At 43.2% G+C, this 115,343-nt stretch carries 81 protein-coding genes and 2 pseudogenes (2 of these 83 only partly in view); 63 read left to right on the top strand and 20 right to left on the bottom strand.

Annotated elements, in window-relative coordinates:
• Positions 1–18, top strand: partial view of a sigma-70 family RNA polymerase sigma factor gene (locus QZ995_RS14480; protein WP_301808147.1) — the 3' end only. 534 nt of this gene lie to the left of the window's left edge; the window shows 18 of its 552 coding nt (coding positions 535–552); the start codon falls outside the window, past its left edge; its stop codon occupies positions 16–18.
• Positions 1–1,376, top strand: partial view of a DUF4179 domain-containing protein gene (locus tag QZ995_RS14475; protein ID WP_301808142.1) — the 3' portion only. Its footprint begins 4 nt before the window's first position; the window shows 1,376 of its 1,380 coding nt (coding positions 5–1,380); its start codon lies beyond the left edge, outside the window; the stop codon is at positions 1,374–1,376. Before QZ995_RS14480 ends, QZ995_RS14475 begins: the two co-directional genes overlap by 22 nt.
• 312 nt (positions 1,377–1,688) lie before the next feature.
• Here QZ995_RS14475 and QZ995_RS14470 read toward each other — a convergent pair whose 3' ends face one another.
• The gene (locus tag QZ995_RS14470) at positions 1,689–1,826 is read right to left on the bottom strand and encodes a hypothetical protein (protein ID WP_301808140.1); all 138 of its coding nucleotides are present in this window, start codon (positions 1,824–1,826) and stop codon (positions 1,689–1,691) included.
• Positions 1,827–2,378: 552 nt separating this feature from the next.
• On the opposite strand from QZ995_RS14470, the gene QZ995_RS14465 reads away from it, so the two are divergent.
• Positions 2,379–2,585 carry a hypothetical protein gene (locus QZ995_RS14465; RefSeq protein WP_301808137.1) on the top strand — a complete coding sequence of 69 codons (207 nt, stop codon included), beginning with the start codon at positions 2,379–2,381 and terminating at the stop codon, positions 2,583–2,585.
• A 357-nt stretch (positions 2,586–2,942) separates the two neighbouring features.
• Entirely contained in the window at positions 2,943–3,386 is a 444-nt protein-coding gene (locus QZ995_RS14460) for a hypothetical protein (protein ID WP_301808134.1), read from the top strand.
• 135 nt (positions 3,387–3,521) lie between these two features.
• On the opposite strand, the gene QZ995_RS14455 is transcribed toward QZ995_RS14460, so the two are convergent.
• Entirely contained in the window at positions 3,522–4,574 is a 1,053-nt protein-coding gene (locus QZ995_RS14455; protein WP_301808132.1) for a DUF418 domain-containing protein, read from the bottom strand.
• 185 nt (positions 4,575–4,759) lie between these two features.
• Here QZ995_RS14455 and QZ995_RS14450 point away from each other — a divergent pair, with 185 nt between their 5' ends.
• The gene (locus QZ995_RS14450; RefSeq protein WP_301808129.1) at positions 4,760–5,305 is read left to right on the top strand and encodes a GNAT family N-acetyltransferase; all 546 of its coding nucleotides are present in this window, start codon (positions 4,760–4,762) and stop codon (positions 5,303–5,305) included.
• Positions 5,306–5,406: 101 nt separating this feature from the next.
• Here the strand turns inward: QZ995_RS14450 and QZ995_RS14445 are convergent, their stop codons facing one another.
• Entirely contained in the window at positions 5,407–6,555 is a 1,149-nt protein-coding gene (locus tag QZ995_RS14445) for an MBL fold metallo-hydrolase (protein ID WP_301808127.1), read from the bottom strand.
• 499 nt (positions 6,556–7,054) lie between these two features.
• Between QZ995_RS14445 and QZ995_RS14440 the strand changes: the two genes are divergently transcribed.
• From QZ995_RS14440 to QZ995_RS14425, 4 genes are all read left to right on the top strand, one after another.
• On the top strand, positions 7,055–7,882 hold the full coding sequence (locus QZ995_RS14440; RefSeq protein ID WP_301808125.1) for a copper amine oxidase N-terminal domain-containing protein: 828 nt from the start codon (positions 7,055–7,057) through the stop codon (positions 7,880–7,882).
• Between the two features lie 287 nt (positions 7,883–8,169).
• Complete coding sequence (locus tag QZ995_RS14435; RefSeq protein ID WP_301808124.1) at positions 8,170–8,361, top strand: hypothetical protein; 192 nt, start codon at positions 8,170–8,172, stop codon at positions 8,359–8,361.
• 264 nt (positions 8,362–8,625) lie between these two features.
• Positions 8,626–9,669, top strand: a complete 1,044-nt coding sequence (locus QZ995_RS14430; protein ID WP_437124735.1) for an MBL fold metallo-hydrolase — start codon at positions 8,626–8,628, stop codon at positions 9,667–9,669.
• A 161-nt stretch (positions 9,670–9,830) separates the two neighbouring features.
• Positions 9,831–10,040 (top strand): DUF3006 domain-containing protein, encoded by a 210-nt coding sequence (locus QZ995_RS14425; RefSeq protein ID WP_301808122.1) that lies wholly within the window; start codon positions 9,831–9,833, stop codon positions 10,038–10,040.
• A gap of 244 nt (positions 10,041–10,284) precedes the next feature.
• Here the strand turns inward: QZ995_RS14425 and QZ995_RS14420 are convergent, their stop codons facing one another.
• Positions 10,285–11,709, bottom strand: coding sequence for an aromatic amino acid hydroxylase (locus tag QZ995_RS14420; RefSeq protein WP_301808121.1), 1,425 nt, complete (start codon positions 11,707–11,709; stop codon positions 10,285–10,287).
• Positions 11,710–12,104: 395 nt separating this feature from the next.
• On the opposite strand from QZ995_RS14420, the gene QZ995_RS14415 reads away from it, so the two are divergent.
• The 3 genes from QZ995_RS14415 (at position 12,105) to QZ995_RS14405 (ending at position 15,251) form a co-directional block, all read left to right on the top strand.
• On the top strand, positions 12,105–13,304 hold the full coding sequence (locus QZ995_RS14415) for an oxalate decarboxylase family bicupin (RefSeq protein WP_301808119.1): 1,200 nt from the start codon (positions 12,105–12,107) through the stop codon (positions 13,302–13,304).
• 330 nt (positions 13,305–13,634) lie between these two features.
• Positions 13,635–14,558: an EamA family transporter RarD gene (rarD, locus tag QZ995_RS14410; RefSeq protein ID WP_301808115.1), complete on the top strand. Its 924-nt coding sequence runs from the start codon at positions 13,635–13,637 to the stop codon at positions 14,556–14,558.
• Positions 14,559–14,645: 87 nt separating this feature from the next.
• A complete protein-coding gene (locus QZ995_RS14405) occupies positions 14,646–15,251 on the top strand; it encodes a hypothetical protein (RefSeq protein ID WP_301808112.1) in 606 nt (201 codons plus the stop codon).
• Between the two features lie 769 nt (positions 15,252–16,020).
• Here the strand turns inward: QZ995_RS14405 and QZ995_RS14400 are convergent.
• Positions 16,021–16,503 carry a hypothetical protein gene (locus QZ995_RS14400; protein ID WP_301808108.1) on the bottom strand — a complete coding sequence of 161 codons (483 nt, stop codon included), beginning with the start codon at positions 16,501–16,503 and terminating at the stop codon, positions 16,021–16,023.
• Between the two features lie 284 nt (positions 16,504–16,787).
• Between QZ995_RS14400 and QZ995_RS14395 the strand changes: the two genes are divergently transcribed.
• A complete protein-coding gene (locus QZ995_RS14395) occupies positions 16,788–18,530 on the top strand; it encodes a methyl-accepting chemotaxis protein (RefSeq protein WP_301808106.1) in 1,743 nt (580 codons plus the stop codon).
• Positions 18,531–18,726: 196 nt separating this feature from the next.
• On the opposite strand, the gene QZ995_RS14390 is transcribed toward QZ995_RS14395, so the two are convergent.
• Genes QZ995_RS14390 through QZ995_RS14370 form a run of 5 tightly spaced genes read right to left on the bottom strand, consistent with a single transcriptional unit; the run spans position 18,727 to position 24,988 of the window.
• Entirely contained in the window at positions 18,727–20,508 is a 1,782-nt protein-coding gene (locus QZ995_RS14390; protein ID WP_301808218.1) for an ABC transporter ATP-binding protein, read from the bottom strand.
• Positions 20,466–22,277 carry an ABC transporter ATP-binding protein gene (locus QZ995_RS14385; protein WP_301808104.1) on the bottom strand — a complete coding sequence of 604 codons (1,812 nt, stop codon included), beginning with the start codon at positions 22,275–22,277 and terminating at the stop codon, positions 20,466–20,468. The genes QZ995_RS14390 and QZ995_RS14385 overlap by 43 nt, the downstream gene beginning before the upstream one ends.
• Positions 22,267–23,712: an ABC transporter ATP-binding protein gene (locus tag QZ995_RS14380; RefSeq protein WP_301808101.1), complete on the bottom strand. Its 1,446-nt coding sequence runs from the start codon at positions 23,710–23,712 to the stop codon at positions 22,267–22,269. Before QZ995_RS14380 ends, QZ995_RS14385 begins: the two co-directional genes overlap by 11 nt.
• A complete protein-coding gene (locus QZ995_RS14375; RefSeq protein WP_301808215.1) occupies positions 23,709–24,389 on the bottom strand; it encodes an energy-coupling factor transporter transmembrane component T family protein in 681 nt (226 codons plus the stop codon). The genes QZ995_RS14380 and QZ995_RS14375 overlap by 4 nt, the downstream gene beginning before the upstream one ends.
• Complete coding sequence (locus tag QZ995_RS14370) at positions 24,386–24,988, bottom strand: MptD family putative ECF transporter S component (RefSeq protein WP_301808100.1); 603 nt, start codon at positions 24,986–24,988, stop codon at positions 24,386–24,388. Before QZ995_RS14370 ends, QZ995_RS14375 begins: the two co-directional genes overlap by 4 nt.
• 290 nt (positions 24,989–25,278) lie before the next feature.
• Here QZ995_RS14370 and QZ995_RS14365 point away from each other — a divergent pair, with 290 nt between their 5' ends.
• From QZ995_RS14365 to QZ995_RS14270, 20 genes are all read left to right on the top strand, one after another.
• Entirely contained in the window at positions 25,279–25,491 is a 213-nt protein-coding gene (locus QZ995_RS14365) for a hypothetical protein (protein WP_301808097.1), read from the top strand.
• A 260-nt stretch (positions 25,492–25,751) separates the two neighbouring features.
• Positions 25,752–26,570: a thioesterase II family protein gene (locus QZ995_RS14360; RefSeq protein ID WP_301808094.1), complete on the top strand. Its 819-nt coding sequence runs from the start codon at positions 25,752–25,754 to the stop codon at positions 26,568–26,570.
• A gap of 505 nt (positions 26,571–27,075) precedes the next feature.
• Positions 27,076–30,072 carry a salicylate synthase gene (locus QZ995_RS14355; RefSeq protein WP_301808092.1) on the top strand — a complete coding sequence of 999 codons (2,997 nt, stop codon included), beginning with the start codon at positions 27,076–27,078 and terminating at the stop codon, positions 30,070–30,072.
• Positions 30,073–30,099: 27 nt separating this feature from the next.
• A complete protein-coding gene (locus QZ995_RS14350) occupies positions 30,100–39,207 on the top strand; it encodes a non-ribosomal peptide synthetase (RefSeq protein ID WP_301808090.1) in 9,108 nt (3,035 codons plus the stop codon).
• Between the two features lie 59 nt (positions 39,208–39,266).
• Positions 39,267–40,454, top strand: a complete 1,188-nt coding sequence (locus QZ995_RS14345) for a saccharopine dehydrogenase family protein (RefSeq protein WP_301808088.1) — start codon at positions 39,267–39,269, stop codon at positions 40,452–40,454.
• Positions 40,455–40,463: 9 nt separating this feature from the next.
• Entirely contained in the window at positions 40,464–42,776 is a 2,313-nt protein-coding gene (locus QZ995_RS14340; protein ID WP_301808085.1) for a bifunctional Gfo/Idh/MocA family oxidoreductase/class I SAM-dependent methyltransferase, read from the top strand.
• Between the two features lie 67 nt (positions 42,777–42,843).
• Positions 42,844–48,363 (top strand): non-ribosomal peptide synthetase, encoded by a 5,520-nt coding sequence (locus tag QZ995_RS14335; protein ID WP_301808082.1) that lies wholly within the window; start codon positions 42,844–42,846, stop codon positions 48,361–48,363.
• 401 nt (positions 48,364–48,764) lie between these two features.
• Positions 48,765–49,361 (top strand): TetR/AcrR family transcriptional regulator, encoded by a 597-nt coding sequence (locus QZ995_RS14330; protein WP_437124739.1) that lies wholly within the window; start codon positions 48,765–48,767, stop codon positions 49,359–49,361.
• A gap of 201 nt (positions 49,362–49,562) precedes the next feature.
• Positions 49,563–49,787 carry a DUF3995 domain-containing protein gene (locus QZ995_RS14325; protein WP_301808077.1) on the top strand — a complete coding sequence of 75 codons (225 nt, stop codon included), beginning with the start codon at positions 49,563–49,565 and terminating at the stop codon, positions 49,785–49,787.
• A gap of 11 nt (positions 49,788–49,798) precedes the next feature.
• Positions 49,799–50,941, top strand: coding sequence for an FAD-dependent monooxygenase (locus QZ995_RS14320; RefSeq protein ID WP_301808076.1), 1,143 nt, complete (start codon positions 49,799–49,801; stop codon positions 50,939–50,941).
• A gap of 197 nt (positions 50,942–51,138) precedes the next feature.
• Positions 51,139–51,435: a hypothetical protein gene (locus QZ995_RS14315; protein ID WP_301808073.1), complete on the top strand. Its 297-nt coding sequence runs from the start codon at positions 51,139–51,141 to the stop codon at positions 51,433–51,435.
• A 342-nt stretch (positions 51,436–51,777) separates the two neighbouring features.
• Entirely contained in the window at positions 51,778–52,878 is a 1,101-nt protein-coding gene (locus QZ995_RS14310) for an ATP-binding protein (protein WP_301808071.1), read from the top strand.
• Entirely contained in the window at positions 52,839–55,220 is a 2,382-nt protein-coding gene (locus tag QZ995_RS14305; RefSeq protein WP_301808068.1) for a DUF5682 family protein, read from the top strand. The genes QZ995_RS14310 and QZ995_RS14305 overlap by 40 nt, the downstream gene beginning before the upstream one ends.
• Positions 55,205–56,347 carry a VWA domain-containing protein gene (locus QZ995_RS14300; protein WP_301808066.1) on the top strand — a complete coding sequence of 381 codons (1,143 nt, stop codon included), beginning with the start codon at positions 55,205–55,207 and terminating at the stop codon, positions 56,345–56,347. The genes QZ995_RS14305 and QZ995_RS14300 overlap by 16 nt, the downstream gene beginning before the upstream one ends.
• 33 nt (positions 56,348–56,380) lie before the next feature.
• Positions 56,381–59,932 carry a DUF4132 domain-containing protein gene (locus tag QZ995_RS14295; protein WP_301808064.1) on the top strand — a complete coding sequence of 1,184 codons (3,552 nt, stop codon included), beginning with the start codon at positions 56,381–56,383 and terminating at the stop codon, positions 59,930–59,932.
• Between the two features lie 69 nt (positions 59,933–60,001).
• Positions 60,002–61,639 (top strand): hypothetical protein, encoded by a 1,638-nt coding sequence (locus QZ995_RS14290; protein WP_301808062.1) that lies wholly within the window; start codon positions 60,002–60,004, stop codon positions 61,637–61,639.
• A gap of 11 nt (positions 61,640–61,650) precedes the next feature.
• Positions 61,651–61,947: a hypothetical protein gene (locus QZ995_RS14285; RefSeq protein WP_301808059.1), complete on the top strand. Its 297-nt coding sequence runs from the start codon at positions 61,651–61,653 to the stop codon at positions 61,945–61,947.
• A gap of 635 nt (positions 61,948–62,582) precedes the next feature.
• Positions 62,583–63,056, top strand: a complete 474-nt coding sequence (locus QZ995_RS14280; RefSeq protein ID WP_301808058.1) for a hypothetical protein — start codon at positions 62,583–62,585, stop codon at positions 63,054–63,056.
• Positions 63,057–63,568: 512 nt separating this feature from the next.
• Entirely contained in the window at positions 63,569–65,104 is a 1,536-nt protein-coding gene (locus tag QZ995_RS14275; protein WP_301808056.1) for an ABC transporter substrate-binding protein, read from the top strand.
• A 116-nt stretch (positions 65,105–65,220) separates the two neighbouring features.
• Positions 65,221–66,042, top strand: a complete 822-nt coding sequence (locus tag QZ995_RS14270; protein ID WP_301808213.1) for an alpha/beta hydrolase — start codon at positions 65,221–65,223, stop codon at positions 66,040–66,042.
• Between the two features lie 273 nt (positions 66,043–66,315).
• Here the strand turns inward: QZ995_RS14270 and QZ995_RS23840 are convergent.
• The 3 genes and pseudogenes from QZ995_RS23840 to QZ995_RS14260 all read right to left on the bottom strand — a co-directional run.
• Positions 66,316–66,525 (bottom strand): annotated as a pseudogene (locus tag QZ995_RS23840) (ThiF family adenylyltransferase); the annotation flags it as partial.
• Between the two features lie 112 nt (positions 66,526–66,637).
• Positions 66,638–67,348, bottom strand: coding sequence for a DJ-1/PfpI family protein (locus QZ995_RS14265; protein ID WP_301808053.1), 711 nt, complete (start codon positions 67,346–67,348; stop codon positions 66,638–66,640).
• Between the two features lie 482 nt (positions 67,349–67,830).
• Positions 67,831–69,309, bottom strand: a complete 1,479-nt coding sequence (locus tag QZ995_RS14260) for an Lsa family ABC-F type ribosomal protection protein (RefSeq protein WP_301808049.1) — start codon at positions 69,307–69,309, stop codon at positions 67,831–67,833.
• Between the two features lie 505 nt (positions 69,310–69,814).
• Here QZ995_RS14260 and QZ995_RS14255 point away from each other — a divergent pair.
• The 12 genes and pseudogenes from QZ995_RS14255 (at position 69,815) to QZ995_RS14200 (ending at position 90,125) form a co-directional block, all read left to right on the top strand.
• Positions 69,815–70,405 (top strand): TetR/AcrR family transcriptional regulator, encoded by a 591-nt coding sequence (locus QZ995_RS14255; protein WP_301808047.1) that lies wholly within the window; start codon positions 69,815–69,817, stop codon positions 70,403–70,405.
• Between the two features lie 21 nt (positions 70,406–70,426).
• On the top strand, positions 70,427–71,056 hold the full coding sequence (locus QZ995_RS14250) for an HXXEE domain-containing protein (protein WP_301808043.1): 630 nt from the start codon (positions 70,427–70,429) through the stop codon (positions 71,054–71,056).
• A 7-nt stretch (positions 71,057–71,063) separates the two neighbouring features.
• A pseudogene (locus QZ995_RS14245) lies at positions 71,064–71,153 on the top strand (8-oxo-dGTP diphosphatase MutT); the annotation flags it as partial.
• Between the two features lie 208 nt (positions 71,154–71,361).
• Positions 71,362–79,224, top strand: coding sequence for an amino acid adenylation domain-containing protein (locus QZ995_RS14240; RefSeq protein WP_301808041.1), 7,863 nt, complete (start codon positions 71,362–71,364; stop codon positions 79,222–79,224).
• 73 nt (positions 79,225–79,297) lie between these two features.
• Positions 79,298–82,573 carry a non-ribosomal peptide synthetase gene (locus QZ995_RS14235; RefSeq protein WP_301808039.1) on the top strand — a complete coding sequence of 1,092 codons (3,276 nt, stop codon included), beginning with the start codon at positions 79,298–79,300 and terminating at the stop codon, positions 82,571–82,573.
• A 2-nt stretch (positions 82,574–82,575) separates the two neighbouring features.
• Entirely contained in the window at positions 82,576–83,208 is a 633-nt protein-coding gene (locus QZ995_RS14230) for a GNAT family N-acetyltransferase (RefSeq protein ID WP_301808036.1), read from the top strand.
• Positions 83,209–83,229: 21 nt separating this feature from the next.
• Positions 83,230–83,790, top strand: coding sequence for a glycerol-3-phosphate responsive antiterminator (locus tag QZ995_RS14225; RefSeq protein WP_031412243.1), 561 nt, complete (start codon positions 83,230–83,232; stop codon positions 83,788–83,790).
• A gap of 181 nt (positions 83,791–83,971) precedes the next feature.
• On the top strand, positions 83,972–84,682 hold the full coding sequence (locus tag QZ995_RS14220) for an MIP/aquaporin family protein (protein ID WP_301808031.1): 711 nt from the start codon (positions 83,972–83,974) through the stop codon (positions 84,680–84,682).
• 61 nt (positions 84,683–84,743) lie between these two features.
• Positions 84,744–86,252: a glycerol kinase GlpK gene (gene glpK / locus QZ995_RS14215; RefSeq protein WP_301808028.1), complete on the top strand. Its 1,509-nt coding sequence runs from the start codon at positions 84,744–84,746 to the stop codon at positions 86,250–86,252.
• A 176-nt stretch (positions 86,253–86,428) separates the two neighbouring features.
• Positions 86,429–88,093: a glycerol-3-phosphate dehydrogenase/oxidase gene (locus QZ995_RS14210; RefSeq protein WP_301808025.1), complete on the top strand. Its 1,665-nt coding sequence runs from the start codon at positions 86,429–86,431 to the stop codon at positions 88,091–88,093.
• A gap of 108 nt (positions 88,094–88,201) precedes the next feature.
• Positions 88,202–89,146 (top strand): metallophosphoesterase, encoded by a 945-nt coding sequence (locus tag QZ995_RS14205; protein ID WP_301808022.1) that lies wholly within the window; start codon positions 88,202–88,204, stop codon positions 89,144–89,146.
• An 85-nt stretch (positions 89,147–89,231) separates the two neighbouring features.
• Positions 89,232–90,125 (top strand): PhzF family phenazine biosynthesis isomerase, encoded by an 894-nt coding sequence (locus QZ995_RS14200; RefSeq protein WP_301808019.1) that lies wholly within the window; start codon positions 89,232–89,234, stop codon positions 90,123–90,125.
• Positions 90,126–90,255: 130 nt separating this feature from the next.
• Here QZ995_RS14200 and QZ995_RS14195 read toward each other — a convergent pair whose 3' ends face one another.
• Positions 90,256–91,698 carry a PLP-dependent aminotransferase family protein gene (locus tag QZ995_RS14195; RefSeq protein ID WP_301808016.1) on the bottom strand — a complete coding sequence of 481 codons (1,443 nt, stop codon included), beginning with the start codon at positions 91,696–91,698 and terminating at the stop codon, positions 90,256–90,258.
• 176 nt (positions 91,699–91,874) lie between these two features.
• On the opposite strand from QZ995_RS14195, the gene QZ995_RS14190 reads away from it, so the two are divergent.
• The 5 genes from QZ995_RS14190 (at position 91,875) to qoxD (ending at position 96,999) form a co-directional block, all read left to right on the top strand.
• Positions 91,875–92,906: an aldo/keto reductase gene (locus tag QZ995_RS14190; protein ID WP_301808014.1), complete on the top strand. Its 1,032-nt coding sequence runs from the start codon at positions 91,875–91,877 to the stop codon at positions 92,904–92,906.
• A 344-nt stretch (positions 92,907–93,250) separates the two neighbouring features.
• Positions 93,251–94,117, top strand: coding sequence for a cytochrome aa3 quinol oxidase subunit II (gene qoxA / locus QZ995_RS14185; protein ID WP_301808013.1), 867 nt, complete (start codon positions 93,251–93,253; stop codon positions 94,115–94,117).
• 52 nt (positions 94,118–94,169) lie between these two features.
• Positions 94,170–96,119, top strand: coding sequence for a cytochrome aa3 quinol oxidase subunit I (gene qoxB, locus QZ995_RS14180; RefSeq protein WP_301808010.1), 1,950 nt, complete (start codon positions 94,170–94,172; stop codon positions 96,117–96,119).
• On the top strand, positions 96,116–96,718 hold the full coding sequence (qoxC, locus tag QZ995_RS14175) for a cytochrome aa3 quinol oxidase subunit III (RefSeq protein ID WP_301808006.1): 603 nt from the start codon (positions 96,116–96,118) through the stop codon (positions 96,716–96,718). Before qoxB ends, qoxC begins: the two co-directional genes overlap by 4 nt.
• Positions 96,715–96,999 (top strand): cytochrome aa3 quinol oxidase subunit IV, encoded by a 285-nt coding sequence (gene qoxD / locus QZ995_RS14170; protein WP_301808004.1) that lies wholly within the window; start codon positions 96,715–96,717, stop codon positions 96,997–96,999. The genes qoxC and qoxD overlap by 4 nt, the downstream gene beginning before the upstream one ends.
• 93 nt (positions 97,000–97,092) lie before the next feature.
• Here the strand turns inward: qoxD and QZ995_RS14165 are convergent, their stop codons facing one another.
• Positions 97,093–97,668: a hypothetical protein gene (locus QZ995_RS14165; RefSeq protein ID WP_301808001.1), complete on the bottom strand. Its 576-nt coding sequence runs from the start codon at positions 97,666–97,668 to the stop codon at positions 97,093–97,095.
• A gap of 187 nt (positions 97,669–97,855) precedes the next feature.
• Between QZ995_RS14165 and QZ995_RS14160 the strand changes: the two genes are divergently transcribed.
• From QZ995_RS14160 to QZ995_RS14125, 8 genes are all read left to right on the top strand, one after another.
• A complete protein-coding gene (locus QZ995_RS14160) occupies positions 97,856–99,061 on the top strand; it encodes a M20 metallopeptidase family protein (RefSeq protein ID WP_301807996.1) in 1,206 nt (401 codons plus the stop codon).
• Positions 99,062–99,130: 69 nt separating this feature from the next.
• On the top strand, positions 99,131–99,466 hold the full coding sequence (locus QZ995_RS14155; protein ID WP_301807993.1) for an MFS transporter: 336 nt from the start codon (positions 99,131–99,133) through the stop codon (positions 99,464–99,466).
• On the top strand, positions 99,460–99,867 hold the full coding sequence (locus QZ995_RS14150) for an MFS transporter (RefSeq protein ID WP_301807990.1): 408 nt from the start codon (positions 99,460–99,462) through the stop codon (positions 99,865–99,867). Before QZ995_RS14155 ends, QZ995_RS14150 begins: the two co-directional genes overlap by 7 nt.
• A gap of 2 nt (positions 99,868–99,869) precedes the next feature.
• Positions 99,870–100,163, top strand: a complete 294-nt coding sequence (locus tag QZ995_RS14145; protein WP_301807988.1) for a hypothetical protein — start codon at positions 99,870–99,872, stop codon at positions 100,161–100,163.
• Positions 100,164–101,498, top strand: coding sequence for a CapA family protein (locus tag QZ995_RS14140; RefSeq protein ID WP_301807985.1), 1,335 nt, complete (start codon positions 100,164–100,166; stop codon positions 101,496–101,498).
• 122 nt (positions 101,499–101,620) lie between these two features.
• On the top strand, positions 101,621–102,553 hold the full coding sequence (locus QZ995_RS14135; RefSeq protein ID WP_301807983.1) for a manganese-dependent inorganic pyrophosphatase: 933 nt from the start codon (positions 101,621–101,623) through the stop codon (positions 102,551–102,553).
• Between the two features lie 195 nt (positions 102,554–102,748).
• Positions 102,749–104,161, top strand: a complete 1,413-nt coding sequence (locus tag QZ995_RS14130) for a DNA-binding protein (RefSeq protein WP_301807980.1) — start codon at positions 102,749–102,751, stop codon at positions 104,159–104,161.
• Between the two features lie 361 nt (positions 104,162–104,522).
• Positions 104,523–104,753 (top strand): aspartyl-phosphate phosphatase Spo0E family protein, encoded by a 231-nt coding sequence (locus tag QZ995_RS14125; RefSeq protein ID WP_031412221.1) that lies wholly within the window; start codon positions 104,523–104,525, stop codon positions 104,751–104,753.
• 728 nt (positions 104,754–105,481) lie between these two features.
• On the opposite strand, the gene QZ995_RS14120 is transcribed toward QZ995_RS14125, so the two are convergent.
• Positions 105,482–105,847 carry a helix-turn-helix domain-containing protein gene (locus QZ995_RS14120; RefSeq protein ID WP_003338800.1) on the bottom strand — a complete coding sequence of 122 codons (366 nt, stop codon included), beginning with the start codon at positions 105,845–105,847 and terminating at the stop codon, positions 105,482–105,484.
• A 336-nt stretch (positions 105,848–106,183) separates the two neighbouring features.
• Between QZ995_RS14120 and ytaF the strand changes: the two genes are divergently transcribed.
• Positions 106,184–106,816 (top strand): sporulation membrane protein YtaF, encoded by a 633-nt coding sequence (gene ytaF, locus QZ995_RS14115; RefSeq protein WP_301807972.1) that lies wholly within the window; start codon positions 106,184–106,186, stop codon positions 106,814–106,816.
• A 174-nt stretch (positions 106,817–106,990) separates the two neighbouring features.
• Here the strand turns inward: ytaF and QZ995_RS14110 are convergent, their stop codons facing one another.
• The 4 genes from QZ995_RS14110 to QZ995_RS14095 all read right to left on the bottom strand — a co-directional run bounded on the left by QZ995_RS14110 (position 106,991) and on the right by QZ995_RS14095 (position 111,623).
• Positions 106,991–107,875, bottom strand: a complete 885-nt coding sequence (locus QZ995_RS14110) for an EamA family transporter (protein ID WP_301807968.1) — start codon at positions 107,873–107,875, stop codon at positions 106,991–106,993.
• Positions 107,876–107,980: 105 nt separating this feature from the next.
• On the bottom strand, positions 107,981–109,153 hold the full coding sequence (locus QZ995_RS14105) for a pyridoxal phosphate-dependent aminotransferase (protein ID WP_301807966.1): 1,173 nt from the start codon (positions 109,151–109,153) through the stop codon (positions 107,981–107,983).
• Between the two features lie 47 nt (positions 109,154–109,200).
• Entirely contained in the window at positions 109,201–110,838 is a 1,638-nt protein-coding gene (locus tag QZ995_RS14100; RefSeq protein WP_301807964.1) for a pyridoxal phosphate-dependent decarboxylase family protein, read from the bottom strand.
• A 419-nt stretch (positions 110,839–111,257) separates the two neighbouring features.
• Positions 111,258–111,623 (bottom strand): helix-turn-helix domain-containing protein, encoded by a 366-nt coding sequence (locus tag QZ995_RS14095; RefSeq protein WP_301807962.1) that lies wholly within the window; start codon positions 111,621–111,623, stop codon positions 111,258–111,260.
• Positions 111,624–111,784: 161 nt separating this feature from the next.
• Between QZ995_RS14095 and QZ995_RS14090 the strand changes: the two genes are divergently transcribed.
• From QZ995_RS14090 to QZ995_RS14075, 4 genes are all read left to right on the top strand, one after another.
• Positions 111,785–112,024, top strand: coding sequence for a helix-turn-helix domain-containing protein (locus QZ995_RS14090; RefSeq protein WP_003338810.1), 240 nt, complete (start codon positions 111,785–111,787; stop codon positions 112,022–112,024).
• 52 nt (positions 112,025–112,076) lie between these two features.
• Positions 112,077–113,375 (top strand): helix-turn-helix domain-containing protein, encoded by a 1,299-nt coding sequence (locus QZ995_RS14085; protein WP_301807950.1) that lies wholly within the window; start codon positions 112,077–112,079, stop codon positions 113,373–113,375.
• A gap of 3 nt (positions 113,376–113,378) precedes the next feature.
• Positions 113,379–113,513: a hypothetical protein gene (locus QZ995_RS14080; protein WP_301807947.1), complete on the top strand. Its 135-nt coding sequence runs from the start codon at positions 113,379–113,381 to the stop codon at positions 113,511–113,513.
• A gap of 251 nt (positions 113,514–113,764) precedes the next feature.
• A complete protein-coding gene (locus tag QZ995_RS14075) occupies positions 113,765–115,177 on the top strand; it encodes a DNA-binding protein (protein ID WP_301807946.1) in 1,413 nt (470 codons plus the stop codon).
• The last annotated feature ends 166 nt before the right edge of the window (positions 115,178–115,343 follow it).

The following is a 115,343-nucleotide window of genomic DNA, read 5'->3' as shown; positions in this document are numbered from 1 at the left end:
ACATCGATCAAGAATTAAAGGAATTTCAATATAGTGATAAAGGTCCGATCCTTTCCGAGCTAACATTTACCCATGAAATGAAAAATCATGTACGGGAGAAAATGATCATGACATCAAAACCAAAGCGCAGAATCTGGTACTGGACGACCTCCATTGCTGGATTCTTGATTATCCTGCTGGCAATAACGGGAATGCCTAGTGCGGACACCATAAAAAATCTGTTTCCCACACTTACCAATACTCCGCGTATCAGTGCCTTTGTGGCATACGGTGATGAAGAGCTGAAAGCCTTTCATGAAAAAGGGTTGACTGTTCCTTATCATGTAAGCAAAACCGATCAAGGAGTGACCGTCACAATAACCGATTTATTCTCTGACGGACACTTATTGGCCATTGGGTATCTGGTTCAAATGCCGCCGGAGAAAGATCTCAATAGGGATTTGTTTTCTGATTATCTTGCTGATTTTAAGGAACTTACTTTGAATGGAAATGGAGAATCTTTTTTAAACGGTGGAAGTAAAGACGTAACACGAATCGGGGATCATTTGTATGCAGGGATTAACTCTGTTTATTTAAAAGAAGGGGCACCAAATGATTTTAAACTCCACGCACAGATAGAACGAGTGGGTTTAGTAGGAGGAAGCGGGAAATGGCAGTGGGATCTTGAATTTAAAATGCCCGATTCTCTAAAAGCCTTGCAACGAACAGTTCCTCCACATTTTGAAAAGGATCGGAACGGATTACAATTCACAGTTCAAAACATCAGGAGAAATGCTACAGGAACAACCTCACGAATTATAGTCAATGGTCCTGGAGAGAAGCTGAAGAATCTTCATATCACCTTCTATGACCAATATATGAATAGACGACCGAGTTCTTTCATGGAACACTCTTTAAATGACAATACTAAAGAATACGAACTTAGACTTTCACTAAATGGAGAAGAACCATTTATTTACATGGATCCCCGTGTGTTGGTGGAGAAAGAGACAGAGCTAGAGAAGTCAAAAACAAAAGAAAATCCTCCAAAGGATGCAGAGATTGATCTATCACAGCCATTGCCTTATGTATTGTCCGAACAACAAGGAGACTTTATTCTAAAAAAGGTAGATTTCCTTTCAACAAAAACGGTTATTCATTATGAGATTAAAAATCCCTTTATTCAATCCCGTTTTTTAACAATAAAGGATGAAAAGAATAACGAATATTACAGTTCACCTGAAATTAGAGAGTTTACTGACACCTATTCGTTCATGAAAGAATTTCCACCCTTTCCATCTTCAAAAAATTTGAAGCTAGTCGTTCCTACAGATGTTATGAACAAAGAAGAGCAAAAGATTCGTGAACAGAATTTAATCAAGATTCCGTTACTTTAAATGGTACCAGGCATGGTGAATAGTGATTGTCATTCTGATTGGACCAGTACGGCTTGATAATAGCAGAGATTGAAGACCAAAACGAAATGAATTTTCTAGTCATGGTTGTCTTCCAACGACAAAAGCGAAGCCTTGGTAAATTTCTGCCATCTGCAAGGCTTCGCTCTCCTATTGAAAAATTCTATACATCTAGGTAAAAACTTGTTACCAAACTGCTTCGACGAAAAGTATATGTAGCATTTGAGCAGTGAAGCCACATAAAAGCCTACTTATGCTTAATTTTCAACAACATTCTAGCTGAAGTATAGTTAGTTAGCAATTATTTGGGTTAAGCGGATCTGTGCATTCATAAATAATGCCGCCTGCATCAGCCGGGGACGCAGCAAATACAAAAGTAGAAACTGAAAGAAGCATACACGCAGTAAGTCCCAATACCAACCACTTTTTCATAGCATCACCTTACTTTTCTGAATAGAATGATAACGGTGTAGCATAAAAAGTATAACTTCGGCAGTTTAATAAATTGCTTACTTATATGAGGATTTAATCTAGTAATTGTTGAACGCATTAGTCTAGAAGTAGCCATAATTATTGATAAATAAAAAAGACAGAGCTAAAAAGAGCTAGAGAAATAGAACTGCATGATCTCTCATATTAAGCGGGACAAGGCACTTTTTTATCGAAAAACTACAAAGTAACTTCGTAAAAGGAATCTATTTTGATCAAGGTCTTGTTTAAAATGGATTCTTTTATTGCCCAATACTAATGAAAATGTAAAAACAATTTGATATTCGTTGTTTCTGTATTACAATGATAATGTAAAAGGTTTTTGACATTTAGAAAAAGAGTCATGGTAAATAAGAATCTCGATAACAAAAAAGCCATAGTGATATTTTCCTGAGAAACATGCAGAAGAAAAAGCGTAATAATCTAGCGGTTGTATATAAGTGTTGAAGGAATTTATTACATGCTTGGTATTTAGTTTTACGAGGAGGGAAAAACATGAGAAAAGCAGACGAAATGGAGAAATCTCATAATGAGAAATCAGCAAGAAATACTTTTATGTTTTATACGGTAGCTTTATTAATTTGGTCTTTATATGATCTTGTTAAGTCTGGAAGTGCTGGAATCCAATTTACAATTTTACTTATTGGTACGGCAATATTTTATTGGACAAGAGTGTACTTAAATCGTAAAGTTCAAGGATAGAACAGGTCTTTATTGCAATCTTTTAATGTTTACTTCTATCGTTTGACCGTGAGGGTGCTGTAGCATCTTACGGTCATTTTTGTTAGATGATACAAGAGAAATCTTCACGGAAAGGAGTCACGAAAATAAAGGTGTCGCAAACAAGAAAATACGCTTTACATGAAGAGGCTTATTCGAGCTGAGTCTCCTTTATTTACCTGCCTTCATTCCACAACTCTCTATTGAATATAACAAGGAAAATATTTACTTTAAATGTAAAAATTTATATAATACATATCGTAAGCTATGTAAGGAATAATAGGACGCTATATATTTCTTTTGAAAGCTTACACATACATTGGTAAAGGGGTAGTTTGCGTGAGTAGAGCACTATTATGCAAAGCATTCATGGCAGCGGTATTAACAATTCCACTTGCATCTTCTGTACAAGCAGCACCAGTAGAGCCTGTGAAGCAAGTAAAGCAACAAGATTTGAGTTATATCGGATGGTTTAAATTTGAGAAAATCACGAGTATTGTAGGACTGGAAAATTATCTTAAATTTACAGTCAGACCTGGTCAAACAGTCAGAATCGTGCTTAATCAAACGAATCATTCTTCAACAGAACCCCGTGTCCAGTATAGATTTTATGAAATCAACGCAGAGGTTACACCAGACAAGATCTTTGAGATATATGGCAATGGAAGTCATCAACGTTCTATTTCACTGCAGCCTGGTACGTATAGTATTGCAGCCGAATTGCATCCTCTCGATCCTTCATGGAATCCAGTTGATATCTCAGGGTCTATTTATTTCGAATAATCAAATAAATATGAATAGAAACAAGTCTAACATTCTGCAAGTAAGTGTTAGACTTGTTTCTTGTTTTATTTTATCTGACCTAATGATAGCTTACTAGGATACATGTAATTGTCAGTTAAACACTGTCTGATTAGATTATAAACTGACAGTGTAGCTCTTTTTATTTTTTCGAAGCTGGGGAACCTGCCAATAGGTAACGACACGCCATACCCATTCCATCGGTCCCATTGTAAAGAAGTTCATCCAGATTACACTAAAGAGAATTTGAATGACATAGGCAAGGACACAGAGGAACAAGGTTTGTATATAGGTAATCTGCCCAAATAAATGACATAGATGTCCAATAGCCAAAAGTATAAAGGTTTGCCCCAAATAGTTTGTTAATGCCATACGTCCATAAAGCTTCAGGGGATGAAGCAAAGTTTGGGCGAATTTACTTTGCAGGGATAAGATAAGGACGCCGACATAGACACTGGATATAATTGGCCCAATCGTAACGCCTATCTGTAAGAAATGATTTGCTTGTTCGATATTAGGATCTCCTGTCCCGCCTAAAATCATAGGGGGAAAAGGTAGGGCAGGCACCTGTGAGTATTGATACAGAACGCCAGCTATGCTAATAAGCAACAAAATACCTGTACCTATAGCGACTTTCTTCGTTTTTTCTGTAATGCGTTCAAAAAAGCGATATTGACCTGCTGCCAAACCAAGTAGCATAAGTGGCAGTGCGATCAATGCTTTTAATGCAAAAAAACAAGTAATGGCTAATCCTATCATCCCGATAACGATGTTTATCTGTTTCTCTACTTTGAAGAATAATAATAAGATGAATCCGTAGATGGCATATTCTCTTAGTACTTCTCCACCTAGAAACAGTCCATGAACATATCCAATAGCAAATAAGGCTAGAAGTCGTCGTAAAAATAAGAGATATCCATTGTTACCCTTGGCATTTGCCTTTGTCATAAACAGATAAAAGCCAACACCAAATAAAAATGAGAAGATGGTAAAAAATCTACCTTCTACAAATAAGAATAAAAATCGTTGGTACGAAGCATCTTTGGTGTTTGCAATCGGATCGCCAATCATAAGTACAGCAATAATGTTTATAAGCAAAATACCTACTAAAGCAAACCCGCGTAAATAATCTAAAGTATCAATTCTCTTGTAGCTTTGCAGTTGCTTCATTTCTCTGTCGTTCTCCTTTGTACATAATGATCTCTTGTAGCGTACAAAAAATATGCAGCAGTTGGTATTGCATAACCTAACAAAAAGCTTACAGTATTGTAAGATTTCTGAAAAATAAATACAAAGAGCAGCTAATCCACTGAATAAATGTGAGCTGATTGGTAATCTGAAGGAGCGAAATGATAATGAAAATTGTTGGGGAAAAATTATTACTATCTTCAGTATCAGACAAGGATTTGGACTTTATTTGCCGGATAGAATGCGATCAGAGCTTATGGTATTTCGAGGACTATATAGAGTCTGATGAAAAGGTTGTCCAGGAGAACTATTTGCGTAAAATCGAAGAAATTGATGAAGGAAGTAGTTATGATTTTATTGTAACGATAGCAGGGGATCAAAGTAACACGCCGATTGGTTTGGCCCAAATTTGGAGCTATGTTGAGCATAGAAAAAGCTGGGAAATCGGTTTTTCCATTATACCTGCATATGGGGGTAAAGGTTATGGGAGTGAAGCAGCCAAGCTTTTACTACAGTTTGCCTTTGAACAATTAGGGGCTCATAAAGTAGTAGGAATGTGCAATTCCCATAACAAACGTTCAGCAGCATTAATGGAGCGTATAGGAATGACAAGGGAGGCTGTTTTTAAAGAAGAGCTCTTTTGGCAAAATCAATGGGTTGATCAATACTTTTTTTCTGTTCTGGAAAAAGAATTTTTACAAATAAAAAGCTAAAAAAGATAGCCGGGAACAGATGTGCAATAGGATGGATAAAGCCCGCTCAAAAGTAGAAAGAGCGGGCATGGATTTGCTTTTGCAATTATTTAGTTTCATGTCTAACGATAAGAAAACATCCATTCAGCTACCATCTCGGCATTGGGCGGTGTAGAATATTCAAAACCATAATATTTTCCATATTTCGGGCGAAGAGTGTCGGTAGCTTGTTTAGAAACAGCGTTTAACCAAGCTGGTAAGAAGGCAGAATGAGCACCTTTTTTCGGGTCAACAAAATTACCAAATTTCTGGGTTTGTATAGCATCTCCCACGGCTTTTTTAAGATCTTTGATAAAGGCTAGATCAGAGTCAAAATCTTTCTTTTCTCCAACGTTTCCATGTCCGCCATTAACCCATTTCCATGGCAGCTTACGTGCTTCCTGAAGATTTTGCTCATGGTAAAGGAAGGTATCTGAGCCTCCAAATCTCCAAAATGGAGGTTGATCTGGGTTTATTAAGTCAGGTGCGTGGAGCACACCCTCGTCCTTTAACAGCCAAACCGAATGATCATCCGAATGACCTGCTCGCTGGAATCCATGTAATTGAACAGTCAGATCCTCGAATGTAAACGAACCCTTTGGCCAAGAGACAACCTCTGTCGGGCGGGGAAGCTTACTCTTTAAATAAACCTGTTTGTCGAATGTAGCCTTACTTGCAATAATGCGCGGTTTTACGCCTGATTTCTTTAATGCAGCAAGCATCTTGGAAGCATCACCTATGTGATCCGCGTGGTTATGAGAATAAACAACGCTAGTAATAGGCAATTTGGTTACCTTGCGAACAGCGGCTAAGAGTTGATCTGTCCGATCTTCTAATGGATCGAACAGTAATACTCCCTTTTTCCCAACATAAAAGGTTGTGCTGTAAAAATTACTCTGAACCCAATACGTACGAGAAGTAAGACGCTGCAGGATATACTTATCGTTTAAATTTCGATTATATAGCCGATTTATTTTCTCACCAGAATGAAGTACTTTTTTAGCCGATGGCTCCACATACCGTGCATTTACTGTTGACGGAGCCTCATTGATGGCTGTAGACACGGTAGTTCCATTGTTCGTTTGGCGCACATTCGAGGAGTTATTCACCACCCCGTTGTTTTGAACTGTTTGGTTACGTCCCGCATCCTGATTTGTACCTCCGATGTTAGCGCAAGCTGTTGCAAATAATGCGATGCTAATTCCTATACTCATGAGATAAAATTTGTTCATGGCACACCTCCTGTGAGTAGTATGGCCACTAGAAATTTCTATTATGTAGAGGCAAAGAGAGAGGGCAGGGAAGTGTGCATGCAGGCCGTCATTTACGGATTTTTTACCGTTTAAGTAACTTTTTTTAAATGCTTGGAATAAGATAATCACGCATGAAGCGAATGAACATTGGTGCTGCCGATTTGAAAAAATCGGCGTGATTTTGCTTATGCCAAATAAAGATGCCAGACTTTATTTGTAAAGCAAAAAGCCCTTCAGCAGTTCCATCTGCTGGGGGCTTTTTGTTATCTCATTCGATGTCTTTTTTATGCATCTTTAAGCAGATATTTTGTGTATATCATCCTTTAAATTATAATCTTTGTTCCTTTATTCTGACGAAATGACAAGACATTAAAAATTGTGCAGTACAATAATTAGCGTTCCTCTGCAACCTTGTATCATCATTCATCGTCAAGAGATCGCAAGCGGATATTCATACATCTTGAGAGGAGAATGAACAATGAAAAAATTGATGTCTGCATCCTTGGCTATTGCTCTTATGGTTACCGCAGTACCCGCAGTATCAGCGAAAGAGGATAACGGAAATGCAAAGGGGAAGGGCAAGGTAGAAGTTGAAGTTTCAGTAGATAGCAAAAAGAATGAAGAGAAAGAAAAAAAAGAAAAAAAGGAAAAGACATCCGAAACAGAAGAAACAAAGCAGAATGGCTCTCCAGCTAAGCCAGTACTGGAAACCGTCAAGCTAAAAAAAGAATTGATCGAGTTACGTCAGGAATTGAAGCATTCTACAGAGATTAGCGACGAACAAAAATCTAAATATGAAACACTGGTATCCGAATTAGAAAAGCAAGCGGACATTTCCCAAGCAGTAGAGGTTCAACTGGAACTGGTGGAGCGTTACTATAACAAAGCGGACCGCTCTTCTGTTGAAAAGCTGGGTAAACTTTTAAAGAAAAACGGCAGCAATGAAATTACTACACTTGTAGATGGTAAGCTGATTACATCGGATGAAAAGCCATTCATGCAGGGGGGACGAGCTCTGGTTCCAATTCGCGCTATCAGTGCGGCACTTAAAGCAGATGTGAAATGGGATGAAAAAACACGCTCGGTATTAATTACTCGCGGTAGTCAGTCAATCACTTTATATTTGGATAAAAAGGAAGCGATTGTAAATGGGAAAGTCATCACGTTAGAAACTTCGCCTGTCCTAAAAAATGGACGCTTGTTCCTGCCGCTACGTTTTGTTAGTGAACAGTTAAAAACGAGCGTAGATTGGAAGGAAGAGGGAAAAATTGTCTTGATTGACGATTTGCAGGCTAAGCAAGATTAGATAACGAATAAAATTCCTACATGATGTGGGTAATTAATATGCATTCCTCGCTAAGGCGGGGGATTTTTTATTATGAAGGCATTGTGCGGGGGCGATGAATCGATTATAGACTTTGCTATAGATTTATTGATTTGAGGGAAAACATAAGCTCAGAGTCAGCTTAGGGGAATTATTGTTCTATATAAGCAAACTGTCTCGAAAATAGGCTCTGGAACATGGGAAAAAACAATACACACTCATTATGTGATACATATCCTAAAGATATAACGAAAGAGGAGAGGATAACTATGAAGGATAAATTAAAATATCATCTGGAGAAGGCAAACTTATACGGAATGCTGGCTAAATTTTACGAACATATGAATCCTGATAAACATATTTATTACTACAAAAAACATTTTTACCATGAACAAAAAGTAGTGGAATACCATCAATGCACGGAATCATCATATTCCAATTATATGTATGAAAGCTGTTAACTTACTTGTAGTAACGTGATAGTTCCATTTAGTCTCTTCGTTAGGAAGAGATTTGCTACATTAGATTATTATCAGCATTAACAAACATACGGCAACAGAATTGTTCTATAGCAGATAAACGTGGTAAGACAAAAATACACTCTTTTAAAGGAAACATTGGAAAAAGCCTTGAGGTTAGCCGATGAACTTTAGAGGGTGTATTTTTTATGACAGCATGCGAGTTAATGCTGTAGGTATTATTTTTCGAATCATTTGGAGGTGTGCATGTTGAAAAGAAACATATTGTTAGTCATCATCATGGCTATGCTTATTCTACCCATTGGCTTGTCAGAAGCGCATCCTGGTAAGACAGATGCCGATGGTGGCCATATTTGCAAAACGAACTGCACGAAATGGGGATTAAAGGATGGAGAGTATCATATCCATCGGGATGGTAAAATAATCCGTCCAAGTCAATCGAAGCAAGTCCCAGTGTCACAAATTAAAGAACAAGCTGTGCCTGCTGGTAAGAAAGCGCCTGCTTCGATCGTTTTACCATCATCAGCTACAAATGATCTAAAAGTCTACTTCCTAGATGTCGGTCAAGGCGATGCGACTTACATAAAAACACCTAAAGGTGACGATATTCTAATTGATGGCGGGAATACGGACAAAGGTGATTTAATGGTCAAATACTTAAAGGACCTCAAGGTTGATGACATCGAGGTTCTCATCATGACTCATCCAGATGCAGATCACATCGGTGGCCTGCACAAGGTCATGCAGAACTTTAAAGTTAAATCTGTATATGCACCCAAAGTAGCCCATACAACTGAGACATACGTGACCCTGTTGAAGCAAATCAAAGGACAAGGCTTATCTATTAAACCAGCAACAGCAGGCACAACGATACCCCTACAGGGCGTTTCGGCTAAATTCGTTGCTCCGGTTGGTACATACGAAAAGGAGTTAAATGAATGGAGTGCTGTTTTACACCTTACTTATGGAGCAACCTCGTTTTTATTTACTGGCGATGCTGAGCACAAATCAGAGGCAGATATGCTTAAGAGCAAGCAAGTTCTCAAGGCGGACGTGTTAAAGGTTGGTCATCATGGTTCAAATTCTTCTACATCACCTGCTTTTCTGAAAGCCGTAGCCCCTAAATACGCAGTGATCAGCTCCGGAAAGGACAATAAATACGGGCATCCAACCCAAGGAACGCTACAAAAATTACAACAATCAAAAATCATTACATACCGTACAGATCAAAAAGGAACAATCTTAGCTGTCAGTAACGGAAAGTCGATCACATGTAAAACTGCGAGGTAGAGGGGCCAAAATCGGTAGAATGCTAATCTGTTGTTCTTTAAAAAAATAATATCATTACATTCGGCGTTTCTATAGTTTTTCTCCTATTAACTTATAATGAATCAAGTCTTGCTGTTACATCCATAGCAAGACTAGTATATAAAGACTGTGAGGTAGCGAGTATGAAAACAACAAAAGGAATTATCGATCGTTTTGAGGAGGGCATGGTTGTTGTGGAGATTGATGCTCAGACGTATGACCTTCCTAGAGCTATATTTCAGGACGATGTGCAGGTTGGGCAAGTGGTACATATTTCTACTGAAGTAGACCAAGCGGAAACAGAGGCGAGAGAAAAGGAAGCAAATGATTTGATGGATGATTTGTTTGAATAACACATGCAGGCAGCAGGAAGAATTATAATAATAGGCTATTGAGTCTTATCAGGAGTTTCCGTAACAAAGAACAAGAATTGCTGAATCTAAAAGATGCAACAGAGGATAGTGGAATACTCCAGGAAGCCTTAGCACCCATTTGCGGTGCTTTTTTTCTTGTCTGGATACCTATCAAAATAGGGAGTGGAAAGTCATAAAAAAAATGTCCCAACAGCAGTCGGGACATTCGCGTGCTAATCTCGTTTTACTCGAAAAATCTTTCAGGATCGGCTGCTCCTGCGAATGTGGATACAATTCGTTCGCCCACAGCCATATCGTATGTGCCTTGATCGGATTGGAATAAGATACGTCCATGATGACTAATCCTGCATTGATTAAAGGACAGAAGCAATATCTTACCTTCTTGACGAACGATTTCTTCCAACCTTCCTTCTACTGTCATTCCGCCTTCAAGCGTTAGCTTCACATGCTCATTCATTCTGATGCCGTGTGCTTCTAGGTCTCCATCTGTAAACAGCTCCAGTGGAAGTGACACACCTTGCAGGCGACCAATTGGGGAAGAAAAACCATCAGCATGTGTAGATTTTCCATGTCCATCCAATTCCTGATTATTCCAGGAGAGGGCAGTAGGACCATCCATGCGGAAGAAACCAATCTCACTATTTTCAGCGTATACCATTGACTCTAAGGTCCCAGTCACCTGTAATCCAGAGCTGTAAACTACTGTGGAAGTAGTACCTGAACGAAGGGCCTTTTCCATAGCAACCTTGCCGCCTGTATGAAAGGCCATGCGATGCTTGAAACGTTCAACAGAATCAAGCAACTGGTCAAAGCTTTCGCAAACAAATAGCTGAGGCTGCATTTTTGTTATGTCAAATGCTGTGTGAATAGTTTCCTCTAAAGAGAATGGGCGCTTGATGACAGCATCGGTTAAACAGTGTCTGCTCTCCTCAATAGAAGAAAGTAATCCAGCACCGTATAGCAATGGCTGTTCTAGTTTGCCAAATAGCCCGTATTCTACAGTCCACCAGTATAGTCGAGCAATCTCTTCTGCTTCTGATACACCTGTTACTGCGCTTTGTTTGGCATCAAGAATTTCTTTGGCTAGCTGAACCTCTTCTTGCGTCGCCAGCGGGTCCTCCATTAATTTGGAGTAGGCACGAATCGCTTCAAAAACCTCATGCTCTTCTCTGGTAGCAAATGCTTTAGCGCCAATTTGGCCAAAACGTTTAACATAATCAGCATACCACTTATCGCTTAGGATAGGAGCATGGCCGGCCGCCTCATGGATAATGTCAGGTGCTGGAGTGTAGTCGATATGCTCAGGCTTACGGATATCAGTAGCGATCGGAAGAATCCCGCGCGATTGGAAATCAAAGAAAACCACGGCAGGGATAAATCCGTCTATCGTAACAGCACCCCAGCCGAATGGCTGTAAGCATTGGTTCATTTCTTCCACACGAGGAATATGATCTAGGCTTATCCCTGTTTTACGTAATCCGTCTACATATGCTGGATGAGCTACGTCCTTTAAAAAATTGTAATTTCGGTGCAGTACATGACGCCACACTTGTTGGTCAACTTCTGTATATTTATCATAATTTTGCTCAACGACGTAGGGTTGAAGATGTTTGGGGATAACGAAATTTGGTTTAGTAGTAGCTTGCATAATAATGTCCTCCTGTCCCATCTTAGCTCTTGTCAGCATAAGAGTGGGTTGCTTCACTTCTTTGCTTTTAAGCTGTTACGCTTTTAAGCTTTTAAACTGTTATGCTTTTAAGTGATAAAGTATAGGGATAAGTATATGCCGGGAAAATAAGATCGTCAATATGGCCGGAAAAATTCATGCAATTCAGTTAATTTGCAGTTTGAAAATGCATTCGTTTGTAGAATGCTAACTTAGCTAATCATAGCGCGGGAATTTACTGCCGATCGCGCGGGGAATGAAAATTTTTTATCAAGGCTTTATTAACGGGGAGTCATAATGAGCAAATTTGTATCATACATTATTTGATGAAAAAAGTACCATTACTTATAACAGCTAAGTGAGAGGAGCGAGTTTTTATGGTAAACAGACATTTAGATATGGATCAAGGCTCATGTGAAGGTATACCGCAGCCCATCAGAAAAGATGGTGCTGGAGCAACTGATCCCGGTCCTCGTGACATTATGCGCGATATTGAAAATCCCGATTTGCTTGTCCCGCCAATCACAGATGCAGGATTAATTCCCAATTTAAAATTTTCGTTCTCTGATACACACATGCAATTAAATCATGGCGGCTGGTCGAGGGAGGTGACCGTTAGAGAATTCCCGATTGCAACAACACTTGCCGGGGTAAATATGCGGTTAACGCCTGGCGGAGTGCGTGAATTACATTGGCATCAGCAGGCAGAATGGTCTTATATGATATTAGGGCGAGCGCGGATAACCTCAGTTGATCAAGATGGAAGAAACTTTATTGCCGATGTTGGACCGGGGGATCTTTGGTATTTTCCCCCAGGAATTCCTCATTCCATTCAGGGGCTGGAAGAGGGCTGTGAATTTTTGCTTGTGTTTGATGACGGAAGCTTCTCTGATCTGAATACCTTATCTATCACGGATTGGTTTGCCCATACTCCAAAGGAGGTTTTATCAGCCAATTTTGGTGTGCCAGAGGATGCCTTTGCCAACATTCCTTCTGATCAGGTATACATTTATCAGGATAAGGTTCCTGGTCCGTTAGACAGTCAAAAAGTCCGTTCCCCTTACGGAACAGTTCCAAAAAGCTTTACATATCGTCTGCTAGCCCAGAAACCAATTCGTACACCTGGGGGAAGCGTTAGAATTGTGGATTCCTCTAATTTTCCGGCTTCAAAAACAGTTGCTGCTGCTTTGGTTGAAATTGAACCAGGAGCAATGAGAGAACTGCATTGGCATCCGAATAATGATGAGTGGCAGTATTATCTGTCCGGTCAAGGAAGAATGACTGTGTTTGCTGGAGACGGTGCAGCACGTACTTTTGATTACAGAGCTGGGGATGTCGGTTACGTGCCGTTTGCCTATGGACATTATGTTCAGAATACTGGTGACCAAACATTGTGGGTCCTAGAAATATTTAAAAGCGATCGATTTGCTGATATGTCTTTAAATCAATGGATGGCACTTACTCCCCGTGATCTGGTGAAGGATAATTTACGGGTAGATTCTGAGCTATTGAATGCATTACGCAAGGAAAAATGGCCGGTTGTATCGTATCCGGGATTTACTTATTATCCTAAATAATAGGTTGATGTAAAAATTGCGAAAATTAAAAAATGATAAATGAGTAAAGGTTTCCAACAAGCTGTAAACGTAACACGGTTGGAAACCCTTTTTTTGTGTAAAGGGTGAAAAACTAAACAGATGTTCGATTGACTGTGTAAAAATGGTAAGCTTGAATAGGTTTTGCTAATGTAGAGGATTAAGGTAAAAGGAGGCTATGTGATGCACAAAGAAGTAGACCAACCTTTTGAAAGCGCAAACAAGAAGGTGTAATTTTCTCCAAAACTTCTTTGATAAAAAATGTGAATTCTTGTATGATTAGGAACAATTCAAGAAGGAAAGAGATGGAGAATGATGCAGAAAGAACAGAGAGGAGGAATCCTTTATGCTATAGCGGCGTATGCCATGTGGGGATTCCTGCCGATTTATTGGAAAAGTGTCAGTTTTATACCACCAGGAGAGATTTTAGCTCATCGTATTTTATGGTCACTGATTTTTTCGATTGTGTTAGTAGGACTAAGCAAGAAGTGGAAGCGAGTTTTGGAATTTATGAAAAAACCCAAGAGTCTACTGCTTTTTTTACTGGCTTCCGTCTTAATTAGTGCGAATTGGATGATTTACATATGGGCTGTCAACTCCGGTCATATTGTAGAAACAAGTCTAGGCTATTATATTAATCCTCTGCTTAATGTCGCGTTAGGTATGCTATTTTTTCGAGAACGGTTAGATTTCTGGCAACTTATCTCATTACTTTTTGCGGCAGTCGGCGTATGCTGGATGGCTATTAATTTTGGACAGCTTCCGTGGATTTCCCTTTCTTTAGCCTTGTCATTTGGGATATATGGGGTTGTAAAAAAACTGATTCAAACAGATTCGATTACTTCATTAACATTAGAGACGGTTCCGGTTGCCATTATTTCGTTTGTTTATATCTGCCGGTTGCAAAACCAAGGTGTTGGGTCGTTTGGAATGGCGGACTGGGGAACGGATTTATTGCTCATTGGATCGGGAATAGCTACCGCAATGCCGCTTCTTGCATTTGCTTCGGCAGCGCAGCGTATTTCCCTTTCTACATTAGGCTTTATCCAATACCTGGCTCCGACGATACAATTGGCGATCGCTGTATTTTTGTATAAAGAATCGTTTACAGACAGTCATCTTTTAAGCTTTGTTTGCATTTGGGTAGCGCTTATCCTATACACACTTTCAAGAACTTCGATCATGCAAGCCTGGCAACCAGCGTTTTTTAAACAGCGGATTGAAAAGCGGACATAAAAGTTGTTCACTTTCTCTACTTCCCTACTATTTATGAAGATAAAAATGTAATATGACTAATCATGTAAAATATAAGGAGGGGTATTTTTGAAAAAGTATATAGCTTTGTTGGCAGTATTGTTTGTCGTAATTGGACTAGCGGTGTTCGGAAATAATGAAAAGACGAATGCTTCCATTGAAAAAAAGAATCTTTCGCTTTCTGCTAGTCCGCAGTCAAATTTGAAACAAGAGGAAAAAAAAGAAACGGGTACATTTACACATATGACAACAGACGATTATCTCAGTCGTTATAACAAATTGAAAGCAGAGTTAGCGAGTCAAAACATTGATATTTTGCCATTTACTCTCGAAGTAGAAAAGAAGACGAATTTTTATCGATTCTATTATCCTAAACAAGAGAAGTACACGAAGGACGAAGCTAAATGGGTAAGTGTAATGCTCAAGAGTGATCGAAAAACGATAGATGGGTTGATGTTTCAGGGGACTCTCGATTTACATACTATCAAGGCGATGATTCAAGCCACTGGCATCGTCTGGTCAAATCAGCTAGATCAATTGCTTAAAGGTGGAAGCACTGCTGGGGCTTTTGAAGAAATAAAGGTTGAGGGAGTAAAAATTTCGATAAAAAGAGATTCTGGTGATATCACTGTGATGATTGATCCTGTTAGATTAGACACTCCAAAAAAATTGTAGAACCAGCTAGATCTGTTTGGAAGCTTAATGGGAGCTATTCCTCTGGGGGATGTTAAATGAATAGATTCTCTAAGAAGATGTAGAAGGTAGAGATATTTATTTCTTAAGACGTGTAGAAGGGCAATATCCCATGCACGTCTTTTTTATGAAATTTGCTGGTAGGGCTAGCAATTTGTCAGCATGAACATCTGCAATCGGGGCAGCTCATTACGGCTGAAATATACATTTGCATCACGTAAAAATAATTAAAATTGAAATTTTTAACATATTGTAAAATTAAGGTATAATTACAGTTTCATTAACTTTGATGTAGTAGATCGAGAACGGTTATTATATAATATCCTTCAATCAACAACTTCGATAAGGGGTGTGGTACATATAAATATTTACACCGAACCTCCTAAAAGATGCTCCATATGTAGAAACCAAAAGTTTCACAAAACAGAATCCCGTATGCAGATATTCGATGATATTATAGACGGAGAGCCAAGAAAAATAGAGCTAAAACGTCAACGATATAGATGCCCGAATTGTCTGGCTAAGATATGGGATAAGGTTCAAGGAGCGTGTTCATATCGAAGGAAATCTTATGTCTTTATGGAAAGGGAGCAATGCTCCAAAATAGGCGCAGAACAATCGTAGATAAAGATAGATTGGTTGCGTTTATAACCCTCTAAATGATATTTAGAGGGTTTCGTTTTTTATGCAGACGAGGTAGACAAATACCAGATGTAAGGTATTTGTCTCAAGTGCTCCCTGTTCTGTTTTCTTATGCTGGAATTTGCTCCAAAACAAAATCAACATGGATTGGGAATTCATCATTGACAAGAATATGTACACTTAAGCTTTGCTCTTGCTGAGGCAAGGTATCGCCCGCATAAATATTTTTGAGCAGGCCAACATTCGTAAACTCAACTTGAGCATCGATTGCTTGATAGCTGGTAATGGCATGTCCTCGTACCATATCTGCGAATTCTTCAAGTACACTTCTTCTCATTTCGTCATCAACCATGTCTAGCGGGATGCTGAAGGACTGAAGTAAAACACGAAGGGCATCTTCCTCCATACCAATAATAATGTCCCCTGTAACATCACCCGTTATTTGGGAAACAACTCGATGAGACTGACTGTAGGTATAAGGTGATTTTTGTAGCTGCACATCTTGGCGCTGTATATTAATTCCTAATGAACCTAGTACAGTTGTCAGTCCTTTGAGATACGCATTTAATATTTTTACGTCCACAATTCTCATCCTTTTCCGGTTTGTGAGTTCTTCCTTTATATATCGGTATTTTTGTGAAAAGATTAACAGCTACTTACCAAACAAAATTGCTGACCCATTTTGCCAATCTTTCATTTCGCCCTCTCCTTTTTCTCTTACACAAGTAAGCTAGTTATCAGATTAGCTGGCAAGGTAATTATTTCCACTCATTAGAAAGCTCAGTTTCTACGATATTTATAAGGATAGAATGAATGAAGATGTAGGGGAAAAACATCCATTTTGTCATATGAGAAAGTCCTAAAGGAGGAGAGACTGTGAAAATTCAAATTGCTTCATTAAGAGCCAAACTTACGATCTTATGCTTAGCAATCTTGCTAGTACCTACTTTGCTTATTGGAATCACTACCTACGGGTCGACGAAGAAGGAGCTAGATCAGGCAGGTGAGGCAGCCCTGCAAAACAATGTGAAAATGGTAATTGGCATGATTGATCTAATGAATGAGCGAGTTCAGGCAGGACAGCTAACCTTAGAAGAAGCTCAGGAAAAGGTGCGTCAGGAGCTGCTAGGTGCAAAAAATTCAGAGAACAAGCGTCCGATCAACAAGGAGTATACGACTGGCGAAACCGGCTATGTCTGGGCAATCAATGAGAAAGCTGTGTCTGTCATGAATCCATCCAATGAAGGCCAAGATCTTTCTAATGTCACCACACAGGACGGTGTTTTATTGGCGAAAGAGTTTGTTGAAAAGGGAACTTCCGGCGGCGGATTTGTGAGGTATAAATGGCAGATTGCCAATTCTGACGAGGTCGAGACCAAAGTGTCTTACGTCGAATTAGAGCCGCATTGGGGATGGATTGTTGGGTCTGGAGCCTATCTTACCGAGTTTAATAAAGGGGCTAATAACATTTTAACTTTGATAGCTCTGATTGCTTCTATTTCTACAATTGTTGGGATTATTGTTGTTACCTTTTTCTCCAGGCTATTTACGAAGCCAATTGTTTTGGTGGCTCAACAGTTGAACAGGGTAGCCGATGGTGATCTTACAATAGAAGGATTGAAGATTACCTCCAAGGATGAAATAGGAAATTTGGCAAAAGATTTTAATTACATGATTAAAAATATACGCCATCTGATTAGTGAAGTGGACTTATCAGCACAACGAGTAGCTGGTTCCGCAAAGGAATTAACAGCTAGTGCAGAAGAGACAAGCAAGGCAAATGAACAAATTACGCTTGCTATTCAAGAAGCGGCGAGTGGTGCTGAGGAGCAACAAAATGCTCTCTATAAAACCACAAGCTCCATTGAGGAAATCTCAGTTGGCATGCAGCGAATAGCAGAGAGCTCGTCCTCTATTGCAGAGACATCTACAGAAACAAGAGAAACGGCAGAGGATGGTGGACAAGCCGTACAGAAAACAGTTCAGCAGATGAATTCCATCCATAAATCTGTTAATGAATCAGATGCTGTGATTAAGCTTCTGGATAAGCGTACAAATGATATTTCCGGAATGTTAAGTGTCATTACAGATATATCTGCTCAAACCAATCTACTAGCTTTAAATGCTGCTATTGAGGCTGCAAGAGCTGGCGAACATGGTAGAGGCTTTGCGGTAGTTGCCGAAGAGGTCAGAAAGCTGGCAGATCAGTCCACGCAGTCCTCGAATCAAATTACGCAGCTACTAGAAGAGATACAGCAAGATATGACTCAATCCATTAAGACCATGAGTAAGGTCAAAGAGGAAGTTCAGACGGGGATTGAGATTGCAAACGATACGGATCAGAAGTTTAAGAACATTCTTGCTTCAACGGGCTACATTTCTCAACAGATCGAAGAATTGGCTAGCATTAGTCAACAGATATCAGCGAGTTTGCAAGAAATTTCAGCCAGTGGAGAAAATGTGGCTCATATTGCCCAACAGGCAACAGATCATTCGCAAAATATTGCTTCTTCGGCAGAGGAACAGCTTGCTTCGATGGAAGAGGTAACGGCATTGGCAAATTCTCTGTCTACCATGGCTGAAGAGCTGCAAAAGCTTACTCGTACTTTTAGATATTAACTCTAGGTATCCAAAAATAAAAAAACACCTTCACAGTTGTGGAGGTGTCGGCTGCTGAGAAATCTCGGCGGCTTTTTTTGTTATCAGTTTAATGTGCTGGCGGGTGCTAGATTGCCTCTATCTTGCTAAAAAGGCTCAGAGAGAGTGTTTCTTTCCTTTTCAATAAAGCAATCACACAGGTTCAAGGGGGAATCTATCAGGCCGTAATTCTCCAGCCATTCGTTTTGGTCTGAAGCTCCCACAGCTTAGCATACAACCCCTCGTTTTTGATAAGCTCCTCATGCTGCCCCTCTTCGACGATTTTGCCTTTGTCCAGCACGATGATTTTGTCTGCATTGACCACGGTTTTCAATCGGTGAGCGATCATGATGACAGTACGCTTTTTAATCAGGCGATTGATTGCTCTTTGCATCTCCACCTCGTTTTCAGGATCGAGCGAGGAAGTGGCTTCGTCAAGCAGGATCACGGGGGCATTTTTGAGTATGGCTCGGGCGATGGAAATGCGCTGACGTTCGCCACCAGAGAGCGTAGATCCGCCTTCCCCGATCATGGTGTCATAGCCCTGAGGCAGCTTCATGATAAAATCATGGCAGCAAGCTTCTTTAGCAGCTTCCTCAATTTCAGCTTGTGTAGCGTTCTCTCGTCCATAGCGGATATTGTTGACGATTGTGTCCTGGAACAAGTAGACGTCCTGAAATACCATGGAGATTTTTTTCATCAGCTTTTCCGGGTCCATTTCACTTACATCGCTACCGCCAAACAGCACTTTCCCTTGCTGAGGGTCGTAAAATCGTGCAATCAGGCGCAGCAATGTGCTTTTTCCGCTTCCTGAAGGGCCAACAATCGCGGTAAGCGTCCCTTCCTTCATTTCCATAGAAACATTGTCTAGCACGATGTTCTTATCGTAGCCAAAAATCACGCTGTCAAAGCGGATGTTATGACCTTCGGGTGGTTCGGCTTCGCCCTTCATGACAGGCTCATTTAATAGACTGACGATTCGTTCTCCAGCCATAGCGTCATATTTGAACGCTGGGAGGCGCATGATAGCAACCGATAGTGGATCAAAAACACGGGTGCCCACTAGCAAGAATGTGGCAAACAACGGCACTGTGATTTCTCCGCCCAATATGAGATAAACTCCCACGATGGTCATTAAGGACACGCCAGTTTGCATAAAGGCCATGGCAACTAAAAAGAATGGCCCTAGCACACCCTCCAGCTTAATGCTTTCCTTCATATAACGGTAAAAAGACTGTTTTAATCTTGTAAAGTTCTCACCGCGCAGATTGTATGCCTTGATTACTTTCATCCCTAACAGGTATTCCTGCAAACAATTTGCCTGACCGATCTTGGCAGCGGAGTGACTCTTGCCAAGTTTTCGTTCCAGACCGGAAATACTCCATAGCAACAGCACAGCTACGGGTAACCCTGCAAGCATCGCTACCGCCATTCTCCAGTCTATAAAAAGCAGACCAAAGAAGGCCAAAATGGGGATAATCGCACCGCTTACAAGCTGAGGCAGGATATTTGTCGCGGCATTTTCTAAATGAGTAAAATCATTCATCATCATATGGCCGAGTTCTCCGGGGTCCTTTTTCATAAGGAATCCTAAAGGGAGCTTGCGCATATGCTCTGCCAGCTGTGTCCGTCCTTCAGCAGAGGATTCGTACGCACTGCGGTAGGTGGAACGGTAAGACATCCGTTCGCATAGAAACGCAAGGACAAGGAAAAACAGCATGCCCCCCCATATGAGCCAGAGGGTTTGCATATTCAAAGATGATTGTCCTGTCGAATAGTAGGCATAAATCATACTGACCGCTGCGGCCAGACATCCGAACGGAAATATATTGACTAGGTTGGCCAAAACAGCCCAAAGGATGGGCTTCCCTATTTTCTTTGGTTCACCCGCCGTAATGTTGTAAAGCTGTTGTCTTATCACACGAATTCCTCCTCCTTCTGCGAAATGTCGATTTTCCATTCTGCTGAGGATGTATAGGCGTCCCACATGCTTTTGTATAAACCATTATGAGCAAGAAGCTCGCTATGGGTGCCGAGATCGTCAATTTGCCCTTCCTTTAGGACAATGATCTGATCTGCTTCGCATATAGTTGTCAAACGATGGGCAATGATCAAGACAGTTTTGTCTTTGATAAGCTCACGTAGCGCAAGCTGCATCTGGTATTCATTTTCCGGATCGGCATAAGCGGTAGCTTCATCGAGTACAAGAATAGGAGAGTTTTTCAGGATGGCTCTTGCCACAGATACTCGCTGTTCCTCGCCACCTGACAGATAAACACCGCCCTCGCCAATTAGCGTATCGTAGCCATTTGGCAAACGCTCAATAAATTCATGACATTGCGCTGCCCTAGCTGCCTCATAGACCTCCTCCTGCGTTGCAGTTGGTCTGCCCGCCAAAATATTATTGTAGAGTGTATCAGAAAACAGAAACGTATCCTGAAAGACAAAGGACAGGGTGTCCATTAGCTCGTTCATTTTCATGTCGCGGATATCCGCGCCCCCAATAGTGATGCTTCCTTTTCGCACATCCCAAAACCGGGGGATTAACTGGGCGACAGTGGACTTTCCCGAACCGGATGGGCCGACCAACGCCGTGATTTTGCCCTGGGGTGCCATAAAGCTGATTCCCTTCAAAACCTCTGGGCTGCCTTCATCTCCGTATGAAAAGGAAACCTCATGGAAGCCGATGTCATAAGACGAAGGCTTTTTGCCGATTTCAGGCTCTTTTATGGTTGTTTCCTTGAACATACCGTCAATGCGGTTGACCCCTTCAACAATCGTGTTAAGGGTGGAGGCAAAGCTGTTTAATTTGAAAATCGGCGTGGAAATGCCCGGTGACAAAACGAGAAAAAACAGCAATGTTGCGGCAAAGGAGATGTTATGTGGATCTGTGCTGATAAAAAACAGTCCGACAGGCAAAAAGAAGGTTGCTAATGATAATAGGATGACTTTAAAGGAAACATAGCCGTTTTGAAAATTGTCTGTGTAGGTCACACTGAAATTACGGTAATGCAGCATGTCTTCATGGAATTGTCGAAAAGAGTGAACGGTTTGCCCAAAGATTTTGATAGAGGGCATCCCCCGTACGTACTGGATGGATGAAGTATTAATGTTTTCCAGCGCGTCAAAATATTCCTTCAATCCCTGCTTTGCTTTTTTGCCGGCCATCATGGAGAATTGGGCGGCAAATCCAATCAGCATGGGGATGATGCAAGCCAGTGCAAGCCAAATGTTCAATGAAAGCATCGTGACAATAATTGCTATGATCATGACGATCGTGTTAATTAGGTCGGGTAGCTGGTGGGCGATGAACAGTTCGATTTTTTCCACATCCAGCTCAACGATTTTTTTGATTTTACCTGTAGCATTTTTAGTAAAGTAGCCAAGAGGCAGCGCCCCGATATGCTCCGACAGCTTAACTCTAATGCCGTATAGGATGCGAAATGCCGCAATGTGGGAGAGCATTCCGCCGACATACATGAAGAAATAACCCAGTAGCATACCTGCAATGCCCCAAATAGCCCACTGGAGTATGTACGCGGCGTTCACAGAGGAAATATCAGAAGCATGTGTTAAAAGCTCAGTCATCACATAGTAGATTGAGAGATACGGAACCAGCATCAAAAACACGCTTACGGTAGACAGAATTGCTGACCACACCATAAGTGACTTTTTTTCACCGGCAAGCTCGATTAGCCTTGAAATTCCCTTTTTTTCTTTAAATTTCAACAGTTACCACTTCCTTCTGCCGATTCTTCAGTTCAATGACTTGATCGCAGGCTAATTCGGAAAGGATATTGTCGTGCGTAATGATAACGACGATTTTGCCAGCCTGCGCTAATTTTTTTACCCATGCCACAACCTTGAGTACGCTGTCGCCGTCAAGTCCGCTGGTCGGCTCGTCGAGTATGATTAATTCCGCATCTGAACAATAAGCCGCAGCCATGGTTACTCGCTGCTTTTCTCCGCCGGAAAGGGAGGCAGGGTGCCGGTCCCGAAGCTCTCCCAAGCCAAAGGCATCCAATGCCTCATAGGCCTTTAAACGAAGCGAATCATCCACACGTCTGCCTAAAACAATCTCATTACCTACACTGTCTGCATAGAGCTGATAATCGGCATCCTGCATGACAAGATAGCTGGAGGCGCGTCGTTGGCTTGCCGATAATCGGCTTCCTTGACTGAAAATCACACCTTTTTGCTGGCGCAGAAGACCGCATAGTACTTTGCTCAGGGTGGTTTTTCCCGTTCCGTTTTCCCCTGTCAGTGCGGTAACCTCTCCTTTCAAAAGCGTGATGTCTACATCTGTAATCCCATCGCCTTTTCTTTTGTATCGATAGGTAAGCTTGCGAGCCTCCAGAGCAGGGAAAGCTTTCGGCACTTCTGCTGATTTGGTTGCCGATAGGCATGTAATCATATCAGGGTGGCGCAGACCGTATGGACGTACTTCTTCATAGGAAAGCTGAGAAAATTCTTCTTTCGTCCATGTTCGTGCGATCTTTCCTTTATCCATGCAGACAAATAGATCGGCAACAGGCAAGAGCGGGTGTAACCGATGCTCGCTGATGAAGAGGGTAGTGCCGTTTTGCTTAAGCCTACTCAGGATTTCAATGAGATTTTGCGTAGAGTGATGATCTAGATTGGCAGTAGGCTCGTCAAGCATCAGAAGCGGCGGTGAAAGTACAGACACTGCCGCAATGGCCACCCGCTGTTTTTGCCCACTAGATAGCATATGAAGAGGACGGTCGAGCAAATGAAAGATATCCAGCTCTATCGCATGTTTTTCAATTCGGCTCACAATCTTTTGCGGTGAAACTCCGAGGTTTTCGGCTGAAAACGCCAGCTCGTCCCGGACAGTTTCCATGAAAAACTGACTACGTGGGTCTTGAAACACGACACCCATTAGTCTGGTTCGTTCCTCTGGACTAAGGGAGGCAGGACTTCTTCCGCCAACATGTACCTCTCCTGTGAGGCTTCCAGCATAAAAGCTGGGGGCAAGTCCGTTGATCAGGCGCATGATCGTGCTTTTGCCGCAGCCTGAACGGCCGCAAAGAACAACGCATTGCCCAGCCTTTACAGCTAAATTGATTTGCTTTACACCGGTTTCGTTCTTGGCTTCGCCGCCTTCCTGTTCATAGCGGAAGGTGACGCCGTTTAACTCAATCACAAATTCAGACCTCCTGTCCAATAAATCGCTGCCCCGATCAGCGTATATAGCCCCACCGCCATGCCGTCTATGGCCCGAAAACCTACTGGATGGATAGAGGTTCTGGCGCAGCCGGACTCAATGCCCCGCAGTTCTGCGGACGAGGCTAATTCAGTCGATAGCTTCAGGCAACGGACGATCAGCGGCATAAAAAAGCACTCGTAGGCCATGGCTGGATGTAGAAGAGCGCTGTACCACTGGGGAAAAATGCCTCTGGCCCTGATGCCATTCCGAATTGCTTTCATTTCCAGCCAAACAACCGGGAAAAAGCGGTTCAGAATGCAGATCATGATAAGCACAGCTTTTGGGACGTGTAACCGTTCAAAGGCGCACATGATACTGCTTGGGGTCGAAATCATCAGCATCGTCCCGATCATGACCATCGGAACCGTTCTGGCAAACGTATAGAGAATAATAATGATTGTTCCTGCACCTTCTGGCAAAATCGTTAAAATCGTCATTAGAGCGATATAAGACAGCACAAAAAAAAGCGCCTTTCTGGGCTGTTTGTTGCAAATCAAATACAGTGCGCAAGTAAGCACCATCAAATGTGCCTGCAATGAACTGCTCACAAGCGTGGAGAGGATGCTTGTTAAAATCAGCACCAATAAATGCGTTTTGGGACCAAGAATGCTCATACCAGCTTTGCCTTTTTCACATGTTTTTTCATCAGCAAATTCCCAATATAGCAACCAATAAGCCCACCGATAGCAGAGATTGTGCACATGATCAGAATCATGCTTGGCGTATCAAAATAATAAAGCATGGCTTCAAGCTGTTCTGGAGAGTAGCTTTTCTTCAAAATGGCTAAATATTGCTCGCGGAAGAAAATAAGCGGTACAACGCCGCAAAGAGACCAGCCTACATAAAAAATAGCGTATCCAATGGCATTGCGGACAGTGCTCTTATAGGCAGCGCCGCCCCAAAGGATTAATTCGCAGATAATTCCGATTACAGCTAGTGTAAGCAGGTAATAAGCATAACCAAAAGCTACAAAATACAAGCCTGTAATGATGCACGTAAAGAACAGTACACCGCGTTTGTTAATTTTGTTGGACATGACCATATAAATCGGACCATTAAACAGTGCAGCGGCTCCTCCTACAACCAGATAAGAAACGACCGTAAAGATTGGACAAATCGTCATAATAATCAGCATCACCACATTGAAAATGGCAAGTGTAATGAAATCACGCATTTTCCATCTGTTTTGAGAGACTGCTGTCTGTGTTTGCATGTTAAATCCTCCTGTTTTTTACATGTAGTCTATCGGCATCCGCTGAGGCGGGGAGATCAGGATTTCCCGTATTGCCGAATTGTTTTTCTTTTGCCCCCTATCTGTTGACATGAGCTTTTATTTCAACTCAAATCGTACCCTTGAAACCAAGTAAAATCCCCCTCTATTCCCTTTTTTAGAAATGCTAGTGAAGCGGTTATGTAGCCAGTCTCACGTAAAACGTAATGTTACTGGTATAGAATTACAATATTGATAATGAGAATCATCGTCAAAGCGGAAAAGCCTATATTTTGGCAGATATTCCTGCTATTTTCGCCAGATATCTCGATGTTTCTTCGTATTTCTTGATCAATCCCCAAAATTTGGACTCCAGAAACTGGAATTTAGAAAAAGGAGACGATAGTCGAGCCATCAGCAAGAAGAGAGAAGATGAAGAAATGACGCCTTTTTCACCCGATCATGCTTGGCGACAATCGACTGTCATTGCTAAGAAACTGGCATAATCTGCAAAAAAGTCAATCTGATGGACCTAGGACGAGATAATGGGAGGAAAACTAGGTAAATTTACAAAAAATAGATCAAATGCAGATTTTGTAAATTTGGCGTTAATATGATTATGATAATCATTATCAAATGAATATTCATATCCACTATGGTCGAAGGTCGATGTAGCACAGATTCCAATGACGCTTCTAAAAAAGCTTGTCAATAGGCATGGTGGAGCTTAGCGCCCGACTCGACTGATGGAAAGAATGGGGGAGTTATGTTGGAAACTGATCAAGCAGCCACTCCATGGCTGATTTCTCATCCTGAAGCGAAAGACATGATGCGTCTTTTCTGCTTGCCCTATGCAGGAGGAGGGGCATCAGCTTACCGAGGCTGGGCAAATGCGCTGCCCCGGGATATGGGGGTGTACCCTATCCAGCTTCCAGGAAGGGAGAACAGGATTGGGGAACAGGCTTTATGTGACATGGAGACGCTAGTGGAAGCAATTTCTCAGGCAATTTATCCGTATTTGGATCGCCCGTTTCTCTTTTTTGGTCATAGCTTAGGAGCGCGAATTGCTTTTGAGCTTGCACGTGCTGTTCGCAGAAAATGGAAGCTCCAGCCTTGCCGCCTGATTGTTTCAGGAAGCCGAGCTCCGCACATACCGGAGCCACATCCTTTGCATCATTTGCCTGACGATGAGTTTGTCAGTGAACTGGGCCGTTTTTCCGGTACTCCCGAGGCAATTTTGCAAAACAGGGAGCTTATGAACCTGTTTCTCCCGGTATTGCGAGCAGACTTTGCTGTAGACGAAACGTACGTGTATGCAGAGGAAGCGCTCCTCAAATGCCCGATTTCCGCATTTTGCGGGACTGAGGACACGGAGGCGAATCGAGAGGAGATGGAAGCTTGGGAGGGGCATACCGGCTCTGATTTTACGCTTGAGATGATTGAAGGGGATCATTTCTTTTTGACAACAAAAAAGGAGAGGCTTTTGCAATCCGTTACAAAAATCATTTCACACCAAAAAGAACTTAACGCTTCCAAGAAGGGACAGCTAATGGATGGGGATCAATCGGTTCAGCTAGGGAAATAAGGCGCCATTTTTTCAACATTGTGAATAACGAAATGGCAGGAATCACAGCTAACATTTTTTCAGCAGATCGGGTATACGCAAGAAGGCAACAGCCATAGAAGCGGGATACAGGAGAGTGTACGAACTGCTTTCGCCCATCTTGTTCGCATAGTGGTGGCTTTTTGTCCGGAGTGCTAGCACATGCAGCCCGACTGAAGGAGTGTTCAATTGTTGTTGAAGGAATCTTCTCAGTACTCTGGTAATACAAATGCACTGCGATCATGAAATGTAAGCCAGAAAACCTGGCGGAATGAAACGAAGGAAAAGTGAGAAATTGGAAGGGAACTCGGCGTTTATTACCAATATCAAGAAAATTTATGGCTGAAACTATTGACAATGATTATCATTATCAATATCGTATTGTTAGACAAACCATCACGATCAGGCAACCAGATTGACAGTACCCTGCGTAATCCCGCTTTGGGTGCATATTGATTGACCCGCAGGTATTCAAGAGGAGGACATAATGAAAGCGACTACAGAATGGTTTGAGGATACTGCAAAAAAATACGAACAACTCGGATTGTGGGAGCCAAAAACGCTTGGGCAGCAATTGCGCATATGGGCACAACAATACCAGAATCGAGAAGCACTAGTGGAAGGAGATAGCAGACTCACCTACAAAGAGCTTGACAGTCAGGTTGATGAGCTAGCTTCTGGTTTCATTCAGATGGGAATCAAGAAAGGGGACAATGTGGCTGTACAGCTTCCGAATCGGATTTCCTTCGTACTCACATGCTTTGCTCTCTTTCGCATTGGTGCTTTGCCGATATTGGTCTTACCTGCTCATAGAGAAGCTGAACTAGACGGAATTTTTACACTCGCCAAACCGGTTGCTTATATAATTCCAACTACGTTTCTTGGCTTTGACTACACCAAAATGGCGCAACAATTGGTTAAAAAGCATCCGTCCGTCAAATTTGTCATGACCGATGGAGAAAGTGACATCGGCATCAATCTTGCTGATATCAGCGGGGCACCAGCAGAGCTGGATGTGCCTTCATACAAGGACACAGCTCTGTTGCTCTTATCCGGTGGAACGACCGGTACTCCAAAGCTCATTCCAAGAACCCATGCCGATTACACATACAATGCAAAAGCAGCCGCAACGCGCTGCAAGCTGACTCCGCAGAGCGTCTATCTTGCCGTTTTACCAATTGCGCATAACTTTCCTCTTTGTTGCCCCGGTATCCTTGGCACATTGTCTGCTGGAGGCAAAGTCGTGTTGTGTCAAACAACAAGCTGCGATGAAGCTTTTCCCCTTATTGAAAAAGAGCGGGTGACCATCACTGCCCTTGTACCTTCTATTGTCCATGTATGGCTTGAAGTGCTGGAATGGGATACCTCCAACGATCTCTCAAGCCTTGAAGTTCTGCAGGTAGGCGGCTCCATGCTGGATGAAAATCTCGCGAAGCGCATCATTCATGAAATGAAATGTAAGCTCCAACAGGTATTTGGAATGGCAGAGGGTCTCATCTGCTGCACATCCCTTGATGATCCAGAGTCGGTCATCACCAGTTCCCAGGGCCGTCCACTCTCCGATGCGGATGAGGTTCGAATTGTTGATGAATACGGAAATGACGTTGAGACAGGTGCTTATGGGGAACTTATCGTTCGAGGACCCTATACAATAAGCGGGTACTACAGAGCTCCAGAGCAGAACCGCGAGAGCTTTACTCCCGATGGCTTTTATCGTTCTGGCGACAAGGCAAGGATCACACCGGAGGGAAATTTCCAGATCGGGGGACGAATCAAGGAGCAAATCAACCGGGCAGGCGAAAAAATCATGCCTGCTGAAGTAGAGGCGTACCTGCGTATGCATCCAGATATCAAGGATGCCGCTCTGATTACCCTGCCAGACCCAACGCTTGGTGAAAAAAGCTGCGCTTATGTCATTACTGACAATCAGGAAATCACCCTTGCAGATATTCATGCCTTTTTCCATGAAAAGGGAGTGGCGCGTTATAAAATGCCCGATCAAATTGAATTCATCGATTACTGGCCGCTTACTAGCGTCGGTAAAGTGAATAAAGCCAAGCTCAAAGAATTAGCGACAGCACCAAAGAGCAATGCAACGACGACGTGCGAGGTCTCCTATCTGGAGGAAACATTTGCTTTTGAGGGAGACGTTCATTTGGCAGCTTCACAAATTGTCGAGCAAGGTCTTTATGAAAACTATCTGCTTTATGAAAACGGAGACGAGCTGTCGTTGGGGATGGGGATTCATGCTCTTCTAACCGTAGACGAGCAACATACAACCCTAACCTATAACAACCAAACAATCCGTTTTGAAAATAACCTGCTAAGCGCAACAATTGACAAAGCATTTGCTTCTATACCGCTAAAAAACTGGCGTGCCTATGGAACCGTTAACTTTGGAATGGCCCGCTATTATCAGAATCTGCCATTACAGCCTGAAGCCGGTTGCCTTGTTAAGCTGTTTATTCCAGAGGTGGAGATGCGCTTTACCAAAGGCTCTATTCTGTTAAGAGCACTACGTGAAGAAAAACGAAATGAATTCGCTGATTTACTGCGAAAGCTTCGAGAGAATGGACTCGATGATGACAAAAATGCTCTTGTGCAAAGAGTAGTCAGTCAAAAATTGAATGTTCCTGAGGTTAATACGTATGGTGCTGAAGCCTATATGCAAGGGGTAGCGGAGGCTGTTCGAGAGATTAAGGAACGCAAATACCACAAGGTGATCCTATCTAGAAAAATTCCGATTCATCAAGAGCTTGATATGGTGGCTAGTTATATCGCAGGCAGAAGAGTCAACACCCCTGCTCGTTCCTTTTTGCTTAGCCTCGATGGTTTGCATGCGGTTGGCTTTAGTCCGGAAACGGTGGTTGAGGTTGATAGCAATGGATGGGTAAGTACCTTCCCGCTTGCAGGAACGCGGTCGCGTGGAAGCAACGAGGACGAGGGGGACAAGCTTAAGGCAGAGCTTTTGAATGATCCTAAGGAGATTGCGGAACATGCGGTATCTGTCAAGCTTGCCTTTGAAGAGCTAAAAAGTGTCTGCGATTCTACGACGATCTTCTTGAGTGATTTCATGTCTGTTGCCAGCCGGGGAACCGTTCAGCATATTGCTTCAAGATTGAAAGGGAAAATAAAGCCTGAGTTCAATTCATGGGATGCGTTCCGCGCACTGTTCCCTGCCGTCACTGCTTCCGGAATTCCAAAAAAAGAATCAATTGATGCCATAGGCAGACTTGAGTCTGAGCCGAGAAATCTCTACAGCGGCTGCGTCATGACCTTTGACAGCGATGGTGCAATGGACTCTGCTCTGGTGCTGCGAACAATCTATCAACAAAACAACAGTGCATGGCTGCATGCCGGAGCAGGCGTGGTAGAGATGTCTTTACCAACCAGAGAGCTGGAAGAAACACGTGAAAAATTGAGCAGTTTTTCCAGGCAGCTGGTTGTATCCAGCCGTGAAGCAGAAAAAGTAAAACCAGTATAGGCATTGCCTGGGAAGGTGGTAATTCTGATGAAACATCTGCGCATTGACAGTCAATCCACAAGCTCTGCCTCCTCATTAAGCTATGAGGAGGTGCGGAGGCAGATTCTGGCTATGCTGCCTGCGCCTGTCGAGTTTGATGATGATCAGAATCTGATCGAGCTGGGATTGGATTCTTTACAAATGATGAGAATGGTCAACAAATGGCGAAAGGAAGGCGTAAAGGTTACGTTTGCCGAGCTGATCGCTGCCCCTTATCTGAGTGATTGGTGGGCGCTTCTGCAAAAAAACAGTCCGGCGCCTTCTTCCATAAAGGACAATAATATCGCAGTCCAAGAACAACCAGTCCAAGCACAAGAAGAAACAGATAGTCCTTTTGCGCTGACGGATGTGCAATATGCCTATTTGATTGGGCGTCAGGATGATCAGCCGCTGGGCGGAGTCGGATGCCATGCCTATCTTGAGATTGATGGCACAGGCGTGGGGCATGGGCGTCTGCAAAACGCGTGGGAACAGTTATTCATGCATCATCCGATGCTTCGGGCAAGATTTTTGGCTGATGGACAGCAAGAGGTGCTGAGCACTCCTTATACAAAAACAGTGCCCGTTCATGACCTGCGTTTATATGCTGAAGACGAGCTCACCCTGAAGCTGGAGAGTATACGTGCCCGTCTGTCACATCGCCGTCTGGCGGTGGAGAAGGGAGAGGTAGCGGGTCTGGAGCTGAGTTTGTTGCCAGAGGGGCGCACCCGACTTCATTTTGATATTGATTTGCTTGTTGCTGACGTGCAAAGCCTGCACATTCTGTTACGTGATCTAGCAGCGGCATATGCGCGTGGCTGCCAACCAGCGGCGCCTGCTCATTGGAGCTTTGCCAGCTATCTTCAGCATGAAACACAACAACGGGCCTCAGACAGAAAGGAAGCCGCCCGCTATTGGCAGGAGAGGCTGTCCACGCTGCCAGGAGCTCCGGGCTTACCATTGAAGGAAAAGCCGGAAATGATTAAGGCACCTGTTTTTACAAGAAGGAACTATTTCATGAAAGCTGAGGATTGGATGCTTTTACAAAAACGCTCCGCAGCCAAACGAGTCACACCGGCGATGGTGCTGTTAACGGCATATGCAGAAATTCTTGATCGCTGGAGCACCCATTCGCAGTTTCTCATTAACATACCATTGTTTGATCGCCAAACCGGAGATGCTGGCATTGAAGAGGTTGTTGCTGATTTTACCAACCTGCTTTTGCTTGCTGTTGACCTGCGTACCCGTCAATCGTTTTTGGACCGTGTTCATTCGGTGCAAGCCCGGTTTCATCAGGATGTCGCTCATGCAGCTTATTCGGGCGTACAGCTTCAACGTGATTTGGCGAGAGTTCGCCCGGGAGAGCGGGATTTTGCCCCTGTGGTTTTTGCATGCAATTTGGGAACGCCGCTCATCAATGAGGAATGCCGTCAGACTTTAGGACAGCTCTCCTATATGATTTCGCAAACGCCGCAGGTATGGCTTGATTTTCAGTCCTATGAAATGGATGGTGGCTTATTGCTGGCGTGGGATTCCGTCGATCAGCTATTCCCGGACGGGATGATTGATCAAATGTTTGCTGCTTTTGGCCAACTCATGGACTGGCTTGTTGCCCATGACAATGATTGGCAAGCTACGCCAGAGCTTTTACCTGATCTGGAGCAGCAAAGGCAGAACAACGACAGTGAATCGTTACTCGCACAACCGGGTCAATGCCTGCACAGTGCATTCTTTGCGCATGCAGCTACGAATCCGCAAGAAACGGCGCTGATAGATAGTCATACAGATACAAATATTTCGTATGGCGAACTATCTAGGTACGCGTTGCAGGTGGCGGCATTCCTTAAGGAACAGGGGATAAAAACGGGAGATGCTGTTGCCGTTACCATGCCGAGGGGAATCGATCAAATCGCTGCGGTGCTTGGCATTATGGCACTTGGTGGCTGCTATGTTCCGATTGGCACCGGACAACCGGCGACTCGTCGCGAGCGAATTCATAAAAAAGCAGATATTCGCTACGTACTAACCGATGATGAATGGGCGCAAGCTTTGGATTGGCCAGAGGATGCCGTTGTCTTGTCAATCGCGAACACGGTTAGCATAGCTCCCTTGAGTGAGCCTGTCTCAATTTCTGGGGATAGCCCAGCTTATATCATCTTTACTTCAGGTTCCACTGGTGAACCGAAAGGGGTAGAAATCAGTCATTTTGGAGCATGGAATACGGTTGCTGACATTAACGCGCGCTATCAGGTTGATTCAGGTGATCGTATCTTGGCGGTTTCCGCTCTTGATTTTGATCTGTCTGTCTATGACATATTTGGACTATTGAGCGTGGGCGGTTCTCTTGTGCTGATTACTGAAGAGACACGCCGTGATGCTGCCCATTGGGTCAAGCTGGTTGACAAGTATCAGATTTCACTCTGGAATTCCGTCCCAGTACTGCTCGATATGCTGGTAATCGCCGCGGAAAGCGGACAGTACGACAGCTTGCCGATTCGCTTAACGATGCTGTCCGGTGACTGGATTGGCCTTGATTTGCCACCGCGACTGAAACGAGTAGCCCCGCACAGTGAACTGGTAGCGATGGGGGGAGCTACAGAAGCATCCATCTGGTCTAATTTCTTCCATGTTACATTGCCGCTGCCAGAGCATTGGACATCGATTCCTTATGGGCGTCCGCTGACCAATCAGGCGTATCGGGTTGTGGATGTCAAAGGAAGAGATTGCCCCGACTGGGTGGCAGGCGAACTCTGGATCGGAGGAGCCGGTGTCGCATTAGGCTATCGGGGAGATCCGGTGCTTACCGAAGAACGTTTTGTCAATTGGAATGGTTCCCGTTGGTATCGAACCGGTGATCTAGGACGATACTGGCCTGATGGCACAATTGAATTTCTCGGACGTCAGGATTTTCAGGTCAAAATCAGAGGACATCGCATTGAGCTAGGTGAGATCGAAACGGCCATGAAGCAGCATCCAGGTGTACGTGATGCAGTCGTCACAGCAGTGGGAGATGCCAGAGAAAACAAGCATCTGATCGGCTATGTGGTTTTAGAACAGGCAAACGAATCATCCTTGTATGACAGCGTAAACGCTGATCTGAAACAGGCCGAGGCACTCTGGGACAATTTAAGGAAGGCGGGTCGCGAACAAGAATGGCTCAATGAGATGAGTCCAAAAGATTTTCCTGTGTTTTGGGCCTATATGGAGCGCCTTGGTGTTCGCTATATTTGCCGTGCTCTGAAACAAGCAGGGGTAGATTTGCAGACAAATCAAAGCTATAAGCTCGATTCTCTAATGCAGTCTTGCATGATTCAGCCTCGTTACCGCGAGTTGATCCGACAGTGGCTTCAGATATTGGCTGACGAGGGCATTGTCAGAATAGAAGCACCGGACACATTCGTGATCGTTCAGACCGTATCGGAAGAATTGCTTGAGGGGACACTGGAAAGCTATTTGCCTCCTGCATGGGAACAGCATGCACAAGGACTTTTGCGCTATCTCCAGCAAATGGACAACGCCAATGTTGCGCTTTTAACAGGAGAGCTTGATCCGCTGGCTTATTTCTTTTCAGATGAGCTGGGTATGACCCCAAATGACCTGATGCAGGCACTTCCTGGCACAAAGCACAGAAACAGCATTGCACAATCAATCATTGAACATATCCAACATGGCCTGCAATACAGATCTGAACCGCTGCGTATTTTAGAAATTGGCGCAAGGAGCAAAGCGTTAACCGAATCGTTACTAGCACTACTGTGCTCTGATACAACTCTTTATACATGCGCGGACAACTCGACTTTCTTTACAAGTGCGGCTAAAAGCAGATTCAAGGAGTATTCGTTTGTGCATTATCAGTTGTTGGATATCGAGCAGAATCCACTGGATCAGGGCTTTGATGCCCATCAGTATGATGTCATTATCGCCTCGGATTCTCTGCATCGTGCAAGTAATATTGAAACGGCTCTTTTACATATGCAATCCCTTCTCGCCCCCGGGGGCTTGTTGATTTTGCTGGAAATGACGCGCAATAGTCGTTTACAGCAAGTAAGCACAGGGTTCCTTGAGGACGGATTTATCCATTATGAAGACGAAAGACACACAGAACAGCGACCGCTTTTATCTGTTGAAAAGTGGCAGCAATTATTGCAGGAACAAACCTTCACGCAGGTTGCCTCCTTCCCAGAGCAGAACGATCCGGCAAGTGTCTTTGGCCAGCATGTGATCGTAGCGCAGGCGCCGCTTCATGTTACACAATTCAATCCGGTTAAGCTATCTGGTTTTTTGAGCCAAAAGCTGCCTGATTTCATGGTACCATCAGCTTTCATACTATTGAACGAAATGCCGCTGACATCCAATGGCAAGGTGGATCGACAGGCACTGCCAACCCCTGACAGGCTGATTAAAGCTAAGGCAGAAAACGCTTATACAGCCCCGAGGACGCCAATTGAAACTGCCCTTGCGGCGATCTGGTGCCAGCTTTTTGAAATGGATCGTGTTGGTATTGCTGATAACTATTTTGAATTGGGCGGGGATTCCCTTTTGGCTACCAAATTAAGTGCAATGGTACGCAGCAGGTTTGAGGTAGAGCTGTCATTGGGGCGGATTTTTGAAAAGCCTACGATTGCAGGGATGGCAGAGCAAGTCCAGACGCTAATGGATCAGAGAGAACAGCATGACGATTCGGCAGAAGCCCTGCCAAAAATCATACCGATGCCACAGGATCGGAACCAGCCTTTCCCATTGACCGATATCCAGCAGGCGTACTGGGTGGGGCGAAGCGGTCTTTACGCATTAGGCAATGTCTCCACTCATTGTTATTTTGAGATTGAAGGACAAAATTTAGACCTTGAGCGGATCAATCGTGCTTGGCAGAGACTGATTGATCACCACGAAATGATGCGGGCTGTCATCATGCCTGATGGTTGGCAGCAACGGATTTTAGAGGATGTTCCAGCTTATCTGATTAATGTCAATGACTTGCGAGGCAAGGGCCCTGAAGAGGTCGAAGCCGAATTGAAGCAGATTCGGGAAGAGATGTCGCATCAGGTGCTTTCTACAGACGTGTGGCCTTTGTTTGACGTAAGGGCTTCCCGCTTTGGAGAGGAGCGTGTTCGTCTGCATATCAGCTTTGACAATCTGATTTTTGACGGGTGGAGCATGTTTCATCTCTTGAGCGAATGGACCAGGCTCTATCATGAGCCGGATGCACCGTTGGCTACATTAGAATTGTCATTTAGGGATTATGTTCTTGCTTTGGAAGAGCTTAAGGCATCTGAGCTGTATCAACGAGATCTCGATTATTGGCTTGCTCGATTGCCTGATTTGCCTCCTGCTCCTCAGCTACCTTTGGCTCAAAGTCCAGAGTCTCTTACGGAACAACGATTTAGCCGTTTGGAAGCGAAGCTGTCTAAACAAGTCTGGCAGAAGCTTAAAAAACGGACGGCGGAGGTTGGGCTTACACCGTCAGGAATTTTATTGACAGCCTATGCTGAAACGCTTGGGGCTTGGAGCAAGAGCTCCCGCTTTACAATTAATCTGACACAATTTAACCGCTTGCCGCTTCACGCACAGGTTAATGATATCGTAGGAGATTTCACTACATTGACCTTGCTTGCGGTGGAATCTTCCAAAGGCAAGACATGGTTGGAGCGAGGACGGAATTTGCAGCAGCAGCTGTGGAGCGATATGGATCACCCGTATGTTGGAGGAGTTCAGGTACAACGCGAATTGGCAAAGAAAACTGGCGAGCATCATGGTGTCACGATGCCGGTTGTTTTTACGAGTGCTCTTGGGGTTAACCAGTGGAACGGTAGCGAGACAGATGGAAAGTGGCTGGGCAAGCTCGTGTATAACATTACGCAAACACCGCAGGTATGGCTCGACCATCAGGTGGTGGAGCAAGACGAGGAACTGCTCTTGATTTGGGATGCGGTAGAAGGTCTGTTCCCTGAGGGAATGCTTGCTGACATGTTCAGTGCTTATTGCCAATTGCTACAGCGTCTGACTGACGATGAGGCGATATGGCAGAAAGAGACGTCTAGTCTTATTTCTGTTCCGCGTTTAGAGGCAAGGATTGAGGCCAACGATACAGATGCACCTGTATCTTCAGAAACACTCACTGGATTATTTGCAAAACAAGAGGTTCAGCAATCGAGCCATCCAGCTGTCATTTCGGCTAATCGGACTTTGACGTATGAGGAGCTATCCCTCTCTGCTGATAAAATAGCTAATTTATTGCAGGAAAAGGGGGCAAAGCCCAATACACTGGTTGCGGTTGTGATGGAGAAAGGCTGGGAGCAGGTTGTGGCAACGCTTGGGATTCTGAAGTCTGGTGCGGCGTATCTGCCTATCGATCCAGCTCATCCTAAGGAGCGTCGTTCACAGCTGTTGCGTGACGGTCAAATTCGCATTGTGCTTACTCAGTCTTGGCTGGATGAGCGATTGAGCTGGCCTGAGGACGTTGAACGACTGTTGGTAGACCAGATGCCGGCAAGGAATGAGGCAATGAACCTACTGCCGATTGCAGGGCAACCGGAAGATTTGGCCTACGTAATATACACCTCAGGGTCAACAGGTTTGCCAAAAGGGGTTATGATCGACCATCGAGGCGTTGTTAACACGATTGAAGATGTAAACCAGCGTTTTTCTGTAGGACCGCAAGATCGTCTACTGGCCCTTTCCAATCTGAATTTCGACCTGTCGGTGTACGATATTTTCGGCATGCTGGCAGCAGGTGGAACGATCATCATGCCGGAAGCAGACAAGGCCAAAGATCCTGCCCACTGGATTGAATGGATGAAGCAGGAGCAAGTGACAGTCTGGAACACGGTTCCGGCGCTGATGCAGATGCTGATCGAGTATGCTTCGGGAAGAAATTTAGAACTGCCGCAAACATTGCGTCTGGTTCTGTTGAGCGGTGACTGGATTCCATTAGATTTGCCAGACAAGATTAAGGCTTATTTCCCACAAGTACAGGTGATCGGCTTGGGTGGAGCCACAGAGGCGTCGATCTGGTCGAATCTGTATCCGATCGAAGACATTGACCCAAGCTGGAAGAGCATTCCTTATGGCAGTCCGATGATCAATCAACGCTTTTATGTGCTTAACGAATGGATGGAAAATTGTCCGGTATGGGTGCCGGGACAGCTTTATATCGGTGGAATCGGCCTTGCAAAAGGCTACTGGCAGGATGAAAGCAAGACGAATGACAAGTTCATCTATCATCCTCATACTGGTGAACGTCTCTATCGTACAGGCGATTTGGGTCGTTACTTGCCTGATGGCAATCTAGAGTTTCTTGGTCGGGAAGACTTTCAAGTAAAAATCCGCGGTCATCGGATTGAACTAGGAGAGATTGAAACGGCACTGAACCGTCATGACGGAGTGAAGAACGCTATCGTTGCAGTACCGGACGAATCAGGCGAGGAGAAACGTTTAGTGGGGTATGTGGTACTTGATCAGCAAAGAGGAGCGGAGTTGTTGGAAACCGAGCAGGCAGATTCGGCTGATTGTGAATCACGCTGGCAGGAAATCAGCAATGCTGGTCAGCTGCAGGCTGCTCAAGTCCCTGATTCCATGGATGCTGAGGCAATCGCGCGGTTCCTCCATGAGGCCGATCGTGTAAGCTCTGCCTTCATATGCCGCACGCTGGATGAGATGGGGATGTTCTCAAGTCAAGGAGAGCGTTATTTTATTGATAATCTGGTACGCCAATGCAAGATTCATCAGCGTTACAAGACCTTGCTGCTTCACTGGCTTGATGTGCTTGTGGAAGAAGGACTACTTGCCAAAAATGAGGACGGAACATATCAAAGTCTCCGTTCGTTACGCGAGGGGCTAGCTATATTCGCTCAGGATGGCGCGTTGTCGGTTTCACCTGTAGGGACGGAAGCAGTTCAGGCTCTGGAAGATCATTTTTCGCGAGACTCTTCATTGTTTATCAATCTGTTAACGGGCAAGCTTGATCCACTCGAGCTTTTCTTTACAGAGGATGCTTCGTTGACACCTTCAGGCCTGAATAGGTTTGACTTTACGCGCGAGTATTACAGCAATCTAGCTAAAGAGGTGTTTTGCACCTTAGTGAACAGCTACCCATCTGACAAAGAGCTGCGGGTGCTAGAAATCGGTACACGGGTCGGAGGTTTGACACCAACGCTCGTTTCCGCTTTGCCTGTGGAGCGTACTCGATATGTCTACGCTGACGAGTCTGCCTTTTTTACAGACAGGGCAAAACAGGAGTGGGGAGAGCAGGCGCCACTTGAATACGGATTGTTTGACATGAATACAGCGCCGCTATGGCAAGGCTATGAACCGCATTCTTTCGATGCAATTGTCGCAGATAATACTCTTCATCGCTCACGAAACCTGAACATGACACTTGAGTACCTGAGAGGAATGCTGGCACCGGGTGGAGTTCTGCTCCTAGTAGAGTCAACTCGCAATAGCCGACTTATACTGACCACTGTCGGGTTTTTCGAAGATGGATTCAGTCATCTAGAGGATGAGCGTAAGGCGAATTACCTTCCTTTATTAGCGCCAGATCAATGGTGCACGATATTGGAGAGACAGGGCTTTTCACATGTACGGGCATTCCCGCAAAACAATCAGGTCGCAGCAAAATTCGACAGACATCTAATCGTGGCACAGGCACCTGAAGCAGTTAAGGTGTTTAGACCAGAAAAATTGTCCGATTGGATGCAGAAAATGCTACCTGACTACATGGTGCCAACCGAGTATGTGCTGCTTGATCAGCTGCCTCTTTCAGCCAATGGAAAAGTAGACCGGAAAGCACTTGCGAAGCTTGGCGGGAAGAAGGAAAGCTTGCCGAAAAAAGCACATGTTGCACCTTCTACACAGACAGAAATCAACATAGCCAGTGTTTGGGAAGAGGTGTTGAATTGTAGCACGATTGGGATACATGACAGTTTCTTCGCACGGGGCGGGGATTCGTTACGTGCCATTCAATGCATCAATCTCCTAAAAGAGCGATATCAGATTGAATTGTCTATGCAAACTCTTTTTGAGTATTCCACGATTTGCATGCTTGCTGAGTTCATTGACACAAGTGCTTCAGAAACAGAACAGCTTGCAGCAAATTATGACGAGGGAACCATTTGATTTACTAGAACTGACCTGCGTTGCCTTCAAGGAGAAATGAACAAGGAAGCACCGACACTTTGACAATCGTCAGCCTTGCCTTCTCTTTGAAGGCTAGCGCAAAGAATCAGGCTGGAAAGGGAGAGAGAGCATTGGATAAAAAAACGATTGGCATCCTGGGAGCTAGCGGAACCGTAGGCAAAGAAGCCGTACAGACCATTCTTGCGTTTACGAATCATCATGTTGTGCTAGGAGGAAGAAATCCTGGAAAGCTTGGTGAGCTTTTTAAGGGAATGGAAGAGAGGATCGAATGCCTGCAAGCAGATGTTTTTAACGTGGAACAGCTTCATCGCTTTTGTAGCTCATGCGATATCGTCATTAATTGTGCTGGGCCTTCCAAGCAAATTGTCGATACAGTCGCCACTGCGTGCTTAGACCATTGTATTCATTATGTAGATGTTTCAGGAGATGAGCATCTCTATCGCCAATTATTAAAGAGACAGAATGAGATCACTGAAAAAGGACTGCTGTTTATCATTTCAGCAGGGGTTTACCCCGGGTTATCCGAAATTTTCCCGGCTTACATCGCTGAAAACGATTTTGAAGATATCGATTTTCTGGAATTGTTTTTTGCAGGTCAGGGCGATTTTTCCTTGAATGCGGCCTACGATATTGTGTGTAGCATTGAGGAAGATACCGGATTGGGCATGACCTATTGCAAGCATGGGAAAGCCCAAAAAATAGATGGCTCGTTTCATCGAAATTATGAATTGCCGCTCCCGGCAGGCAAACGTGACACTTATCCGGTCTTAACTCAGGAATTCAGCCAAATGGCTAAACAAAAGAACATATCATCCGCCTATTTTTACAATAGCTTTCAGAACAATTCTGTCCTGAATCAATTTGTGATGATTAAGGCTTTGCAGCAATACAAAACAGAAGAAGAGAAAAAGGCTTCAGCCAAACTGCTGGTTGAGCAGTTCAATACAAAGAAGCAGGCTGCAGAGGATTTCACCATGTTTCATCTGAATGCCACCGGTAACCGTAGTGGTAAAAAAATGCGGCTGGTTTCAACCCTTTTGTATCCGGGAGATTGGAATCGGTTATCGGGCATCATTGCCGGAACGGTAGCTCGTTTGATCGCAAAAGATAAGAGTGCCAACTCAGGTTGCTTCTTTGTGGCAGAAGGCGTATCGGCGACCAGTCTGATCGATGCTTTATGCGAGCAGACGATTGACCTTACGCGTTCATTAATCGAAATAAAGTAGAGGTGGCATATGACAGAGAATCGTAGGTTGCGTACCGTGGTATGTGGTTCCCGATTTGGACAGTTCTATCTGGAGGCTGTTAAAGCATTGCCAGAACAGTTTGAATTGGTAGGTTTATTGGCAAAGGGCAGCGAGCGCTCCCGAAGTTGTGCAGAACGTTACGGTATTGAGTTATATACAGATATTGAGCAACTTCCTGACGACATTGATCTTGCTTGCGTCGTAGTACGCTCCACAGTCATGGGCGGCAATGGCACTGAAATGTCGCTTAAACTGCTTGCTCGCAACATACACGTCATTTCTGAACAACCGATCCATCACAAAGATTTAGCTCTTTGCCTCAAGCTAGCACGACAGCATGGAGTACATTTCAAGACAGGGGATCTCTATGTGTATTTGCCTGCTGTGCGCCGTTTTATTGCGTGCGCCCGGACAATGCTAAAACAACAACCAGCCCTCTACATTGATGCTGTGTGTGCTACTCAGGTTTCTTTCCCGCTGATGCACATCCTGCAAGAAGCATTGCCGACCATTCGTCCATGGAAAATCAGTCATGTTATCAAGGATGAGGGACCGTTTCAAGCGCTAACCGGATTGCTTGGAAAAATTCCGATTACCTTGCGAGCCCATAATGAGGTTGATCCACATGATCCGGACAATCATCTTCATTTACTGCATCGGGTAACAATTGGCGTGGCAGGTGGCAGTTTGTCACTTGCAGATACGCATGGTCCTGTTGTGTGGCAGCCGCGTTTGCATGTTCCCGACCTTCCGAACATTCATGAGCAACTGTCAGCGGCACCGCCCGCACACCTGCTTGAAAATAGCACGCAAGTATTGGGACCACCAGAGCCTACCAGCTACAAGGACATTCTGATGACGCAGTGGCCCCGGGCCATCGGCAGGGATTTATTAGCAATGCGGGAGATGATCTTCGGGCAGGTTGACAAGTCTGCTATGGATACGCAGGCGCAACAGGAGCTTTTATGCTCTCGTCAGTGGCAGGATTGGACTCAGGCATTGGGATATCCAGTGCTGCGCTCCAACAGCAGTCACCAACCGTTGTCGACAGAGTCTTTACAAGAGGCTGCCTTAAGCATTTCAGAAGATGCATGCGATCATACCCAGTCATCAGTCGATCCTTTGACTAAAAACGATGTATTTTCTTGCACAGCGTATGCTGAGAACGAATTGAGAGGGATTGATGCTGGGCAGGTGAGAATGTGCGTTGAGCGACTAGATGAAGCAGCTTTATCTTCCATGCTGTTTGCCTTGCAATCGCAAGGCGCGCTTATAACAGCCGAACAGGGATTTAGAATGGAAGACATTTTCTCTGCCGCGAAGGTAGCATCACGTCATCAGCCTGTCATTATGCGTTGGCTACAGATATTGACGGATCGCGGTTATGTAACGCAGTCCGATAGAAAGTATCAATGCTCGATTGAGATGACAGCAGATGAGGTGCAGCGTCGTTGGGAGTCAGCTAAGGAAGCATGGAACAAAAAACTTGGCTCACCGATGGTCATCGACTATCTCATGGCTAATGCAGATAAACTCCCGGAGCTGATGAATGATAGTCAACAGGCCGCACTGCTATTATTTCCCGAGGGACGTATGAATGTGGCTAATGCTCTGTATCGGGATACGCTTATAGCGAGGTATTTAAACAAATCGGTGGCAGAAGCGGTGATGCGAATCGCTGCTATCAAACAGGCTACTTCCTCTTCTGTGTCTACTGCCTCTAAGGCTTCCCTCCGAATTTTGGAGGTAGGCGCCGGGACAGGAGCAACCACGGATGTAGTTGTGGAACGGCTGCATGCATCTGTTTCCAAACAGCTGAATCTGGATTATCTGTATACAGATGTGTCTCACTTTTTCTTATCAACAGCTCGTGAACGCTTCAAAGATTACCCTTGGATGCGATTCCAGACTGTCGATATTGACAAAAATCTGTTTGAGCAGGGATTGACACCAGAAAGCATCGACATCGTTATTGCGGCAGGCATGCTCAACAATGCCCGCGACACGGATCAGGTCATCCGCAATCTCATGCAAAGTCTTGTTCCGGGAGGGTGGCTGGTCATTACAGAGCCTACACGGGAATTTGTGGAGATGCTGATTTCACAGGCCTTCATGATGACTCCTCCTGAGGACGATCGGAAAAACACGCAATCAACCTTCATGTCTGTTCAGCAGTGGACTGATGTCATACAGGGCGCAGGTGCCAAGGAGTTTGTCATACTGCCGAACGAAGAGCATCCGCTCGCTCCATTGGGACAAAAGCTGTTTGTTGTTAGGAAGGAAGCGTATGCTGACGTATAGCAGCATTGCTGTAGCGTCATCAATCTATAACGAAATGGTCAAGCTCAAAAAATAGGAGTGTGTACATATGCCCCAAAACCTCAAGACGAATTGTGCCGAGTTGCTGACGCGTCTTCGCACTGAAGGAATTTTTCTATGGGAAGAAAATGGGAGCCTGCGCTACAGAGCACCCAAAGGAACGCTTGCAGCCGGCGATTTACAAGCGCTAAAAGAGCATAAAGGAGGTATTTTGGCTCTATTGCGCGCTGAAAAACGACCAGTGACGGTCATATCTGATCCTCAATCGCGGTTTGAACCTTTCCCGCTGACAGATGTGCAGTCGGCTTATTTGCTGGGACGCCATGATCTGTTTGGTTACGGAGGTGTGGCATGCCACATCTATTTGGAACTAGACTATCCCAAGCTCGATCATAAACGAACACAGGAGGCTTGGAATTTGCTCATAGCACGCCATGATATGCTACGGGCAACGATCGACCAAAATAAAGAGCAGCGCGTCCTAAAGAGTGTACCGCACTTTGAAGTGGCTTATACCGACACCAGCGGCTTGACTGAACAGGAGGCAGCAGCCAGACTTGGGGACATTCGTGAAAAAATGGGGCATCGTATTTACGATACAGCTCGTTGGCCCTTATTTGATATTGGCGTGACCAAAATGAGTGATAATACCGTGCTTCATGTATCCATGGAATTTCTCATCGCCGATTGGGCGAGTATCTGGCTACTATTGGCTGAATTTGAGAAGCTCTACAAAGAGTCAGAACGAGCGTTACCTGAGCTATCCCTTACATTCCGTGATTATCTACTCGCCGAGCGCAGCTTAAAGGAAACAACGGCGTATGCCAGGGATAAAGAGTATTGGCTACAACGAATGGATACTTTGCCCCAAGCTCCAGACCTACCTTTAACTAGACAGCTCGAAAACGCAGGAGAGGCACGCTTCCATCGCCGTTTCATCCGTCTGGACAAAACGGCCTGGGACACGTTCAAGCAACGAGCTCAAAAACGTGGATTGACACCAACAACTGCTGTAATGACTGCCTTTGCCGCTGTGATTGAGCGATGGAGTCGAAACAGTGCTTTTTGTCTGAACCTGACGTTATTAAACCGGCAGCCCTTACATGAGCAAGTCCATGAGATTGTCGGCGATTTTACATCGGTCAATTTGCTTGCCGTAGACTGGGATGCGGAGCGCTCCTTCCAAGAACGAGCGCGTACCATTCAAAAACAGCTATTTGAAGATTTGGACCATCGTTTGTTTTCCGGTGTAGAGGTTATGCGAGAAATGGCACGCAGGCGCGGACGTGAAGCTGCTTTGATGCCTATAGTGTTTACCAGTGCGATCGGTCTTGTTGAACCCTCGGAAGGTAGCCAGCTAACAGGTAAAATCTCCGGGTACGGCATCAGCCAAACGCCGCAGGTTTTCATTGATTGTCAGGCTATGGACAGCTCAGCAGGGCTGCAGGTCAACTGGGACGTGCGAGAGGGTGTCTTCCCAGATCAAATGATTGATGACATGTTTGATGCGTTTGCAGAATTAATCCATGCGCTGGCTAGAACCGAGCAAGTCTGGGAGGCAGGTGATGTGATTGCGTTACCTGCTTGGCAGATTGCAGAACGCAACAGTGTCAACGCGACAGCGGCTCCCTTGCCGGACTATTGCCTGCATGAGCAAATCGTAAAGCAAGCAATGGCAAATCCAGACCGCCCTGCTGTGTTTGATAGCGAAGGTCACATTACATACAAAGAGTTGGTGAAACGCGCTTTTGCTGTGGCCAACAAATTAAAAGAGCTTGGCTGCAAAGATCAGGATCGTGTTGCTATCGTGATGGACAAATGCGCGCATCAGGTTACAGCAGTGCTAGGTGCTTTACTAGCCGGGGCGGTTTACGTGCCGCTTGACATAAAGCAGCCGGAATTGCGTCGTCAGGCTATGCTGGAGCAAGCGAATGTCCGCTTCGTCTTAACGATGTCCACAGTACAAGTGCCATTGCCAAGCAACCTGCAAACAATTGAAGTGGATAACATTGAGCCATACCAGGATAAGCAGTTCCAATCACCGGCAAATCCGGACTTACCAGCTTATATCATCTATACCTCTGGTTCCACTGGACAGCCGAAAGGGGTTGTCATTAGTCACCGCGCAGCAGCCAATACCATTGCGGACATCAATCGCCGCTTTAGTGTCAACAATGAAGATCGTGTGCTGGGGCTTGCTCAACTAAGCTTTGATCTGTCCGTCTATGATATCTTTGGCCCGCTGTCCGTTGGTGGCGCATTAGTTTATCCGAGTGCCGATCGACAGACCGATCCATCTCACTGGGCCGAGCTAATGGTTGAGCATGGGATTACCGTGTGGAATTCGGTACCGGCCTTAATGCAAATGCTGGTCACTTATTTAGATTCTGAACCTCGCATACATGCACCAGCAATGCGTGTGGCCCTGCTTTCCGGCGACTGGATTCCTCTGACGCTGCCGGACATGATGCAAAAACGGATGCCTTCTGTACAAATCGTCAGTCTGGGTGGGGCTACAGAGGCTTCTATTTGGTCAAATTACCATATATATAAAGGTCTTGAAGCTGACTGGAGCAGTATCCCTTACGGCCTGCCGCTCGCAAATCAGGGATTCCGTGTGTTAGATTCACAAATGCGTGATTGCCCTGTGTGGGTGCCGGGAGAGCTGTATATTACTGGACATGGCTTGGCCGAGGGTTATGCGGGCGATTTGGCACTTACTCAGGAGCGATTTTTGCTGCACCATGCGGATGGAGAGCGGCTTTATCGTACCGGGGATTTAGGTCGCTACACCCCCGGTGGTGAAATCGAGTTTCTGGGCCGCGAGGATAACCAAGTCAAAATCAGAGGCCATCGGATTGAGCTTGGTGAAATTGAGTCCGCTCTGCTTAAGCATCCTGCCGTCGCCGCAGCTGGCGTTGTGCTAGATAGTACGAGTGATGAACAGGCATTGCTGGGCGTTGTGGAAGCCGATCGCCAAAAAGACCGGGATCCTGAAGCAGAAAACGCAGAATTTACAAAGGTGGTAAACGGGATCGGCGAGCAAGCCAGCGCTGTAGCAGATCGACTGAGTAAAGCGGAAATCGAGTCGGCGATGGCTGACCTTGATCAAGCAGTGCTCCATTCCATGCTAGCCGCGCTGCAAAAGATAGGGTTCTTTACCAATAATGAAAAACATTCAATGGAAGACATTTTGCAATCTGAGGGAATCCTTCCTAACTATCGCTGGATTGTTCGAAGCTGGATCGCAAAGCTGACAGAAGCAGGCATGCTGCTTGAGCACCCTGAAAAACAGTTCAGTTGCTCGATACTGCAAAACGCTAAGACGGTAGATGAGTATTGGTCACAGGCAGAGACAGCGTGGACAAACATGCTTCAAACAGCGGGCTTTACCGCCTATGTTCGTAAAAATGCAGAAAAGCTGCCAGAGCTACTAAGCGGTCAGCAGGATGCGGTTTCCTTGCTATTCCCTGAGGGTAAGCTCGACCACGTACGCTCCTTGTATGTTGAGCATGTCATGGCTAACTATCTCAATCAGTGCATGTGCGCACTTTTACAACGCATCGCCCAACAGCAGACCGGCAAGACCTTGCGGATTTTGGAAGTCGGAGCGGGCACCGGTGCAACAACCGAGAACGTCTTAAAAGCGCTGGAAGGCTTTGATGTTGAATATGTATTTACAGATGTTGCTTCCTTTTTCATTCCGGGAGCTAAAGCCCGTTTTGGACAATACCCAAAAATCCGCTTCGGAGTTTTTGATGTGGACAAGGATTATCGAGCACAGGGGTTGGATCCTAACAGCTTTGATGTGGTGCTGGCTGCTGGGGTATTGGAAAACGCACGCGATATTCCGGCAAGCATGAACAGGCTCAAAGAACTCATTTGCCCTGGAGGCTGGCTCGTATTTACGGAACCAACTCTGGAACACTTATGGATACTAGCTTCGCAGGCGTTTATGATGATGGAGCCGGGCGATTTGTTGCGAGCCGAGACTTCTTATCTGGACCATGGAGGATGGATGCAACTGCTACAGGAGGAAGGGAACGAAAATGTTTTATCGTTGCCTGAAGAAAATGACAAGCTCTCCTCTCTAGGCTTTCATCTATTTGCCAAACGCTTTAAACAGGACAGATTGCCAGTGAGAGCAGAAGACCTGGAAAGCTTCCTTTCCTTGCATCTTCCGGCCTATATGCTTCCTTCCCATCTGCAAATTGTCGATGCTCTTCCGCTTACCGGAAACGGCAAGATAGATCGGCGTGAATTGGCAAAATGGCGACCTGCATCGACTGTACAAAATTCCATAGCAGAAACAGAAGAGGCTGGTCTGGACATGCTGGAAGAACAGCTTGCACAAGTCTGGTCAGAAGCATTGGGTATTTCTGGAATTGGCAGAACGCAAAGCTTTTACAAACACGGCGCTGATTCACTCATCATGGCGCAAGTAGCAGGGAAGCTGCGTGACAAATTGGCTGAGGATCCGACACACGAGGAAATTCCTTTTGATGCCTTGCTCAGACAAATGCTGAACTATCCGAATGTGGCTGCATTGGCAGAATTCATACGCTCACGCAGTTCGGAAGGAAAACAAAATAATCATCAGGAAGTGTCTTGGCCAAAAATTCAGGGCAATTCAAGCAATGCTGTCATTATTCCATTTGGAGGCGGGGAGACAGGACCGCTGAGAGTTGTGTTCCACGCTGTCTTGGGTACAATGGACAGTTTCCGTCCACTTCTGGAACAACTAAAAGAACAGAATTTGGGGAACGTAGTGGGAATCTCCATCGCGGATATTGAGCGATATTGCGCCCTTGATCCGTCCGAACTCATCGAGGCAGTTGCGGACGATTATGCGGAATGCCTGCTACAAAGCGGTCAAAAGCAGATGCAGCTCATCGGTTATTCTCTAGGCGGTCTGATTGCAATCGAAGTAGCCAGACGCCTTGTAGAACAAGGAATTCATCTCGCAGACCTAGTTCTAATTGACATTCCGCCGATTATCACGGAATTCGATGATGATCTGCTGGTTGAAACACTCTTCGTCCCTAATCTGAATATCACGCTTGAACAAGCTGGTTTTGGCGGAATTAAACAAGGTGATTTGGCTCGAGGAATCATGCAGCTTATCGAGAAGCACGGACATTCCATTCCACAAGGCACTGCATGCACCATTGGCGGGGATGACGGGCTTGACAAGGTGGGTGAGCTATTCCAACGATTGTCTACCCTCGACAGGAGAGAACGCTTTACGGCTTATGTTGAGGCGATTGCCAAAGCTACTGGCGAGCAAATGCCTGTAGAAATGGCGGAAGGCTTGTGCAAGGTCTTTCATCAAAGCTTTAAGGCTGCCCGCTTCACACCTCCACCGTACATGGGGGACATCCGTTTGTTGTTGGCAAACGAGCCGTTTCTATTTTTACCGCGCACCAATGAGACGACCGTTGATTTCTGGACAGACATTTGTCTGGGTGAACTAGAAGTGATAGCAATCGGCGGGAACCATTTTAGTTGCATAGCAGAACCGAACGTAAGGGAGCTGGCACGTTTGTTAGCGGCACCACTTGGTTCATAATAAGCACTCCGAGAACAGAATCGGGGGAAAAGACAGCAAAAGAGGGATGTCTTACGTGTACCTATTAAAGCAGGTTCACCAGAGAGGGCATCCCTCTTTTTTCTGCGTTTCCATACGAAAAAATAGCTTTGGGAACCAACCGCGAATCCACCGAACCTACCGAATCCATCGAAGCTAAATACCCTTGCAGGATCCATCTCTCTAAATAAAAAATGACCACAGCTCTGACATTTTCGTATGTGGAGGTTTTTTTGTACGTTTACATAGATATGGTAGCTTTAATCTGAGAGCACATCCAACAATAAATAAATATTGAAAAAAATACCTTTTCTGTCTATAATAATGACTGTAGTCATAAAATGACTGTGGTCATTTGATAGGAATGGATGGTGATGATTACCTTGTTAAGGGATGTAAGGAAACAAGAGCTTAAGGAACACATTTTCATGAAGGCTTTACAATTGTTTAAAGAAAAAGGCTTCGAGAATGTGACGGTTGAGGAAATTACAAAGGCATGCGGTATCGCTAAAGGCACGTTTTATAATTATTTTCCCAAAAAAGAAGCCATTCTACTTCATCTAGGTAAAACACAACTGGAATCGTTCTATCAAGGAATAATACGCTACGCTGATGAGCCGGATTTAAAGAAAAAGCTCACACTGCTCTTTCACAATTTGTTTGCACGTTATAGAGAGCATTCCGATTTGATTCGACTAATTATTTTAGAATTGATGCGTTCTACCATACATATTCAAGAGGAAATGGGTGTCGTGCAAAAATTTCTGGAAGCAATTATGTCCATACTTGATGATGCCAAAAAAAGCGGTCAGCTTTCCGAGCGCATGAATACGGAGGATGTTGCTGCTGTGCTTATGGGTATTTATTTTAATTCACTGATGGTTTGGTTATCCCAAGACGCGGACGTTACGGAGATAGAACCCATTTTTCAGCGCCAATTTGAGATTGTCTGGAAAGGAATTTGTCATTTGGATGATTGAAGAATAAATGGATATTCTCCTTGGGATGTCCGTCCTACTTTTGGTGAGTATTAGCTGCATGCACGTATATTGGGCGTTTAGCGGAAAATGCGGAGGAAGTGTTGTTATACCTAAGATGAATCCCAGCAGCCTATATTTGTCCTAGGCATCTTAGCTACCTTGCTTGTTGCTCTCCTGTTGCTCGGAGCGGCGCTGCTTCTGATGGCACGTGCTGGGATTTTCTTATCCATTTCCTCTCATCCACTTTTAAAGTGGGGATGCTGGATTTGTACGGCCGTATTTGGACTTAGAAGCGTGGGCGATGGTAGATACGTGGGGGTGTTTAAGAGGATGAAGCATACCCATTTTTCTACGTATGATACTTATCTGTTTACACCGCTTTGTTTATGGCTATGTTTCAGCTTTTTATATGCAATCAGTCGATAGGAGGAGAAGAGATGAAAAATAAATCCTTTCTGATTATAGGTGGAGGCATTGCTGGCTTGACAGCTGCTATTGCGTTACAGCAATTAGGACTTGATGTGAAAGTGTATGAACGTTTTCCAGAGATTCGCCCTGCTGGAGCTGGAATCATGATTGCTCCTAATGCTTTAAGAGCCCTGGCACGCTTAGGCTTAGACAAAGCGGTGCAAAAGCAAGGCTTTGTAAGTCCTAGAGGCATTGCTATTCTAAACAAACAAGGTTCTGTATTGTCTGAGATTTCTACAAGCTCACAGCAGTATTCCACGGTATCCATTCATCGAGCAGAATTGCATCAAATACTACTCTCCGCCCTTCGACCAGGCACTGTTATTTTTGGAAAGGCTTGCTCTGATAGTAAGCAGGATAAGGATGGCGTAACCGTTACTTTTGCAGATCAGACTGAAGTTACGGGAGATTATTTACTTGCGGCAGACGGTATCCATTCGGTTGTAAGGAAGAAGCTGTTTCCCTCCATAAAGCTGCGATACTCGGGCTATACGTGCTGGCGTGGTGTTGCTCCATGCTGGCCGGACTCTGGCGAAAATTCGCAATTTACTGAAACGTGGGCTGCACAGGGACGTTTTGGAGTCATACCATTGGCTAATGAGCGAACCTATTGGTATGCTTTGGTGAATGGACCATCTGGGGATAAGCGGCATGCAGAGTATCGGATTAAGGATATCATCCAAATATTTGAGGGATATCATTCTCCAGTTGCACAGGTATTATCAAGAACCCCTGATGATAAAATGATTCATAACGATATATTTGATTTAGAGACGCCTGAGCAATTTATTTCCGGCCGCTCGCTCCTCCTCGGTGATGCTGGACATGCTATAACACCGAATCTTGGGCAAGGGGCTTGCCAGGCAATCGAGGATGCATTAGAGCTTGCACGTTGTTTCATACAGCATTCGACTGTCGAGTTAGCCTATCAAGCATTCGAGATGAGACGAATAGAAAGAGTAAGGGCAATCTCGCAGCTATCTCTTAAAGTAGGTAAAATTGCTCAATTAGATAGTCCGCTTCTTTGCGTTTTGCGAAATAGTGTCATGAGACTTACACCAGCTTCTCTGCAAAATAAACAAATAAGCAATCTATTTAATGTAGAATTTTAAGCTTTGACGATAGAAGCTAGCTTCTCTAGCAGTACAAAAAGAGAGGCTTGCTTTCTATCTTTTTTTATATCTATCTCTACATTAGAAATATTCATATAATTATTATTTTATTTTATCCCAGGTTTATCCATTTTTATTGATTTAATGGTAAATTATATACAGGAAAAACAAATATATTACTTGGGAGGAAAACAATTGTGTTTAAAAAGCAAATGAGAAGAGTTATGGCTGTTGGAATGTTGAGTTTTGCTGTTCTGTCAGTAGGGTCCGTAGTTAGTGCTGCACCTATCTCAATAGATCACAGTAAGTACTCTATTGCTCCCGCAAGTGATTATTTACAAGGGATACTACCAAAAGAAGATTTTCCTACTATTGAGAGCATACCGGATGAAAAGATGGGCGGAGGTTGTTATGCCCTTACTAAGTATGTTCTGGAGAAGGTCGAAGATGAGGGTGATAATTGGCTGGTTACTTATAAAAAAGTTGATGAATAAACTAAAAGATACAAGTTCTTTTCTATATATCGCTGTTTATAAAAAGGCGCTTCTAGCGTCTTTTTATGTTGTTATAGCCAAAAAAAAAGATTCTATGACAAGTCGCTGTGGTGCCATGCATAAAAGACGTAAAACCAGAAAGTTATGTCAAAAATTCATCCGACAATCCCCTTATTTACCCAATAATATTGCTGTTAATGCCCGTATATCCTACATTGAGACTTTCTGCCCTTGTGGCAGTAAATCATATTTTGTTATACCATGTATAGTTCTTCCTTAATAAAAGGAATACCTTTCCAATCCGGGAAGGAATGCTAGAAGAAAGGATGTGCTGTGGAGCCTATGATGACCATGAAGCCCCCGGTGGAAACGTTGTATGAAACCGAGCTAAAAGCCCTAGTAGCAAATGACAAAGGTTCTAAACCTCCAAATTGGCTATTGTCCCCGAAATCTGTCAGAGATTTTATTCTGGGTGCAGAGGCTCCGCTAAAGCTAGGTGAGGAACAAATTACCATCACAAAGAAATTTTACGGCGATGACGTGCTAATTGAAAGAGCCATTGTCTCATTAGCCGGTAATCGAGGGCTAATGCTAGTGGGTGAACCAGGGACGGCAAAAACAATGCTAAGTGAACTATTATCAGCGGCGATATCAGGAATAAGTACCAATACGATTCAAGGTACTGCAGGGACGACGGAGGACATGATTAAGTATTCCTGGAATTATGCCATGCTATTAGATAAAGGTCCTAGTTTTGAGGCTTTAGTTCCTTCTCCTTTATATAAAGGGATGAAAAAAGGCATTATTACCCGTTTTGAAGAGATTACACGATGCCCGTTTGAAGTCCAGGATGTATTAATTAGCATTTTAAGCGACAAGGTGATGAATATACCTGAAATTGAAGATGGGATTTTGTTTGCAAAACCAGGTTTTAATATTATCGCTACGGCAAACATTCGTGATAAAGGCGTAAATGAAATGAGCAGCGCCTTAAAACGAAGATTTAATTTTGAAACGATTTTCCCTGTCAACCATGTGAAAATGGAGGCGCAAATCATTGAATCCCAATCTAGGAACATGTTGCAACAAAGTGGGATTGACATTGCTGTTGACTCTTCCATCGTAGAAGTTCTCGCTACCACGTTTTTAGAATTGCGAACAGGGGAAACGTTAGAAGGCTATAAAATTGATAGTCCACAAGCCGTCATGAGTACTGCTGAAGCTGTTTCTGTCTATGTTCAGAGTGCGATGACCTCTTATTTTTATGATCATAAGCCTATTACTTTAGAACGGTTGGTTCAAAATATGCTGGGTGCTGTAGCGAAGGAGAATCATAAGGATATTCATATCCTGCAAACCTATTTTTCAAAGGTTGTGAAACAAAGGGCAAAGGAAGAGAGCTTATGGGGAGATTTTTACAATCAGAAGAAATGGATCAGATAACCGAGCTATGTGAGAAAAAAATTTATAATCTTGCCAATCAGGTTGTCTATTTCCCGATTCGTCACCACAGCCCTGCTTGTTCTTTCCACCTCAAAAAAGCGATTGAGGCCTATAAGCCAGAAATTATTCTGTTGGAAGGACCGGAGAACAGCAATCATATGATTGAAATACTGACACATGAGGATACAGCGCCACCCGTCAGTATCTATTATGCCTACAATAAAGAAGAGCATAGCTATGCCTGCTATTTTCCCTTGCTAGATTATTCCCCTGAATACGTGGCTTTAAAGGAAGCGAAACGAAGGGGAATTCCCGCCCAATTCATTGATATAAGCTACGGAAGTCGGCAAGAAAGTAAGGAACACGGGCATGACGAGGATCAAGAATCCCGAAAAATCTCCTATCATGACGAAACTTTGCTTGCCAGTTCAATTTTTATTAAACAACTTTGCCAAAAACTGAACTGTCGGCATTTTGATGAGCTTTGGGAAAAGGTTTTTGAAGTGGAAGGGCTCAAGAAATCTACTGAGGATTTCGTGAAGGAAGTATATACATACTGTTATTTCTCCAGAATGTGCTACGAGGAAGAGATGCTAGAGACAGAAGGCCACCTCATCCGTGAAGCACATATGAAGAACCATATTGTAAAAGCGCAAAAAGAATATGCGAGAATCCTTGTCGTTACAGGAGGGTTCCATACCTATGGATTACTAGAGGATAGAGTTTCAACCTATAAAATCAAACAAGTAAAAAATGAAAAAGGATACCCGATGGTTTATACCTTTCGTGAGGCGGATCATGTAAATGGGTATGCTAGCGGTATGCCCTATGTGAATTACTATGACACGGTCTGGAGGGCGATTCAGAACAAGCAAGCTTATCCTTATAACAAAAGTGCGGTTCTTTTCTTGGCACAATTAATAAAGAGCTTGCGAGAAAAAGGAGAAACGGCGTCGGTTTCGGATGCTGTTGAAGCCTATCATTTAGTTCAGGGGCTTGCCAGTTTTCGTTCTAAATCGGAGGGTGGGGTCTACGAGTTACTTGATGCTGTTACCTCTGCATTTGTAAAAGGCGAGTTCTCACTTGCTACATTACAGCCCTTGGATACATTACGAGAGCTACTGACGGGCGATAAAATTGGGAAAATTGCCAAGAATGATTTAGATGTGCCGATTGTACGCGATTTTCAAGAGAGAGGCAAAACATATAAGTTAAAACTACATACAACCAGTAAAAATAAGAAGACAGTGGACCTGTATGCTAAACCGCTGCATCGAGAGACTAGTTACTTTTTTCACTGTCTACAGTTTTTAGTGCCAGAGTTCTGTCAAAAAATCACGGGGCCTGATTGGCTCGAAAATCGCAATATTAATCTAGGTAGAGAAACCTGGGACTACAGCTACTCCTCCTACATAGAAGCGAGGCTCATCGAAAATTCGATTTACGGAGGAAGCATTCGAGATGCGGCGATTCAGAAAATCGAAGAGTGTATGAAGGAGCTTCCGGATCATCATAGCAGAGTGGCAGCTAAATGGCTTTTGAAGTCAATGCTTATGGGACTAGAGGAATTGAGCAGCATGCTTTTTAATCTGGTTGAAGAGTTTGTCAAGAAAGATGGAAGCTTTGTCTCTCTCTGTCAAACTCTTCAAACACTTACAGTTCTTTCTGAACAAAAACGCTTATTTGCGCTGAAGGAAACGGACCGATTGCAAAAGCTCATAGAGGAAACTTATTACCATGCCGTAACAAAAATCTATGAGATCACAAAGCCTAACCCAGATGAAATAAATCACGTCGTAGAAAATCTAAAATTTCTTTACATGCTTTCCTCCAAGGAGAGCTGGGGGCTTTCCGTTGATATTTTTAAAGATCAACTTGCTAGTCTCCTTGCCGTCAATGATATTTTACCTCGGCTTAAAGGCGTTATCATCGCTATTTTATGCAATCTGGACGTATTGGATCGAGAGGAAATAGCGTTAAAAGCAAGGGCGTATATGCTTGGTACTCCTGAAAACATGTTGCATACTGCTGCGTATTTACAAGGGGTATTTACAATAGCTCGTGATGTGCTTCTGCACGATAAACAGTTGCTAGAGGATTTGAACAATTTGATTGGCAGGCTGTCTTATGAGGAGTTTTTGCAGATTGCACCAGAGCTGCGTCTAGCTTTTACTTATTTTACACCTATGGAGATTATGCTTATTTCAGAGAAAGTGGCCTCTCTATTCCAAACTACCGCAGAGGATGTGCAAGCTCCTGTCATTGAGGAACGACTACTGCAGCAGGCGAGGAAGCTGGATCAGGCTATTGAGAAGGAGTTTGCAAAATGGAACCTCATCTAAACAAAGAGAATCTCAATCGCTGGAGGTTATTATTGGGCGAGAATTCCAAAGAATCATTAAATAGCATTGATGGCTATAAAGAGGCTGATTTTACCTACTCTGAAATAGATGACATCCTTGGCTACCTCTACAATCGAGAGTATACAGAAGAGCAAGGGTATCGCGCGAAAGGCGGACAGGGAAGCTCCCAGCTTACTGTTCCTACCTGGATACGTAAAATCCGTACCATTTTTCCGAAGAAAACGGTTGAGATTCTTGAAAAGCAAGCGATTGAAAAGTACAACATGATCGAGCTGCTCACGGACAAAAAAGTGCTTGAAAAGCTTGAGCCTAATATGACATTGCTAAAAAATATTCTTCAATTTAAAGGATATATGAAGGGCGAAGTGGTCAAAACAGCCAAGGACATGGTGCGAAGGGTCGTAGAGGACTTAAAAAGAACACTTGAATTTCAAATAAAAACGAGTGTTGTGGGCAAGCGTAATTATCATCGCAGGGGATACATAAAGTCGATTAAAAATCTGGATTATACGCGAACAATCAGAAAAAATCTGAAGAATTACGATAAACAAAAAAAACGCCTATTTTTAGATGAAGTATATTTTCACAGCAATACCCAGCAACAAAATAAATGGAACATTATTATAGCTGTAGATGAGAGTGGGAGTATGCTCGACTCAGTAATATACAGCTCTGTCATGGCAAGCATTTTTCATCAACTGTCTTCTCTTAAAACGAACCTCATTATTTTTGATACACAGGTAGTAGATTTGACTGATCAATTAGAAGACCCTGTCGATCTATTGATGAGTGTTCAGTTAGGAGGAGGGACACATATCGCAAAGGCGCTGAAATATGGGAAGACTTTGCTTGAAAACCCCAACAAAACAATCTTTATTTTAGTGAGCGATTTGGAGGAAGGCTACTCCATTCATGACATGTATCGTACCAGTAAAGAGATTATTGATACGGGCTGCAGATTCCTTGTTCTTACTGCTTTGGATTTTGAAGGAAACGGAGTGTATAACCAGCACGCCGCACGGACCTTGGCTGATATGGGAGCGCATGTTGCTGCCATTACGCCAGATGAGCTGGCGCGTTGGGTTGGTAAGATTATCACCTCATAACCTAATCAGAGGGCATATTAAGGAGGATTTTCGATGATTTTAAAAAAAATAGGAAGTAATCCGTTAATCACTCAATTTGCTGATAAATTTGTTAAAGACTACCCTGGACATTATTCCAGACATAATCCGCAAAGCTATTCCATTGACTCCAGTCAGTATAATCAGATTATTGCTTATGTATCTGGAGAGTCGGACAAGTTTCCTAGTATTCTTGTCCATCCAAAAGTATATGCCTATGCTTGCATGTCTCATCTAGAAAAGATGGGGAAAAACGGGACAGACGAAGCCTTCTTTAGAGCAGCAGCTATTCTCTTTAAAACGAGTGCAAATGAAAGCCATAAAAGTAACGTACTTCGTATTTGCATTGGGGATTTTGCGAAAACGATCATGCTGTCACAAGCCATCAAGGATGTAGAGGAACAAAAACAGACCGCTATCCGCCAACTGTGTGATACGCGGAAATATATAGGAGATGCAGCTATTTCCTATTATGTCGACACGCTTATCAAGAATTATACATCAAGTGTAAAAAACTCATATTCCGTCACAGAATCTGCTGTTCCTCTGTTGCTAACGCTCCATTACCTGTCTCTTATTGACAGCAGCTATCTTGAAGAGATAAAGGAGCAAATTGAACCCTTTATGTACTATCTGCTTACTGAGAATGTAGAGGGCTTACAGCAAGAGATTTCGACAGCAATAAAAGCATTAGCTTCTAATCCCTTGGCGAAAAAAGATTGTGTATCTGCTATTTATTTGGATAAACAAATCCACAAGCAGAAGATAGAGGCTATTCAAAAGCAGTTTCAACTGATTCCTGAGTCTCAAACAGAGAAAACACTCAGCCGTTCTGAGTTTAATCTATATGCAATGCTAGTTCCAGCGGCTCTTCTCTACCGAGTAAATGTACGAGGCAGCAAAGCCAATTTCTTAGAGCAACAAAATGAACTGGATCGGGAGCTATTACGTGCAATGACCTTGCTCTATGAAATTGTTCCGCTTGATGTAATCAATTCCTTATCTTCCGAGTATCGAGAGCAGGGAGCGGACCTGTACGAAATGCTTGAAGGGATTATGCCATTGACAGAACCATATGAATTAATTATCTGCGCAATTAGGGAAATGCGCGGTTATCGAGTTGAGTGGCAAACGGTAGAAAATAGATTGCTTGTGAATACCGGCAGAGCGAAAAGAGCGATGGTGCTTGTGTCGGATTGGTTAATGAAGGGATACATATTCAAGACACTTCAGGATCACGGGATTGATATGTCAGATCAGAATGTAACATTGCATGATATGGTGCTTGCTTCCCTCAAGGAAAATAACAGAACGCATAAGCTCTATCGCTACCTTACCGCAAAGCTGTCTCTGCAAGAAATATTGGATGAATTTGCTCAGCCAGCTTCATCTGCTGCTAAATTTAATTCCTATGATATAAAGGATCAATTATTTTTATTTACGCTCCTACCAGTGGAGAATCCCATCATTGAACGATTTGTCGCTTTTCTGAGTCATTATGGGACCCAACAAGAGAACATGTCCCTTATTCATATGCTGTTCTCCTCGCCTGCATTTGACCCTGAGAAATGGATAGCTGCGTATGCGGATCATCCACAGGTGAATATTGATCGTTTTTTACTTCATATCCTTAATTATAAAGGTTCAATTGATTATTATAGCGAGCTGTCAGAGGATTCCTACCAAAGAATTGTTTTAGGAAATATCGAAAAAAGTCTACAATTGTACAGTCAATTAGGTGCTGAAGCAAGAACGGCCATTTTAGAAAATATTTTTGAGAAAAAGAATGAGCTAAGCCAAGATTACTACTGTCAAGCCATTCAGCTAGGGCTGCAAGATACTTCTAAAAAAGCAAGCAGCATAGCGCAAGCAGAGTTTACGAATATAAAAAACAAAGACCTGTATATTCGTATCTATCAGAGGGAAAAGAAAGCTAAGCTAAAAGAGCTGGCATTAGACGCCATGCGAGGAGTAGAGGATTATCAAAGCATCTATCAGGAGCTGCTATCAAATGAGACGAGTGCTAAGTTCAAAACGTTACTGCAAAATTTAATCGATGCTGCTAACCAAAGTCCAGATAAAGCACATGCAACCTTTGGAACCGTAGTAGACAAAAGAAAGCTAGCACGGTTGAAATGGCTGATGATTGAACAATTCCCTGTACTGCTAGATAAAGAAGGCGGGGAGCTGGATGCAGAAGTAAAAGAATACATTTTGACACAATCTGTTGAATTTACGACAGCACCCAACCCTCATGTTTTAAAGGTGAAGGACTATGCCGCTCCCAATTCATTAGCTGATTTTGCAATGGAATTATACGCGATCTGGCTGGCTAATCAGGCTCCTGCTAAGGAAAAATGGGTCTTGTTTGTATGCACCTCTCTTGGAGATCGAAGAATCATAGATGAGTTAAGCAAACAGATCAAGGTATGGGCGGAAGCAGGACGAGGTGCACTTGCATCAGATGCAGTTAAAGCCCTGTCCTTTATGCAAGAAATAGCGGCCTTTGTGACCATTGATCAGATGAAACGGACTGTGAAAAATAGACAGGTGAAGGCAGCGGCAGCGGAAGCCCTAACCATGGCAGCGCAGAACTTAAAAATAACGCCTGAGGAATTAGAGGATCGATTAGTTACGACACTAGGCTTCGACCAACGAGGAAAGCGCATTTTCAGCTACGGACAGAGAACGTTTACCGTAAAAGTAAATAATGACCGCCAATTACATGTAACCAATGATGAAACGGGAAAGGTAGTTAAAAATTTACCTGCACCTGCACAAAAGGATGATGCTACCTTAGCTGAACAAGCTAAATTGGAGTTCGCCCAATTGAAGAAGGATGTAAAAAATCTCGTTACGATTCAATCCTTACGACTGGAAGAATCGCTCTCTAAACAAAGGCTGTGGAGCATAACAGCTTGGAAAAATCTCTTTGTAGAAAACGTGATGATGCAGAAGTTTGCGATAGGGCTTATCTGGGGAGTGTATGAGGATGGCAAACTAACAGATACCTTCCGTTACATGGAAGATGGCACTTTCAATACGGTAGATGAAGAAGAGTATGAATTAAAGGAAGATGCGCTTATTGGCTTGGTGCATCCGATCGAGCTTACAAAAGAAGACCTGCAAGCCTGGCAAACACAGCTTGAGGATTATGAAATGAAGCAGCCGTTTCCTCAGTTGGATCGAAAGCTCTACTTTCCAACTGAAGAACATCTAAAAACGAATCGAGTTACCGATCTGCCAGCAGAAGAATATTCACCAACTGCCTTTCCTAAAACGATGGAGAAGTATGGCTGGTATAAAGGAGTGGCACAGGATGCAGGCTTCTATCATGAATTCTATAAAGAATATGGAGATATGATTGTGGAGCTGAAATTCAGCGGTGCTAGTATCTCTTATTATGATGGCATGGAGGATATCTCTTTAGAAAGCTTAGCCTTTTATGCCAATAAATTTGATCGTTATTATTACTATGAAAAGAGCCAGCCTTTACCGATTTCTACTATTTCACCGCGTTTATTTAGTGAAACGGTTTTTGATATCATGCGAGCTGCAGGAAAATAATAAGCTGCGTACTGAGGTGGGAGAAATCTCACCTCGGGACTGAAGCTATTTTTCAATAAAGAGGTGCGTATGACAGATTTTTTAATTCAATTTGATCAACTGATAGCGCGTTGTACAGAAGAATTTTTGATTAAGCATGCGAACAAAGGCTTATATAATCGTGCCGTGAAGGATATGGAAAAGGGTTTACAGGTGGCATTTACATTTGAAGCTGATCAAGTGATCTGTAAGCTGGATGACGAGATTGTATGTCATGTAAAAGCCGATATGAATAGCCATGTCTGTAGCTGCCCCTCAGATAAAATTTGTAAACATATCATAATCGCGCTCTTATCCTATAAGCAAAATTATGAGCCGAAGGTAGAAGCGAAGCCTGCCGATTTTTCATGGCTTCTTGCTAAGCCCTTGGGTGAAATATACGATCAGTTTACGGAAGCACAGGTGGAGGAGGTTCTGTTTCGAATTTCCTATGCTGAGGAGCTAGAGGTAGGAGAATGTTCGTTTCTTACCATTAAAATGAGCTGGCAGGACATAGAGGTTTCTTTTATGGAAGAAGCAGATATAGGGAAGAGCATTTGCAGCTGTAAACAAAAAGAAAGCTGTATTCATAGACTGGAAGCTATTCTAAGGTATAGAGCAATACATCAGGTGATCGATGATTCGGGGTATCAAACAAATAAACAAATCGATTATTCGTTGGACGTGGTTCAGGATAGCAAGCAGATCATAACAGAAATCATTAGTCTGGGCCTGGCTAAATTACCAGAGACGATTTGCGCAAGATTAAAAGTATTAGCCATTGCAGCACATAATGGGCATTTAGCTCAATTGGAAAAGGATATAAGAAATATCGATGGACAATTAACGTTGTTTTTTCAGCGTCATATCCGTTTTTGTCACAAAGCATTTCTCGAAAAGCTAACAAATACCTATTTAAGTACGGTTGTCTTGGAAAAAGAACAAAGTCAAGAACAACTGCGACAGGTAATTGGGCGTTTTAAAAGTAGATATTACACGATTCCCAGATTGCGACTATATGCGCTGGGAGCTGATCCGTGGGCGACCCGATCCTCCTATAAAGGGATTACCTATTACTTTTACTGCACAGATGATAAAAAGATATATAGCTATACAGATTCGAGACCTGTTTACTATGAAGGAATTGAATTTCACTTTAAGGAACAGTATGGGCAGAGATCTCCTTGGGGAAGAGAGTGGAGGATGAATGATTTATCTCGAGCTCAGCTTGAACTACGAGCTTGCAAAGTAAATCAGGAGCAACGCATCTCTTCAAGTGAGGAGACGCTGCTAGAATTAAAATCAAGAGAATCCATTGAGAATGTGGATTTGGGGGATTTCCTTATTCATAATTGGAACGAAAAGCACGCTAGAGATCAGCATGTGGCTTTATTCCAGGGCAGACGGGAGCAATTGACTATCATACAAGTAAGCAAGGTAAACGGCTCGGCTTATGAACAAGGAACGCAAAATTTTATCTTTACTGTCAATGATCAGAAGGGCAATGAGCTTGCGATGACGATTCCCTATAACAAGGAATGGGAAAAGACGATTCCTTTTTTAGAGAAGGATAAGAAGTTTTTAGAGCTTCGTGACTTTTATATATTTGCTCACGTTTATGAACAGCATATCTATCCAATCAGCTTTTTAAAAGACGAGGCAGTGACCAATCTGAAGCTGGATTTTTAGGGGCGTGATACATGATGAATGCGCTGGAGCAGCTTGTTGATCAAATAATTCCCTGGAGCGAACGGCTTTTGTTAAAGGGATTAGCGAAAATAAACGAGCAAGACATACAGGAAGTGAACCAATTTATCACGGCTGCACGCCAATTGGACATGAATTTTTTGGTACAGGTACTAGAGAGGATGGAGGCGCAGGGGAGGGCGTATGTACGGAGTAGCAGAGCAGATATAGCGGATGTAACAGAAAGCTATTTTTATCTTTGTCAGTATATGGAGTTTATTAACAAAGATACCTTTTCGAGAATAGAATAATTTTCTCGCTTTGCAAAAAATCAGAGCCGGTTAAAACGCATGAAAATCTTTTCAGATATGTTTAGGGTGCACCTATGAATAGGCGCACTTTTTTTGTTTACGAAAACAAAAATGATCGAGGAGAGTTATGACTTTCAGGCTTGCAACCTCCCCTGCATAAATTATTCATGCTGTCTAGGGGTGTTCCCCATGCATTATGTTTTTGATAAAATTCTTTCTCCAATTTCTGGGTATTTTGCATACTTCCTTTGTTTTTAACATACTCTTGTTCAAAAGAGGTAAGACTTCCTTTGATTATCAGGAACTTTTATATTGGGACGTATAATTATTTAAAAATGACTTGATTTATAAAAGAGTTGCGAGAAACAGCTTTTTTACAAAAGTTGGTAAATGAAGTGATGTAAACTCCAATCCTTTTCTCACATCTGTTCCTCGATTTGATCCCCAATCAGAGTAACTGTGATTAAACCTGTTGGTTTATGTTCTAACTAATTGCTTGCGGAAAGAGGCTTAAAAGCATCAACTAGTAAGGCTTTCGCCTCATAACCATTTTAAAAAAATGGGTACTCGCCTAACACAATTCATTTCCGTTTATCATTCAATATCTAGAGGGATTGATAGGAGGTGTAAATGTTATGTCTGGACACATATGTAGATCAGATGAAAAAATTATTTATGTTACAAACGATTTTTTTCCACAAGTGATTAGTCCTGCTAACATAGTGCCTGTAGTCATCAATTTAAATAGCGCCTCAAGCTCTTTTGGCATTATATTTGAGCCAAACATTGACACCATTACGATTATCAAGAGTGCAATATATCTGACGCAATTTAGTATACAAATCTCTACTGTTTCTTCTCCCCCAGCAAACCCTGCTCCCCTTCTCAAATTCGAGTTGCTTCAGAATGGGGAAACGATTATTCCTTCTCAAACAAGCTTTCATTCCCATAATCCCGGTACTACTTATGTCACCTCCACTTTATTACCTCAACTCTTTCATAAAGGGGATAAGATTCAATTGGTTCTGTCCTCTCCAAATCCGTTGCCTGCTGACACATCGCTTCGGATTGATTTTGCTAGCATCACGATTTTTGATATTGATTTGTAATTTTGGCAATCATACTAAGATAGAAAGAGCTCATCTGTTTTTAAACATGTGAAAGGGGATTTCCTTGGCAGCTACCTTGGGAATCCCCTTGCATTTTAACAATTGCTGCTTGATTCTGCTTGTTAGTCCATTTACGAAGCAGTAGCAGGTAAGTGCAAAATCAATTGCTTGAAAATACATTTATTTTAGAATGTATATAAATAAAAAATATATTTTCTGTAAAACGAAAAATGGTATCATTTTTAATAGTTTGCGGTAAGCCAATCAGTATGATTTATTCAAATAGAAAATCATAGATTCATTTGGTAAAGTGAATGTTAAGAAAAATAAAAACCTGCCTTTTTCGCAACGATCAGTATTTATGCATGGAAAGCTGTAGGTAAATGATGGATATTGGTGGTGTACATAGTATGGACGACATGATATGCAGTAGCACTGATAAATGTATGCTTGATGAGTTATCCTTCAGACTTCGGTCCATTGAGGCTGTGAAGGGGGGAGCTCTTTGCCAATTGAAGCAGCAACTTGCTTTTTCCTATGCGCTTATTGTCATGACCAGTGGAGAAGTGCAGCTTGTACTGGATCATCAGCAATGTGAGCTGGATAAAAATTCGGTGTATGTATGTAGACCGGGACAAACTTTTGGAACACTCGCATTGAGTGAGGAGATGGAGCTCTATGTGTTATATTTCGATGTATTTAAGCACGAGCCCAATCATGTAAGCTGTATGACGATAAGCAAGGATGAACAGTTGTTTCCTTATAAAGAAAAAATCTCTGTTTACCCTTCCGATAAGCTGACATCCATGTGTGAAGATTTGTATCGTCATTGGCAAAGTAAAGCTAGTACAAGCAGTTTTCGTTGTCAGATTGATTTTCAGGAAATCCTGTTTTATATCAATCAGAATTGTCGGACGAAACCGGAAAACGCATATTCAGCACTCGAATATGTAAAGCAATACATGGAGGAACATTATACCGATTCATTAACGATCGATAAGCTGGCACAGGTGGCCGAAATCAGTCCGAAATATTTTGTGGATTTGTTCAAAAAAAAATACGGGATAAGCGCGATGGAGTATGTTGCTAAGCTACGAATACAGCAAGCTAAGCGACTTATGGCTCAATCAGATGCTAGGCTGCGCGATATCGCTCATCAGGTAGGCTACGCGGATGAATTCTATTTTAGCCGGAAGTTTAAGAAGGAGATAGGCGTTTCACCTAATGTTTATATGAAAAGTCGCCGTCGAAAGCTGGTGGCATACAGTCCAGCACATATAGGCTATTTATTACCGCTACATATTATGCCGTTTGCTGCTCCACTTCATCCCAAGTGGACGGAGTATTATTATCGAGAATATCGCAATGAAATCCCTGTTCATATCAGCGCATATCGTCAAAACCATCACTGGCAGGAAAATATAGAGCTGCTTAAGCAGATATCCGCAGATGTCATCATTGCAAATGATAATCTTCCGAAAATAGAAAAGCAGGCCTTAGAAAAGATAGCTCCAGTGTTCTATCTCTCTGTTTCACAAATGGAATGGCGTCAGCAGTTTCGTCTTCTGGCGGAGTTTTTGGGAGAGTCCTGGCAAGCAGAGAAGTGGCTTGAGGAATACGATCGGAAGCTTCAAACGGTAAGAGAGCGATTGCAGCCTGGGCTGGAGAAGGAAGCGGTTGTTGTAATCCGATTAGTACAGCAAAATATGTTTGTACAGAATCATCGCGGGATCTCAGGCATGCTGTTTGATGATTTGCCATTTAAACCAGCTTGTGTGAACAAAGCATTAGATGCTACGAAGCCCATTTCCATAAAGGAACTGAAAGCGTTGAATGCTGATCGCCTTTTCATGCTGATTCGTCAGGAAAATGAAACACTGGCTATCTGGGAAAAAATCCAAAATGAACCGCAGTGGCAAACTGTTTCAGCGGTTCAGCAGAACAGAATCCATATGCTTGCTTCTGATCCGTGGCTGGAATATTCCCCGCATGCCCACCTCCGAATGCTTGATCATCTTACGGAGCTATTAGCTGTAAATCGTCCATAATTGTTCTGGATATTGTCTATGGTACTACAATGGCTAATTCGCTATGATCAATTTTGATAATGATTATCAGTTGGGTAATTCGTGCAGGTAGCTGTGAGGAGAGGGTGAATTTGGCGATGAAACAAACAGAAAAACGTTCTGCCTTCGCCATTCCGGGGGCAGAGCAACGGACAGTAATAAGCAAACGTGGTGCATCATACCGCATTATGGTGTACAAACCGGAAGTACCTGCACCCGAGACTGGTTTTCCGGTTATATATATGCTGGATGCAAATTCAGCGTTTGGCTCGATGGCGGAGACCGTTCGCTTACAGACGCGCGGACCGCACATGCTGGAGCCAGCAGTAGTAGTTGGTATCGGATATGATACTGACCAACCCTTTGAAACGAATCGACGGTTCTATGATTACACCGTGTATGCTGATAAAACGGAGCTCCCTAATCGTAAGGACGGGTCTGAATGGCCGACAACCGGAGGAGCAGACTTATTTTTGACATTTATTGAAGAAGAGCTGAAGCCGTTGATTGAACAGGAGATTTCCATTGACCGTAATCGTCAGACGTTATTTGGTCATTCCTTGGGCGGACTGTTTACATTATATACGATGTTTACAAAATGTCAGGCTTTTCAGGTTTATGCAGCCGGAAGTCCGTCTATTTGGTGGAAAAATCAATTTCTGCTTCCGTTAGCAGAACGCTTTGCTAAGGAAGCGAAGGAATCAACAGCAGAGCCTGTACAAACTAGTCTTTTGATAGGGATAGGCAGCGAGGAAAAGGCTGAGATGGTCGCGGATGCCAAAGAGATGTACGAACGTCTATCTTCCAGTAACATACCTGGCTTGCAGGTTCAATACCGTTGCTTTGATGATGAGGGCCATCTATCCGTTCTTCTCCCGTACATCGGACTTGTCATTCGATCTGCATTAGCAAGGAAATAATCGCATCGTGTAAAAAGGAAAATAAGATAAAAACGCATGCTTTGTTCTGACAGACAGTCGCATGCGTTTTTGTTATTATGATTACGAAGTTACGAATGCTGGTGTCAGTGATTTTGTCATTTCTATACGGGCACTGTACTCTAAAGCCAAGACAATATTGGTATAGGTACCGCTGCCAGATACATATTTTTACGTATGCTGTAAGCAGGCTGGTATAAATATAGAGGCTGAACCTCGGACCTGCTGGATTTTTCCCTTAATTTCCGCTTCACATTGGCGGTTAATATTCGATACCTCGAATTCGTCAGGATATACTCCTTGTAATATGGCTCAGTCCGATCGAGCACATAAAATGACTTCATAACCACCCAGGCCACCTAGTCCAAAGATGATGACTCTAGACTTTCGGAGTCGCTCCTGTCTTGGGAGAGTATACCCCGTTGTTTTTTTGACCATTTCCCAGTAATACTGATTTTCGTCCAGTGCTTAACCACCCTTTTAACTAAGTAACACTTGCTCCATCAATTCCAAGCGTTCTTGCGATGACACGACGGACAGACGAGATTTATTTTTTTGGCACGGAAATCTGGCAAATTTACTCTATGACAATGTCATACTCCATCCGTTTCGCTGTCTTTTCGGCGGTTTCTTTTCCTAGTAATCGTTTGACTAAGTAAAATGACATGTTAATGCCGGCGGAAATGCCTCCTGATGTTACGATTTTTCCTTCATCCACAAATTTTACGTTCCTCTTAACCCGTAGCTTCGGATACTCTTTTTCAAGTCGATCATACGAATTCCAATGGGTCGTCACCGTTTTGCCATTTAGCAATTCTGCTTCTGCCAGAATTAATGCTCCTGTGCATACGGAAGCCATAATATCAACGGTTTTCATTCGGTCTTGCACCCATTTGATTATATGTTTGTTATGCATTTCCGTACGGCTGCCAGGTCCTCCTGGAACGATGAGAATATCAAAGGCAGGAGCATTTTCGAAGCTGTAATCAGGCTGAACCTTCAATCCATTTCGCGCTGTAATCATTTTCCCATCCTCTGAAATGGTTTTCACATGAAAAGGCTTATCTGATGTATCGTGTTCGGTAACGGCAAAAACCTCGAAAGGACCTGCAAAATCCAATACTTCCACGTCGTTGTACAGCAAAATTCCTACAGTCCACTTCTTTTTTTCAGGTTTTCCCTCTGAAGACTTGGGAGAATCGGGTACTGATGAGTGTCCCCATGCACTTGTACCAAAAGTGGTTAGGAACATTGCTACGATGAGAATATAACTACATAATTTTTTCAATTTACTCAGCTCCTTTTATTGGGAATTATTTCTTTTCGCCAAAATAATATCCCAAATCTACAGACTTAAACATGACTAATAAGGGCTAGAAAATTGAGAATATTACAATTTGTACATTTATATACATGTTTTGCAAGTATGGACAGTTGTGTATGTTTTTAGTAAGAGAGCGGGATCACGCCTTATCGTATATGGCCAAACAAATGCTGGTATGGGAAACGAATACCAACTTTGAAAAAACTGTAACCTTAATGAGGACACGGATCACACCCTGCATACGGACGAACCGTATATTTCAAAAAATATCGTATAAATCATTGAGATTTTGCAAAAAATCCGTTTCTGAAAACAAGAGAACCAATTTACGCTGTAGTGCTTTGTTGTAATCGATGAATAGGTTTGAGGCGAACCCCGACAACTGTCGGGGTTCTTTTTTATAAGGGAAAAAATGTTCGAGAAAAATCGAGCCTTAGATTAAAGGCTTAGAGTTGAATTTGCTTTGTAGCGATATTTTTGCAAAATTCCCTGTCATGCTCCACAAACAGGACAGTTGGTGTGTATTCTAGCAGCAGCTCTTCAATTTGCATGCGGGAAATCACATCGATAAAATTAAGCGGTTCATCCCAAATATGCAAATGAACTTTCTCGCAAAGACTTTTTGCAATCAGCACTTTCTTCTTTTGACCGCCGCTAAAAGCGGAAATATCCTTTTCAAATTGAACTCTGGAAAAATCAAGTTTTCTTAAAATAGATTTAAACAGGCTTTCATCAATCCCGTTGTTTCTAGCGTAGTCCGTTACATTTCCCTGTAAATGTGAGGTATCCTGTGAAACATAGGATATTTTGAGCTGACTGCCTTTGCTAAAAGTGCCCGTATAGTTGAGATTCTCACCGCAAATAAGCTTAATAATACTTGATTTTCCAGAGCCGTTTTTACCGCACAGCGCTATTCGTTCCCCTTGCTCAATTGTAAAGTTTATATCTGTGCAAACCATTTTCTCGCCATAATAAATGGAAACATTTTTAAGTTCTGCAAGCTGGTTTTTATGAAAAGCAAGCTGTGAAATTTTTAAGCTTTCAGCGTTTTCAATGTTTTTAAGGAGCTTAGACCTTTCCTCAATAGCAGATTGCTGTCTCTGCTCCATTGCTTTCGAGCGTTTCATCATTTTAGCAGCCTTGTGACCAATATACCCTTTATCTACCTTGGAACCGGAATTTCTTGTACCATTTTTCGTTTTTTCCACTTCGTGTGACCAGTTGCTTGTTCTTTTAGCAGAATTCGACAAGCGTTTAATGTCTTTTTTTAGCCTTTCGTTCTCTGCAAGCTCGAAGTTATCCCGTCTCTCTTTATTTTCCCACCAATCAGAGAAATTGCCTTTTTGTATTTCGATATTGGTTCTATTGATGGAAAGGATGTGATCTACACAGTTATCAAGGAATGACCTGTCATGAGACACAAGAATAAATCCGCTTTTGGTATTGAGATAATCACTGACAAGTTTTCTTGCGTGCATGTCGAGATGATTGGTTGGTTCATCAATTAACAGAAAATGATTTTCCTTGAGAAATAATGTAGCTAACAGCACTTTCGTTTGCTCACCGTTGGACAATGAATCAAAGGGTCGATATAAAACATCCTCAGAAACCTTTAGCAATGAAAGCTCACGCATCAATTTCCAGTGGACATAGTCTGGATAAATATCGTCGATTACATCAAGGGTATTATTTGCCTTATTTTCGACAGGGAAAGGAAAATATTCAAAGCTGACCGCAGCAGAAATATTTCCGCTGTATTCATATTTCCCAAGCAATAGGTTAAGAAAAGTTGTCTTCCCTTTGCCGTTTCTTCCGGTAAATCCCAATTTCCAATCCGTATCGATCTGGAAGCTTACGTTTTCAAATATGTTATCGAAACTGCCATCATAGGCAAACGTCAGGTTTGTAACATTGATTAATGACATAAGATATCCTCCTGTATAAAAAAATAAAAGCTACAAGAAAGTTACCTTCTTGCAGCTCAAATAAATACAGCAAATCCACCCCATAATGAATGGGGTCAGATAAGGATATATTGTTTGAGTGAAAAGATGCAGTAACCTTCTTGCATATAAAGAATAAAACATACGAAAAATATCGCTTTTATAGTTTTATTGATTTATATATTCGCAAGAAAAATTACTCCATGTTTTCAACTCCAATCATTAAATTACACGTATCTTATCATACTTATTTTTTAATTTCAACACATTATCTTCTGGACAACGAGGGCACCAATACTCGCCATGTAGTCCGACCGCCGCCATGTAGCACAGCAGCATGTGGTGGGAGAGGCATACGTTCGAGCTATTTATTTAGTAAACAAAAAACGCATTGATTTAGCGATAGAACGGTGATATCATTTTATTAAACGACGTTTAAAACTTTGTTTAAAATCTTGGTTAAAAAACCGTGATGAGGAGGTAGAAAATGACACATTCTGAAACAAATCAGGGCACAAAAGAAAAAATTCTTAAGACAACCTTGGAATTGATTAAAAAAGAGGGCTTTGAGAGTGTGACCATCAGGAAAATTGCAACGAAATCAGAAACCAATATCGCGCTTATTAATTACTATTTTGGATCAAAAGAAAGACTGATAAGCGAGGCTGTTAAAGTTCTGCTAAACAGCTTTCAGGATACCTTCACTATTTTAGATGACCTCAGCTTATCACCAAGGGACCGTTTGCAATCCTTCCTCATCCGTTATGTTCAGGTCATCTTGCAATACCCAGAGCTTGTATCAAGGATTATTGCAATGGGGACTGCACCGTTTGCTTCCCAGCAGGAATATGGAGAATTTCTACAAACAATGGGCTTTCAAAAGGTTCAGGCGACATTACAAGAGATCACGCAGGAAAGCGACCCAAACCAGTTAATGATGATGACGACGCAGCTATTTGGCGCAATCTTTTTGCCTGCGTTAATGAAGCCAATACTGGAATCAGGAGCAGGGGTAACCTTTGCGCCAATCGAAGAGCAAGTGAAATTCCTATTTGATCACTATTTTTCTTACAAATAAGCGAACAGGGGAGAAGAAGACATGAACTTCCTACGGAAATATTGGCAGGATTTAGGTATGGCTGTTGCTCTGATGGTCGGGCTTTATTTGTATGCGGAATGGCAGAATATCACGGAAATACGCTCTATTTTATGGCTTAGCTTTGTGGCAATTCTATTCCACCAATTTGAAGAATACCGCTGGCCTGGATATTTCGGAGGATTGTTCAACGTGCTTATTTTTAAAAGTGAATATCCGCAACGATATCCATTAAACCCTCAATCGGCTATGATCATCAATCTAGTTATCGCTTATGTTTTTTATCTGCTTCCTGTGCAGTTTCCAGATGTGATCTGGCTTGGTCTTGCTCCTATTTTGATGGGCTTCTTTCAATTTATCTGGCACGGCATTTTTGCCAATATAAAAGGAAAAACACTGTATAATCCAGGCTTGTTTGCTGTTATCTTTCTTCACATTCCGGTTGGCTGCTGGTATATCTATCACATTGTTAGTCATAGCTTAGTGACTACAGTTGATTGGGTAGCTGGTACGATCTACTTTATCGCCGCCGTGTATGTTCTGATCGTTAAAGGCAATATATGGTTGAAGGATAAAGGGACGCGGTACAGTTTTTCTAAGCAGCAGATGGGGCCTTATGGTAAGGGGATGTGACACTGTTCCTAACGAACTACACTCACTAGAATGGGCGCCAGCCGATTTGCCAACAATAGAGAAACTTTCAAAAGAACATGTATTACAGTTTCGCTAAAAACATGACCCGAGTAACGGACAGACCATAATGTCCGTTGCTCGGGTTTTTACTTGGATCCATATATCTTTCCTTCAATTTTCCAAACTCTTTACTCCCACGACCCACTGTAAAAAATATTTTCGTGGAACATCTTTTCCTAATTTTGTTATAATTCTACTGGGAATAAATGTTTATTTGTGAATAAACCAAAAAAGGGAGAAACCTGATGCAAAAAACCTATGCGCTATCGAATCCCCAAAAGAGAATTTGGTATACGGAAATGATGCATCCTGACACGGCGGTTAATATTATGGCAGGTTTTATAAAAATCACAGGGCAGTCTGATTATTCAAAGCTATGTCAGGCGATAAACGCAGCGATTTATGCCCATGATGCCCTGCGAATTCGTTTAACAGATGAAGGACAAGCAGAACCAAGGCAATATCTAGCAGATTATCAGGAGCGGCAGTTTCCTGTCATGGATCACAGCAAAAGGGTAGCGCATTCAAAGCTTGAAGACGACGTATCGATCATACAAGAGCGTGAACAACAGTCAATGATAAATAAAGTAGTAGAATGGGCCGAAGATCAGGCAAAGATCCCTATGGAGTTGTTCCACTCTGACTTGTACGATATTTCCATTCATTTGATTGATGATGAGCAAATATGGGTGTATTGCCGATTCCATCATTTGATTGCCGATGGTGTGTCGATAGATATGTTCTGTAATCAGTTTATGGATAACTATGTTCAGTTGCTTGCAGGAGAGGCAATCGAGCTGAAAAGACAGCCCTCCTATCTCTGCTATTTGGACAGTGAAAGGGAATATGAGTCATCCGTTCGCTTTCAGAAGGATAAAAGCTTTTGGCAGGAGGCTTTTTCCAGTCTCCCGGACGTAAATGGAATCAAACAAGTGCCTACCTATCAGTCGAGTACCTTGGCAGAGAGAGAATCTGTTTCTATTCCAGAGGAACTTCAAGCGTCGGTTCATTCCTTTTGTAAAAAATATCAGGTCAGCGTAAATGCCTTATTCCTGGCTGTTCTTTCCATTTATGTCCAGAAAGTGACCCTGTCAGATGATAGTACGATTGGTACGCTTTATGGGAATCGGACGAACCGCACGGATGCTGACATGTTTGGCATGCTCGTAAGCACTCAGCCGTTTCGCACGCAGATGAATGCTCAGCTAGATTTTGCCGCCTATGTCCGCCATATAACTCAGAAACAGGTCTCTATCCTACGCCATCAGAAGTATCCTTATAATTTACTCATGCAAGAATTACGGGCGAAGCATCGCGGAATGGATGAGCTTTTTACGATTGTACTGGAGTATCAGCCGATGAAGTGGGGAGAAAAGGGACAGCTAACATATAGCATGGAATGGCTCTTTAATGGCCATGCTGGCTACCCGTTGTATGTACACGTAAAAGAGCATCTGGACAGTGGACAGATCATGCTTACCTTGGATTATCAGATTGAAATGTTTGATAAGTCAGAAATAATGAGGGTGACAGAGCAGCTTTTGCTTCTGCTACAGGATGGTGTAATGGAGCCTGGGAAAAAGGTCGGTGAGCTACGGCTTCTATCCGAGCAGGAAAGACAGCTACTTCTATCCTTTAATGACACGACAAATGCGTTTCCTTTGGACAAAACGGTGCATCAGTTGTTTGAAGAACAGGTTGAAAGGACCCCTGAGCATATAGCAGTGATTTTTGAGAATAAGCACCTCACTTATCGTGAATTAAATGAGCAGGCAAACCGTCTGGCAAGAAGACTAAGAAAAAAAGGAGTAGAACCCGATCAGGCTGTTGCCATAATTACGGAACGATCCAAAGAAATGCTAATCGGTATTTTTGCCATTATGAAAGCAGGCGGGGCCTATTTACCCATCGATCCGGAATTTCCGACAGAACGAATTCAGTATATGCTACAGGATAGTGGAGCGTCTTTATTGCTTGTGCATCCTTCTTTTGCTGGGCATTTCCCATTTGAGGGGGAGGAGATCGTCATACAATCCGAGCTTTATGCGGATGAGGATGAGGCAAATCTAGAACCACTGGCAAAAGCAGATCATCTTGCGTATATCATCTACACATCCGGTTCGACGGGAAATCCAAAAGGGGTCATGATCGAACACCGATCTGTTGTCAGCCGCAATGCTTGGTCGCAAAGAAAGTATCCGCTTACGGAGCAAGATACGATTTTACAAAAAACACCGTTCACATTTGACGTCTCCGTTTATGAATTATTTGGCTGGTCTTTCGTAGGAGCCAAGGTCTGTTTCTTACAGCCTGGAGCAGAAAAAGACCCGGCGATGATTATTCAGACCATCCAAAAGCAACACATATCAATCATACATTTTGTCCCCTCTATGCTTCATATTTTCCTTACCTATCTTACGGAGACATGGAAAGCAGAGCATGTCAAAAATCTCCGACTGATACTTGCTAGCGGGGAAGCGCTCAAGGCACAGCATGTTGCTACATTTCATGACATTCTGCAACCGTACGGCATTTCCCTCCATAATTTATATGGTCCTACAGAGACGACCATTCAAGTAACCTATTATGACTGTGATACAGCTAGCATGCCATTTGTCCCGATAGGTCGGCCGGTCGATAATGTACAAATTTATATCGTTGGTCCGCATGGCGAGCAACAGCCGGTGGGAGTGACAGGAGAACTTTGTGTGTCAGGTGTAGGTTTGGCAAGGGGGTATCTCAATTTGCCAGAGATGACGGCAAGTCGTTTTGTCGCGAATCCCTTTACAAATAAAGGGGAGCTGATGTACAAGACAGGAGATTATGCTAGGTGGTTGCCCAATGGACAATTGGAGTATTTAGGACGAATCGATCATCAGGTGAAAATCCGGGGATATCGTATCGAGTTGGGGGAAATAGAAGCGCAGCTAGTCAAAATAGACGGCTTAAAAGAAGCAGTAGTAGTGGCGGTTGAGAATGGGCCGGGAGTGCAGGAGCTGTGTGCATATATTGTGTCGGAGCGTAAGCATCGGATTGGGGCATTGAGAGAGGAATTAGCAAATGTATTACCGACCTATATGATCCCTACCTATTTCATCCCTCTTGAGAATATGCCGCTAACACCAAATGGTAAGGTTGATCGCAAAGGACTTCCATTACCTAAGCGATGCACAGACACACTTGGCACAGATGAGGTTTATATTGAGCCAAAAAACGAAAGAGAAAGGCTATTGGCAACGATATGGGAAGATGTGCTGCGAGTGGAGAGAGTAGGAGCTAGGGATAATTTTTTCTACCTGGGCGGAGACTCTATTAAGGCCATACAAGTGATGACTCGTCTGCGTGCCAAGGGCATGTCCTTAGAAATGAAGCGTCTGTTTCAGTTCCCTATTCTTTCAGATGCGGCACGAGAGATTTCCTTACTGGAACAAAAGCTAGAGCATCGACTGCCAAAAGCTTCAGCTTCCTTAGTTTCGCTTCCGGTAGAGGAGCTTTCTTTATTGAAAAAACAAGTAGAAGAAGAAATTCCAATGGGGTGCATGGATCAGGCCTACCCCTTAACGCCATCACAAGAATGGATGTATGTTCACAGCTCTATGAATCAGCCCTCCTCCTTTTTCATTCAATTGGAGTTGGTGCTAAAAGGAGGGGTAGACGTTGATTTGCTAGCTACTAGCCTCCAGTGTGTAGTGGAGCGGCACGATGGTCTGCGTACGATTTATCGGTATACGGAAAGAGAAGTTCCTGTGCAATGTGTTCTGAAAAATCGGGATATTCCACTGTTGCAGGCAGATGTATCTCACTTAGACGAGCAGGAGCAACGTCACTATTTACAAAACCTGCGGATGGCTGATCGTCAACGTGGTTTTGATCTCGCACAAGATGTGATGCGCTTAGCGGCAGTCACATTATCTGCCAACTCCTATCATATTTTGGTGAGCACTCATCATATTCAAATCGATGGGTGGAGCTTGCAGATTATGCTACAGGAATGGATGGAGCATTACCGTGCTATGCTTAACAACGCCCCGTTGGAAATAGAAGAGGCTGTACCGTTTTCTACCTATATGAGGTGGATTGAACAGCAGGATCAGGAGGAATCGCTTCGTTTCTGGAGCCAGTATCTTCACGGATATGAAGACTCTGCCCCTCTCCCGAAAATGATGGTTACTGGATCGAAGAAGGAAGAAAAGGATATAGAGCCAAGAGTTGATCACAGACAGGAGAGTATAGGGTTCGAGCAAGATGAGACGATCATGTATATTGAAAAAACGCTCACATCACAGCTGCAACGTATCGCTAGCAAATATCACTCCACTATGGGAGCTATCCTGCAAACGGCATGGGGTATCCTGTTAGGTAAATATAATGGCAAGCGAGACGTTGTATTCGGAAAGACGGTTTCTGGAAGGCCGTCTGAGGTGGAAGGTGTAGAAAAGATCATTGGTTTATTTATCAACACCAATCCTATCAGGGTAAGCTGGGATGAGCAGAGTACGTTTTTGGAGCTGTTGAAAAGAGTCAGTCAGCAGGCTGTTGAAGCGAAAGCCTATGAATATTGTTCCTTCTCAGATATCCAAGCACAAAGTCCAGTTAAGCAAGGGCTTATTGACCATCTGTTTATTTTTCAGAACTATCCATTGGATGTAGAGGGGCTTGCTCATACTACCCAAGCCCTAGGGTACACAATGGATTTACATGCTTATTTTGAACAGACACACTATGACTTTACCGTAAAGGTGACTCCAGAGGATTGCTTGCAGTTCCACTTTATTTACAATAGAGAACGCTATGCTGAAAAGTACGTAAAACGTTTGATGGAGCATTTTCTTACCCTGTTGCAGGGGATTGTTGAGAACGCAGATCAACCGATAGATCAGATCGAAGTAACCTCGCCAAAAGAAAAACAGGAACTGCTAGAACGATTCAATGATACAAGAGTGACGTTTCCAAAGGAGAAAACATTTACGCAGTTGTTCGAGGAGCAGGTGGAAGCTACACCTAATGAATGTGCGATCGTATGGAAGGATCAAACGATAAGCTATCGGGACTTAAACAAGAAAGCGAATCAACTGGCAAGAAGATTGCGGGAAAAAGGCGTGAAGGCAGAGACTGTCGTGGGTGTTCTCATGGATCGTTCCATTGAAATGTTCGTTAGCGTGCTTGCGGTATTCAAAGCAGGTGGAGCCTATGTGCCAATTGATCCTATGTATCCTAGAGAGCGAATTTACTACCTGCTCAGGGATAGCGATTCGATGATTTTACTGACAACGAGAGCGACAGAGGCTCATATTCAGCTAGAGAAGGAAGAATTTACGAAAGAAATCGTGTATGTCGAGGATGAATCGAATTATCACCCAGATAGCTCTAATGTAGTAGCTGTGACGAAGCCCGGCAACATGGCATATCTGATTTACACTTCAGGCTCAACCGGTAATCCCAAAGGTGTAATGATTGAACACCGAGGCTACGTGAATGCGGCCTATGCCTGGATGCAGGAATACGATCTGAAACAATCTCCTTGTCGTTTGTTGCAAATGGCCAGCTTTTCCTTTGATGTATTTGCTGGGGATATGGCAAAGGCACTCCTTACAGGTGGTCAGCTCATCATTTGTCCAGAAGACATTCGGATTCATCCCCCCGCTTTATATGAATTTATGCGCAAGCATCAAATCAGCACGGTTGATACGACACCGGCTTTATTTGTACCCATTATGCGATATGTAGCAGAGGAGGGCTTGGAGCTTCCCGATCTGAAGCTAATCCTGCTTGGAGCCGACACTGTGCCGATGAATGATTTCACTTATTTATTACAGAAATTTGGATCAACCATACGTATTCTAAATACTTACGGAGTAACGGAGGCTAGTATTGAATCCAGCTATTTTGAAGAGGAAGCGGATTGGTTCAATGGCAAAAGTCGAGTCCCCATTGGCAAGCCGTTGCCCAATACCAGCTACTATATTGTCAATCAGCAGAATCAGCTATTGCCCGTAGGAATTGCTGGGGAATTGTGCATAGGAGGGGTTGGTGTAGCGCGCGGCTATTACAAAAAGCAGGAATTGACTCTGCAAAAATTTGTCCCAAACCCGTATGCACCAGGTGAAATGATGTATAAAACCGGAGATAAAGCCAGATGGCTGCCAGATGGAAATGTAGAGTTTTTAGGGCGTCTGGATCATCAAGTCAAGGTACGTGGATACCGTATCGAAACAGGGGAAATAGAGGCGAACATCAGGAAGCTTGAATACGTCAGGGAAGTCGTGGTCTCAGTCTGGACAAATTCTCAGGGGGAGCATGAGCTATCCGCTCACCTCGTCTCGGATGAAGCGTTGTCATTTGCCAGAGTACGGGAGGAACTAGCAGCTATTTTACCAGGATATATGATCCCTACCCATATGTGCCAGATCGATCAAATTCCGCTTACACCTAATGGCAAGGTTGACCGGAAATCATTATCCATCCCTGACGGCAATGAGCTTCGCACGCAAGAATACGTGGCTCCACGCAATGAACTGGAAGCTAAATTGGCAATCATATGGCAGGACCTACTAGGAATCAGTCTGATTAGTATCTATGAGGATTTTTTTGAATTGGGCGGACATTCTTTAAAAGTAATGATGCTGGTCGCCAAGATCCAGAAGGAGTGGCATGTTCAATTGCCGATTGAAAAAGTCTTCCAAAATCCCACAGTAGCATCGTTGGCAAAGCTTCTTCCTGAAATGGAGAAAAGCGTGCAGATGAGTATTCAGCCTGCACCAAAGAGCGACTATTATCCGCTTTCTTCTGCCCAAAAAAGATTGTTCCTGCTTCATCAATTAGACAAGGCTACCCTAAGCTACAATATTCCAGTTGTAATGATGTTGGAGGGAGCCGTCGACCGAGATCGCATGGAAATAGCTTTGCAGCATTTGGTCCAAAGGCATGCTACATTGCGAACCTCCTTTGAAATGGTACACGGAACTCCGATGCAACGCGTACATGAGAAGGCAGATTTTACGGTCCAATATGAAGATCTAGGAAACAACAACACAACAGAGCAGGATATCCAGTCACTGATTCGAGCATTTATTCAGCCGTTTGATTTAGAGATGCCGCCGTTACTTCGAGTTGCTCTCATTCGGCTTGCGACAGATCGTCACCTTTTGCTTGTAGACATTCATCACATTATTTCAGATGCCGTTTCCATGGCTACCTTTACGGTTGAATTTGTACGCCTTTATCAAGGAGAAGAGCTGCCTGCACTACACCTGCAGTACAAGGATTACGCTGTATGGCAGCATGCTTGGAAACAAACCTCCTCCTATTTGAAGCAGGAAGAATATTGGCTACATCAGCTAGCAGGAGAGCTTCCTGTTTTACAGCTTCCGCTTGATTATAAACGTCCTGAAGCTCTTACATTTGAAGGTGATCAAGTATGGATTCCTCTTGATTCAAAAACATCTCGTCTTGTGCACCAAGTAGCAGAGGAAACAGGAACAACCCCCTTTATGCTGTTACTTTCGGCGTACAGCTTGCTGCTCGCTCAATATAGTGGTCAGCAAGAAATCCTGATAGGATCACCGATTGCTGGCAGGAGAGATGACGATCTTCAACGGATCATTGGAATGTTTGTTAATACAGTGGTATTTCGAATGCATCCGGCTGGAAGTAAATCGTTTGCAGCTTATTTAGACGAGGTCAAATTGACTTCATTAGCGGCTTTTGAAAACCAGGACTATCAATTTGAGGAGCTGATCGAAAAGGTAAAGATTGAGCGAGCTCCTAATCGCAATCCTCTTTTTGATACAGTATTTGTACTTCAAAACACAGATTGGCAAGCAGATCAAGCAGGTGAACTAACACTAGCACCCTATCCGTATGCTCATCAAACAGCAAAATTCGACCTTACTTTGCAGGCGATAGAGCAAGGAGACGCGTTTCATTTTACATGGGAGTACCGAACAGCGTTATTTAAACGAGACACCATTGAGCAGATGGGACAGAACTACGTGGAGCTTCTTCGGATGGTGACAGCGAACAAGGACATGCTCATTCATGAGATTCCCTTCCTTCGCGCGAAAAAGCTGGAGAGTGCTATAACAGAGGACTTTACGTTTACATTTTAATAGCAAAGATTTTTCTCTGGTATAAAAGGGAGAGGATTCTCTCCCTACTCGATCTGATAAGGAGAGAAAAAGGATGCGCGACACATTAAGTCAATCAGGTACAATGACGACTGGAAAGTGGCAAAAGGAGCAGCAATACTGGCTAGACAAATTACAAGGAAATGTAGTCGCGAGCGGATTTTTGGAGGATTTGATCAGAACAGGCAAGGAGAGTACTAGATGTGTCTATAAAGCGATTTTCCCTGCCGACCTGTCTGAAAAAGTGAGAGCGGCCAGCAATGGATCACCGTTTGGAATGTATGTTTTACTTGTGAGCGGTGTGAAGCTGTTGCTTAGCCATTATACAGGGGGTGAGGATATTCTGGTTGGCATGCCCCCTTTTCATCTGAAAAGCAGGGAGAAGACAGCCAACCATCTTCTAGCTCTGCGAACTGTTGGGACGAAGAAGGACAGCTTTGCTGAATGGGCGGGAAAAATCAAACAAACAGTTATGGAGGCAGATCAGCATCCCAACCTTTCTTTTGCAGAGGTCGTACGGATGCTGCATCCAGAGATAGACGATCCATCTCAGTTGACTATGCAGACGGTCGTTTTGCTTGATAGCGTTCATGACGTGAACGAGATTGATACCATACAGACTAGCATGCTTTTTTTATTCCGGGATAGGGGAAACAGTCTGGAAATTGAGCTGCATTACGATTCAGAATGTTATCTGGAGGGGACCATTCATCGCATTGTTCAGCATATGCTACGGTTACTTCAGCAGGCTCTGTCCAATCCGAAACAATCCAGTCAGGAGATAGAGTTCTTGTCTGAGAAGGAAAGGCACCAGCTCGTCTTCGGTTTTAATCAAACACAGTCTGGTTATCCGCAGGACAAAACAATTGTTCAGCTATTCGAGGAACAGGCCGAGAAGCATTCGGCACGAGAAGCCTTGGTATGTGATGATCAGCGTATGACATACGAGGAATTGAATAGACGTGCTAATCAGGTAGCGAGAGCACTAATAGATCGTCGGATTCAGCCTAACGATATCGTCGGGATCATGGTTGAACGTTCCGTAGAAATGATTGTGGGTATACTTGGCATTTTAAAAGCAGGAGCAGCCTATCTTCCTATTGACCCGATTTATCCACAGGATCGAATTACTTATATGCTAGAAGATAGCGGGGCGAAGCTTTTGCTTACAGATAGACACGGCCCAACGGCTTCCACCTATTCGGGAACAATTCTTCTTGTTCATGATGAAACCCTGCAAAAGTGTGCTAGTGAAAACCTGTCTGTAGAGATTTCCCCGCAAGCCCTAGCGTACATCATCTATACATCAGGGACGACTGGCCACCCCAAGGGTGTCATGATTGAACACAGACATGTCGTACGTTTATTGGTTCCAGACACTCCCTTATTTTCCTTCACCCATCAAGACGTCTGGACGTTATTTCATTCCTTTAGCTTTGATTTTTCGGTATGGGAAATTTTTGGAGCCCTACTGTTTGGCGCAAAGCTGGTAGTGGTTCCTAAGCTGGTTGCTCAAGACACCAAGGTCTTTTTACGATTATTACAGCGTGAGCAAGTAACGATACTTAATCAGACACCCACCGCTTTTTATCAACTCATAAATGAAGAGCTAAAATCCGCTGATCAGAAATTACATCTGAGGTACGTCATTTTCGGAGGAGAAGCCTTAACGCCAAGACAGCTGCAGCCGTGGAAAGCAAAATATCCTCAGACCAAACTAATCAATATGTATGGCATTACCGAAATCACAGTCCATGCTACCTTCCGTGAGCTGAACGAGGAGGATTTCCATCAGCACGCAAGCAACATAGGCCAACCGATTCCGACTCTGTCCATCTATGTATTGGATCAGGATAGAAAGCTGCTGCCAATCGGGGTACCTGGCGAAATGTATGTATCAGGGGCAGGCGTTGCCAGAGGATATCTGAACAGACAGGAGCTGACGCAGGAGCGCTTTATCGACAATCCTTATATAGCTGGGGAACGCATGTATAAGACTGGAGACTTGGCTAGATGGCTGGCAGACGGCACTCTTGAATATATGGGACGACTGGATCATCAGGTAAAAATTAGAGGGCATCGGATTGAATTGGGTGAGATTGAAGGGCAACTGCTGTTACTTGGCTTTGTGCAGGAAGCAGTAGTAGTAGCCAGACCGAACAAGGATGGAATCAATGAGCTATGCGCCTATGCGGTGGCTACAGAAGACATAGGAGCTATAGATGTACGAAAAGCGTTATCTGTTTCTTTGCCTGACTATATGCTTCCTACGTATGTTATCCAGATAGAAAAAATCCCGCTGACTCCTAATGGAAAAATTGATCGAAAAGCTTTGCCAAAGCCAGAGAACAGCCTGCGATCCAAGCAAGAGTATGTAGAACCCAGAACGTCTCTGGAAGCTAGCTTGGTTAGCATCTGGGAGGATGTTCTGGAAATCAAGCCGATCGGAATTAAGGACAATTTCTTTGAGCTAGGCGGGTATTCGCTCAAAATGCTCAAGATGATTAATCAGGTGGCACAAGAATTAAACGTTGAGATTCCCTTAAAATTACTGTATGAAAATCCAACGATCGAATATATGGCAGAACGGGCCTTTGCTTTTTATATGGAGGAGAGTAACCATCACATGACGCTATTAAACAGAGCCGGCGATCTCAAAGTGATTTGTTTTCCTCCCATAAATGGTTTCATCTTTATCTATAAACGAATTGCGGAATTGCTGGCTCAGGAAGCTACATTTTATGGATTTGAATATATAGAAGAGGAAAATCGCATCGAGCTGTATGTCCAACAGATTTTGGATGCGGAGCCAGAAGGACCGTACATTTTCCTCGGTTATTCAGCTGGTGGAAATCTAGCATTCGAAGTGGCAAAAGCAATGGAAGAAAAGGGGCACGCTGTATCCGATATCATCATGTTTGACACCTATATGAAAACAGAACAGATGAAAATGACTCCCAAGGAGCAAGAGGATGAGATCGAACGCTTCCTGCAACTGGAAAATATCAGAGAAATCTTAGACTTTAGTCATGGCGACGAGGTTGTCAAAGAGCGGGTTCTCAAGAAAACAAGGGCTTATGTTGCTTACTTCCTTCAGTTGGCTCATGTTGGTCAAGTACAGGCGGCCATTCACTTTGTGCAGGCAGAGCCAGATGAGGATAATATTGCACAGCCAGCGGATTTGCAAATGTGGGGAAAATTTACAAAAGGAGCATATAGAGAATATCAAGGTGCAGGCATGCATTACAGTATGTTTAATGGGCATTTTCTACAAAGGAACACTACACTGCTTCAACATATTTTACACCAGATGAAAAGGAAGGATAGATAGCTATGGCTCAGATCGTACCTGTATCGAAACAAAGCAAATCGGAGCGTATCATTTCATTTCGTTCACCGACAGCAAAGGATGCTTCGAAGGTTCGCAAGCATTACGAGCAAGTCTTTCACGACAATCCCTTTATGCTCACCTCTGGGGAGGAATTTATCGCTAATGATGAGCAAGTCGCCGCCGGTATTGATGCCTTCTGGAATGATCCTAACAAAGTGGCCTTTATCGCAGAATGTGAGAATGAATTAATAGGAATTATGACCGTCACGCCAAGAGAAACGAAGAGAGTACAGCATGTAGGCATGATCGCGTTAACAATTAAAGAAGAGTGGCGGGGTCAAAGAATTGGAGGTCTTTTTTTTGAAGTCATGCTAGAGTGGGCAGAGGCACATCCTGTAATTGAAAAGCTTTCGGGTGAAGCATTTGCACATAATGAAAGATCCCTTCGTTTACTCAAGAGCTTTGGGTTTGTAGAAGAGGGAAGAAAGATTGCAGAAGTCAAATATCCTGACGGTACATATGTAGACACGATTTTCATCGCTAAATCGGTGAAAGGCGATGAGAAAGAGTTGTGCTGTGAATCCAGTGTTGCATCATCGAAAAATCCTGCTACAATGATGCATGACAGTTTTTGATACAGGATGTGAAGTGTTTACATGGATTTTTTACATCAGAAAGTTTTACCAGCAGTTCGGCAGATGAAGGATTTCGAGGCATTGCTTAAAAGTCGTTTTGAATATTTAGTATTGTTGGATAGCCATGTGGGGCAATTAAAGCATATTGTCCAAATGTCGAAAAAGCATAATAAAAAAATGCTTGTACATGTTGACCTTATCAATGGCTTACGAAATGATGAATATGCAACTGAATTTTTATGTCAGGAAATTCGACCAGCGGGTGTAATTTCCACGCGCAAGAGTGCTGTATTAACCGCCAAGAAAAATAAAGTCCTAGCAATTCAACGTTTATTTTTGCTGGACACTACGGCGCTTGAAACAAGCTACCGTCTTTTGGAACAGACACAGCCTGATTATATCGAGGTTTTACCTGGCATTATGCCGCATATTATTGCCGAAGTATATGAGCGTGTGAAAATTCCTGTGCTTGCTGGTGGGTTAATCAGAACTGTGGAGGATGCTGAGTGTGCCTTTAGTGGCGGGGCTGTTGCGGTAACAACGTCACGAAAAGAGATTTGGCACCATTATGAGAATAAATAAAACTTTTTCGATTCCCTGATAATTCATTGTTGACAGAATTATCTTTTGTTTGCTTAAATGGGTTATAAAGTTAATCAGGTGACGGAGAATCGGAGACCCACAGAGGCTTCCCTATCGTATAATAGGGATTGTTTCCTGTGGGTTTTTTGTTGTCTGTCAAGCATAAAGGGGGATACAGAGAATGTCGCCATTTGTAGGTGAATTAGTTGGGACTATGCTTTTAATTATTTTGGGGGGCGGTGTAGTAGGAGGGGTTGTTCTCAATAAATCAAAAGCTCAGCATTCAGGGTGGATCGTCATCACGATTGGCTGGGGGTTGGCAGTGACTATGGGAGCGTATGCTGTTGGGGGAATAAGTGGTGCCCATCTGAATCCAGCCCTTACGATTGCATTGGCCGCCATTGACAGATTTGCTTGGGCGGACGTACCGTTGTATATCGTGGCACAAATGATCGGAGCCTTCCTGGGAGCCGTGATTGTCTGGCTGCACTATCTGCCTCACTGGAAGCAAACAGAGGACAAGGGGGCGAAACTGGCTGTTTTTGCAACTGATCCTGCCATTCCAAATACGCTAGGAAACCTGTTAAGTGAAATCATAGGTACTTTTATTTTAGTTTTTGGTATTCTTGCGATTGGAGCGAATAAATTTGTAGATGGATTAAACCCGTTTGTCGTAGGACTTTTAATCATTAGCATCGGGGTATCTCTGGGCGGCACGACAGGGTATGCCATTAACCCGGCAAGAGATTTAGGCCCACGTTTGGCCCACTGTCTGTTACCGATTGCTGGAAAAGGAACATCCAATTGGAGTTATGCTTGGATTCCGGTGGTGGGCCCCATCATAGGAGGAGTATTGGCAGCGCTGTTCTATAAAGTCGTATTTCTTGCTTAGACTAGATTAGATTAGATTAGAGAAAAAATACTGACTAACAGGGAAAAGGGATGAGTTTCATATGGAGAAAAAATATATTTTGTCATTAGATCAAGGCACATCTAGCTCACGTGCCATTCTGTTTAATAAGCAAGGACAGATTGTTTCCATGGCACAACGGGAATTTCCGCAATATTTTCCACAGCCAGGTTGGGTGGAGCATAATGGCTTTGAAATATGGGGTTCTATCTTAGCTGTCATTGCAGAGGTTCTGTCCACCTCCAATATTAGCCCAAAGGAAGTAGCAGCTATTGGAATCACAAATCAACGTGAAACTACGATTGTTTGGGATAAGCATACAGGCAAGCCAGTATATAATGCGATTGTTTGGCAATCCCGTCAAACATCCGAGATATGCGATGAGCTAAAAGCCAAGGGCTATTCAGATGTAGTACGGGATAAAACAGGCTTAGTGATCGATGCCTACTTTTCAGGGACGAAATTAAAATGGATTTTGGATCATGTAGAAGGAGCCCGTGAGAAGGCGGAGAAGGGTGACTTGCTATTTGGAACCATTGATACATGGCTGATTTGGCGCCTGTCAGGTGGGGAGAGTCATGTGACCGATTATTCGAACGCTTCCCGAACACTTCTATATAATATCTATGAGCAAAAATGGGATGATGAGTTGTTAGCCATGCTCGATATTCCTAAGTGCATGCTGCCTGAGGTTCGACCATCGTCAGAAGTGTATGCGCTTACAGCATCGTATCATTTCTTTGGCGAACAGGTACCGATTGCTGGCGCGGCGGGAGATCAGCAGGCGGCTTTATTCGGGCAGGCATGCTACGAGATGGGGATGGCAAAAAATACTTATGGAACAGGTTGTTTCATGCTCATGAACACAGGAGACAAGGTAGTAAAATCGGAAAGTGGACTACTAACGACGCTCGCATGGGGCATCGATGGTAAAGTCGAGTATGCGCTGGAGGGCAGTATTTTTGTTGCTGGCTCAGCTATCCAATGGCTGCGTGATGGGCTTCGGATGTTAAAGTCAGCGGCTGAGAGTGAGCAATATGCACAACGAGTAGAATCGACGGAAGGGGTATATATGGTGCCAGCCTTTGTTGGACTAGGTACACCATATTGGAAGAGTGACGTGCGAGGAGCTGTATTTGGGTTGACGCGCGGGACAGAAAAGGAGCATTTTATCCGGGCCATTCTTGAATCGCTTGCATATCAAACAAAAGATGTCCTTTCTGCCATGGAGGCGGATTCAGGGATTGTTTTAAAAGCCTTGCGTGTAGACGGTGGGGCGGTGAGAAATAATTTTTTGATGCAATTCCAAAGCGATATCCTTGGCGTTCCAGTAGAGCGACCTACTAATAGCGAAACGACAGCATTAGGAGCGGCTTACCTAGCTGGTCTAGCGGTTGGATTCTGGGAAAGTCGTGAGGAGATTGCCTCTGTTTGGCAGATTGATAAGCGCTTTGAGGTACAGATGGGGGAAGAGGAGAGAAGGAAATTATATCGCGGATGGAAAAAGGCAGTAGAAGCAACAATGGGCTTCCAGGTACCGTCAATCGGTTGAAGCAGGTAGCAATCTACGCTATACTTTGATTATCAAATGGAACAAGTTAATATCGGTCGGAGAATTGGAGTAGACCACAGCAGGTCCTTTTAAATAAGAAGGATCTTGTTGTGGTCTTTTTTTTATTCACCTGACGAAAAAATACGTTCGTTATTATGCACAGGAGAGTGAATGAGATGACAAAGCCATTTTCAAGCTTATCTAAGAGACAAATATTGCGGGATATGGAGATGCAGGAATATGATTTGCTGGTGATCGGGGGCGGAATCACTGGAGCTGGAATCGCGCTGGATGCACAAGTACGTGGGATCAATACTGCTTTGATTGAAATGCAGGATTTTGCTGCCGGGACCTCTAGCCGCTCGACAAAGCTCGTTCATGGAGGCTTGCGTTATTTAAAGCAACTGGAATTGAAGCTGGTTGCCGAGGTAGGACGAGAACGAGCAATCGTGTATGAAAATGCTCCCCATGTCACTACGCCAGAATGGATGCTGCTTCCCATGATAGAAGGGGGAACATATGGTAAATTTGCTACATCCGTCGGCTTACGAGTTTATGACGCACTAGCAGGGGTCAAGAAAAGTGAACGCCGTATCATGCTCAACAAGGAGCAGACGCTGGCCAAAGAGCCGCTGCTAGCCAAGGATAAGCTAAAAGGCGGCGGTTATTACGTAGAATACCGGACAGATGACGCTCGCCTCACGATGGAAGTGATGAAGGAAGCGGTTCGGCGGGGAGCAACAGCTATTAATTATATGAAAGCAGAGGACTTGTTGTATGAGAATGGCAGGGTATACGGAGTGATGGCTATTGACCAGATCAGCGGTGAGAAAATTACAATCCGTGCTAAGAAAATCATTAATGCGGCGGGTCCGTGGGTAGATACCATTCGAGAAATTGATGGCTCGAAAAAAGGAAAGAGACTGCATATCACAAAGGGTGTTCATCTTGTAATAGACAAAAAAAGATTTCCATTAAACCAAGCGATTTATTTTGACACACCTGATGGCCGCATGGTGTTTGCCATTCCCCGAGATAATAAGACCTACGTAGGAACAACGGATACGAACTATCAGGGAGACATTGCTAACCCCAAAATGACTGTAGAGGATCGTGACTACATTCTTCGTGCAGCTAATTTTATGTTCCCGTCACTTAAACTAACAGGAGAAGATGTAGAATCCAGCTGGGCAGGCTTACGTCCATTGATACATGAGGATGGCAAATCCCCGTCTGAGCTTTCGCGTAAGGACGAGATTTTCCTGTCTGAATCAGGTCTATTAACAATTGCAGGAGGGAAGCTGACTGGATATCGTAAAATGGCTGAGAGAATTGTTGATTTACTAGTTGAGCAATTCAAAACAGAAGGGCAAGGCAATTATCCACGTTGTACAACTGATAAAATTCGTTTATCTGGCGGCGACGTAGGCGGAGCTGACAAGTTTGCGTTATTCAAGAAGGATAAGATAAAAGAGGGCGTCTCAATCGGCCTATCTGAGCGGGAAGCGGAGCAGTTAGTTGCTCGCTATGGGTCAAATGTATCTCGGATTTTCTCGCGAATAAGCGAATATGAGGCAGAGAGAGCGGAAGCGGGATTGCCTGCACATATTTTTGGCCCTCTTATGTATGCGATAGAAGAAGAGATGGCAGCCACTCCAGAGGATTTCTTTGTTCGTCGTACAGGAGATCTTTATTTTCATATACAAGGGGTTAGAGATTGGAAGGAGCCCGTTATTGCTTATATGGCTAAAAAGCTAGGGTGGAGCGCAGAGGAAACAGCTACTCACAAAAAACGTTTAGAGCAGGTAATACATGACGCCGTTATTCCACTCAGTGAATGACAGCAGGGGTTTGTTGGAGTAGAAAGAGCTTGGGTAGCACATGATTCGTTCTTTTGTCATCTCTGTGTAACATAAGATTGGTAGAGTAATAGAGAAAGGGGTGGGAATATGCTTGGAGAAATCCTTTCGCTAACCATCGTCAAATATAGCATCTCTACATTACTTATACTGATCATCATAGGCGTAGCTGGTTTGATATACGCTGCCTACGTGGAACCCAAGTCCGTGGTGATAACTCGCCATCAGGTAGAAATTTCAAGATTGCTCGATAAGAAGCAGGGGCTTACAATCGTCCAATTTAGCGATACACACGTAGGTCCCCACTTTTCGCTTGCACAACTAAAAGAGGTTGTTACCCTCATTAATGAACAGAAGCCTGATCTTATTGTGTTCACAGGTGATCTCTTGGATCGGGTCAGGAGCTTTAAAGAAGGCAAGGACGCATTGATAGCCATTCTAGCAGAATTGAATGCTCCCCTTGGCAAGTTCGCAGTGTATGGAAACCATGATCGTGGCGGTGGCGGGAGTGAATACTACCGACAGGTGATGGAGCAAGCTAACTTTGAGTTACTTGTCAATGATGTGAAAACGATTGCCTTAAAAAATAAAAAATCGATTACCATCGCTGGTTTAGATGACTTTTTACTTGGCAAGCCAAAGCTAGAGGAGACATTAGGACTGCTTGAGCAGGGAGAGCAGCTTACTTCCATGAAGGAACAGACTTTTTCGAATCAATTGCCCAGCTTTACTTCACCTCTTGCAGAGAGTTTCGTCATTTGTCTCGTTCATGAGCCTGATGTTGCTGATCGGATCGTTAGCTACCCTGTTGATCTGCAATTATCAGGCCACAGCCATGGCGGACAAGTGCAGATTCCTCTGCTGGGGCCTGTGATCACGCCTTCGTTAGCTCGAAAATATAAAGAGGGTCTATACCAGCTTCGCCAAGGGAACCACACGATGCAATTGTACGTGAATCGAGGCCTTGGGACGACTAGATTGCCAATTCGCATGGGAAGTAGACCTGAAATTGCTGTTTTCAGCTTGGAAATATAGCACAGATTTTTATTGGGCGCAAAGAAGGCCCCATGTTAGAATCAGGATTATATATGTTCTTACTGATTCCTGAGGAGCTGTTACAATGAATACAATACAGGTGTATCACTATGATGCCTTTAGCACGCAACCTGATAAAGGAAATCCGGCAGGTGTAGTCTTTACAGGTAATGAACTGACGGAAAAAGAAATGCAAGAGGTAGCACAAAAGGTAGGATTTAATGAAACGGCTTTTGTACTCGCTTCAGACGTAGCTGACCTTAGAATTCGTTATTTTACACCAGGACATGAAAATAATCTCTGCGGTCATGCAACCATTGCTGCTATTTACGCGCTAAAGACTACAGGGCAATTAGGAGATAAAAATCATCTAACCATCGAAACAAAAGCAGGAATATTACCAATAAAAATGGAGATGGGTACAGATGATAAACGGTATATTACGATGAAGCAGGCAGCTCCGCAGTTTGAGGATTTTACAGGGTCTCAGGAGGAGCTGGCAGACTCAATCGGTCTTACAATCGACGATATCGAAACTGATTTACCCATTACATACGGCAGTACAGGTATTTGGACCTTGCTAGTCCCTATAAAAAAGCTGAGTGCCTTTCAAAAAATGAAGCCTGACAATGCACGTTTCCCAAGTGTGTTACAGGAGATGCCAAAAGCATCTGTTCATCCATTTTGTCTGGAAACGTATGATTCTCAAGCACAAATGCATGGACGCCATTTCTCCTCGCCGTTTTCAGGTACAAGGGAGGACCCTGTGACAGGCACGGCTTCAGGCGTGATGGGAGCCTATTATGCTCAATATATAAGCGATGATTTTGATACAAAACTGCGTCTCGTGATCGAACAAGGTCAGGAAATCCAAAAGGACGGTAGGGTAGAGGTAACCATTAGTAAAAATCATGAATCGTATGATGTTGAGATTACAGGTACGGCCGTTTATGTGAAAGCATTCGAAATCTCTATCTAAGCTAGAGACAGTCGGGGAGGATTAACCTTCTACCCCGACTGTTTTTTGTGTGCATGTACGAATGCTAAGACAGCGTGAATACATACAAAATAATAATCTGTATGGAAGAAAGCAGACGTTATCTAATTTATTATGTACCTTTTTTAACATTATGTAAGGCGGTTGAAAAACGAGAGATAGCCTCATGAATCTGGTCATCCATCACGCGACCAAACGTAAAGCGAACATAGCCCTTTTGTGTACCGAATACACTTCCTGGAACATACACAACCCCTTGTTTGACCGCCTCCTTGACTAATTGTTGCTCGTTAACATTCTCCTTTATCCTGCACCAAATATGAATCCCGCCCTCAGGTGCCAGAAACTCTACCTGATCCTCAAGCTGATCATATAAGGAAAACGTCATTTTATCCTTGTTAATCGCGAGTAAATTCCGCAGCTTACGTAAATGGGCAGGGAAATCCTCGGACGATAAAAACTTGGTTGCAATCCATTCCGGTATAATGCTATGCCCAAAATCGATTTGCTGTTTGGCGTCTGCTAAACGTTCAATAACGGTTTGCGGGCCAAATATCCAGCCAATGCGCAGACCAGATGCAACAATTTTACTTAAGGAACTGACATAGAGAACCGTACCATTTTCATCCAGCGATTTTAATGTTGTAGCTTGTGTGTTATCAAAAGCTGTTAGACTGTACGGATCATCCTCAATGATCGGGATGCCTAAGTCAGAGGAGATTTCTAGAACCCGCTTTCTACGCTCTAAGCTTAAATAAGACCCATTCGGATTTTGAAAATTGGGGTTAAGAAAGACCATCTTTATACGATGCTGTTTATGCAACTCTACAATATCATCTGGATTAATCCCGCTATCATCAACAGGCAATAGGAAGGTTCTTAGTCCTGCTGATTTAAATAATGGCAAAGAATAGCAATAGGAGGGGTCTTCAATTGCAACTGCATCGCCTGGCTGCAATAAACACTGAACAATCAGGTACAGAGCCTGCTGGGCCCCGGAAGTAATTAATATAGATGAAGGTGTTGCAGAGATATTCCGCGATTCCTTTAAGTGTAAAGCGATGGTTTCACGTAGCTTCAGATTACCCTGTGGATGGTCATAACCTACGTGATAAGTGAAGGTTTCATTGGACATGATGCTTTGAAAATAGGAGGAAGCAGACAAATCAGGTGATAGCTCCCCGCTTGCCAGATCGATCAAATCAAGACCAAAAGTCTCTTTTCGTATCGAACGCATCATTGCTGTGTTTGGAAGAAATGACCCTGTTTCAATCAGTTTCTCCCAGTTTGGAATGCGCTTGCGAGATGCTCCCCAGATATCCCGGCTTACAATCGTCCCTTTCCCCCGTAAGCTTTCCACAATACCGGAGGCGCGCAATTCTTCATAAGCAGCTACAATTGTCGAACGATTTACATCTAATTCCTTGGAAAGTAAGCGTTCGGAAGGAAGAATTGTACCTGAAGGATATTCTCCATTCGCAATACGCTGTTCAAGATATTGTGAAATTTGCTTATATATTGGGATTCGACTTTTACGATTGGGCTGCCATTCCATGCAAGATTTCACTTCCTTTCAAATCATTTAGGCGTAGTGGATGGTCATAATAGGACGGGACTGGACGGTTCCTTTCAGATCATACGTTTTTATAATGAAAAAATAGCTCTTCATGTTACTAAAACATATTATACCTATTCTTACAATTATCAGGCATGCTGAGGGGAGAGAAGATTATGAAATATCGCAAGTTTCCGGGTACAGATTCTCTAGTATCTGAAATTGGCTTTGGGGTATGGACGGTAGCGACCAAATGGTGGGGGGTAACTGATCGAGGTGTGGGGGAGAGACTTCTTCAGTCTGCCTACCAAGATTATGGAATCACCTTTTTTGATACGGCAGATGTCTATGGTGACGGCTATGGTGAAGAAATCATTGCAAAGACATTAGGGAATGTGCGTGACAGGATATTTATAGCTACTAAATTTGGATATGATATCTACCAAAATACGGGGGAGAGAAAAGGGCACGCAGAGCTTCCACAAAACTGGTCTACGAAGCATATTATGCTAGCCTGTGAACAGAGCTTGAAACGACTTCGCACAGATTATATTGATTATTACCAGCTTCACAATCCGCGGATGGAGGCAATCCAAAACGATGAGATCATAGAAGCTCTGGAACAATTAAAAGCGCAAGGGAAAATCCGTCATTATGGAACGGCGATGGGGCCCGATCTAGGCTGGAAAAATGAATCCTTGGAGGCATGGAAAAGAGGATATGAAGCGGTGCAAGTCATCAACAATATAGTTGAGCAGGAGCCGGCTAGGGACCTATTGCAGGTGGCAGCAGAAGAGGCACGGACATTAATCATACGCATTCCTCATGCTTCCGGACTGTTGGATGGCACATATGATCCCAATCAGCATTTCAGTAAATCAGACCACAGAGCCCATCGTCCCGTGGAGTGGATGAGAGCGGGCAATGAAGTAGTGAATGAATTAAAGGCTAAAGGGATATTTGATCATGAAAAGCGTACATTGGGACAACTGGCGATCCAGTTTTCACTCTATCACTCCTCTGTTCTCTCTGTAATACCAAATATTACGAGTGAGGAGCAACTAAGAGAGTTTGCACTAGCTTCAAAGACTACTCCACTTTCCAAGGAAGAATACGAGCAATTGGAGCTTCTCTGGGTAAATGGATATGGCGAGCGTTTACGCCAACCTCTATCCGATTCTAATAGTAAGCCGGCTCCTAAACAGTAGGGTACTTATTTTTTTCACGTTGCCTCTCCCGGCACACGTTGCGGCGCTACATGGCGATGGTCGGACTACATCTGTCAAAATGATCATATAGCTAAAAAACAAGTCTCAAAGATTGACGAGAGCTCTCCTATGTCTGTCTTTGAGGCTTTTTTGTGTTGTGTATTACCGTTAAAGGTTAATTTTGTGACTATTTCTTGTCGGTATTGTTGCAAAGTGTTGAACATGGATGAGAGAAATGGTTTCAGATTGGATGGCGACTTTTTAAGGATCGTTCATTAGGATAGGAATGTGGATTGGCGGTTATCAATTTTAAAAATCAACAAGAAAGGGGTAATCGATAAAAAATGAAATGGGCTCTTTATACTTTCATTTTCGCTGCGATTTCATTGCTTACGGGCTGTGGTGACAGATTATTGGTTTTAGACCCAAAAGGACCTCAAGCCCAAACACAAGCTGACGTAATTATGATCTCCATTTGGACGATGTTGTTTATTGTCGTTGTAGTTATTGCTCTTTTCGTATTTATGGTCACCAAATATCGAGCCTCCAAACAAAAAGAAGAATATGAGCCTCCCTATATAGAAGGGAGTCTGGTTGTAGAAATGGTTTGCGTGGGGATTCCAGTACTCATCGTCATTATTCTTTCTGTGATCTCTGTGAAAAGCAATTATATTGTAGAGTCAAGACCACAGGGATATGAGGATAAAAAACCGTTAGTTATTTATGCTTCAAGCTCTAATTGGAAGTGGCATTTTAGCTATCCACAAGAAAATATTGAAACGGTCAATTACCTGCGTATCCCAATAAACCGACCTATTGAATTTAAGCTTTATTCCTATGGGCCGATTACCAGTTTCTGGGTTCCGCAACTTGGAGGACAAAAATATGCCATGGCAGACATGGTAACAACCTTACATCTAGCCGCTGATGTACCAGGTGATTATATGGGGCGAAATGCAAATTTTAGCGGCAAAGGCTTTGCTGAAAATACATTCAATGTCGAGGCAATGACTGTAGCGAAATATGAGAAATGGGTGGAAGAGGTGAAAAAAACGGCCGAACCTCTGACGGAACAAAAATTCAATACATTACTAGAGACGGGTCATGTTGGACAATCCACCTATACGGGAACACATTTAGAGTTTAAACCAGCTCCAGAAGGTGCAAATGGCGGTCATCACCACCATCATGGTACAGCTCGGGACGAGTAGTTTCCTACGTTTTTCCATAAGACAATTATTTTCAAAAAGGAGCCACAATAGTATGGATTACTTTACGAAATTCGCCGTTCCTCATCCCAGTCCTGCGATTTATGCATCGGTGGTTGCCATTATTCTGACTATGCTCGGGATCATCGGAGTGCTGACCTATTATAAAAAATGGGGCTATCTCTGGCGGGAATGGTTAACAACGGTAGACCACAAACGGATCGGCATTATGTATCTCATATCGGCTTTGTTGATGCTATTTAGAGGTGGCGCTGATGCGATTATGATGCGTGCTCAGACAGCCGTACCAGAGAATACCTTGCTCGATGCTCAGCACTATAATGAAATATTTACAACACATGGGACTGTGATGCTCATCTTTATGGCAATGCCATTCATTTATGCATTAATGAACTTTGTCGTCCCCCTGCAAATCGGAGCTCGTGACGTAGCGTTCCCAAGGTTGAATGCACTGAGCTTTTGGCTGTTTTTTATGGGTGCGATGCTATTTAACATTTCGTTTGTCATTGGAGGTTCCCCGGATGCAGGCTGGTCTGCTTATTTTCCGCTGGCAGGTAATGAATTTAGTCCATCGGTTGGTACTAACTATTATGCGCTAGCACTTCAAATCTCTGGACTTGGTACCTTGATATCCGGTATTAACTTTATCACTACGATTCTTAAAATGAGAGCACCTGGTATCACCCTTATGAAAATGCCTATGTTTACATGGTCTGCTTTCGTTACGAACGTAATCGTAGTATTTGCATTTCCTGTATTAACTGTGGCACTGATCATGATGACAATGGATCGGCTATTCGGAACACACTTCTTCGCATCGACGAATGGCGGCATGGATATGCTTTGGGCGAATTTATTTTGGGTGTGGGGACATCCTGAGGTTTATATCCTAGTACTTCCCGCGTTCGGTGTATACAGTGAGATTATTTCAACCTTTGCACGCCGCAATCTGTATGGTTACAAATCAATGGTTGCTTCTATGGTGATCATCTCTCTGCTTTCCTTTTTAGTTTGGACACACCATTTCTTCACAATGGGACAGGGAGCGTTAACAAACAGTATCTTCTCCATTACAACAATGGCCATAGCTGTTCCTACGGGGATTAAAATATTTAACTGGCTATTCACTCTCTGGCGGGGCAAAATTGTTTTCACTGTTCCGATGCTTTATTCTTTAGGCTTTATCCCGATTTTCTTAATTGGCGGGGTAACTGGGGTTATGCTTGGGATGTCAGCAGCCGACTACCAATATCATAATACGATGTTTTTAGTAGCTCACTTCCATTATGTCATCATACCTGGTGTTGTATTTGCCATGATTGCTGGTCTTACTTACTGGTGGCCAAAAATGTTTGGTTTTATGCTGCATGAAAGGATTGGTAAGTGGGCGTTCTGGGTGATCGCCATTAGCTTTAACGTGGCATTTTTCCCGATGTTTCTCTCTGGTTTAGATGGACAGGCTCGACGTATGTACACCTATTCTGAATCAACAGGCTTTGGACCCTTGAACTTTATTTCGTTCATTGGAGCACTAGGCCTGCTAGTGGGCTTTGTGCTGCTTGTTTATAACATGTACTGGAGTATTCGCTTTGCTCCAAGAAATATAGAGGCCGACCCATGGGATGCACGTTCTCTTGAATGGGCAACTCATAATCCCGTACCAGCGTATAACTTTGCTATTACACCGCAAACTCATTCAATAGAAGCATTCTGGGATGCTAAGAAAAAAGGCCGTTGCCTGTTTCCAGGTACCTATAAAAAGATTCATATGCGAAATAACAGCGGTGCTCCGTTTATTTTGAGCTGTATCTTTTTTGTATGGGGCTTTGCCTTTGTCTTTTCTGTGTGGAATGTTGTAATCCTTGCAACCATTGGAATTTTTATTTGCCTGAGTCACCGATCGTTTGAGCAGGATGACGGTTATTACATCTCGGTTGAAGAAATAGAAGAGACCGAAAATAGATTGCGAGGTGCAATAAAATGAAAATAGATCACTCGCTACCGCTTGAGTACAGTACTGAACAAAACTCCTTGAACATTCTAGGATTCTGGATTTTCTTGGGAGCTGAGATTGTACTGTTTGGAACGCTGTTTGCTTCTTATTTCACCCTGGTTGATCGTACTGGCAACGGCCCTACTGGAGCCGAAATTTTCAAAATTACTCCCGTACTGGTTGAAACGATTCTGCTTTTAACAAGTAGCTTTATCATCGGTCTTGGCATTCATGCCATGCGTATCGGCAACAAAAAAGCAATGCTTACATTTTTTGCGATCACCTTGTTGCTTGGGCTTGGATTTTTAGGTGTTGAAATCTACGAGTTTCTTCATTACGGCCACATTGGAGCAGGCTTGCAAACCAGCGCATTTACAGCGATTTTATTAACAACATTGGGAACTCATGGAGCCCACGTTTCTTTTGGATTAATTTGGGGATTATTTATCATCATGCAGGTCAGAAAGCGAGGATTGACTCCTCAAACAGCGAATAAATCATTCATTTTCTCACTGTACTGGCATTTCCTAGACGTTGTGTGGATCTTCATTTTTAGCTTCGTCTATCTGAAAGGAATGATGGCAACATGAGAGAATTATTCCCTCGCAAACAAGTAATCGGCTTTGGTTTGTCGCTGATTCTTACTGCATTAGCCCTGACAGTGTATTTCTTCAGCATGTCATTTGCAGCTGGGATGACCATTCTGCTGGTAACAGCGTTCATTCAAGCTGCCGTTCAGCTCGTTGTCTTTATGCACACAGGCGAGACAGGAGATAAAATATCAATCTATACCAATCTCTATTACGCATTATTTATAGCGCTTGTTACAGTCTTTGGAACTTTGCTATGCATGATCTGGGGGTACCAGTGATCTGTTCGTAATCAAAAAAGAAAAAAGGAGCCCACTCTTCATGATCGGGCTCCTTTTTCTCCTTGCACACGAGGTTGGGTGATTTGTAATGCCTTACTGCTTTTCCTTCAATCGATAGGTCTCGAAAAACTCTTTTTTAGCGATGCGGTATACTTCTGAATAGTCCAACGGCGATACGAGATAGTCGCCTTCCTTAACGATCATTTTCTCTTTCCAAGCTGCAAGAAAATAAAATTCCTTGGTCGGGATATTGGCTTCTTTTAGCAGGTCCGAGGTCACTTCAATCGCTTTGATTTCCCCGATTGCTTGATACTCTTTAAATCCGTCTTTTGCTTCCCCGATTTGTTTATATCTTTTCGCGAACTTGTCCGGCTTTAAAATGTACATCTCTTTAGCTTCGGTTTGGTTTTTCACAATCATATCCTTAGCCGCGGCGGTATTTTCTGTTTCTACACCATCTTTTGTGATGGTAGCAATTTTTTCCCCCCCTGCTGCTTCTTTGGCATAAACGCGAGTAAATTTTTCATAGGTAGATGCTTTTTCTAGTTTAGGCTGTAAAAGAGAAATCATGTCCTGTTGCGAAATAGGGTCATTTTCGGTAGAACGGAGGGGGTCGCAAGCAGTTAACAGAAGCATAAGGGCAAACAATGCAACTACAATTTTTTTCATAGATGTACCTCCTTGGGTGATGATCTTTCCTTTCAAGACTATCGTACATATTGGGAATAAACAATAAGTATCGCAATACTATGTTGCTACTTCTTTCCTTGCGATGCATCCATACAGAAAGTACAATAGGCAATAATTGATAATTCTGATAAAATATAGCGTATTTTTTAAAAAAGGAGGAGAGCCGATGCTACATCAGGCATGCACCAAATTAGAAGAACTGTATTCAGAAATGGTCGACTTGCGTCGGGATTTTCATATGTATCCTGAGCTGTCTTTTCAAGAGGTGGAGACGCCGAGAAAAATAGCAGCTTATTTGAGAAAGCTTGGTATTGAGGTACAGGAAGGGGTTGGTGGTCGGGGAATCGTTGCTAAGATTTATGGGAAAAAACAGAAGAGTCCAGAAGAGCAAGGCAAAACGGTGGCGTTTCGAGCCGATTTTGATGCGCTCCCGATTCAGGATGAGAAGCAGGTGGAATATAAATCAAGGGTTCCTGGAGTCATGCATGCATGTGGTCATGATATACATACAGCGGCTTTGTTGGGAACAGCTAAGATAATAAAAGAGTATGAGCAAGAATTTAGTGGAACGGTGGTTCTGATCTTTCAGCATGCAGAGGAATTAGTCCCAGGCGGGGCGATCTCGATGATAGAGGATGGCTGCCTGAATGGAGTGGATGTTATTTATGGGGCCCATGTATTCTCTGGGCTGCCACTGGGAGTGATTGGCGTACAGGAAGGATATATGCTGGCCGCAGGCGATGAATTTCAAATTGAAATTCGGGGCAAAGGCGGACATGGTGCAAGTCCTCATGAGTCTGTTGACCCCATAGTGATTGGCAGCCAGCTTATCTTGAATTTGCAGCAAGTGGTAAGCAGACGTGTAGATCCTCTGCAACCTGCTGTATTAACGATAGGCTCCTTTCAAAGCGGCGCTACTTACAATGTAATTCCAGACACTGCACAGATCCTGGGAACAGTGCGAACATTTAGTGAGGAAACCCGTACCGGTATCGAACAAGCTATGCAGAAGATCGTCCAGCATACGGTTGAAGGGGCTGGCGCTACTGCGCAATTTGCGTACCGCAGAGGCTATCCGTCTGTGTGGAATGATCCAGCAGAGACTAAGAGGGTGGAGGCGATCGCGAAGCAGCTAGTCGGGAATGAACGAGTTCTCCGTGTTCCGCCACAGATGGGCGGGGAGGATTTTGCTTATTATTTACAAAAAACACCGGGGAATTTTATCGGTGTAGGAGGCGGTAATAGTGAAATAAATGCTACATATCCGCACCATCATCCAATGTTTGATGTGGATGAACGCTCGATGCTACAGATCGGCAAGCTATTTTTGGGCTTACTTGCTGAGCATTTCGTTATTTCTGACGAAGCCTGAGGAATAGTCACAACAATCTGAAGAGCACGAAGGGACCAGAGAAAAGTGTAGGAGGAGTCTTTTGATGGCATGGGTAACGGTAGTGTTCTATTTGTTTTATACATGATTAACTATCTGGATGAATCGAATGCTGGATATTCCGCTACCCAAATTATTCAGGAGATGACGCTTAGCCCAACAGAATGGGGATTGGTAGGTAGCAGTTTTTTCTGGTTTTTTGCTGTTGCTGGTGTCATTGGGGCGGGGATATCTGACAGAATCGGCACGAAAAAGATGCTGATAATCCTGGCGATTTGCTGGACGGTTATACAGGCTGGCTTTCTTGTCATTACAAGCTTACCTATCTTAATAATGGCGAGAGTGTTGCTAGGAATTGGAGAACCCTACATGGCCCGTTATTGTTAGTCATATTAGCAAGTGGTTTCGGAGCAGAGCGGCGAGGCTTTATTTTTGCCTTGTTAACTCTGGGGGCGTCCATTGGTTCTAGTTTGTTTACCCCTGCTTTGGTAACTTCTATAGAACACTGGGGATTCAGATGGGCTTGGGCTGCATTGGGAGCTGTAAGCCTCGTCTGGGTCATTTTCTGGCTGGTAGGTGGAAAAGAGCACCCGGATCAGATAGATGTGTCTAAAAATCCTGTATCCTCAAAGAGCCATTCTGTACAAATTCCCATAATCCAGTCCGCCAAGAAATCCTCCTCCTTGCATTGGTCTGATGTTCGACACACCTTATTTTCAAAAGACTTCTTATTTTCCTTTCTGCTCTACTTTGCACAGATGTGGGGTGTAACCTTTGTCTTGGAATAGGCTTGACGACAACAGCAGGCAGTCTTGCTTCTGTGATTGGAAGTACGCTGTTACCTGAGCGAACAGGTTTAATCATGGGAGTCATGTCTGGCCTAGTTACGTTGGCAGGAATGATTTCTCCGCTTGTGACAGGAGCCATCGTTGAAGCTTGCGGAGCTAATCTAACGAATGGATTTCATCAGGTCCTACTTCTGAATGCTTTTATTTATGTTACTAGCGGTTGTCTGTTCCTTTTATTTGTAAAACGTAAGGAGCAGGCCCGATTATCTCACAGCGCTAATGGGGAGGGAAAGTAATTGAATTCAATCATGACCTTCGTAGCTACAGGAGATTATCTTCAGACCAGACGGGTGCCGAGCTATCAAGAGCATAGCTTTCAAGAGATTGCAAAGCTGATTGGTCAAGCAGATGTGCGCCTGACCAACCTAGAGATGCATGTTTCTTACAATGAAGGTACCCCTAATGCGATTTCTGGCGGTACTCATGTGCAAACAACTCCTGATCGATTAAAGGATTTAGTCGCATACGGCTTTAATTTGGTGGGAACAGCCAACAATCATTCCATGGATTTTAGTCACGATGGCCTGCTACTTACCAACAAATATTTGCGGGAAGCAGGAATATTGCACACGGGCATGGGGGCAAATCTGTTTGAAGCTGGTCGACCTGTTTATTTGGATACCCCTGCCGGTCGAGCGGCGCTCATCTCTGTGACTTCATCCTTCCATCAAACCCATCTTGCTTCCGAACAGCGCCGTGACGGGAAAGGCCGACCGGGTGTAAATGGACTGAGGCATGTGAAAAAACATTTGGTTTCGCAAGCTGATTTTGAGGTATTGAAACGAATCGCTAGTCAGACGGAGGTAAATGCTTTATACGAAATGCTGGTGGAAGAGGCATTTTTGTCCCCCTTGCCAAAGGGAGTCTTAGCATTTGGCTATGATATGTATGGATATCCGGCTATTTTTTATGCAGGGGAAAAAGAGAAGTTGCTTACAATGCCGCATGAGCAGGATATGAAACGCCTGGAGGCCAGCATTGACGATGCTTCACGTCAAGCGGATTATGTTATCGTAAGCTTTCACTCTCATGAAATGAAAGGGACAAATAAGCAGCTTCCGGCTGATTTTGTAGAGATAGCTTGTCGCATGTTCATTGATGCTGGGGCCCACGCGGTAGTCGGGCATGGTCCGCACACGTTACGAGGTATCGAGATTTATCAAAATCGACCGATTTTTTATAGCCTAAGCAATTTTATTTTTCAGGATGAAACGCTGGAAGTTTTACCACAGGAATTTTATGATGCTAATCAACTCCCGCCTGACATGACCATTATGCAGGCCATGGATGCGAAAACCGACCGGGGGACAAAAGGCTTGCTGACGATTCCTGAGGTTATGGAGTCTGTCATCGCCTCATGGAACATGGAGAACGGTCAAATAAAAGAAATTACCTTGTACCCCATTGAACTCGGATGCGGCAAAAAACGCCATCAGAATGGGTTTCCCAAGCTAAGCAGGAATGAAGCTATTGTAAAACGAGTGGCAGAGCTATCAAAGCCATATGGAACAGAGATTCAGGTTTTCGATGGGATTGGAGTCGTACATATCACACCAAAAAGATTGGAATAAAAGTGTAAAGTTTTACAGAAGGATTCAAAAACATGTATTTTATATTTATAATGAAAAGGGAGAGGATCATAACTCCTATGCTATGATCATTTTATCTAAAACACCGAATAAGGAGAACGATTATGGAAAAAACATTAATTTTTGGACATAAAAACCCAGACACAGATACGATTTGTTCAGCTTTGGTTTATGCAGATTTAAAAACAAAATTGGGAGCAAACGTGGAGCCTGTTCGTTTAGGAAACATGAACGGGGAAACAGAATTTGTGCTTAAATATTTTAATGTGGAGGCTCCTCGCTTAGTAGAAACAGTAGCGACAGAAGTTCAAGATGTAATCCTAGTAGACCACAATGAGCGTCAACAAAGCGCCAACGACATCGATCAGGTTCGCGTGGTTGAGGTTATTGATCATCACCGTATCGCTAACTTTGAGACAAACCATCCATTGTATTTCCGTGCTGAGCCGGTTGGATGCACGACTACTATTTTAAATAAAATGTATAAAGAAAACGGTGTAGAGGTAACGAAAACGATTGCCGGTCTTATGCTTTCCGCCATCATTTCTGACACTCTGTTGCTTAAATCCCCAACCTGCACGGAACAAGATGTGAAAGCTGCTCATGAACTAGCTGAGATTGCTGGCGTTGATTTGCAAAGCTATGGCTTGGAAATGTTAAAAGCAGGTGCAGACCTTAGCGACAAAACCATTAGCGAATTGATTTCTCTTGATTCAAAAGAATTCGCTATGGGTAATACCAAAGTGGAAATCGCTCAGGTAAACGCAGTTGATGTGAACGATGTGCTAGCTAACCAGGCTGAAATTGAAGCGCATCTCACTTCTATCATTGAGAAAAAAGGGTTAGATATGTTCCTATTTGTCGTAACAGATATTCTAAATAATGATTCCGTTGGTCTTGCGGTAGGTCGTGCAGCAAAGGCTGTCGAACAGGCATTCAATGTGCCATTGAAAGATAACAAAGCGCTTCTAAAAGGTGTTGTGTCCCGTAAGAAGCAAATTGTACCAGTATTAACAGAAGCATTCAGCAAGATGTAATTCCAAAAAACTCATCTCATCAATAAAATCAAGGCTTCCTTCGCGGTGGATCGGCCGATTTCACCGAAAGGAAGCCTTCTTTTATTTGTCGAAAAATATAAAATTTTACATTTTTTGAGATTTTAGTAGCGGATTCTCTGAAATAAATGTAAAATATAGTAAAATATTGATATTTCGTTAAAAAGGAGTGTTTACATGGTCGGGAGTAATCATGTGATGGTGCGATCGATACGGTCGGAAATTGAATATCGCATCAAATCATATAACTACACGCTTAGTAAACTCAGTGAATTGACTAATATCAATGCCGGGCACTTGAGTGGGTTCTTGAAAGGAAACCCTATTCGGGCATTAACTATTGATCAATTAAATGCGATTGGACGAGCCTTTGGAGAACCTACCGGATGGCTGTACGATTTGTATGTAGAGGAATGCTTTCAAAGAGGGAAGGTTTCAAAGCGACGAGTAAGACCCTATCTGGTGCAATGTGCAGAGCTAGGGAGGCATGACTGTATACAAATGGTAATCCCCCAATTGTTGGAGGACCCTAAAAACATCGAGGTTCTCTTTGCAGTGGCAGAACAGCTTTTCTATAAGGGAAAACAGAAGGAATCCGCTTATTTTTACCAGCTGGTGGTTGATAACGAAAAAAATAGCCATTCAGAAAGGGCAGTTATCAGTCAATATCGTTTATTTCGAGCTCTGCTTGGAAATAATGCCGAGGAAAATGGAAAAGCGGTTATTCGTTTTGAACCGTTTCGAAAGCGACTCTCAGAAGGGCACCAATTGGATGCGTTATTGCATTTAGCCAATGTGAGCTTTACTTTGCATAAATGGAAAGAAGTAGAGAAGTATGCAGACGAATTAAGAGAATTGGCCACCTTAGTATACGAAAATGAACGAAATAAGCAGAAAAGTAATAGAAAAGGTGAGCCTCTTAAAACAGAGCGACATTTGGTTGTCTATTATGGACAGGCCTATTTATTAAAGTCAGAAGCTTTAGAAAAGCAAGGCTTATACAAAAAGGCAAATGAGTACGCTGCTGGTTATGCTGATTTAGGCTGGTTTGACAATCTTGATGAAGTCGGTCAAAAGGAGGTACAGAAGTTCCGCTTATGGGCCCGGGCAAACAGATATACCTTTGACCTGCTTATGGGACAATTGGATATTCTTCCAGATTATATTGCTTTTCTGGAGGAAAACCCAAAGGAGCTTCCTGCCGGTCTCGTGACCATTGTTGAATCTGCAAATAAATACAATTTTACCATAGACAACATCATAGAGAAATTTTCAATCGAGATCAGCTGCTTTGATGAATACAAAGATACGATTAATGTCGAACGCCATCTGCGCTTCAGGTATCAGTTAGCTATTTACCAGTTCAAAAATGAACGTTTTCATAGTGGAATAGTTGAAATTCTGCGATGTCTCACTTTATCTACTGCTACGAACGATCATAAGAATTTTATACGCTGCGTAACACTTTTTGAAGCACATAGATACCACGCAACAGAGCAACAGAAACAAGAGTACAAAAAAATTATGGAGGAGGTAAGGAATGATGAGAGTCTTTTTGCTTTCGCTGGTAATGATCTTTGGGTTGTGTAGTCAGGTGACAGTAGCAGAAGCAATGGCAAAAGATAGAGTGATTCAATACGATCATGGGATTGGTGGATAAAAGATACCCATTGTCCTATTTCTACAAAGCACGCCTTCTATCAGGAAGGGTGCTTTTTTTTTGCATGTAACCAAAGAAAAATTCTAGGAAAATATCAGTAAAAAATTTTTTATGTTAAAAAATGGGTAAAATAGATTATTTTTACAGTATTTTTCAAAATGGGTTTTTTGGAATAATAGGTTATAGTGTAAATAAGACATTTGATCTAAAAAGGAGGAGGTCGATATTAAAGACTTTAAAAAGGTAGAGAACGTTCTACTCTACCATAGGAAAAGAACGGCTAGAACGAATGTGAAATTCTCTGCTCCTATCAAATCCAGTAATCCCTTATCCGGGAAACGCATTCAAAGCTATCAGGCTGAGGATGAGCTCCACACAGATACTGAGAATCTCAGGAAAAAATTAGTTGAGCTTGTCTGCAAAGAGGGTACTTTCTCAAGCCTAGCAGTGTTAGAGATGAGCCAACAGCTAGATGAGTATATTGTCCATATGCAAAAAAGGATAAAATCCTATAAACACTAGTGCTGCTGTTCAAATGTCTACGGTTTTTGTAACACGTATCAAGCTATGCTATCGCTTTGTCTAGTTTGTGTACCCATGCGCATGATCTTGTGCGCCTTCTGCTGCAGGGAAGAAGCTGCGGATGCCGTACTTTAAGCTCCAAAGATGAAGACAAGGTACAAGGCAACTACCAGCAAGCAAATCATGAGGAATGCCGATCCTCTATGCAGAAGATAACCAGCAAGCCCCCATTCGTTGGCAAAAACTACGCGTCTATCATAGGAGGCGAGACAATCCATACTTATTTCGGAACCATCACCGCAAATCGAAACCAAACCATATGGGCGCCTTTCTCACGCTCCAATCAGTTATTTGTCAAACAAAATCCGCAATGATCCGTGCCAATCCTAGTCGGCGCCCACTTCTTTTACATATGTGGCGTTATGCTTGCGGGCCCATAGCCCCACCCATTTTTCCAGCTCCTATAAGCTTAGCCAATCAAATACCAGTTACGAAACAGTAACCGCAGCCGCATACTTGTATCGTTTTTTCCGAACCTTGGTTTTAACAACACACGGAGGTAGATGATAAGCAGAAGGAATAGACTTATCATTACGATAAAAATTTACATCCCTATTATATATCAGAAAATTCTGGAACAAAAGACGGGCAACACATCGTCTTGGGCATTTTGTATGACCTGTAGTAATGACTGGTGAAGCAAAAGGCCCGTATCTAGTATACGAGCCCTACTCATCATGATTTTTCTGTTTTTGTTCTGCTAGATATGCTAGAAAACGGACATGCTCTAGTGCCTTTTGTTTATCCTCTTCCGAAAGCTTATCCAATTCAGATAGAAATAGTGCTTCAAATGCAGAATAAGGGCTGGCTGTTTCTTTGACCAGGCCGGGGCGTCTGTTGTCAAAAAGAATGCAATCAGCAGATACCTCTAGCGCTTCTGCTAGACGGGAAATATCATCATGATTGGGATTTGTATAGGATCTTTCCCAGTTAGAAATCACTTGTGATGAAACATTAACACGTGCAGCCAACTCCTGCTGCGTCCATTTCTTCTGCTTTCGGAGAGCTTTGATTCGTAGTCCGATCGTTGGCATTCTTGTCACCTCTTTACCCAAATAATAGCAAGAACTAACGAATTTAGGTAGTTTACTAACGATAATTGAGAGAATGACAAAAAATAACAATTAAAAAAACGAGTTACGTTATTTGAATAGATATAAGCTTTTAGATACAATGCAGTTGTTTTTTTGGAGCGTGCCAAAATGTCTAAACATGATTATCCGTTAACGTGATTGGCATGGAATAGTATTATAGAAGCGAAAAGAAACAAACAGTGTTGATATTTTCTCAACAGATTTGGAACAAAATGACACTTTTTATCAACATTCCTAATACAATACAAAAAACAGTGTTTAGGAGTGGAATTAAAAATGAATTGGCTTCTCGTGCTAGGATTTGCTGTTTCATCGAGTCTCGATAATCTCGGTGTTGGAATATCGTATGGAATACGCAATATTCGCATCGGTTTTCTTTCCAATTGTGTAATTGCTTGTATATGCTTTCTTTTGAGTGAGATTGGAATTTATTTCGGTCAGCTACTGTCAGCTATCCTGCCTGGAATACTTCCGGTTCTAGTAGGGGCTCTGTTATTATTCGTCATTGGCGTACGGATTATCTTATTGGCATTTCCTCGTAAAGAAGTCGTTTGTGCTGTATCAAGCGAAGGCAGCGCGAACACCAGAAGCATCAAGGGCATCTTGCAAAAGCCTGAAAAGGTAGACGTAGACAAATCGGGAGAAATTGGTGTGGGGGAAGCGTTTATTTTGGGAGTAGCCCTTGCTGCAAATGCTGTTACCAATGGTTTAAGTGCAGGGCTAATGGGCTTATCTCCGCATGCTATTTCGATAACTGCGGCGATAGGAAGCTTCATCACAGTCTGGGCAGGAGTTGCCTTAGGAAAAAAAGTAGCCTCAATCCGGATTGCTTCTTTCAGCTTAGGTCAATTTGGCACCATTATAAGTGGAGCGATGCTTTTGGTGATCGCTGCCAATACTTTGTTGTAGCTATTTACCAAATATGTTTGACGAAAACAGCAACTGCTTACGGCAGAGCAGTTGCTGTTTGCTGTGGATCATTTATAAATTCCAACCTAAAAACCCCTTCTCGTAGAGGCATAAAGCATGCTTTTCTATGAGAAGGGGGACTGTCTTATAACCAGCTTTCGTTACAGTCGTGGCTTACATGCTTGATCTGGCACGAGCTGTAAAGTGAGCTAGCTGCGGAAGGGCAATGCCTGCAAAAATGAAGCCTACGCCTATCCATTGCGATGCAGAGACCGCTTCTTTTAAAATCAGCACAGATAAAATAACGGTAACGGGTAATTCGGCTGTCGCTAAAATCGTAGCAAGTCCTGAGCCGATTTTTGGAATCCCAATGGAAAAAGCAATCGAAGGAATTACAATACTAAAGGTTCCTAAGGCTAGTGCATATTTCCACAGACCTTTTTCCAGCGCTCCATCGTAGAGAAAGGTTGGCGGGAAAACCGTGAGTATAAGTGCTAATGCGCCAGCTATCAGGAATACACTTCGAGGAAAAGGCGGAACCTCCACGGCCACTTTTCCACTCGCAAAAAGATAACAAGCAAACGAAACAGCAGACAATAATCCAAGAAGGATGCCGCTTATTTCCAGACTTTGAATGGATTGCTCCAGTAAGCCGCCGGAAAGAGCAGTACCGGCTAGCAAGAATAGCACAGAAATGATTTTTTCTTTTGACGGTAATGTCTTGGTAGAGATGGCTTCAATAATGATACCGATCCAGACAAACTGAAAAAGCAACACAATGCCGATAGAAGCGGGAATTGTTTGCAATGCTGCATAATAACAAATGCCGGTGAAGCTGGCTGATGTACCGGCAAAAAACAACGCAATCGCTTTTTTCAGCGGAACTCTCTGTCGAAAAAATGATAAGGTCAGGACAAGCAGTAAGAGCCAGCCGGTCAGATATTGGCTGCCAATTACCTCTCCTAATGTAAAGCCCGTCTGGTAGGCAAACTTTACAAATATGGCTAATACCCCAATGCTACAAGCTCCTGCTAACACTAAAAAGGAATAACGAAACAAATCGAGCCTCCGTATCAATGAATAAATGTAGGATGTAAGCGAAAAAAGCTTTCCGCGCCACGGACTGCCGGCTAAGCGGTGCTGTGCTCGTCCGCGTCAGCCTTCTTATGTTGCTGCGCTTACTTTTAGCTGTTGCAGACGTGCAATTACCTCTTGCAGCACCTCGATGTTCTTGACCAGTGCAATACGCACATATCCTGCACCGCCAGCGCCAAATCCACTGCCGGGTGAAAGGAGAATGCCTGCTTGGTCTAAGAGATAGCTTACAAAATTCCGATCGCCCATTTCTTCATACTCGCGAGGAATCTTTGTCCAAAGAAAGAAGGATGCCGGCGACTTTTTAACCTCCCAGCCTAACTTTTGCAGCTCCGGGACAAAATAATCCATGCGCTCCTGATAGCGTTTCGTCTGCTCAGATGCGTAGTATTCCATCTGCTCAAGCGCATCTATGGCAACACATTGGAAGGGCAGGAACATGCCAAAATCAACATTGAATTTCATCGTTCGAAGCCCCTGCAATACGTGCTTATTCCCTAAGGCAAAGCCAATACGCCATCCTGCTACATTACAAGATTTACTTAAGCTATATAGCTCAACAGCGACATCCCTTCCTCCCGGTAAAGAAAGAATACTGGGAACTTCAACACCATCATAAGAGATTTCGGCATAGGCTAAATCATGGATGATCACAAAATTAAATTCCTTTGCCAGAGCAATGGCTTCTGTCAAAAACTCTTTCGTTAATACAGTTGCCGTAGGATTCCCAGGCGAGCAAAGGACCATCACCTTGGCTTTGTGCAAATCTTCCTGAGAAATTTGTGATAAGTCTGGTACAAAGGTTTCTTTTTCACATGGAAAATAAATAGGAACTCCGCCTACTAAATGTAAACAATTCGTATAAACGCTGTAAGAAGGGGAGGGGACAAGAACGCTGTCTCCTTCATCTAATAGGGCAGACAGCAGATAATAGATTCCCTCTTTTGTCCCCAATACATCTAAAACCTCTGTTTTATCACATAAGCTGACTTTGAATCGGCGTGCGTAATAAGAGGCAGCCGCCTTTTTTAGCTTTTTCCCGACGTCTGGAGTAAAATCACCATAGCCATGATAACTGGGATTTGAGATATATTCCTTTAGCTTTTCAATCAATTCCGGATTCGGGGAACCGTCTGGATTCCCGATGGCTAAGTTAATAACAGGGCGTGTTTGCCTTTGCAATTGCTCCTCAATAAAGCTAAATGCATCCTCTGGCAGGGTTTGGATGTAGGTTCTTGCCATGTAAATACTCCTTTCCCGATCACTTTTTAACCTTCCTGATAAAAGAATTAGCGGATTGGTTTTTCCAGGAGGCGATTCTCCACTGCAATTTCTCCTGAAATCACTTTCATTTCAAATTCATGGATGCAGGCGGCTAATTTACTGACAATCTCTGAGATATGGTCCTCTGAAAATAATGACATGGGATAAAGTAAAAATGCAGTCTTCATGTTATCGTCTGGATTCACTTTAAATTCTGGTACAATGCTAATTAAAGGAACCTGGTGTCCTTTATTGGTTTCGTTCCAACAATATTGAATGAATGTTTTCGCAATTTCGCTTGTATCGAAGTGGGAGGAATGTAAGCGAATCCGATTAAAGGCAATCTGAAACACAAGCTCCCATCCTAAAGAAGCGTCATTAATGACAGAGATACCGCTTACTTTTTCAAGCGCATCCTTAAATTTCATATGTAACGTATGCAGCTGGACTAAATATTCCTGAAATCCTGCTCTTCCTAACCGGTTCATTGCCACCCAAGCTGCGGCGATTCCGCTGGCAGGACGAGAATTTTCGATGGTATAGCGATAGGCGCGGAAATTACCGAATTCATAGTCGTTATCTCCATAGGTATAGGAGCCTTCATTTAAGCGGTTAAAGCATTCATCCGTTTTGGAAACAAAAAAACTTGTCGAATAGGGGCACAAACCATTTTTGTGCATATCCACACCAAACGAATCAAATCGAGAAACACCTTTTACCTTTTCTACTACTCGCTTAATTTTGCGGCGAATTTCAGCATTTTCGATTTTTTGTTCCCATTCGTTATCGCTTACTCCCATAAAAGTAAACCACAGCCAGCCAATTACGCTATCTAAATGAAAATAGGGAAAATAGGTTTGCTTCGTTTCTGCAAATACCTGCTCAACGCACTGATATACCTCATTCGTATCATCACAAGCGAAGTTAATCGTGGTTCCCCCGCAGCATACAACGGCGGCAATCCGCTTTCCTTTAGCGAGCTGCTCGTGCAGAACCTGTTTTAGTTTCGTTACATCCATGCGCCAATCCTCTGTGGTTCCAATGCGGATGCATTGATCTGCTCCCAACCCAAGTATGGAACAAACATGCTCAACACAATAGTGTGCGCCTTCATTTGTTAAGACCACCAGATCATTGGGAATCCCCTCACGTCTTGATTCAGGAGCGATTTTGGAAATGGCTGATTTGATCGCGTAGAAAAGAGTTAATTTTCCACCATTGCAAGAAATACCATGTGATTGCTCCCAGCCTACTAAACGGCCAATGGCTCTGGCTATGCGCTGTTCAAATAATATTGTTTTGCCGCCAAAGGCATCCATTAAACTGTTGGAATTATATAATTGCGTCATTGTTGTCGCTGCTACAGTATCTAACAAGGGTGAGGGCACCATATTAAAGAGCGAATAGGGGGAGTGCGGACGAATACTGCCTTCAAACATTTCAGAAAGGCTCGTAAATACCTCTTCTGTATGTTTTCCCGTTTCCGGCATATAGCTTTTTTCTAGATCTTCCTTATAATGAAAGGCTTGGGCAGAAAATTTCGGATTTAGTTGATTTGTAGCCTGAAGCTGTTTTTGAAGGAGGGCTGTCTTATTGAAAAATGTCTCTACATTATCTTCGTATGGAAGTAAAAATTCTGTTTCTGGCATTATGTTTTTGATCATATCGAAACCTCCAGTAAGGAACTGCTACCTATCTTGTGATTTATAAATCAACCATTTAGATTTTGATTCAAGAAAGATCGCAAGCGATACTTTTTGTTTGCATTAAGGCTGTTGTCTTATGTCGTATCCCTCCTATGCTAGATGAAAGAACGAAATGCTTGCATTGTGCTATACATATAATTTCAGTAAACAGCAAATGGTCATACTATTTGAAATTATATTGCTTATAATATAACCTGAAATAGGGTAATTTGTCGATATTTGTATTTAACCGCAATGAAATGAATTTATTTTAATTGAACTTTTCTGAATCTTTGCTTATCTCTGTCTATGAGGTGTATCAAAAAGAGAAGAAATCTGAGGCGGAATAAGCCTAGGGCATCTCCTGAAAATAAAAAAGCCCGCACATTACATGCGAGCTATTTGTCGTGATCCTGTTGTTGTTGGTTTGCCAGATAGCGCAGGTAACGGATGTGTTCCAGCACCTTTTTTCTATCTTCTTCTGACAGCTGTTCCAATTCGGATAAATATAAGGCTTCAAAATCAGAATAGGGTCTAGAAGCTTCCTTAACAAGCTTCGTATGCTTGTTGCCAAAAAGCATGTAGTCAGCAGAAACGTCTAAGGATTTAGAGAGTCGATAAATATCATCATGATTGGGATTCGTGTAAGCTCTCTCCCAGTTAGAAATGACTTGTGCTGAGACGTTTACACGAGCAGCCAATTCCTGCTGCGTCCATTTTTTCTTTTTCCGCAGCTCTTTGATTCGTTGACCGATCAACGGCATTCTCGTCACCTCTTTACAAAAATAATATCAGCAACTAACGAATTAAGGTAGTTTACTAACGAAATTTGAGAAAGTGAAGAAAAAAGAGCATTGACAGTAACGTGTTACGTTATTATGATATTGCTATAGGCTCCTAAAAATTGGAATGCGAGGTGCTACATATGGTTCATCAGAATGTCGAGAGAATCAGGCGGGCAAAAGGAATCACTAAGACGCATTTGGCAAAAATATTAGGTCTTTCATTACAAGGATACAGACATATTACGTGCGGGCAGGTGAGGCTTGATGTAGAACGCTTGCAGATTATCGCAAATGTATTAGACGTTGAACCAGGCATTTTTTTTGATGATAAACTAACGGATTCGGTTATAAAATCTATGAACCAATCTAAAACAGCTTGAGAGCGAAAGAATCGTTAGAAATAACGGTAGAAGCTACAAAGGTGGGGAATGGATGAAAGGATTGGCTTTCCAATATCAAACGTTTGGGGAAGGAATGAGAAAACGCAGAAAGGACAGGAATTTAAGCCTGTCACAGCTATCCAAAATGACAGGAGTCAGCAAGGGGGTGATATCAAAAATAGAGTGTGGGGAAACCCGCAAACCCGAATGGCGAACCATTAAACCGCTAGCTGTTTCCCTACAGATTCCGTGGGAAGAAGTCATTGGCTATTATGCAGATGTGGAACGGCGCCCTAAGATTTTACTTGATTTGCTCTCCAAATCCATTTCATTACGGCAAACCCCACTGATTAAAAAAGTAGCGCTGCGTTTTATTCAACTGCCGACTGAGGATAGTTACGAGCTTATGGAAAAGCTGTATAAGCGCTCCTGTTCGGTTCATGATCTTCCCAGCCGTCTCACTTTATTCAATCTCATCGTAAGCTACGCCAGGGAAAGAGGGATGCAGAAATATCTGGCTAAAGGTCTGTTGCAGATCTATTTGGTGCAGCGGCAGGATTTGAAGAAGCTGGAAGAATCTTTTCAAATTGGAGAGGAGGTGTTGCATTACATTGTATTTTTGGCGCAGGAGGAAAGGATTGATTTCCTTTACAAATTAGCCCTGCAAGCCTACGCATTAAAGAAGTACGAAAAATGTATCGACCTTAGTCAAGCAGGGATTCGAGAGGATCAGGGCAGTAGCGAATTAAAAGCGAGAGGCTATCTAGCAATGATTAATTCCCTTTCACGATTAGGGCGATACAAAGCTGTAGAGCGGCACCTAGAGCAATTTCAACAACTTCCTTATTCATTTGTAGCTGAGGCAACTTTACTAACAAGAGCGATTTTACATGCAAGGCGACAAGAGTATCAATTGGCAATCCCATTACTCAAAGAGTGTTTAGACACAAGCAGTCCGTCTTCGAAAATTCATGTGGTAAATGAGCTTCTGGATATTTTCCTTACCATCAATAATGTGAAAGCCTGCGAAGAGTTATTTCATCAAGAAAAAGAGTGGCTGTATGTGAACCTGCAAACACCGTACAAGCATTTATCGGTAGGGAAATATTATCGGTTTAAAGGATTTCATCAAATCAAGGCAGGCTATGTGGATGAGGGACTTGAGAGTTACAGCAAGAGTCTGCTGGTTTATGCAAAACTAAATGCTTTTTTGGAAATGAATGAATGCATCAATGATATCTTGACTCATTTTGTAGCTTGCTCGAAGGCTATTACGGTAAAGCAAATCGAACAATTGCAACGTGTGTATCAACAGATTGTTTCTGAAAACTATCAGAGTAGGGGTGCGTAATCTATGAAAAAAGTAATAGGCATGCTTCTGATGTCTGTAACAATGCTTGTGACGGTCACACTTACTGATTCAGTGGTTCCAGCACCAAGCGGGACAAGTCTTCAGGTGCAACCATCTGATTATGATCCAGGGTATTAAGAACTGAGTTTTGTAAAGCTGTAAATCAGCGAAACACAGGAGCGTTTGCCAGATAGCGCTCCTGTGTAAAGAGGCAAGCAGCAGATGGACGTTTCGGTTATGAGGATAGGCTGTACGGAAACCTAAGTAGATAAGAGCGGCCGTTGTCCAGCTATCCAAGGCCGAATATAGTCCGATCGAATTTACGAGGTCTACAGGAGGTAACAGCTTTAGCCTACAAATAGATACGATTGCGTAAAAGGGGTGGTTACATGATTGATCGTAATCATGTTAGGGCGCGAACCATACGTACGGAAATTGAACGTCGTCTCCAAATGCATGACTACACTCTGAGTAAATTAAGTGAGTTATCTCGTATCAATAATGGACATTTAAGCGGTTTTTTGAATGGAAATCCTGCCAGGACATTAACGGTTGCACAATTAGATTCCATTGCAAATGTGTTTCATGAGCCTCCTGGCTGGCTGTATGACTTGTATATTGATGAATGCTTTCCAAAGGGAAGAGTATCTAGGAGAAGAGTATGCCCCTATCTGATTAGATGTGCCGAGCTGGGCAGACATGACTGCATTCAGCCAGTTGTCTCGGTCTTATTGGAGCAACGCAAGAACATCGAAATCCTTTTTTATGTAGCCGAACAGCTATATCAAAATGGGAGGCAGGAAGAATCAATCTACTTTTATCAGTTAGTGATTGATAACGAAAAAGACAGCTATTCAGACCGATTTATTATGAGTCACTATCGTTTATTTCGCTCCTTGCAGGAAACCGATATGGAGGAAAATTGGAAGGCTGTTATCCGATTTGAAGCTTATCGCAAAAGATTATCTGAGCGTCATCAGTTGGATGCACTTCTACAGCTAGCTAATGTATGTTTTACATTACATAAGTGGAAAGAAGTGGAGAAGTACGGAGATGAATTAAGGAAATTAGCGACTCTGGTTTATCAAAAGGAGCTTTCCAAGCTAAAGAATAATCGATACTATCAGCCGCTTAAAACCGAGCGTCATTTGGTCGTTTATTATGGACAGGGATATTTGTTAAAGGCAGTATCTCTGGAAAAACAAGGGCATTACGAACAAGCCAAGGAATATGTCTCTGGCTACGCTGATCTTAGCTGGTTTGAACTGCTTGACGAATCTGGACAAGAAGAGGTCGAAAAATTCAATCTGTGGGCTACCGCAAACATGTATACCTTGGACATGCTCATGGGAAATACAAGTGTTCTTGCTGACTACATTGCCTTCCTTGAGGATCATCCTACTGAAATATTAACCGGCGTAGTAACAATCATGAAATCAGCCAACCAGCATGGTTTTTTAATAGATCATCTTTTAGAGAAATTTTCGGCAGAAATACGTACCTTTGAACATTCCCATGACTCCATTAGCGTAGATCGACATCTCCGGTTTCGATATGATCTGGCTATTTACCATTTTCAAAATGAACGGTTTGAAAGTGGAATAATAGATACTCTACGATGTCTGGATTTATCCATCGTGATGAATAATCAGAAGAAGTTCATCCAATGTGTAACACTTTTTGAAGCATACAGATATCACGCCACAGAACAACAAAAAAGAGAGTATAAAAAATTGATGGAGGAGGTGAGAAATAATGAGGGGATTTTTGCTATCGCTAGTAATGGCTTTTGGAATGTTTAGTCATGCAGCAGATGTAGAAGTAGCAAAAGCGGAACATTCAGTAGCTCCCTATGAACATGGCGTAGGCGGTTGATTCTTGTTTTTCATTTGGAAAGCACTCCTTTTATCAGGAGTGCTTCAGCGTGTAGACAAAATACCGAAAGGTATAGAGGTCTGCACGCTTTTC

The sequence above is a fragment of the Brevibacillus laterosporus genome (genome assembly GCF_030489605.1).
Classification (GTDB): Bacteria; Bacillota; Bacilli; order Brevibacillales; family Brevibacillaceae; genus Brevibacillus_B; species Brevibacillus_B laterosporus_E.
The sequence above is the reverse complement of the archived record's forward strand: the minus strand, read 5'-3'. Positions and strand labels throughout refer to the sequence as shown.

Coding starts and splice junctions, on each gene's coding strand:
- QZ995_RS14470 (WP_301808140.1), bottom strand. CDS start 1,826: ATGAAAAAGTGGTTGGTATTGGGACTTACTGCGTGTATGCTTCTTTCA.
- QZ995_RS14465 (WP_301808137.1), top strand. CDS start 2,379: ATGAGAAAAGCAGACGAAATGGAGAAATCTCATAATGAGAAATCAGCA.
- QZ995_RS14455 (WP_301808132.1), bottom strand. CDS start 4,574: ATGAAGCAACTGCAAAGCTACAAGAGAATTGATACTTTAGATTATTTA.
- QZ995_RS14450 (WP_301808129.1), top strand. CDS start 4,760: ATGAAAATTGTTGGGGAAAAATTATTACTATCTTCAGTATCAGACAAG.
- QZ995_RS14445 (WP_301808127.1), bottom strand. CDS start 6,555: ATGAACAAATTTTATCTCATGAGTATAGGAATTAGCATCGCATTATTT.
- QZ995_RS14440 (WP_301808125.1), top strand. CDS start 7,055: ATGAAAAAATTGATGTCTGCATCCTTGGCTATTGCTCTTATGGTTACC.
- QZ995_RS14435 (WP_301808124.1), top strand. CDS start 8,170: ATGAAGGATAAATTAAAATATCATCTGGAGAAGGCAAACTTATACGGA.
- QZ995_RS14430 (WP_437124735.1), top strand. CDS start 8,626: ATGTTGAAAAGAAACATATTGTTAGTCATCATCATGGCTATGCTTATT.
- QZ995_RS14425 (WP_301808122.1), top strand. CDS start 9,831: ATGAAAACAACAAAAGGAATTATCGATCGTTTTGAGGAGGGCATGGTT.
- QZ995_RS14420 (WP_301808121.1), bottom strand. CDS start 11,709: ATGCAAGCTACTACTAAACCAAATTTCGTTATCCCCAAACATCTTCAA.
- QZ995_RS14415 (WP_301808119.1), top strand. CDS start 12,105: ATGGTAAACAGACATTTAGATATGGATCAAGGCTCATGTGAAGGTATA.
- rarD (WP_301808115.1), top strand. CDS start 13,635: ATGATGCAGAAAGAACAGAGAGGAGGAATCCTTTATGCTATAGCGGCG.
- QZ995_RS14400 (WP_301808108.1), bottom strand. CDS start 16,503: ATGAGAATTGTGGACGTAAAAATATTAAATGCGTATCTCAAAGGACTG.
- QZ995_RS14390 (WP_301808218.1), bottom strand. CDS start 20,508: ATGGAAAATCGACATTTCGCAGAAGGAGGAGGAATTCGTGTGATAAGA.
- QZ995_RS14375 (WP_301808215.1), bottom strand. CDS start 24,389: ATGAGCATTCTTGGTCCCAAAACGCATTTATTGGTGCTGATTTTAACA.
- QZ995_RS14370 (WP_301808100.1), bottom strand. CDS start 24,988: ATGCAAACACAGACAGCAGTCTCTCAAAACAGATGGAAAATGCGTGAT.
- QZ995_RS14360 (WP_301808094.1), top strand. CDS start 25,752: ATGTTGGAAACTGATCAAGCAGCCACTCCATGGCTGATTTCTCATCCT.
- QZ995_RS14355 (WP_301808092.1), top strand. CDS start 27,076: ATGAAAGCGACTACAGAATGGTTTGAGGATACTGCAAAAAAATACGAA.
- QZ995_RS14350 (WP_301808090.1), top strand. CDS start 30,100: ATGAAACATCTGCGCATTGACAGTCAATCCACAAGCTCTGCCTCCTCA.
- QZ995_RS14340 (WP_301808085.1), top strand. CDS start 40,464: ATGACAGAGAATCGTAGGTTGCGTACCGTGGTATGTGGTTCCCGATTT.
- QZ995_RS14335 (WP_301808082.1), top strand. CDS start 42,844: ATGCCCCAAAACCTCAAGACGAATTGTGCCGAGTTGCTGACGCGTCTT.
- QZ995_RS14325 (WP_301808077.1), top strand. CDS start 49,563: ATGGCACGTGCTGGGATTTTCTTATCCATTTCCTCTCATCCACTTTTA.
- QZ995_RS14320 (WP_301808076.1), top strand. CDS start 49,799: ATGAAAAATAAATCCTTTCTGATTATAGGTGGAGGCATTGCTGGCTTG.
- QZ995_RS14310 (WP_301808071.1), top strand. CDS start 51,778: ATGATGACCATGAAGCCCCCGGTGGAAACGTTGTATGAAACCGAGCTA.
- QZ995_RS14305 (WP_301808068.1), top strand. CDS start 52,839: ATGGGGAGATTTTTACAATCAGAAGAAATGGATCAGATAACCGAGCTA.
- QZ995_RS14300 (WP_301808066.1), top strand. CDS start 55,205: ATGGAACCTCATCTAAACAAAGAGAATCTCAATCGCTGGAGGTTATTA.
- QZ995_RS14295 (WP_301808064.1), top strand. CDS start 56,381: ATGATTTTAAAAAAAATAGGAAGTAATCCGTTAATCACTCAATTTGCT.
- QZ995_RS14290 (WP_301808062.1), top strand. CDS start 60,002: ATGACAGATTTTTTAATTCAATTTGATCAACTGATAGCGCGTTGTACA.
- QZ995_RS14285 (WP_301808059.1), top strand. CDS start 61,651: ATGATGAATGCGCTGGAGCAGCTTGTTGATCAAATAATTCCCTGGAGC.
- QZ995_RS14280 (WP_301808058.1), top strand. CDS start 62,583: ATGTCTGGACACATATGTAGATCAGATGAAAAAATTATTTATGTTACA.
- QZ995_RS14270 (WP_301808213.1), top strand. CDS start 65,221: ATGAAACAAACAGAAAAACGTTCTGCCTTCGCCATTCCGGGGGCAGAG.
- QZ995_RS14260 (WP_301808049.1), bottom strand. CDS start 69,309: ATGTCATTAATCAATGTTACAAACCTGACGTTTGCCTATGATGGCAGT.
- QZ995_RS14255 (WP_301808047.1), top strand. CDS start 69,815: ATGACACATTCTGAAACAAATCAGGGCACAAAAGAAAAAATTCTTAAG.
- QZ995_RS14250 (WP_301808043.1), top strand. CDS start 70,427: ATGAACTTCCTACGGAAATATTGGCAGGATTTAGGTATGGCTGTTGCT.
- QZ995_RS14240 (WP_301808041.1), top strand. CDS start 71,362: ATGCAAAAAACCTATGCGCTATCGAATCCCCAAAAGAGAATTTGGTAT.
- QZ995_RS14235 (WP_301808039.1), top strand. CDS start 79,298: ATGCGCGACACATTAAGTCAATCAGGTACAATGACGACTGGAAAGTGG.
- QZ995_RS14230 (WP_301808036.1), top strand. CDS start 82,576: ATGGCTCAGATCGTACCTGTATCGAAACAAAGCAAATCGGAGCGTATC.
- QZ995_RS14225 (WP_031412243.1), top strand. CDS start 83,230: ATGGATTTTTTACATCAGAAAGTTTTACCAGCAGTTCGGCAGATGAAG.
- QZ995_RS14220 (WP_301808031.1), top strand. CDS start 83,972: ATGTCGCCATTTGTAGGTGAATTAGTTGGGACTATGCTTTTAATTATT.
- glpK (WP_301808028.1), top strand. CDS start 84,744: ATGGAGAAAAAATATATTTTGTCATTAGATCAAGGCACATCTAGCTCA.
- QZ995_RS14210 (WP_301808025.1), top strand. CDS start 86,429: ATGACAAAGCCATTTTCAAGCTTATCTAAGAGACAAATATTGCGGGAT.
- QZ995_RS14205 (WP_301808022.1), top strand. CDS start 88,202: ATGCTTGGAGAAATCCTTTCGCTAACCATCGTCAAATATAGCATCTCT.
- QZ995_RS14200 (WP_301808019.1), top strand. CDS start 89,232: ATGAATACAATACAGGTGTATCACTATGATGCCTTTAGCACGCAACCT.
- QZ995_RS14195 (WP_301808016.1), bottom strand. CDS start 91,698: ATGGAATGGCAGCCCAATCGTAAAAGTCGAATCCCAATATATAAGCAA.
- QZ995_RS14190 (WP_301808014.1), top strand. CDS start 91,875: ATGAAATATCGCAAGTTTCCGGGTACAGATTCTCTAGTATCTGAAATT.
- qoxA (WP_301808013.1), top strand. CDS start 93,251: ATGAAATGGGCTCTTTATACTTTCATTTTCGCTGCGATTTCATTGCTT.
- qoxB (WP_301808010.1), top strand. CDS start 94,170: ATGGATTACTTTACGAAATTCGCCGTTCCTCATCCCAGTCCTGCGATT.
- qoxC (WP_301808006.1), top strand. CDS start 96,116: ATGAAAATAGATCACTCGCTACCGCTTGAGTACAGTACTGAACAAAAC.
- qoxD (WP_301808004.1), top strand. CDS start 96,715: ATGAGAGAATTATTCCCTCGCAAACAAGTAATCGGCTTTGGTTTGTCG.
- QZ995_RS14165 (WP_301808001.1), bottom strand. CDS start 97,668: ATGAAAAAAATTGTAGTTGCATTGTTTGCCCTTATGCTTCTGTTAACT.
- QZ995_RS14160 (WP_301807996.1), top strand. CDS start 97,856: ATGCTACATCAGGCATGCACCAAATTAGAAGAACTGTATTCAGAAATG.
- QZ995_RS14155 (WP_301807993.1), top strand. CDS start 99,131: ATGGGTAACGGTAGTGTTCTATTTGTTTTATACATGATTAACTATCTG.
- QZ995_RS14135 (WP_301807983.1), top strand. CDS start 101,621: ATGGAAAAAACATTAATTTTTGGACATAAAAACCCAGACACAGATACG.
- QZ995_RS14130 (WP_301807980.1), top strand. CDS start 102,749: ATGGTCGGGAGTAATCATGTGATGGTGCGATCGATACGGTCGGAAATT.
- QZ995_RS14120 (WP_003338800.1), bottom strand. CDS start 105,847: ATGCCAACGATCGGACTACGAATCAAAGCTCTCCGAAAGCAGAAGAAA.
- ytaF (WP_301807972.1), top strand. CDS start 106,184: ATGAATTGGCTTCTCGTGCTAGGATTTGCTGTTTCATCGAGTCTCGAT.
- QZ995_RS14105 (WP_301807966.1), bottom strand. CDS start 109,153: ATGGCAAGAACCTACATCCAAACCCTGCCAGAGGATGCATTTAGCTTT.
- QZ995_RS14100 (WP_301807964.1), bottom strand. CDS start 110,838: ATGATCAAAAACATAATGCCAGAAACAGAATTTTTACTTCCATACGAA.
- QZ995_RS14095 (WP_301807962.1), bottom strand. CDS start 111,623: ATGCCGTTGATCGGTCAACGAATCAAAGAGCTGCGGAAAAAGAAAAAA.
- QZ995_RS14090 (WP_003338810.1), top strand. CDS start 111,785: ATGGTTCATCAGAATGTCGAGAGAATCAGGCGGGCAAAAGGAATCACT.
- QZ995_RS14085 (WP_301807950.1), top strand. CDS start 112,077: ATGAAAGGATTGGCTTTCCAATATCAAACGTTTGGGGAAGGAATGAGA.
- QZ995_RS14080 (WP_301807947.1), top strand. CDS start 113,379: ATGAAAAAAGTAATAGGCATGCTTCTGATGTCTGTAACAATGCTTGTG.
- QZ995_RS14075 (WP_301807946.1), top strand. CDS start 113,765: ATGATTGATCGTAATCATGTTAGGGCGCGAACCATACGTACGGAAATT.